Source organism: Methylocella sp., assembly GCF_044226135.1.
Classification (GTDB): domain Bacteria; phylum Pseudomonadota; class Alphaproteobacteria; order Rhizobiales; family Beijerinckiaceae; genus Methylocapsa.
Genome location: NZ_JBGAHM010000001.1, coordinates 54292 through 165086 on the forward strand (window position 1 = coordinate 54292; position 110795 = coordinate 165086).

Annotated in this window: 103 protein-coding genes and 2 tRNA genes (2 of these 105 only partly in view); 58 read left to right on the forward strand and 47 right to left on the reverse strand. The window is 68.4% G+C overall.

The window, feature by feature from the left end; translation table 11 throughout:
* Together efp and ACILRB_RS00305 are read right to left on the reverse strand one after the other, a co-directional pair.
* On the reverse strand, positions 1-137 hold the beginning of the coding sequence (efp, locus tag ACILRB_RS00300; protein ID WP_395664305.1) for an elongation factor P. 433 nt of this gene lie to the left of the window's left edge; only the first 137 of its 570 coding nucleotides appear in the window; its start codon is at positions 135-137; the stop codon falls past the left edge of the window.
* An 89-nt stretch (positions 138-226) separates the two neighbouring features.
* Positions 227-982 (reverse strand): invasion associated locus B family protein, encoded by a 756-nt coding sequence (locus ACILRB_RS00305; RefSeq protein ID WP_395664306.1) that lies wholly within the window; start codon positions 980-982, stop codon positions 227-229.
* 279 nt (positions 983-1261) lie between these two features.
* Between ACILRB_RS00305 and ACILRB_RS00310 the strand changes: the two genes are divergently transcribed.
* From ACILRB_RS00310 to ACILRB_RS00370, 13 genes are all read left to right on the forward strand, one after another.
* The gene (locus tag ACILRB_RS00310; protein ID WP_395664307.1) at positions 1262-3229 is read left to right on the forward strand and encodes an extracellular solute-binding protein; all 1968 of its coding nucleotides are present in this window, start codon (positions 1262-1264) and stop codon (positions 3227-3229) included.
* Positions 3230-3507: 278 nt separating this feature from the next.
* Positions 3508-4161, forward strand: coding sequence for a DsbA family protein (locus tag ACILRB_RS00315; protein ID WP_395664308.1), 654 nt, complete (start codon positions 3508-3510; stop codon positions 4159-4161).
* Positions 4162-4408: 247 nt separating this feature from the next.
* Positions 4409-7864 (forward strand): chromosome segregation protein SMC, encoded by a 3456-nt coding sequence (gene smc / locus ACILRB_RS00320; protein ID WP_395664309.1) that lies wholly within the window; start codon positions 4409-4411, stop codon positions 7862-7864.
* 344 nt (positions 7865-8208) lie between these two features.
* A complete protein-coding gene (locus ACILRB_RS00325) occupies positions 8209-8604 on the forward strand; it encodes an AtpZ/AtpI family protein (protein ID WP_395664310.1) in 396 nt (131 codons plus the stop codon).
* 79 nt (positions 8605-8683) lie between these two features.
* Positions 8684-9436, forward strand: a complete 753-nt coding sequence (locus ACILRB_RS00330) for a F0F1 ATP synthase subunit A (RefSeq protein ID WP_395664311.1) — start codon at positions 8684-8686, stop codon at positions 9434-9436.
* 52 nt (positions 9437-9488) lie between these two features.
* A complete protein-coding gene (locus ACILRB_RS00335) occupies positions 9489-9716 on the forward strand; it encodes a F0F1 ATP synthase subunit C (protein ID WP_395664312.1) in 228 nt (75 codons plus the stop codon).
* 110 nt (positions 9717-9826) lie between these two features.
* On the forward strand, positions 9827-10333 hold the full coding sequence (locus tag ACILRB_RS00340) for a F0F1 ATP synthase subunit B' (protein ID WP_395664313.1): 507 nt from the start codon (positions 9827-9829) through the stop codon (positions 10331-10333).
* A gap of 15 nt (positions 10334-10348) precedes the next feature.
* The gene (locus ACILRB_RS00345; RefSeq protein WP_395664314.1) at positions 10349-10828 is read left to right on the forward strand and encodes an ATP F0F1 synthase subunit B; all 480 of its coding nucleotides are present in this window, start codon (positions 10349-10351) and stop codon (positions 10826-10828) included.
* A gap of 132 nt (positions 10829-10960) precedes the next feature.
* Entirely contained in the window at positions 10961-11272 is a 312-nt protein-coding gene (locus ACILRB_RS00350) for a hypothetical protein (protein ID WP_395664315.1), read from the forward strand.
* Between the two features lie 12 nt (positions 11273-11284).
* On the forward strand, positions 11285-12553 hold the full coding sequence (gene lysA / locus ACILRB_RS00355; protein ID WP_395664316.1) for a diaminopimelate decarboxylase: 1269 nt from the start codon (positions 11285-11287) through the stop codon (positions 12551-12553).
* Positions 12554-12658: 105 nt separating this feature from the next.
* Positions 12659-15316, forward strand: a complete 2658-nt coding sequence (locus ACILRB_RS00360; RefSeq protein WP_395664317.1) for a TIGR02302 family protein — start codon at positions 12659-12661, stop codon at positions 15314-15316.
* Between the two features lie 36 nt (positions 15317-15352).
* Positions 15353-15541, forward strand: a complete 189-nt coding sequence (locus ACILRB_RS00365) for a twin transmembrane helix small protein (protein WP_395664318.1) — start codon at positions 15353-15355, stop codon at positions 15539-15541.
* 98 nt (positions 15542-15639) lie between these two features.
* A complete protein-coding gene (locus ACILRB_RS00370; RefSeq protein WP_395664319.1) occupies positions 15640-16239 on the forward strand; it encodes a cob(I)yrinic acid a,c-diamide adenosyltransferase in 600 nt (199 codons plus the stop codon).
* Positions 16240-16333: 94 nt separating this feature from the next.
* Here ACILRB_RS00370 and ACILRB_RS00375 read toward each other — a convergent pair whose 3' ends face one another.
* The 4 genes from ACILRB_RS00375 to ACILRB_RS00390 form a co-directional block, all read right to left on the reverse strand.
* Positions 16334-17923, reverse strand: coding sequence for a peptide ABC transporter substrate-binding protein (locus ACILRB_RS00375; protein WP_395664320.1), 1590 nt, complete (start codon positions 17921-17923; stop codon positions 16334-16336).
* 6 nt (positions 17924-17929) lie between these two features.
* On the reverse strand, positions 17930-18757 hold the full coding sequence (locus tag ACILRB_RS00380; protein WP_395664321.1) for a carbon-nitrogen hydrolase family protein: 828 nt from the start codon (positions 18755-18757) through the stop codon (positions 17930-17932).
* A 107-nt stretch (positions 18758-18864) separates the two neighbouring features.
* The gene (locus ACILRB_RS00385) at positions 18865-19515 is read right to left on the reverse strand and encodes an alpha-ketoglutarate-dependent dioxygenase AlkB (RefSeq protein ID WP_395664322.1); all 651 of its coding nucleotides are present in this window, start codon (positions 19513-19515) and stop codon (positions 18865-18867) included.
* A 39-nt stretch (positions 19516-19554) separates the two neighbouring features.
* Positions 19555-20175 (reverse strand): 2,3-bisphosphoglycerate-dependent phosphoglycerate mutase, encoded by a 621-nt coding sequence (locus ACILRB_RS00390; RefSeq protein WP_395664323.1) that lies wholly within the window; start codon positions 20173-20175, stop codon positions 19555-19557.
* A gap of 225 nt (positions 20176-20400) precedes the next feature.
* Here ACILRB_RS00390 and ACILRB_RS00395 point away from each other — a divergent pair, with 225 nt between their 5' ends.
* Positions 20401-20805, forward strand: a complete 405-nt coding sequence (locus ACILRB_RS00395; RefSeq protein WP_395664324.1) for a DUF6460 domain-containing protein — start codon at positions 20401-20403, stop codon at positions 20803-20805.
* A gap of 2 nt (positions 20806-20807) precedes the next feature.
* On the opposite strand, the gene ACILRB_RS00400 is transcribed toward ACILRB_RS00395, so the two are convergent.
* Entirely contained in the window at positions 20808-21914 is a 1107-nt protein-coding gene (locus ACILRB_RS00400) for a quinone-dependent dihydroorotate dehydrogenase (protein ID WP_395664325.1), read from the reverse strand.
* 254 nt (positions 21915-22168) lie between these two features.
* On the opposite strand from ACILRB_RS00400, the gene ACILRB_RS00405 reads away from it, so the two are divergent.
* Positions 22169-22918: a 4'-phosphopantetheinyl transferase family protein gene (locus ACILRB_RS00405; RefSeq protein ID WP_395664326.1), complete on the forward strand. Its 750-nt coding sequence runs from the start codon at positions 22169-22171 to the stop codon at positions 22916-22918.
* A gap of 45 nt (positions 22919-22963) precedes the next feature.
* On the opposite strand, the gene ACILRB_RS00410 is transcribed toward ACILRB_RS00405, so the two are convergent.
* The 4 genes from ACILRB_RS00410 to ACILRB_RS00425 all read right to left on the reverse strand — a co-directional run bounded on the left by ACILRB_RS00410 (position 22964) and on the right by ACILRB_RS00425 (position 26101).
* Entirely contained in the window at positions 22964-23257 is a 294-nt protein-coding gene (locus ACILRB_RS00410; protein WP_395664327.1) for a YodC family protein, read from the reverse strand.
* Positions 23258-23660: 403 nt separating this feature from the next.
* The gene (gene hemF / locus ACILRB_RS00415; protein ID WP_395664480.1) at positions 23661-24557 is read right to left on the reverse strand and encodes an oxygen-dependent coproporphyrinogen oxidase; all 897 of its coding nucleotides are present in this window, start codon (positions 24555-24557) and stop codon (positions 23661-23663) included.
* A gap of 294 nt (positions 24558-24851) precedes the next feature.
* Positions 24852-25571: a hypothetical protein gene (locus tag ACILRB_RS00420; RefSeq protein ID WP_395664328.1), complete on the reverse strand. Its 720-nt coding sequence runs from the start codon at positions 25569-25571 to the stop codon at positions 24852-24854.
* Between the two features lie 44 nt (positions 25572-25615).
* Complete coding sequence (locus tag ACILRB_RS00425) at positions 25616-26101, reverse strand: tRNA (cytidine(34)-2'-O)-methyltransferase (RefSeq protein ID WP_395664481.1); 486 nt, start codon at positions 26099-26101, stop codon at positions 25616-25618.
* Between the two features lie 235 nt (positions 26102-26336).
* On the opposite strand from ACILRB_RS00425, the gene petA reads away from it, so the two are divergent.
* The 5 genes from petA (at position 26337) to ACILRB_RS00450 (ending at position 31430) form a co-directional block, all read left to right on the forward strand.
* Positions 26337-26858, forward strand: a complete 522-nt coding sequence (gene petA / locus ACILRB_RS00430; protein ID WP_395664329.1) for a ubiquinol-cytochrome c reductase iron-sulfur subunit — start codon at positions 26337-26339, stop codon at positions 26856-26858.
* A gap of 89 nt (positions 26859-26947) precedes the next feature.
* Positions 26948-28192 (forward strand): cytochrome bc complex cytochrome b subunit, encoded by a 1245-nt coding sequence (locus tag ACILRB_RS00435; RefSeq protein ID WP_395664330.1) that lies wholly within the window; start codon positions 26948-26950, stop codon positions 28190-28192.
* A 67-nt stretch (positions 28193-28259) separates the two neighbouring features.
* Positions 28260-29129 carry a cytochrome c1 gene (locus ACILRB_RS00440; RefSeq protein WP_395664331.1) on the forward strand — a complete coding sequence of 290 codons (870 nt, stop codon included), beginning with the start codon at positions 28260-28262 and terminating at the stop codon, positions 29127-29129.
* 170 nt (positions 29130-29299) lie between these two features.
* Complete coding sequence (locus ACILRB_RS00445; RefSeq protein WP_395664332.1) at positions 29300-31033, forward strand: lysine--tRNA ligase; 1734 nt, start codon at positions 29300-29302, stop codon at positions 31031-31033.
* Positions 31034-31073: 40 nt separating this feature from the next.
* Entirely contained in the window at positions 31074-31430 is a 357-nt protein-coding gene (locus tag ACILRB_RS00450) for a DUF952 domain-containing protein (RefSeq protein WP_395664333.1), read from the forward strand.
* A 16-nt stretch (positions 31431-31446) separates the two neighbouring features.
* On the opposite strand, the gene ACILRB_RS00455 is transcribed toward ACILRB_RS00450, so the two are convergent.
* Both ACILRB_RS00455 and ACILRB_RS00460 read right to left on the reverse strand, forming a co-directional pair.
* A complete protein-coding gene (locus ACILRB_RS00455) occupies positions 31447-32151 on the reverse strand; it encodes an LrgB family protein (protein ID WP_395664334.1) in 705 nt (234 codons plus the stop codon).
* 7 nt (positions 32152-32158) lie between these two features.
* Entirely contained in the window at positions 32159-32584 is a 426-nt protein-coding gene (locus ACILRB_RS00460; protein WP_395664335.1) for a CidA/LrgA family protein, read from the reverse strand.
* Positions 32585-32676: 92 nt separating this feature from the next.
* Here ACILRB_RS00460 and ACILRB_RS00465 point away from each other — a divergent pair, with 92 nt between their 5' ends.
* Positions 32677-33561 (forward strand): LysR family transcriptional regulator, encoded by an 885-nt coding sequence (locus ACILRB_RS00465; RefSeq protein WP_395664336.1) that lies wholly within the window; start codon positions 32677-32679, stop codon positions 33559-33561.
* A 12-nt stretch (positions 33562-33573) separates the two neighbouring features.
* Here the strand turns inward: ACILRB_RS00465 and glgX are convergent, their stop codons facing one another.
* Positions 33574-35724: a glycogen debranching protein GlgX gene (glgX, locus tag ACILRB_RS00470; RefSeq protein WP_395664337.1), complete on the reverse strand. Its 2151-nt coding sequence runs from the start codon at positions 35722-35724 to the stop codon at positions 33574-33576.
* Between the two features lie 77 nt (positions 35725-35801).
* Positions 35802-36374, reverse strand: a complete 573-nt coding sequence (locus tag ACILRB_RS00475) for an NnrU family protein (RefSeq protein WP_395664338.1) — start codon at positions 36372-36374, stop codon at positions 35802-35804.
* A 210-nt stretch (positions 36375-36584) separates the two neighbouring features.
* Between ACILRB_RS00475 and ACILRB_RS00480 the strand changes: the two genes are divergently transcribed.
* Genes ACILRB_RS00480 through ACILRB_RS00490 form a run of 3 tightly spaced genes read left to right on the forward strand, consistent with a single transcriptional unit; the run spans position 36585 to position 41541 of the window.
* The gene (locus ACILRB_RS00480) at positions 36585-37622 is read left to right on the forward strand and encodes an HlyD family secretion protein (protein ID WP_395664339.1); all 1038 of its coding nucleotides are present in this window, start codon (positions 36585-36587) and stop codon (positions 37620-37622) included.
* The gene (rbbA, locus tag ACILRB_RS00485) at positions 37619-40348 is read left to right on the forward strand and encodes a ribosome-associated ATPase/putative transporter RbbA (RefSeq protein ID WP_395664340.1); all 2730 of its coding nucleotides are present in this window, start codon (positions 37619-37621) and stop codon (positions 40346-40348) included. The genes ACILRB_RS00480 and rbbA overlap by 4 nt, the downstream gene beginning before the upstream one ends.
* A gap of 2 nt (positions 40349-40350) precedes the next feature.
* On the forward strand, positions 40351-41541 hold the full coding sequence (locus tag ACILRB_RS00490; RefSeq protein WP_395664341.1) for an ABC transporter permease: 1191 nt from the start codon (positions 40351-40353) through the stop codon (positions 41539-41541).
* A 7-nt stretch (positions 41542-41548) separates the two neighbouring features.
* Here ACILRB_RS00490 and ACILRB_RS00495 read toward each other — a convergent pair whose 3' ends face one another.
* The gene (locus tag ACILRB_RS00495; RefSeq protein ID WP_395664342.1) at positions 41549-42982 is read right to left on the reverse strand and encodes a short-chain fatty acyl-CoA regulator family protein; all 1434 of its coding nucleotides are present in this window, start codon (positions 42980-42982) and stop codon (positions 41549-41551) included.
* Positions 42983-43193: 211 nt separating this feature from the next.
* Here ACILRB_RS00495 and ACILRB_RS00500 point away from each other — a divergent pair, with 211 nt between their 5' ends.
* From ACILRB_RS00500 to scpA, 4 genes are read left to right on the forward strand one after another with little or no spacing between them, the layout of a single operon-like run.
* Positions 43194-44729, forward strand: a complete 1536-nt coding sequence (locus ACILRB_RS00500) for an acyl-CoA carboxylase subunit beta (RefSeq protein ID WP_395664343.1) — start codon at positions 43194-43196, stop codon at positions 44727-44729.
* Positions 44730-44739: 10 nt separating this feature from the next.
* Positions 44740-46746: an acetyl-CoA carboxylase biotin carboxylase subunit gene (locus ACILRB_RS00505; protein ID WP_395664344.1), complete on the forward strand. Its 2007-nt coding sequence runs from the start codon at positions 44740-44742 to the stop codon at positions 46744-46746.
* Positions 46743-48611 (forward strand): methylmalonyl-CoA mutase family protein, encoded by a 1869-nt coding sequence (locus ACILRB_RS00510; protein WP_395664345.1) that lies wholly within the window; start codon positions 46743-46745, stop codon positions 48609-48611. Before ACILRB_RS00505 ends, ACILRB_RS00510 begins: the two co-directional genes overlap by 4 nt.
* Complete coding sequence (gene scpA / locus ACILRB_RS00515; protein WP_395664346.1) at positions 48608-50809, forward strand: methylmalonyl-CoA mutase; 2202 nt, start codon at positions 48608-48610, stop codon at positions 50807-50809. The genes ACILRB_RS00510 and scpA overlap by 4 nt, the downstream gene beginning before the upstream one ends.
* A gap of 55 nt (positions 50810-50864) precedes the next feature.
* Here the strand turns inward: scpA and ACILRB_RS00520 are convergent, their stop codons facing one another.
* Together ACILRB_RS00520 and ACILRB_RS00525 are read right to left on the reverse strand one after the other, a co-directional pair.
* On the reverse strand, positions 50865-51854 hold the full coding sequence (locus ACILRB_RS00520) for a 2-hydroxyacid dehydrogenase (RefSeq protein ID WP_395664347.1): 990 nt from the start codon (positions 51852-51854) through the stop codon (positions 50865-50867).
* Between the two features lie 28 nt (positions 51855-51882).
* A complete protein-coding gene (locus tag ACILRB_RS00525) occupies positions 51883-52278 on the reverse strand; it encodes a VOC family protein (RefSeq protein WP_395664348.1) in 396 nt (131 codons plus the stop codon).
* Between the two features lie 218 nt (positions 52279-52496).
* On the opposite strand from ACILRB_RS00525, the gene ACILRB_RS00530 reads away from it, so the two are divergent.
* Positions 52497-53174, forward strand: coding sequence for a TetR/AcrR family transcriptional regulator (locus ACILRB_RS00530; protein WP_395664349.1), 678 nt, complete (start codon positions 52497-52499; stop codon positions 53172-53174).
* Positions 53175-53186: 12 nt separating this feature from the next.
* On the opposite strand, the gene ACILRB_RS00535 is transcribed toward ACILRB_RS00530, so the two are convergent.
* The gene (locus tag ACILRB_RS00535; RefSeq protein WP_395664482.1) at positions 53187-53663 is read right to left on the reverse strand and encodes a ferritin family protein; all 477 of its coding nucleotides are present in this window, start codon (positions 53661-53663) and stop codon (positions 53187-53189) included.
* A gap of 292 nt (positions 53664-53955) precedes the next feature.
* Entirely contained in the window at positions 53956-54318 is a 363-nt protein-coding gene (locus ACILRB_RS00540; protein ID WP_395664350.1) for a 2Fe-2S iron-sulfur cluster-binding protein, read from the reverse strand.
* Here ACILRB_RS00540 and ACILRB_RS00545 point away from each other — a divergent pair.
* Positions 54299-55144, forward strand: coding sequence for a hypothetical protein (locus tag ACILRB_RS00545; protein WP_395664351.1), 846 nt, complete (start codon positions 54299-54301; stop codon positions 55142-55144). The two genes, ACILRB_RS00540 and ACILRB_RS00545, sit on opposite strands and share 20 nt — an antisense overlap.
* On the opposite strand, the gene ACILRB_RS00550 is transcribed toward ACILRB_RS00545, so the two are convergent.
* From ACILRB_RS00550 to pstS (ACILRB_RS00575), 6 genes are all read right to left on the reverse strand, one after another.
* On the reverse strand, positions 55116-55679 hold the full coding sequence (locus tag ACILRB_RS00550) for an isochorismatase family protein (protein WP_395664352.1): 564 nt from the start codon (positions 55677-55679) through the stop codon (positions 55116-55118). The two genes, ACILRB_RS00545 and ACILRB_RS00550, sit on opposite strands and share 29 nt — an antisense overlap.
* A gap of 78 nt (positions 55680-55757) precedes the next feature.
* Positions 55758-56438, reverse strand: coding sequence for a hypothetical protein (locus tag ACILRB_RS00555; protein WP_395664353.1), 681 nt, complete (start codon positions 56436-56438; stop codon positions 55758-55760).
* A gap of 119 nt (positions 56439-56557) precedes the next feature.
* Positions 56558-57391 (reverse strand): phosphate ABC transporter ATP-binding protein PstB, encoded by an 834-nt coding sequence (gene pstB / locus ACILRB_RS00560; protein WP_395664354.1) that lies wholly within the window; start codon positions 57389-57391, stop codon positions 56558-56560.
* 16 nt (positions 57392-57407) lie between these two features.
* A complete protein-coding gene (gene pstA, locus ACILRB_RS00565; protein WP_395664355.1) occupies positions 57408-58304 on the reverse strand; it encodes a phosphate ABC transporter permease PstA in 897 nt (298 codons plus the stop codon).
* A 12-nt stretch (positions 58305-58316) separates the two neighbouring features.
* The gene (gene pstC / locus ACILRB_RS00570) at positions 58317-59285 is read right to left on the reverse strand and encodes a phosphate ABC transporter permease subunit PstC (RefSeq protein ID WP_395664356.1); all 969 of its coding nucleotides are present in this window, start codon (positions 59283-59285) and stop codon (positions 58317-58319) included.
* A 54-nt stretch (positions 59286-59339) separates the two neighbouring features.
* Positions 59340-60374: a phosphate ABC transporter substrate-binding protein PstS gene (gene pstS, locus ACILRB_RS00575; RefSeq protein ID WP_395664357.1), complete on the reverse strand. Its 1035-nt coding sequence runs from the start codon at positions 60372-60374 to the stop codon at positions 59340-59342.
* A gap of 435 nt (positions 60375-60809) precedes the next feature.
* On the opposite strand from pstS (ACILRB_RS00575), the gene ACILRB_RS00580 reads away from it, so the two are divergent.
* Positions 60810-60885: transfer RNA gene (locus ACILRB_RS00580), tRNA-Thr, on the forward strand.
* 504 nt (positions 60886-61389) lie between these two features.
* On the opposite strand, the gene ACILRB_RS00585 is transcribed toward ACILRB_RS00580, so the two are convergent.
* The 4 genes from ACILRB_RS00585 to ACILRB_RS00600 all read right to left on the reverse strand — a co-directional run bounded on the left by ACILRB_RS00585 (position 61390) and on the right by ACILRB_RS00600 (position 63972).
* Positions 61390-61465: transfer RNA gene (locus ACILRB_RS00585), tRNA-Lys, on the reverse strand.
* 353 nt (positions 61466-61818) lie between these two features.
* Complete coding sequence (locus ACILRB_RS00590; protein ID WP_395664358.1) at positions 61819-62109, reverse strand: GlsB/YeaQ/YmgE family stress response membrane protein; 291 nt, start codon at positions 62107-62109, stop codon at positions 61819-61821.
* Between the two features lie 63 nt (positions 62110-62172).
* Positions 62173-63039, reverse strand: a complete 867-nt coding sequence (locus ACILRB_RS00595) for an NAD(P)-dependent oxidoreductase (protein ID WP_395664359.1) — start codon at positions 63037-63039, stop codon at positions 62173-62175.
* A 111-nt stretch (positions 63040-63150) separates the two neighbouring features.
* Positions 63151-63972: a transporter substrate-binding domain-containing protein gene (locus tag ACILRB_RS00600; RefSeq protein WP_395664360.1), complete on the reverse strand. Its 822-nt coding sequence runs from the start codon at positions 63970-63972 to the stop codon at positions 63151-63153.
* A 218-nt stretch (positions 63973-64190) separates the two neighbouring features.
* Here ACILRB_RS00600 and apbC point away from each other — a divergent pair, with 218 nt between their 5' ends.
* The 3 genes from apbC to ACILRB_RS00615 all read left to right on the forward strand — a co-directional run bounded on the left by apbC (position 64191) and on the right by ACILRB_RS00615 (position 66500).
* A complete protein-coding gene (gene apbC, locus ACILRB_RS00605) occupies positions 64191-65279 on the forward strand; it encodes an iron-sulfur cluster carrier protein ApbC (RefSeq protein ID WP_395664361.1) in 1089 nt (362 codons plus the stop codon).
* 117 nt (positions 65280-65396) lie between these two features.
* Positions 65397-66047 carry an XRE family transcriptional regulator gene (locus ACILRB_RS00610; RefSeq protein WP_395664362.1) on the forward strand — a complete coding sequence of 217 codons (651 nt, stop codon included), beginning with the start codon at positions 65397-65399 and terminating at the stop codon, positions 66045-66047.
* 228 nt (positions 66048-66275) lie between these two features.
* Positions 66276-66500, forward strand: coding sequence for a hypothetical protein (locus ACILRB_RS00615; RefSeq protein WP_395664363.1), 225 nt, complete (start codon positions 66276-66278; stop codon positions 66498-66500).
* Positions 66501-66566: 66 nt separating this feature from the next.
* Here the strand turns inward: ACILRB_RS00615 and moaA are convergent, their stop codons facing one another.
* Complete coding sequence (moaA, locus tag ACILRB_RS00620) at positions 66567-67613, reverse strand: GTP 3',8-cyclase MoaA (protein WP_395664364.1); 1047 nt, start codon at positions 67611-67613, stop codon at positions 66567-66569.
* Between the two features lie 91 nt (positions 67614-67704).
* Between moaA and ACILRB_RS00625 the strand changes: the two genes are divergently transcribed.
* Complete coding sequence (locus tag ACILRB_RS00625) at positions 67705-68076, forward strand: gamma-butyrobetaine hydroxylase-like domain-containing protein (RefSeq protein WP_395664365.1); 372 nt, start codon at positions 67705-67707, stop codon at positions 68074-68076.
* Between the two features lie 161 nt (positions 68077-68237).
* A complete protein-coding gene (locus tag ACILRB_RS00630) occupies positions 68238-68477 on the forward strand; it encodes a DUF1467 family protein (RefSeq protein WP_395664366.1) in 240 nt (79 codons plus the stop codon).
* A gap of 87 nt (positions 68478-68564) precedes the next feature.
* On the opposite strand, the gene ACILRB_RS00635 is transcribed toward ACILRB_RS00630, so the two are convergent.
* Positions 68565-69122 carry a GNAT family N-acetyltransferase gene (locus ACILRB_RS00635; RefSeq protein WP_395664367.1) on the reverse strand — a complete coding sequence of 186 codons (558 nt, stop codon included), beginning with the start codon at positions 69120-69122 and terminating at the stop codon, positions 68565-68567.
* Between the two features lie 81 nt (positions 69123-69203).
* On the opposite strand from ACILRB_RS00635, the gene ACILRB_RS00640 reads away from it, so the two are divergent.
* Positions 69204-69674 (forward strand): hypothetical protein, encoded by a 471-nt coding sequence (locus tag ACILRB_RS00640; RefSeq protein WP_395664368.1) that lies wholly within the window; start codon positions 69204-69206, stop codon positions 69672-69674.
* Here the strand turns inward: ACILRB_RS00640 and ACILRB_RS00645 are convergent.
* The gene (locus tag ACILRB_RS00645; protein WP_395664369.1) at positions 69653-70714 is read right to left on the reverse strand and encodes a DUF2218 domain-containing protein; all 1062 of its coding nucleotides are present in this window, start codon (positions 70712-70714) and stop codon (positions 69653-69655) included. The two genes, ACILRB_RS00640 and ACILRB_RS00645, sit on opposite strands and share 22 nt — an antisense overlap.
* 237 nt (positions 70715-70951) lie before the next feature.
* Between ACILRB_RS00645 and ACILRB_RS00650 the strand changes: the two genes are divergently transcribed.
* The 5 genes from ACILRB_RS00650 to ACILRB_RS00670 all read left to right on the forward strand — a co-directional run bounded on the left by ACILRB_RS00650 (position 70952) and on the right by ACILRB_RS00670 (position 76092).
* Positions 70952-71167, forward strand: coding sequence for an MbtH family protein (locus tag ACILRB_RS00650; protein ID WP_395664370.1), 216 nt, complete (start codon positions 70952-70954; stop codon positions 71165-71167).
* Positions 71168-71278: 111 nt separating this feature from the next.
* Positions 71279-72226, forward strand: a complete 948-nt coding sequence (locus ACILRB_RS00655; protein WP_395664371.1) for a TauD/TfdA family dioxygenase — start codon at positions 71279-71281, stop codon at positions 72224-72226.
* A gap of 40 nt (positions 72227-72266) precedes the next feature.
* A complete protein-coding gene (locus ACILRB_RS00660) occupies positions 72267-73094 on the forward strand; it encodes an ABC transporter ATP-binding protein (protein WP_395664372.1) in 828 nt (275 codons plus the stop codon).
* Entirely contained in the window at positions 73091-75124 is a 2034-nt protein-coding gene (locus tag ACILRB_RS00665; RefSeq protein ID WP_395664373.1) for an iron ABC transporter permease, read from the forward strand. The genes ACILRB_RS00660 and ACILRB_RS00665 overlap by 4 nt, the downstream gene beginning before the upstream one ends.
* Entirely contained in the window at positions 75121-76092 is a 972-nt protein-coding gene (locus tag ACILRB_RS00670; protein WP_395664374.1) for an ABC transporter substrate-binding protein, read from the forward strand. Before ACILRB_RS00665 ends, ACILRB_RS00670 begins: the two co-directional genes overlap by 4 nt.
* Before the next feature lie 5 nt (positions 76093-76097).
* Here ACILRB_RS00670 and ACILRB_RS00675 read toward each other — a convergent pair whose 3' ends face one another.
* From ACILRB_RS00675 to ACILRB_RS00690, 4 genes are all read right to left on the reverse strand, one after another.
* Positions 76098-77177, reverse strand: a complete 1080-nt coding sequence (locus ACILRB_RS00675) for a GNAT family N-acetyltransferase (protein ID WP_395664375.1) — start codon at positions 77175-77177, stop codon at positions 76098-76100.
* A complete protein-coding gene (locus ACILRB_RS00680; protein WP_395664376.1) occupies positions 77174-79345 on the reverse strand; it encodes a TonB-dependent siderophore receptor in 2172 nt (723 codons plus the stop codon). Before ACILRB_RS00680 ends, ACILRB_RS00675 begins: the two co-directional genes overlap by 4 nt.
* A 93-nt stretch (positions 79346-79438) precedes the next feature.
* Entirely contained in the window at positions 79439-80728 is a 1290-nt protein-coding gene (locus ACILRB_RS00685) for a lysine N(6)-hydroxylase/L-ornithine N(5)-oxygenase family protein (protein WP_395664377.1), read from the reverse strand.
* Positions 80725-84195 (reverse strand): amino acid adenylation domain-containing protein, encoded by a 3471-nt coding sequence (locus ACILRB_RS00690; RefSeq protein ID WP_395664378.1) that lies wholly within the window; start codon positions 84193-84195, stop codon positions 80725-80727. The genes ACILRB_RS00685 and ACILRB_RS00690 overlap by 4 nt, the downstream gene beginning before the upstream one ends.
* On the opposite strand from ACILRB_RS00690, the gene ACILRB_RS00695 reads away from it, so the two are divergent.
* On the forward strand, positions 84149-85801 hold the full coding sequence (locus ACILRB_RS00695; protein ID WP_395664379.1) for a cyclic peptide export ABC transporter: 1653 nt from the start codon (positions 84149-84151) through the stop codon (positions 85799-85801). The two genes, ACILRB_RS00690 and ACILRB_RS00695, sit on opposite strands and share 47 nt — an antisense overlap.
* A gap of 17 nt (positions 85802-85818) precedes the next feature.
* Here the strand turns inward: ACILRB_RS00695 and ACILRB_RS00700 are convergent, their stop codons facing one another.
* From ACILRB_RS00700 to ACILRB_RS00710, 3 genes are read right to left on the reverse strand one after another with little or no spacing between them, the layout of a single operon-like run.
* Entirely contained in the window at positions 85819-86808 is a 990-nt protein-coding gene (locus ACILRB_RS00700) for an Hsp33 family molecular chaperone (RefSeq protein ID WP_395664380.1), read from the reverse strand.
* Positions 86805-87767 carry an ornithine carbamoyltransferase gene (argF, locus tag ACILRB_RS00705; RefSeq protein ID WP_395664381.1) on the reverse strand — a complete coding sequence of 321 codons (963 nt, stop codon included), beginning with the start codon at positions 87765-87767 and terminating at the stop codon, positions 86805-86807. Before argF ends, ACILRB_RS00700 begins: the two co-directional genes overlap by 4 nt.
* Entirely contained in the window at positions 87764-88960 is a 1197-nt protein-coding gene (locus tag ACILRB_RS00710; RefSeq protein ID WP_395664382.1) for an aspartate aminotransferase family protein, read from the reverse strand. The genes argF and ACILRB_RS00710 overlap by 4 nt, the downstream gene beginning before the upstream one ends.
* A 615-nt stretch (positions 88961-89575) precedes the next feature.
* Between ACILRB_RS00710 and ACILRB_RS00715 the strand changes: the two genes are divergently transcribed.
* Positions 89576-90193, forward strand: a complete 618-nt coding sequence (locus ACILRB_RS00715) for a GcrA family cell cycle regulator (protein ID WP_395664383.1) — start codon at positions 89576-89578, stop codon at positions 90191-90193.
* Positions 90194-90214: 21 nt separating this feature from the next.
* On the opposite strand, the gene ACILRB_RS00720 is transcribed toward ACILRB_RS00715, so the two are convergent.
* Positions 90215-92422, reverse strand: coding sequence for a transglycosylase SLT domain-containing protein (locus tag ACILRB_RS00720; protein WP_395664384.1), 2208 nt, complete (start codon positions 92420-92422; stop codon positions 90215-90217).
* Positions 92423-92743: 321 nt separating this feature from the next.
* Between ACILRB_RS00720 and dapA the strand changes: the two genes are divergently transcribed.
* From dapA to ribB, 4 genes are all read left to right on the forward strand, one after another.
* Positions 92744-93640, forward strand: coding sequence for a 4-hydroxy-tetrahydrodipicolinate synthase (gene dapA, locus ACILRB_RS00725; RefSeq protein ID WP_395664385.1), 897 nt, complete (start codon positions 92744-92746; stop codon positions 93638-93640).
* Between the two features lie 10 nt (positions 93641-93650).
* Positions 93651-94127, forward strand: coding sequence for an SsrA-binding protein SmpB (gene smpB, locus ACILRB_RS00730; RefSeq protein ID WP_395664386.1), 477 nt, complete (start codon positions 93651-93653; stop codon positions 94125-94127).
* Between the two features lie 18 nt (positions 94128-94145).
* Positions 94146-95261 carry a chorismate synthase gene (aroC, locus tag ACILRB_RS00735; protein WP_395664387.1) on the forward strand — a complete coding sequence of 372 codons (1116 nt, stop codon included), beginning with the start codon at positions 94146-94148 and terminating at the stop codon, positions 95259-95261.
* Between the two features lie 66 nt (positions 95262-95327).
* On the forward strand, positions 95328-96611 hold the full coding sequence (ribB, locus tag ACILRB_RS00740; protein ID WP_395664388.1) for a 3,4-dihydroxy-2-butanone-4-phosphate synthase: 1284 nt from the start codon (positions 95328-95330) through the stop codon (positions 96609-96611).
* Positions 96612-96614: 3 nt separating this feature from the next.
* Here ribB and ACILRB_RS00745 read toward each other — a convergent pair whose 3' ends face one another.
* The 3 genes from ACILRB_RS00745 to ACILRB_RS00755 all read right to left on the reverse strand — a co-directional run bounded on the left by ACILRB_RS00745 (position 96615) and on the right by ACILRB_RS00755 (position 98836).
* A complete protein-coding gene (locus ACILRB_RS00745) occupies positions 96615-97544 on the reverse strand; it encodes a histone deacetylase family protein (RefSeq protein WP_395664389.1) in 930 nt (309 codons plus the stop codon).
* A gap of 121 nt (positions 97545-97665) precedes the next feature.
* Complete coding sequence (locus ACILRB_RS00750; protein WP_395664390.1) at positions 97666-98505, reverse strand: metallophosphoesterase; 840 nt, start codon at positions 98503-98505, stop codon at positions 97666-97668.
* 127 nt (positions 98506-98632) lie between these two features.
* Positions 98633-98836 carry a hypothetical protein gene (locus ACILRB_RS00755; RefSeq protein WP_395664391.1) on the reverse strand — a complete coding sequence of 68 codons (204 nt, stop codon included), beginning with the start codon at positions 98834-98836 and terminating at the stop codon, positions 98633-98635.
* A 555-nt stretch (positions 98837-99391) separates the two neighbouring features.
* On the opposite strand from ACILRB_RS00755, the gene ACILRB_RS00760 reads away from it, so the two are divergent.
* The 8 genes from ACILRB_RS00760 to phoB all read left to right on the forward strand — a co-directional run bounded on the left by ACILRB_RS00760 (position 99392) and on the right by phoB (position 107247).
* Positions 99392-100597: a lysylphosphatidylglycerol synthase domain-containing protein gene (locus tag ACILRB_RS00760; RefSeq protein WP_395664392.1), complete on the forward strand. Its 1206-nt coding sequence runs from the start codon at positions 99392-99394 to the stop codon at positions 100595-100597.
* Between the two features lie 69 nt (positions 100598-100666).
* The gene (locus ACILRB_RS00765) at positions 100667-101731 is read left to right on the forward strand and encodes a sensor histidine kinase (RefSeq protein WP_395664393.1); all 1065 of its coding nucleotides are present in this window, start codon (positions 100667-100669) and stop codon (positions 101729-101731) included.
* 180 nt (positions 101732-101911) lie between these two features.
* Positions 101912-102955, forward strand: coding sequence for a phosphate ABC transporter substrate-binding protein PstS (gene pstS / locus ACILRB_RS00770; protein WP_395664394.1), 1044 nt, complete (start codon positions 101912-101914; stop codon positions 102953-102955).
* A 79-nt stretch (positions 102956-103034) separates the two neighbouring features.
* Positions 103035-104024, forward strand: coding sequence for a phosphate ABC transporter permease subunit PstC (pstC, locus tag ACILRB_RS00775; protein ID WP_395664395.1), 990 nt, complete (start codon positions 103035-103037; stop codon positions 104022-104024).
* 3 nt (positions 104025-104027) lie between these two features.
* Positions 104028-104867, forward strand: coding sequence for a phosphate ABC transporter permease PstA (gene pstA / locus ACILRB_RS00780; protein ID WP_395664396.1), 840 nt, complete (start codon positions 104028-104030; stop codon positions 104865-104867).
* The gene (gene pstB, locus ACILRB_RS00785) at positions 104864-105679 is read left to right on the forward strand and encodes a phosphate ABC transporter ATP-binding protein PstB (RefSeq protein ID WP_395664397.1); all 816 of its coding nucleotides are present in this window, start codon (positions 104864-104866) and stop codon (positions 105677-105679) included. The genes pstA (ACILRB_RS00780) and pstB (ACILRB_RS00785) overlap by 4 nt, the downstream gene beginning before the upstream one ends.
* Positions 105680-105778: 99 nt before the next feature.
* Positions 105779-106489, forward strand: coding sequence for a phosphate signaling complex protein PhoU (gene phoU, locus ACILRB_RS00790; RefSeq protein ID WP_395664398.1), 711 nt, complete (start codon positions 105779-105781; stop codon positions 106487-106489).
* On the forward strand, positions 106486-107247 hold the full coding sequence (phoB, locus tag ACILRB_RS00795) for a phosphate regulon transcriptional regulator PhoB (protein ID WP_395664399.1): 762 nt from the start codon (positions 106486-106488) through the stop codon (positions 107245-107247). Before phoU ends, phoB begins: the two co-directional genes overlap by 4 nt.
* 30 nt (positions 107248-107277) lie before the next feature.
* Here the strand turns inward: phoB and ACILRB_RS00800 are convergent, their stop codons facing one another.
* From ACILRB_RS00800 to ACILRB_RS00810, 3 genes are all read right to left on the reverse strand, one after another.
* The gene (locus tag ACILRB_RS00800; RefSeq protein ID WP_395664400.1) at positions 107278-107703 is read right to left on the reverse strand and encodes a DUF2023 family protein; all 426 of its coding nucleotides are present in this window, start codon (positions 107701-107703) and stop codon (positions 107278-107280) included.
* Positions 107682-108164 (reverse strand): flavodoxin FldA, encoded by a 483-nt coding sequence (gene fldA, locus ACILRB_RS00805; RefSeq protein ID WP_395664401.1) that lies wholly within the window; start codon positions 108162-108164, stop codon positions 107682-107684. The genes ACILRB_RS00800 and fldA overlap by 22 nt, the downstream gene beginning before the upstream one ends.
* 248 nt (positions 108165-108412) lie before the next feature.
* Positions 108413-108823 (reverse strand): response regulator, encoded by a 411-nt coding sequence (locus ACILRB_RS00810; protein WP_395664402.1) that lies wholly within the window; start codon positions 108821-108823, stop codon positions 108413-108415.
* Between the two features lie 129 nt (positions 108824-108952).
* On the opposite strand from ACILRB_RS00810, the gene ACILRB_RS00815 reads away from it, so the two are divergent.
* Both ACILRB_RS00815 and ACILRB_RS00820 read left to right on the forward strand, forming a co-directional pair.
* A complete protein-coding gene (locus ACILRB_RS00815) occupies positions 108953-109885 on the forward strand; it encodes an alpha/beta fold hydrolase (protein WP_395664403.1) in 933 nt (310 codons plus the stop codon).
* Positions 109886-109921: 36 nt separating this feature from the next.
* A protein-coding gene (locus tag ACILRB_RS00820; protein ID WP_395664404.1) for an alpha/beta hydrolase crosses the window boundary here: on the forward strand, positions 109922-110795 show its 5' portion. Its footprint extends 17 nt past the window's final position; 874 of the gene's 891 nt are visible here — the first part of the coding sequence; its start codon is at positions 109922-109924; its stop codon lies off the right edge, out of view.

Below are 110795 nucleotides of genomic sequence, written 5' to 3' on the forward strand. Positions count from 1 at the left end.
AGATTCTTGAGCTCGACCTGATTGAAGGCGCCGCCCTTGCCGGGCTTCACCGTGGTCGACTTCACCGCCACCCAGAGGCCGCCGTCATGCGAGACGACGGAGCCCGGCGCGATCTGGTTGCCGCTGATCTTGGGCATGACGCAAGCTCCGGAGAAAGGTCGGCGCGAAAGGGCGCAGGGGCGAGCGGCTCGCCCCGGTCCCGTCGCGGTCGAAGAGGCGCCAGCTTTTACGGCTTGGGCGCGGGGGCGGCCGGGGCCGCGGGCGTCGCGCCCGCCGGAGCGGCCTTCTGCTGCTCCTCGAGCTTCTTGCGCTCGTCCTCGGCGCGCTTCTGCAGCTCGGCCTGCAGCTTCTTCTGCTGCTCCTCGAGCACCTTGGGGTCGACCGCCGGTCCGTCGAAGGCCTTGCCGAAGCCGGCGAGCGGCACGCCGAAGGTCACGAGATTGTTGGCCTGGTTCTTGACGTCGACGTTGAGGACCGCGCCCTTCTTCATCTCGGCGATGGTCGCGCCCTTGATCTTGGCCTCGGCGAAGCAGCCGTTGGGGAAGCAGATTTCAAAGGTGCCTTCCTGCGTCGGGCCCTTGTCGACGGCGATGCGGAAGCCCGGCCGCAGCATCAGGCCGACCGGCATCAGCAGGCGGACGATGCGGAGATCCTCGCCCTTCACGTCATAGACGGCGAGCGCGAGGACCGGGGGCTGGTCCTTGGCCGAGCTGAAGTCGCGCGTCGTGTAGCAGATTTCCTTGTTGGCGGCCGGATCCTTGCCGCAGACCTTGGTCCAGTCGTTCTGGGTCGGCTGCAGCTCGACGCGGAAGGGCCCCTGCTGCGGCGCCGGCTGCGGCGCGGGCGAGCCGGGCTGGGCCTCGGCGGGCGCGGCCGGGGCCGGCGCGGCCGGCTTCTTTGGCTGCGCGAACGCCGCGGGCGCGACGAACAGGAGGGCTCCGGCGAGGCCCGCCGCGCCGAAGCGCTTCAACGAAAAAGACATCAAAATCCCCTTCAATTCATCGTGCCCGACAGGCGTCCGCGCGAATCCGCCTTACCTTCGCGACGCGACGCGCTCGGCCGGCGCCTCCTGCGGAGCGGCTCGCGCAGCGTTCCGGCCTTGCGGACGGAAGCGGCGTGCCGCCCACGCCGCGGCGGCCGCGGACGGATGTTTTTCTTCCGCCGCGACGGCGAAGGGGTTAACCAACATGTGCGCAACTGGCAAGCCCGCCCGCGCAAATGCCGACCGCCGCGCCGATGAAAGGGAGCGCCGACGCACGCGATGACGAACGCCAGGTTCCTGACCGCGCCCAAGACCGAGCCAGGGGCTGCGAGTCTGACCGCGCCGCGCGCGGCGCTCGCCGCCTGCCTCGCGCTGTCCTGCCTTTTTTCCGCCGGCCTCGCCGCGCCGCGCCAGGCGCAGGCGCAGGAGACGCCGCCGGAGGCGCGCCAGGAGACGCCGGCGGCGCCGGCTCCCGCCGCGTCCGGCCCGCGCGGGGCCATCGCGATGCATGGCGCGCCGCAGCTTCCCGAAGGCTTCGACCATCTGCCCTACGCCGACCCCGCGGCGGCGAAGGGCGGACGCCTTTCGATCGGCTTCCTCGGCGCGTTCGACAGTCTCAACCCGTTCAATCTCAAGGCTGGCTCGACCGCGCAGGGGCTCAACGGCAACATCTTCGAGACGCTGATGACGCGCTCGCTCGACGAGCCCTTCACGCTCTACGGCCTGATCGCCGAGAGCGTCGAGACCGACCCCGGCCGCACCCATGTCGTGTTCCGCCTCAACCCGAAGGCGCGCTTTTCGGACGGGACGCCGATCACCTCGCAGGACGTGCGCTGGACCTTCGAGCTTTTGCGCGCGCGCGGGCGCCCGCAGCACCGCGCCGCCTATTCGGCGGTGAAGTCGGTCGAGACGCCCGACGCCCACACCATCCGCTACGAGCTCGGCGACGGCGCCGACCGCGAGCTGCCGCTCACTCTCGCCCTGATGCCGGTGCTCGCCCGCCACACGATCGACCTCGAGAAATTCGACGACGCGAGCCTCGCCGTCCCGACCGGCTCCGGCCCCTATCGCATCGCCGAGGTCAAGCCCGGCGAGCGCCTCGTCCTGAAGCGCGACCCCGACTACTGGGCGAAGGACCTGCCGGTCCGGCGCGGCCTTTATAATTTCGACGAGATCGACATCCAGTATTTCCGCGACGCGAACAGCCTGTTCGAGGCCTTCGCCGCGGGCCTCGTTGATTTCCGCGAGGAGACGAGCCCGACGCGCTGGACGCGCGCCTATGACTTCCCCGCCGTCCGCGACGGGCGCGTGCTGCGCGCCGCCCTGCCGATTGGCGGGCCGAAAGGCATGGAGGGCTACGCCTTCAACATGCGCCGCCCGCTGTTCCAGGACGTCAGGGTGCGCGAGGCGCTGGCCATGATGTTCGATTTCGAATGGATCAACGCCAATCTCTACAGTGGGCTGTTCCAGCGCACGAAAAGCTTCTTCGACGACTCCGAGCTCGCCTCGACGGGGCGGCCGGCGAGCGCGGCGGAGCGCGCCCTGCTCGCGCCCTTCCCCGGCGCCGTGCGCGCCGACGTCATGGAAGGGGCGTGGGCGCCGCCCGTCACCGACGGCACGGGCCACGACCGCCGCCAGCCGCGGCGCGCGCTCGCCCTGCTCGGAGAGGCCGGCTGGACGCTGCAGGACGGCCGCCTGATGAAGGACGGCCGCCAGTTCGCCTTCGAGATCATGGCGCGCGACCGCAATCAGGAGAAGCTCGCCCTCAATTACGCCGATTCCCTCGCCCGCATTGGCGTCGCCGCGCGCGTGCGCCTCGTCGACGAGGTGCAGTATCAGCGGCGGCGGCAGAAATTCGACTTCGACGTGATGACCGGAAGCTGGCTCGCCTCGCCCTCGCCCGGCAATGAACAGCGTTCGCGCTGGGGCTCGAAAAGCGCGTCGCAGGAGGCCTCCTTCAACCTCGCCGGCGTGCGCTCGCCCGCCGTCGACGCGCTGATCGACGCCCTGCTCAGAGCCCGCACGCGCGAAGACTTCGTCGCGGCCGTGCGCGCCTACGACCGCGTGCTTCTTTCGGGCTTCTATATCGTGCCGCTGTTCCACGCCTCCGAGCAATGGACGGCCTATTCCAGCGACCTCGCGCGGCCCGACGCCCTGCCCTCCTATGGCTCGCCGACGGGCGGGTCGACGCTCGACCTGTGGTCGCGCAAGGCGCTCGAGCGGCGCGCCGACCGCCCGCCCGGCTGAAGCTGGCGCGTGCTGAAATCCGCCGTCGCGCCCATTGGGGTTGATCGGTTGCGGGCGGACCATGTACCCTCCTGTCGGTTGCGCTGCGAAACGGGCCGGGCGCGTCAGCCGAAGCTTGAGCTTAAGCTGAGCCTTAGGGTACGATATTGGTTCGGAAGCGTTTCATTTGACGGGCGGTGCGTCGCCGCCCCCGCGTTCACCGGACGGAGAACGATCTTGACCGAACCCTTTTCCACGCGCGCCGGCCATGCGGCGCCCGTCTTTTGCGGCCGCCTCCGATGACCGGCTCCCCGCCTCCGCCCATCGCCATCGACTTCATCGGCGACGTGGCGAGCGCGCGCTGCTTCATCGGCCTGCGGCTGATCGACAGCGTGGTGACCTCGGTGCCGGGCCTTGCGGTCGACGTGCGCTGGCGCCCGTTCCAGATCGACCCCGACATCCCCCGCTCCGGCCTTGTCCGCGCCGACTATCTCATCGAGCGCTGGGGCTCGCAGAGACAGGCGCGCGAGGCGCTCGAGGACATGCAGGCCGAAGGCGAGGAATTCGGCCTCAAATTCGCCTTCGACAGAATCCTGCGCCAGCCCAACACCTTCGAGGCGCATCGCCTGATCCGCTACGCGCGCAATTTCGGCGTCGAGCTGAGCCTTGTCGAGCTGATGTTTCGCGCCTTTTTCATCGAGGGGCTCGACATCGGCGACCGCGGCGTCCTTCTGACGCTCGCCGCGCAATGCGGCGTCGACCCGGAGCTGGCCGAGGCCTATCTGAGGCTCGGCGACGACGTCGAAGCGCTGAAGCTCGAACTTTCCGGCTTCCGCACGCTCGGCGTCGACAGCGCGCCGCGCTTCATCATCGCCGGCAAGGAGACCCTGCCCGGCCTCGTGCCGGCGGAGGATTTCGCCGAGGCGCTGTTTCGCGCCGTCGACGTGGACTGAACCGCCGGGCCAAACCCCATAGATCCGGTTGTGGCCGGGCCGCCGCAAGGCCGCGAAACGGACGGCCCGCGCAACCGTCCGGCGCGCCCGCGCCCCGGCTTCGCCCGGCACGCGGGCGCCTGCGCCATGTTCGCGCTTGGGCCTGTTCGCGTGTGGGCCATGTTTGCGCTTGGGCCGGTTTCGGTTAACGAAATCTCAACATGGATGGTCAGATCATCTGCGCGCCCATGCGCTTTCCGGAGTTTCGATGAAATTCACCAAGCTGCGCATCGCCGGATTCAAGACTTTCGTCGAGCCGACCGAATTCCTGATCGAGCCCGGGCTCACGGGGATCATCGGGCCGAACGGCTGCGGCAAGTCGAATCTGGTCGAGGCGATGCGCTGGGTGATGGGCGAAACCTCGTCGAAGAACATGCGCGCCTCGGGCATGGACGACGTGATCTTTTCAGGCGGCGGCAACCGTCCCGCCCGCAACATGGCCGAGGTCGCGCTGTTCCTCGACAACAGCGAACATCTCGCGCCCGCCGCCTTCAACGACCATGACGCGCTCGAGGTCTCGCGCCGCATCGAGCGCGAGCAGGGCTCGACCTACCGCGTCAACGGGCGCGAGACGCGCGCGCGCGACGTGCAGCTCCTCTTCGCCGACGCCTCGTCCGGCTCGCGCTCGCCGGCGATGGTGCGGCAGGGGCAGATCGGCGAGATGATCTCGGCGAAGCCGCAGGAACGCCGCCGCATCCTTGAAGAGGCCGCGGGCGTCGCCGGCCTGCATTCGCGCCGGCACGAGGCCGAGCTTCGCCTCAAGGCCGCGTCCGAGAATTTGCAGCGCCTCGAAGACATTCTCCAGCAGATCGACAGCCAGACCAAGGGGCTCGAGCGGCAGGCGCGGCAGGCCGCGCGCTACCGCGACCTCGCGGGTTCGATCCGCCGCGCCGAAGCGCTGCTGGCGCTGATCCAGCGCCGCGAGGCCGAGGCGGCGCTGGCCGAAGCGCAGGCCGAGCTTGCGCAGGCGGGCCGCGACGTCGAGGAAAAGACCCGCACGCAGGCCGACGCCGCCCTGGCGCAGGGGCTCGCCGCGCACGCCCTGCCCGCCCTGCGCGACGCCGAGCTTGCCGCGGCGAACGAGCTGCAACGCCAGATTCTGGCGCGCGAGGCGCTCGACGGCGAGGAAAAGCGGGCGAAGGCGCGCAGCGCCGAGCTCAAGCGCCGCATCGAGGAAATGTCGCGCGACCTCACGCGCGAGCGCGTCCTCGTCGCCGACGCCGCCGGCGCGATCGAGCGGCTCGACGAGGAAGACGCCCTGCTCGCCGAAGCGGGCGCGACGCAGGCCGATGACGAGGTCGCCGCACGGGCCCGGCTGGTCGAGGCCGAGGCCGCGCTCGCCGGCGTCGAATCGGAGCTCGCCGAGGCGCAGGAGGCGCGCGCCCAGGTCGAGGCGCGGCGCGCGGCGCTGGAGACGAAGCTGCGCGACGAACGCCAGCGCCTCGCCCGCGTCGAGACGGATCTCGCCAGGGTCGCGCAGGAGCGCGAGCAGCTTGCGGCCGAAGCCGGCCCCGAGAGCGACGTGGCGACGCTCAGTGAAGCGCTCGAGGCCGCGCTGGAGCGCGCGCAGGCCTGCGAGGACGAGATCGCCGCGCTGGAGGCGGCGCAGGCCGACGCCAAAATGACGGAGGCCGCGACGCGCCAGCGCGCGCTCGAGGCCGAGCGCAAGGCGCAGAAGCTCGGCACCGAGGCGCAGACGCTGGCCAAGCTGCTGACCGCCCGGACAGGCGACTTCTGGCCGCCTGTGACCGAGGAGATCACGGTCGCGCGCGGCTTCGAGGCGGCGCTCGGCGCGGCGCTCGGCGACGACCTCGACGCCTCGACCAACCCATCCGCCCCCGCCCACTGGGTCGAGACCGACCGGCGTGGCGACCCGGAGCTGCCCGACGGCTGCCAGCCGCTGTCGGAACTCGTCACGGCGCCCGAGGCGCTGGCGCGGCGGCTCAACCAGATCGGCCTCGTCGCCCGCGTCGACGGCTCGCGGCTGCGCGACGCGCTGAAGGCCGGCCAGCGGCTCGTCTCGAAGGAAGGCGACCTGTGGCGCTGGGACGGATTCGCGCAGGCGGCCGAGGCGCCGACGCCGGCCGCGCGCCGCCTCGCCGAAAAGAACCGCCTCGGCGACCTGACGCTCGAGGCGGACGCGGCGCGCGAGATCGCCGAAGAGCTGCGCGCGGCGGCGCAGGAGGCCGAATCGGCGCTCGCCGCCGCGGCCGCCGCCGAGACGGAGGCGCGGCAGGCGCATAAATCGGCGCTGCGCGACGTCGAGGCCGCCCGCGCCGCCCACGCCGCGGCCGAGCGCGCGCAGGCGAGCGCCGCCGCGCGGGCCGGCGCGCTCGAAGAAAACGCGGCGCGTCTCACTGAGGCGCGCGAGGAAGGCCGCGAGCGCTACGCCGGGGCGCAGGCCGAGCTTGACGAACTCACTGACGCGGCCGAGCTCGTCGAACGGCTTGAACTCGGCAGGGCGCAGGCCGCGCGCGAGCGCGCCGTGGCCAATGAGGCCCGCGCCGCCCTCCAGACGCTCGCGCGCGACGCCGAGACGCGCGCCCGCCGGCGCGAGGCGATCACGCGCGAACGCCAGTCGTGGATCGCCCGCTCCGAAGGTTCGGGCGGGCAGATGGACGAGCTCGAAGAGCGCCTCGGCGCGGCGCAGGAGGAGTTCGAGCGCCTCGCCGACGCGCCCGACGCCTTCATTCTGACGCGGCGCAATCTTTTCAGCGCGATCGAAGCGGCCGAAGCGGCGCAGAAGGCCGCGGCCGACCGCCGCGCCGCGGCCGAAGCCGGGCTCGCCGGCGCCGACAAGGCGGCGCGGGCGGCGCTCGACGCCATGGGCGCCGCGCGCGAGCGCAAGGCGCGCGCCGAAGCCCGGATCGAGGCCGCCACGACGCGCCACGACGACGTGCTGCGCCATATCCAGTCGGAGCTCGACTGCGGGCCGGCCGAACTTCTGGCGCTCGCGCGGCTTGGCGAAGGCGAGGCGCCGCCCCCGGCGGCCGACGTCGCGCGGCGGCTCGAAGCGCTGAAACAGGACCGCGAGCGCCTCGGCGCGGTCAATCTGCGCGCCGAGGAAGAACTTACCGAGGCCGAGGCCGAGCGCGCCCGCCTCGCCGCCGAGCACGAGGACCTGACCGAGGCGATCCGCCGGCTGCGGCAGGCCATCGCCAGTCTGAACAAGGAAGGCCGCGAACGGCTGCTCGCAGCCTTCGAGAAGGTGCAGGCGCATTTCAAGGACCTGTTCTCGACCCTGTTCGGCGGCGGCTCGGCCGAGCTTCAGCTCGTCGAATCGGACGACCCTCTCGAAGCCGGGCTCGAAATCCTCGCCCGGCCGCCCGGCAAGAAGCCGCAGGTGATGACGCTGCTCTCCGGCGGCGAGCAGGCGCTGACCGCGATGTCGCTGATCTTCGCCATCTTTCTCACCAATCCGTCGCCGATCTGCGTGCTCGACGAGGTCGACGCCCCGCTCGACGACGCCAACGTCGAACGCTTCTGCGATCTCCTTGAAGACATGCGCGGCAAGACCGAGACGCGATTCATCGCGATCACCCACAATCCGATCACCATGGCGCGCATGAATCGCCTGTTCGGCGTCACCATGGCCGAGCGCGGCGTGAGCCAGCTCGTCTCGGTCGACCTCGAAGCCGCCGAACGCCTGCTCGACGTCGGGTGAGGCGGCCGCTGCAAAAGCTTTGGCAAGAGCCTGCGGCGATTTGGCCGTATCTTTATTTTCCTAGTCAAATCAGCTTATTGACGATAAGCGCCTAAGTCTTGACAGGGATTTGAGGCGCTCATATGTTGCGCCGGCTCGCAAGAGCCGCGCCTGCCGACGCTTTATTTTCTTCTCGCTCGACGCTCCCGCTTTCCGCTCAGGCGCTCAGCGCCTTCGCCCTTCCGGCCCCGCCGCGGGCCGACGCTCGATTTTCGGGCGAAGGCGACCTATAGATGCGCGAATCGAATAGATACGCGAATCGAACGCCTCGCGGCGAGTCGAAGCGGAAATTGGGAGGCGGATCCATGGGCGTTGGCGACAGGCCGGACGCGGCGGGCCGCAAGGGCGACGACGACGGCCGCAAGGCCGCAGACGCGCCGCTTGACCCCGAGGCCGCGGCGCTGCGGGCGCGGCTCGACCGGCTCGCGGTCGATCTTCGCGCCTCGGACGAGGCGCAGGCCCCGGACGACGCCGCGGCGGAGGCTTCGGCGCGCACCATGGGGAGCGCGATGAGCCTTGGCTTTCGCGTGCTGACGGAATTCGTGTCGGCGGTCGCCGTCGGCGCGTTCGTGGGGTGGCAGATCGACTCCTTCGCCGGGACGTCGCCCCTCTTTCTCCTCGTTCTCCTCATGCTGGGGACGGCGGCGGGGTTCTGGAACGTGTATCGGATCGCCGTCGGCCGGCAGGGTCTCAAGCCCTGAGACGGCGGGCGGAAGACCCGCAAGTTTGAAGACAGGCTCCTTCGGCGCGGCCGAGGGCGGATGAGACGGGGACACGCAAGTGGCAGAAAAGACAGATCCGATCCACCAGTTCGCCATCACGCCGATCCGCGAGATCCATCTGTTCGGCCTCGACCTCTCCTTCACCAACGCCTCGCTCTTCATGGTCATCGTCGCCCTGTGCGGCGCGGCGCTGATGATCGTCGGCACGGCGCGCAAGTCGGTCGTGCCGGGGCGGCTCCAGTCGGCCGCCGAAATGACCTACGAGCTCGTCGCCAACACGGTGCGCATGTCGGCCGGAACCGCAGGCATGAAGTTTTTCCCCTTCGTGTTCTCGCTGTTCATCTTCGTGCTGTTTTCGAACCTCGTCGGCCTCGTGCCCTACACCTTCACGGTGACGAGCCAGATCGCGGTGACCTTCGCGCTCGCCATGACGGTGATCTCGGTCGTGCTGATCTACGGCTTCATGAAGCACGGCAAGCACTTCCTCGACCTGTTCGTGCCCTCGGGCGTCAGCCCCGCGCTGCTCCCCTTCATCGTGATGATCGAGGTGATCTCGTTCATCTCGCGGCCGATCAGCCTCTCCGTCCGTCTTTTCGCAAACATGCTCGCCGGCCACATCACGCTCAAGGTGCTCGGCGGATTCGTCGCCTCGCTCCTCGGCGCGGGGGCCTTCGCGATCATCGCGCCGCTGCCTCTCGCGGGCGTCGTCGTGCTCACGGCCTTCGAACTGCTCGTCGCCGTGCTGCAGGCCTATGTGTTCGCGATCCTCACTTGCGTCTATCTGAACGACGCAATTCATCCGGGCCACTGAATAAACATCCAACAACAGATCAGCGCCCGCTTCCGCAAGCCAGGAGTAAATAATGGAATCCGTTGCAGCCAAATTCATCGGCGCCGGCCTCGCCGCCATCGGCATGGGCGCGGCCGCCATCGGCGTCGGCATGATCTTCGCCGCCTATCTCGGGGGCGCGCTGCGCAATCCCACCGCCTCCGACGCCCAGTTCGGACGCGCCTTCATCGGCGCGGCGCTTGCGGAAGGTCTCGGCATCTTCGCCTTCCTCGTGGCGATCCTTCTGCTGTTCGTGGTCTGACGCGAAACTTCGCCGCGCCCGCCGCAAGGCAGGGCGCGGCCCATCCCTTTCAAGACCCGCGCAGGATTTGACCGATGGCGGTTTCAGAAAATCTAGACTCCGGAGTGCATGTGCCCGTCGACATTGACCATGGCGCGCACGCCTTTCCTCCGTTCGACCCCAGCCATTATCCTTCGACGCTGTTCTGGCTCCTCGTCACCTTCGGCCTGCTCTATCTGGTGATGTCGAAGTTCGCCCTGCCGCGCGTCGAAACCATCCTGCGCGAACGCGACGAAAAGATCTCCGGCGACCTCAAGGAAGCTCATCTCGCGCGCGAGAAGGCCGCCGCCGCCGACGCCGAGCATGAGCGCAAGATCGCCGAGGCCCGCGGCAAGGCGCAGGCGCTGGCGCAGCAGACCCAGGCCAGGATCGCCGCCGAAAGCGACGGAAAGCGCCATGCGCTCGAAGCCGACCTCGCCGGCAAGCTCGACGCCGCCGAAAAGCGCATCCTCGAGACCAAGGCCGGCGCCATGCAGAACGTCGAATCCATCGCCGTCGACGCCGCCGCCGCCATCGTCGAGCATCTGACCGGCCGCCCGGCCGACACGGGCGCGATCGCCGCGGCCCTCAAGGCCTGACCCGGAGTCCGCCCCATGAACGCCGAATCTTTCGTCGCCGTCGGTTTCTTCCTTCTCGTCGGCCTGCTCGCCTATTTCGGCCTGCACAAAAAGATCGCCGACGCTCTCGACAAGCGCAGCGCGCGCATCTCGGTCGAGCTTGAGGAGGCGAAGCGCCTGCGCGCCGAGGCCGAGGCCGTGCTCGCCTCCTTCGCCAAGCGCCTTGAAGAGGCCGAGGCCGAGGCCGCCGGCGTCGTCTCCCAGGCGCAGGCCGAAGCCGAGCGTCTCGCCAAGGAGGCCGCGGCCCGTCTCGCCGAATTCGTTCAGCGCCGCACCAAGCAGGCCGAGGACAAGATCGTCGCCGCCGAGGCCCAGGCCATGGCCGAAGTCCGCGCCGCCGCCGCCGACGCCGCGACCAGGGCGGCTTCCGTCGTCCTCACCCATGAAGCCAAGGGCCCGCTCGGCGACCAGCTCGTCGAAAAAGGCATCGCCGACGTCAAGGCGCTGCTGCACTGAGGCCTGTCCGGCGCGCACCGCTCGCTTGCGGACATTCTGGGCGGAACGCGCGCGTTCCGCCCTTTCTTTTGCCTTGGCCTCAGGTTTCCAAGGCCCGTGTTTTGGTGTAGCGCTCACCCCGGAGCCGCCGCCGTGAATCGACCCTTTTCCTTCCGTCCGACCTCGCGCAAAGACGCAAGGCGCCGCCTCGGCGCCCTTGGCCTTTGCGTGGCCGCGGCGCTGGCCCTGCAGGGCTGCGGCCGGCGCGGCGCCCCCGAGGCGCCGAACGCCTCGGCCCCGGGCGCGCCGCCGCCGGGCGTGAGCGAGGCGCCGCTGACGACGCCGTCCGGCGTCGCGCCGCTCGATTCCGCCTCCGACCATGGTCCCCTGCGCACGCCGGGCGGCCCGCAGGCTGCGGGCGCGCAGAAGCCGCGCCGCCCGTTCCCCCTCGACCCCGTGCTCTGACGCGCCGCGGCCATGCATCATTTCACGTTGAAGAACGGCGTCCTCCACGCCGAAGACGTCGACCTCGAATCGCTCGCGGCCCGAGTCGGCACGCCGTTCTACTGCTATTCGGACGCGACGCTGAGGCGTCATTATCAGGTGTTCTCGGCCGCGCTCGAAGGGCTCGACGCGATGGTCTGCTTCGCCGTCAAGGCGAACTCCAACCAGGCGGTGCTCTCGACCCTCGCACGGCTCGGCGCCGGCATGGACGTGGTGTCCGAGGGCGAATTGCGGCGCGCGCTGGCGGCCGGGGCGCCGGCCGGGCGCATCACCTTTTCGGGCGTCGGCAAGACGCGGGCCGAGATGGCCTTCGCGCTCAGGGCCGGCATCTTCTGCTTCAACGTCGAATCGGAGCCGGAGCTTCTCGCGCTTTCCGAGGTCGCGGCCGGCATGGGCGCGACGGCGAGCGTCTCCCTGCGCGTCAATCCCGACGTCGACGCCCGCACCCACGCCAAGATCTCCACCGGCAAGGCCGAGAACAAGTTCGGCGTGCCGATCGCCCGCGCCCGCGACGTCTACGCTGGGGCGAAGACCCTGCCCGGACTCAGGGTCGCGGGGCTCGACCTGCACATCGGCTCGCAGATCACCGACCTCGAGCCCTTCGACTCGGCCTTCCGCCTCGCCGCCTCCTTCGTGCAGACCCTGCGCGGCGACGGCCATGAGATCGGCCATGTCGACGTCGGCGGCGGGCTCGGCATCCCCTATCGCGCGGGCGAGGACCCCGCGAGCTACCATCCCGACCGCTACGCCCGCGTGATCAGGGCGCGGCTCGGCGCCCTCGGCGTCAAAATCGTCTGCGAGCCGGGACGGCTCATCGTCGGCAACGCCGGCCTGCTCGTCACGCGCGTGCTCTATGTCAAGAAGGGCGAATCGAAGTCCTTCGTCATCGTCGACGCCGCGATGAACGACCTGATCCGCCCGACCCTCTATGACGCCTGGCACGAGATCACGCCCGTCCGCCCGCGCCCCCACGCGCCCGAAATCCTCGCCGACGTCGTGGGCCCCGTCTGCGAGACGGGCGACTATCTCGCGCAGGGGCGCGCCATGCCGGCGCCGCAGGCGGGCGACCTGCTCGCCGTGCTCTCGGCCGGCGCCTATGGCGCGACGCAGTCCTCGACCTACAACACGCGGCTGCTCGCGCCCGAGGTTCTCGCCCGGGGCGGCGAAGCCGCCGTCGTGCGGCCGCGCCCGAGCTATGACGATTTGATCGGACTCGACAAACTTCCGCCGTGGCTTGCGTAGACGTTGACGGCCCGGCCGACGCGCGGCGGCGCAGCTTGCCTCCGCGGTCCGCGCGCCGACATAATGGGCCGGCGCGCCGCGACGAACCGCGGCCGGCTGGAGGCGATGGCGAAGTTGAACAGTCCCGGACGGCCGGCTCAAACGGACGACGCTGACGGCGTCCCTCCGCGTTTCGAACGGCTCGTCCTGCGCGCCCGCGCGATCCTGCTGTTCGAACGGCTCTGGCGGCTCGCCGTCCCGGTGCTGATCGTCCTCGGCGCCTTTCTCATTTTCTCTTTTCTGGGGCTGTGGCTTGAGGCCCCGCGCGTCGTGCGGCCGCTTGGCCTCGCCCTTTTCGCGGCGGCGCTCGGCTGCGCGCTGTGGCCGGCGCGCCGGCTGCGCTGGCCCGCCCGCACTGAGGCTCTGGTGCGCATCGACCGCGTATCGGCGCTCAGGCAGCGTCCGGCCGCGACGCTCGACGACCGGCTCGCCAATCCGGGCGGCGATCCGGCGACCGCCGCGCTCTGGCGCCTGCACCGCCGCCGCGCGCTTCAGGCGGTCGGCCTCATGCGCGCGGGCGCGCCGTCCCCGCGCGTCGTCGATCTCGACCGTTACGCCCTTCGCGCCGCCGTGCTCGTGGCTCTCGTCGCCTCGGCCTTCGCCGCCGGCCCGCAGCGGTACGCCCGCGTCGCCGCCGCCTTCGACTGGCGCCTCGACGGAATCTCGGGCGCCGCGCGGCGCGTCGACGCCTGGGTCGATCCCCCGCCTTACACCGGCCGCGCGCCGATCGTGCTGGCGCGGGCCGCCGCGGGCGCGAAGCCGGAGCGGATCGAGGCGCCGGTCGGCTCCACGATCGTCATCCGCGCCTCGGCGGGCGCGCCGGGCTTTCGCGCCTCCGGCGCCCTCGAGGCGGCCCCGCGCGAAGACGGCAAGGACGGCGCGCCGGCGAAGCCGCGTCCGTCCCCGGCCGGCGAGGCGAAGCTCATTCTCAGGGGCGACGCCGGGCTGGCCATCGAAGGCGTCGGCGCGTTCGAATTTTCAGCCCTCCCCGACGCGCCTCCGACCATCGCCCTCGTCGACGTTCCCCGCGCCAACGCGCGCGGCACGCTGGTCCTGCGCTACAAAATCGCCGATGATTACGGCCCCGTGTCGGCCGAAGCGCAGTTCGACGACCCGACGCTGCCCGACGGGCGGCCCGCGGCGCGTTCGCTCGTCGAGCCGCCGCGCGCCCCGCTGCAGCTGCCGCCGGCGGGCGCTGGCGACGGCGAGGCCGAGACGACGGTCGACCTGTCCGAACATCCATGGGCCGGCGCGCGCGTGCGCATGACGCTCGTCGCGCGCGACGAAGGCGGCAATGAAGGCCGGTCCGAGGCCTTTACGCTGGTCCTGCCGCAGCGGCCTTTCACGAAGCCGCTCGCGCGCGCGCTCGTCGAGCAGCGCCGCGCGCTCGTGCTCGATCCGGGCGACAAGGGGCGCGTCTCGACCGCCCTCGACGCGCTGATGATCGAGCCTGACGCCTTCGGCGTCAGGGCCGGCGTCTATCTCGGGCTGAGGGTCGCCGCCGACCGGCTCGCGGCGGCGAGCGTGGACCAGGACCTGCTCGACGTCGCCGACTATCTGTGGAGCATGGCGCTCCAGCTCGAGGACGGCGACCTCAGCGACGCCGAGCGCGATCTGCGTGCGGCGCAGCAGGCGCTGCGCGACGCGCTGAAGAGCGGCGCCCCGCCCGAAGAGATCAAGAAGCTGACCGACGACCTGCGCGCGGCGATGGACAAGTTTCTGCAGGAGTTCGCCGAAAAGCAGCGACGCGAGGGCGGCGAGGGCGAAGACCAGCAGGACAGCCGCCAGGGGCCCGGGCGGACGATCAACGAAAAAGAGCTGAAGGCGATGCTCGACCGGATGCAGGATCTGGCCCGGAACGGCGACCCGGAGCAGGCCCAGCGCATGCTCGACGAGATGCAGAACATTCTTGAAAACCTCAAGACGGCGCAAAGGCGCAGGAGCGACCCCCGCGCGCGCGAGATGAGCCGCGCCCTGAACGATCTCGACCGGCTGAGCCGCGAGCAGCAGGACCTGCGCGACGACACCCATCGAAGCGGAAATCAGGCGCAGCGCGGACGCCGGCCGGAGCGCGACGCCGACGCCGACGCCGGGGATCAGGAGCCGCAGGCGGGCGACGAGGAGGCCGACGCCGGCGACGACGGAAACGGATCGGCGCAGGCGAGCCGCCCGTCCGAGGGCGACCTGCAGAATCGCCAGCAGGCGCTGCGCGACCGTCTCGACGAATTGCGCAAGCGGCTTGAAGGCGCCGGCCGCGCAGGCTCGGAGGCGACCGGCGGCCTTGGCGACGCCAAGGAGGCGATGCGCGACGCGCAGGAGGCGCTCGGCCGTGGCGGACGCGGACAGGAATCCGCCGTCGAGGCGCAGGGCCGCGCGCTCGAAGGCCTGCGCGACGGCGCGCAGAAGCTCGCGCAGGCCCTCCGCCAGCAGGGCGAAGGCCAGGGCGAGGGCGAGGGTCAGGGCGAAGGCCAGGGCGAGAACGAAGGCGACGCGCAGGCGGAAGGCCCCGGACAGGGCCAGTACGGACAGGAGGGCGCCGACCCGCTGGGGCGCCCGAGCGGACGCGAACGCGCCTTCAACCCCGCCGCCAGATATGATCCCATGGGCGTCCCGACGGCGGAGCGGGCGCGGCGCGTTCTTGAAGAACTGCGCCGCCGGCTCGGCGATCCGCTGCGCCCGCGTGAGGAGCTCGACTATCTCGAGCGCCTGCTGCGCCGCTACTGACGACGCGAACCCCCTTTCCGCCGGAGCGCGACCCTCATGCCTGCAGTCGCCAACATGCTCGTCGCCGTGTCGGTCGGCGCGGTCGCCGTCGTGCTCGTCGCCGGAATCGTCAACATGGCGCGTGGCGGCAGCCCCAATCTGTCGCAAAAGCTCATGCGCTGGCGCGTCGGATTGCAATTTCTGGCCATCCTCGTCATCGTCGCCATTCTGTGGCTGCGTGGATGACTCCCGCCGCGCGCGGGTCTTGACGCGCGCGCGAGAAGCCGCGAAGTCTGCGCGCAAAAGCGCCGACGACGGGCGAAATTCAAGGGAAGGTCCAGGGAATGGTCGTGCTCAACCGGATTTATACGCGCAGCGGCGACGCCGGCCTGACGTCGCTCGGCACCGGCGAGCGACGCGCCAAGGACGATCTGCGCATCGAGGCTTACGGCACGATCGACGAAACCAATTCGGCCATCGGCCTCGCCCGCGTCGCGACCTCGAAAGACCCCGCCTGCGCGCGCGTCGACGCCATGCTGCTCTGCGTCCAGAACGATCTCTTCGACCTTGGCGCGGACCTCTGCGTTCCGGCGAAGGAGTCCGGCGCGGACGTCATTCCGCAATATGAGCCGCTGCGCATCGTGCAGGCGCAGGTCGACCGGCTCGAGCGCAAGATCGACGACCTCAACGCCGAGCTGCCGGCGCTCCAGTCCTTCGTGCTGCCGGGCGGCTCGCCGGCCGGCGCGGCGCTGCATCTCGCGCGCACCGTGGCGCGCCGCGCCGAGCGCATCCTTGTCGCGCTCGCCCGCCAGCCCGGCGAGCGCGTCGGCGAGCCGGCGCTGAAATATGTCAACCGCCTGTCCGATTTCCTGTTCGTCGCCGCCCGCTACGTCAACCGCAAAGGCGAAGGCGACATTTTGTGGGTGCCGGGGCAGAATCGCTAGGGCGTCGGCGTTCATCGAGTCGCGAACGCGCTCCAACATCCTGTTTTTACGCACTTTCCTAACGCAAAAGTCTGCAACTTTTACTGAAAATGCTTTAGGGCTTCGGCGCGACGCTCACATAGCGGCCGGGGTGGACGTCGAGCGGGTTCGGCTCGAAGCCGCTGATCCGCTCCGAGACGAGATGGCTCGAACGATAGGCCATCAGAGGCACGAACGGCTGGTCCTTGAGCAGACGCGCTTCGGCGCCGCGCAGCGCGGCGGTCCGGGCGGCCGGATCGCGCGCGGCCGCGGCCTCGCGCATCAGCGCGTCGAAGGCCTCATTGCGGTAGCTTGCGGCGTTCAGCCCCTCGTTGCCGCTTTCGCCCAGAAACAGGAAATTCTGCGCGTCGGGATAATCGGCGTACCAGCTCATGCGCGCCGCTCCAAAAGGCGGTTTTTCGCGCAGGAAGGCGTAATGGGAGACGGCGTCCGTCCCCGTGACCGTCGCGGCGACGCCGATCGCGCGCCACATGTCGGCGACGGCGACGGCGGTGGCGCGGTGGCTTCCGGCGTTGTTGAAGCGGATGTCGACGGAGAGCGGCGCGCTGCCCTCGCCAAACCCCGCCTCGCGCAGCAGCCGGCGCGCCTCCTCCTGTCGCGCGGACAGGCTCAGGCGCGCCCAGTCCGGCGCCTGCGGCGCGCCATAGCCCGGCAGGCCCGGCGGAACGAAGGACTCGAGCGGCGCCATCGTCCCGCCCCAGATCCTTTCGGCGAGGAACGTCCGGTCGATCGCCATCGAGAGGGCGTTGCGCACGCGCGCGTCGTCGAAAGGCGGCCGGCGCGTGTCGAGCGCGTAATAATAGCCGCCAAAACTGTCCGAGAGCTTCAGCGCCTGCGGCGTCGTGCGGCGCACGAAGCCGATCTCCTCCACCGGCACCTCGTCATAGGAGTCGATTTCTCCGGCCATGAAACGGCGCAGCGCGGCGGATCGGTCCTCGAGCGGAATGAACGCCTGGCGGTCGAGCTTCACGCTCGCCGCGTCATGGAAAAGGGGGTTCTTCTCGAGCGTGACGGCGTCGGCCGGAACGAATTTTTTGAGCAGAAACGGCCCGTTGGTCACGAGGCGGTCCGGGTGGACGAAATCCCCGCCCGACGCCTCGACCGAGGCGCGATGCAGCGGCTTCGCCGTGAAATGGGCGAGCTGCTCCAGAAAATAGGGCGCGGGCGCTTCGAGCGTCAGTTCGAGCTCGCCGTCGTCGAGCGCCCGCGCGCCGAGCGCCTCGGGCGGCGCCGTGCCGGCGTTGACGGCCGCCGCGTTTTTGAGCGTGTGCAGGATGCTGGCGTAAGGCGCGCCCGTCTTCGGGTCCATGAGGCGGCGGAAGGCGTAGACGAAATCCTGCGCGCGCACACGGTCGCCGTTCGACCAGACGGCGTCGGGCCGGAGCCGGAAGCGATAGACGAGCCCGGTTTCGTCGACGCTCCATTGCGCGGCCGCGCCCGGGATGAGCCGCCCGGCGGCGTCGCGCGAGAGCAGCCCCTCGAAAAGCTCGGTCAGGATGTTGCTCTCGATCAGCGTCGTCGCCTTGTGCGGGTCGAGCGAGCCCGGATCGCCGAGCGCGCCGCGCCGCCAGACCATCTCGGCGCAGGCGGGCCACGCGAGACAGAGCGCGAGGGCGAGGACGGCCAGGGTCGGCGCGCGCCGCATCGCGCGTCAGCCCGGCGCGAACGCCGTCCTGTGGCTCGCGACGGGAATCTGCGCCCGGACCCTGCCGATGAGCGCGGGGTCGAGCCGGGCCGTCACGAGGCCGACGCCGTCCGAGGCTTTCGCGATCACATGGCCCCAGGGGTCGGCGACCAGCGAATGGCCATAGGTCAGGCGCCGTTCGCCGCCCGCCATATGCGCGCCGATCTGCGCCGGCGCGCAGAAAAAGCACTGGGTCTCGATCGCCCGCGCGCGGCAGAGCGTCTCCCAGTGATCCTTGCCGGTCTGGAGCGTGAAGGCCGCGGGCAAGGCGATCATGTCGGCGCCGCGCAGGGCGAGCTCCTGGAACAGCGCCGGAAAACGCAGGTCGTAGCAGATGGCGCAGCCGACGGTCATGTCGCCGCAGCGATAGGTGACGACCCGGTCGCCCGGCGCGAAGGCGCTGCTTTCATGATAGCGCGCCCCGTCCGGCGTGGTGACGTCGAACATATGGATCTTGCGATAGCGCGCGATCTCGCCGCCCGAACGGTCGAACACGACGGTGGTGTTGTGAATGCGCTCGCCGAATTCGGGCCGTTCGAGGATCGAGCCCGCATGGATGAACACTTTGCGCCGCGCCGCGAGCTCCTGCATCGCGCGATAGGCCGGCCCGTCGGGGAACGGCTCGGCGGCGGCGAATTTCTCGGCGCGCGCGCCGCCAAGGAAGTCGAAGCATTCGGGCAGGGCGATCCAGTCCGGCCCCTCCTCGTCGACGGCGCGCTCGATCAGCCGCACGGCCGAGGCGACGTTGACCGCCTTGTCGGCGACCGAATTCATCTGGATGAGGGAGACTTTCATGCGAGCGGTCCTGCGGGAGGGCGCGACGCGCCAGAGAGGCGACGCCGCGTGGCGGGCGCCGTTCGGGCGGGCGCGGGCGCCATCCTGAGCGGGCGCGGGCGCGGCCGTCAATCGCGCGGCGGCCTCACATGCCGCATTGTGAGGTTGAGCCGGCCGCCCTGCGGCAGGAGGCCGGACGTGCCGGGATAGATCCGGTCCACCCCATGGAAGACGAGACGCGCGGGTCCGCCCATGACGACGACGTCGCCCGAGCGCAGGCGCACGCTCCTCGTCGGATCGGCGCGCCTTGCGCCGCCGTAGCGAAACAGCGCGTCGCAGCCGAGCGAAATCGAGACCACGGGCGCCGAGAAATCGCCTTCGTCGGCGTCTTGATGCAGCCCCATGCGGGCGCCCGGCGCATAATAATTGACGAGGCAGGCCTGAGGCGCGCACAAAACCCCGGCGAGCCTCTCCCAGGCTTCGAGCGCGAGCGCCGGGATCGGCGGAAAGGCCGCGCCGGTTTCAGGGTGCGTCGGCTGGTAGCGGTAACCCGCGACGCTCGACACCCAGCCGAGCGCGCCGAAATTGGTCATGAGCACGGAGAACGGCCGGCCGCTGTTTGGCATGTGCGGCCGGTAGAAGGGCGCGGCCCGCGCCAGCGCCGCGACCTCGTCCGCGAGGCGGCGCTGCGCAGCTTCGTCAAAAAAGCCGCGCGCCAGACGCAGGCCGGGCGCAAGGTCCTGAACAGGCTCGCGCCCAAAGAAAAGATCGAAGGCCATGACCCCCATATAAGGCGCCGACGCGCCTTATGCGCGGCGTCAGGTCGCGAGCGTCTCCTTGCTGTCGACGGTCGAATCGGCCTTGAGGCGATAGACGATCGGCACGCCGGTGTGCAGCTCCATCGAGGGAACGGTCTTGGGCGTCAGCCTGTCGAGCACCATGATCAGCGCACGCAGCGAATTGCCATGGGCCGCGACGATGACGCGCTCGCCGTTCAGCACGGCGGGCAGGATTTCCTGGCAGTAGTACGGAACCACGCGCGCGACCGTGTCCTTGAGGCTTTCGCCGCCGGGCGGCGGCACGTCATAGGAGCGCCGCCAGATATGAATCTGCTCGTCGCCCCACTGTTTGGCCGCCTCGGCCTTGTTGAGGCCCGCGAGATCGCCATAGTCGCGCTCGTTGAGCGCGATGTCGGACCTGACCGGCAGGGATTCGGCGCCGAGTTCGCCGAGCGCCAGCTTCAGGGTGCGCTGCGCGCGCTGCAGCTCCGACGTGAAGCCGCGGTCGAATCCGAGCCCGGCCGCCTTGAGCGCGCGCCCCGCCCGTTTCGCCTCCTCGACGCCCCGCTCCGTCAGATCGGGGTTTTTCCAGCCCGTGAACAGATTCTTGAGATTCCATTCGCTCTGGCCGTGACGCACGAGCACGAGAAGGCGATCCATGGCTCATCCCTGTTTGGCGGCGCGGATGCGGCCGCGAGCGACGTGGAGCGGCGCGCGCCTGCGCCAAATCCGGCTTAGCCCGCGCCAAATTTTTCTTAACGCGATTTTTTCGCAGCGCAAAACGGGCCATTGCGCGCTCCCCCAAAAGGCGCAGGCGCGATTTTGCGCGCGGCGCAAAAAACGGGCAAAGTCGCCCGCCCGCAACCCGCGCCCCCTGAGGAAGGCATGTCCGACCGATTCAGCGAACCCGCCCCGCCGACCCCGCCGGGCTGGACCACGAGCCGGCCGGAGCCGGGCGCGGCGAGCGGGCCGGCCCCCGCCGCGGCGGCCCCGGCCACAATCGACCCCGCGCGCGCGCCGCAGGACGCCCTGACGCGCTTCCTCGGCGGCTCGCCGGCCTCGGTCGCGCTGCGGCTGTTCTTCATCTCCCTGATCGTCGGCGCGATCTTCATGTGGCTCGGCCTGCGCCCGAGCGACCTGCTGCGCGGCCTCGCCGATTTCGCCAACGCCTTCTCGCGCCTCGGCTTCGACGCCTTCCGGGAGCTCATGAATTACGCCCTCGCCGGGGCGGCGGTGGTGCTGCCGATCTGGCTGATCCTGCGCCTGCTCGACATGCGCGGCGGCAAATAGCGTCAGGGCGCGTCGGCGCGGCCTTCCGACCAGTCGCGGGCGCTTGCCCCCACGACGTCCCCGATGCGCGTCACGCCACGCCGCTCAAGCGACGCGCCGAGGCCGCGCAGGATCTTGGCCGGCAGGCCCGGCCCCTTGAAGACGAGCGCCGAATAGAGCTGCACGAGGCTCGCCCCCGCCTCGAACTTGGCGAACGCCCGCTCCGGCCCGTCGATTCCGCCGGCGCCGATCAGCGGAAAGGCGCCCTCCGCCCGCAAAAAGGCCGAGGCGAGCACGCGCGTCGACAGATCGAACAGCGGGCGTCCGGAAAGCCCGCCCTGCTCTTTCGCGAGGTCGGCTTCGCGCAAGCCTGACGGCCTAGACAGGGTGGTGTTGGAGACGATGAGCCCGTCGATGTTTCGCCGCCGCGCGCAGGCGACGATGGAATCGAGTTCGCCAAGCGTCAGATCCGGCGCGATCTTGAGTAGCACCGGCTTGCCGGGAGCAGCCGCGTCGCGCGCGTCGACAATGCGCGCCAGAAGATCGTCGAGCGCCTCGGCCTTCTGGAGGTCGCGCAGGCCCGGCGTGTTGGGAGACGAGATATTGACCGTGACGTAATCCGCCGTTTCGGCGAGCTCGCGCAGGCCCAGCGCATAATCGGCGGCGCGGTCGGCCGACTCCTTGTTGGCGCCGATGTTGATCCCGACGCGCCCCCCGCCTCCGGCGCGTTTGCGGGCGAGGAGCCTGGCGCGCACGGCGGCCGCGCCCTCGCTGTTGAAGCCGAAGCGGTTGACGACCGCCTCGTCGCGCGTGAGCCGAAACAGGCGCGGACGCGGATTGCCGGGCTGGGGCAGCGGCGTCACGGTGCCGGCCTCGACAAAGCCGAATCCGAGCGCCAGCAGCGCGTCGACGGCCTCGCCATTCTTGTCGAAGCCCGCGGCGAGGCCGACAGGATTGGGAAAGGACAGGCCGAACGCCTCGACCGCAAGGCGAGGGTCCGGTTTCGGCGCGGCCATGAGCGCCGGCGGCGCAAGGGACAGCGCCTTGACCGTGAGCCGGTGCGCGGTCTCCGCGTCGAGCCGCCGCAACAGCGGAAGACAGGCCGCGCCCGCGCGCATGAGAAGACTCATGACCGTTCTCCCTGCGCGCCCATCAGGCGGCGTGCGCCCGCGCGGGGGCTTGCCAGACGCCGCGCGACCGGGCTTTCTGCGCGCTCACGCCAGCCGCCGCGCCGGCCGTCGCGCCAGAAATCACGCCAGACGTGGCGCCGTGCGGCGCGGCGACGGGCGCGCCGCACGGCTGGCCCGTTTTTCACAACCGCGTGATCCGCAAGCGCCCGACCCATGATTTTCCGCTCCCTCGCCGCCCGACGCATGGTTTCCGTATGAACGGCGCTTCGCGCTCCGGCGACATTTTCCGCGACGGCTTGGCGCCCGACGGCGCGCCGCCCGACGACATCCCGCTGCGCGAGATCGCGATTCCCGGGCCCGGCGTCAAGCTCTGGCTGGTCGACGTCGCGCCCGATCCCACGGTCCTGCGCGCGGCCGCCGCCGTGACGAGCGAAGAAGAGCTGGCGCGGGCCGAGCGGTTCTTCCGGCTTGAGGACAAGGCGCGCTTCCTGATCGCGCGCGCGACGTTGCGGCGGCTGCTCGGGCGTCGTCTCGGGCGCCGGCCTTCCGACTTCGACTTCGCGGCCACGGCCCACGGCCGCCCCTATCTCGCGCATCGGCCAGAGCTGTCCTTCAACGTCTCCCATTCGGGCTCCCACGCCCTCGTCGCCCTGTCGGACGGCCGTCCGGTCGGCGTCGACATCGAGGCCGCGCGCGACCTGCCCGACGCGCTCGACCTTTCAGGGCTGTTTTTTCATGAGGCCGAGCATCGCGCGATCGCCAGCCGGCCGGACGCGACGGAGCGCCTCGCCGCATTCTATCGCGTCTGGACGGCGAAGGAGGCGGTGCTCAAGGCGCTCGGCCTCGGCATCGCCGGGCATCTGAAGAATTTCGAGATCGCGCTGGAGCCCTCTGGGCCGCGCCTCGCCCGGATCGAAAGCCCGCTCGCGGCCGCGCTCGCGCGAGCGAGCGTCCTGCCGGTCGAAGCGCCGCCGGGGTACGCCGCGGCGCTGGCGCTCGTCTGACGGCGAGACGGCTCACGACGCGCCGCCTCGCGCAGGCCCACAGCGTCAGCCCTCGCGGGCCTTCCGCTTGCGACCGCGGCTCTTGCGCGCCTCTTCCTCGCGCCATTCGTCCTCGTCGTCTTCCTCGTCCTCTTCGTCGTCAGGAGCGCCAAGTTCGATCCTGACGAGGGCGACGGCGGGGACGAAGCGCGTCTTCAGATCGCCGTCGACTTCATCGTACCAGATGGCGTTGACGCCCTCGTCGGTCACGGAGACGACGGTCATGGCGGGTCCGAAGGATTTGAGCTGAACGATGTCTCCCGGAGCGAAAGGAGCCAGATCTTTGTTCACATCGCTCACATGAGCCTCCGCGTCGCGCCTGCCCGGGCAGCCTGCCCCTGGCCTTAAGCCTCAACAAGCGAAGGCGGCGGAGCCCGTCCGCCGCCTCCAGCTTGACCGGTTTAGCAGACCGAAGCGGCGGAGCCTACCCGCGCCTGGCGCCAGACCGGCGAATCAGGCGGATGCGGCGGAGCCTACCCGCCGCATCCAGCCGCCCGGCGATCGGACGGACGAACGGAGCCTACCCATTCGTCCGCCCCCGCCTGCGTGACGCACGTCGCGGCGCAGAGCCTACCTGCGCCCGTGACACGCGCCAGAAACCTCAAGCGCGGACGCGGCCGAGCCGAACCCCCGCGGACGCCCGCCCGCGCGAAGGGCGAACGCCTCCGGACGGCCGTCTGTCGCCTGTTTCGCCGAGCGGCCGTCAGGGCCACTCGACGGTCGGCGGCAGCGAAGACAGGATCGCTTCGACATTGCCGCCGGTCCGCAGCCCGAACGTCGTGCCGCGGTCGTAGAGAAGGTTGAACTCGACGTAACGGCCGCGCCGGACGCGCTGCTCGCCCTGGTCGGCCGCCGTGAACGGCAGACCGTAATTCCTGCGCGCGATCGCCGGATAGACCGCGGCGAAGGCGAGGCCGACCTGCCTGACGAAATCGAAGGTCGCGGCGAAAGTCTCGGCGCTCTCGGGCGGACATTCGAGATAGTCGAAGAAAATCCCGCCGACGCCGCGCGGCTCGTTCCTGTGCTTCAGGAAGAAATAATCGTCGCACCACGCCTTGAAGCGCGCATGATCGGCGATCGGCGCGCCATCTTCGCAGGCTTTCGCGAAGGCCGCATGAAACGCCTGCGTGTCCGGATCGTCCTGGACGCGACGGCGGTCGAGCACGGGCGTCAGATCCGCGCCGCCGCCGAACCAGGCCTTCGTCGTTTCGACGAAGCGCGTATTCATATGGACGCAGGGAACGTTGGGATTCCAGGGATGGGCGATCAGCGAGACGCCCGAGGCCCAGTAGCGCGGGTCTTCGGCGGCGCCTGGCGCATGCGCCGCGAAATCCGGCGTGAACTCGCCATGCACGGTGGAGGTGTGGACCGCCATCTTTTCAAAGACGCGGCCGCGCAGCGTGGCCATGAGCCCGCCGCCGCCGGCTTCACGCGTCCAGGGCTTCAGCTCGAAGCGTCCGGGCGCCATGTCGGGCCGGGCGAAGGGTCCGGGCGCGTCGCGCTCGATCTCCTCGAAGATCGCGACGATCTCGCGCTGGAGCGATTCGAACCAGGCGCGCGCCTCGGCCCTCCTTCGCTCGCTGATCGTCGCCTCGATCATGCCGTCTGCCCGACCGTCCAACTGAAGCCTCGCCGAAACGGAGCGCGCGCCGCGGCTCCGCTTCGCGCAGCGCCGCCAAGGCGCCGCGCGGTTCCTAATATAGCCGATCAGGCCGGCGCAAGATTGCGGCGGATCAATTGAATGGCCGCGAAGGCCCGGGGCGCCCGGATTTCGTCGCCCAAACAGTCGGCCAGCCGCCCGGCGAGGGCGGCGGAGCGTTCACATCGGAGGACTGCGGCCACGTCGAATGACATGAGAAGAATCAAAGAACGCCGCCTGAGCCCGCGCGCCTTGTCAGTCGCCGAGCGCCGCCTCGCGCAGCCGTTCGCCGGGCGCGCCGCCGCTGTAGGGCGCCTTCACGACGCGTGCGCCCGCGCCCTCGTCCTTAGGCGCGCCGTCATTGTTCCTGAACGCCGCCTTGAAGCTTTGCGTCAGCGCCGTGCGCACGTCATGACCGAGCGGGGTCAGCCGCGCGTCGTAGCACTCCCGCGGGGCGCCGATGTCCCATTCGAGCCCCTGCGCGGCCGCGCGCGCCTGCGCTTCGCGCGCCGTCTCCAGCGCGCCCACGCTCCGCGCGATCTCGGTCAGGCCCATTTCGACGAGTCCGTAGTCGAGCGCCACGGCGGTCCGCATCTGCGCCGTCGGACGCTCATATTCGCAGGTCGCCTCGAGCACGCCGACCTGCATGAAACGCACGAAATGCGCCGGGTCGAGGCTCCCGATCGCCTTGAGCGCCGGCCCCGCGAGACGCGCGGCGTCGGCCGGCCGGAACCGCCCCAGCGCGGCGGCGACCTCGTCGCGGTCGAGCGCGATCTTGACGCCCGCGACCTCGACCTGCGTCACCGAGCCCGCGCGGGCCAAAAGCTCTCCGGCCGCGCCCTTCAGCGCGCCGAACTGGGTCAGGAACAGAGTCAGCGCCGCCGCTCCCGCGCCCACGAGAAGACCCGAGCGGACGAGTCCGCACGCGGCCTCGAAACATTCGCCGAAACCAGGACGCCCGTCTTCCTTCGCCATGCCCGCCTCCCGCGTCCGTCGCGCATTGGGGAACGGCGGGAAATTTACGTTTCGTTCACCCTGTCGTCAGTGCGTCGGGGCACGTGGCGCAGCTGCCGCGTCGCCTCGCCCACGGCCATCGCCGCCGCGACGGCGACATTGAGCGAGCGCAGGCCCTGAACCATGGGCACGCGCAGGCGCGCGTCGGCGTCGGCGTGGACCCGCTCCGGCGCGCCGGCCGATTCGCGCCCGAGCAACAACACGTCGCCGCGGCGAAAGGAGAAGTCGAAGCAGCTTTGCCCGGCCTTGGTCGTGAGCAGCACGAGCCGCCGCCCGGCCGCGCGCCGCCAGAGATCGAACGCGTCGTAGGAGGCATGGCGCCGCAGCGCGACATGATCGAGATAATCCATTCCCGCGCGCCGGAAATGGCGGTCGGAGGTCGGAAAGCCCGCGGGTTCGACGATCGCCGCGTCAAGCCCGAGGCAAGCGCACATGCGCAGGATGGTCCCGGCGTTCTGCGCGATGTCAGGCTGATAGAGCGCGAGCGTCAGGTCTGGAAGGGTCGGGTCAGGAAGGGTCAGGTCTTGATCGGGAGGTTCGGTCACGGAAATGGTCGCCGGCGCCGCGCTCCGGCGCAAAATGCGCCTTTATGATTAGACTAAAAAAAGCTGGCGGCGAAGCGTCACACCTTGACCAGCGGCGTTGATTCTTTCTACTCGGTTGATTAGTCCGATTACAAAATTTCAGGCGTTCGCGGGGCGGGCGCCGCGCCAGTTCGAGGATGACATGGCTGAAGCGATTACGGCGACTGAGCCGACCCGCCGCGATTTTCTGTATCTCGCGACCGCAGCCGTGGGCGCGGTCGGCGTCGGCGCCACCGTCTGGCCGCTGATTTCCCAGATGAGCCCGGACGCCTCGACGCTCGCCGCCGGAACGCTCGAAGTCGACATCGCCGGCGTCCCCGTCGGACAGATCATGACCGTGAAATGGCGCGGCAAGCCGATTTTCATCTCGCACCGCACGCCTGTCGAGATCAAGACGGCCGAGGACACTCCGCTCAACGAGCTCAAGGATCCGGCGACCGACCAGTCGCGCGTGCAAAAGCCGGAATGGCTCGTCGTGATCGGCATCTGCACCCATCTCGGCTGCGTGCCGCTCGGCCATGAAGGCCCCTACCATGGCTGGTTCTGCCCCTGCCACGGCTCCGTCTACGACACCTCGGGCCGCATCCGCCAGGGGCCCGCGCCGGCCAATCTGGTCGTCCCGCCCTATCGATTCGCCGCCGAGACCAAGCTCGTCATCGGCTGACCGGCCAGGCGAAACGAAGCCTCCCTTCTTCTTCAAGACACCCTGACGCGTCGCCCGCCGACGCGGCCCATTCCGACAGAGACGAGAGCATGAGCGGACAATCAACCTACGTCCCGAAGAATGCGGTCGCGAAATGGCTTGAGAGCCGACTTCCCATTCTCGGCCTCGCGCATTCCTCCTTCGTGGTCTTCCCCAATCCGCGCAATCTTAACTATTGGTGGACCTTCGGCGGCATTCTCGCGTTCCTGCTCGTGTCGCAGATCGTCACCGGCGTGGTGCTGGTGATGCACTACACGCCGCATGTGACGCTGGCGTTCGACTCGATCGAGCGCATCATGCGCGACGTGAACTACGGCTGGCTGATGCGCTACTGGCACGCCAACGGCGCGTCCATGTTCTTCATCGCCATGTACATCCACATCCTGCGCGGCATGTACTACGGCTCCTACAAGGCGCCGCGCGAAGTGCTGTGGCTGATCGGCTTCGTGATCTATCTGCTCTCCATGGCCACCGCCTTCATGGGCTATGTGCTGCCCTGGGGCCAGATGAGCTTCTGGGGCGCGACCGTCATCACCAGCCTGTTCTCGGCCATTCCGGTCGTCGGCGACGCCATCACCACCTGGCTGTGGGGCGGCTTCTCGGTCGACAATCCGACGCTGAACCGCTTCTTCGCCCTGCATTACCTGCTGCCCTTCATGATCGCCGGCGTCGTCGGCCTGCATATCTGGGCGCTGCACGTGCCGGGCTCGAACAACCCGACCGGCGTCGAGCCGAAATCCGAGAAGGACACCCTGCCCTTCCATCCCTATTTCACGGTCAAGGACGGCCTCGCGCTCACGGTCTTCCTGATCTTCTACGCCTACTTCACCTTCTATATTCCCAACTACCTCGGCCACGCGGACAATTACATCGAGGCCAACCCGCTGGTGACGCCCGCGCATATCGTGCCGGAGTGGTACTACCTGCCCTTCTACGCGATCCTGCGTTCGGTGCCCTCCAAGCTCGGCGGCTTCCTCGCCATGTTCGGCGCCATTCTCGTCGTCGCCGTCCTGCCCTGGCTCGACTCCTCCAAGGTGAAGTCGGCGGTCTACCGGCCCCTGTTCAAGCTGTTCTTCTGGATCTGGGTCGCCTGCGCCGTCCTTCTCGGCTACATCGGCTCACAGCCCCCGGAAGGCGGCTTCGTCGTCGCCGGCCAGATCCTGACCGCCTATTATTTCTTCCACTTCCTCGTCATTCTGCCGCTTCTCAGCCGTTTCGAACCGACGAAGCCCCTGCCGGCCACCATCGCGGACGCCGTGCTCGCGGACTCGAAGTCCGTGGCGGCGGCTCACTGATCGCGAGACGCTCATGAGCCGCCCCGCCCCTCTCGATCCGACGATCGTGTCCAAAAGGAATTCAGACATGTCGCTTCGCAGCAAAGCCGCAGCAGGCGCCGGAGCCGCCCTCGCCGGCGTCCTCGCCCTCGCGCTGACGGTCGCCGCGCCGGCCGTCTCCCGCGCCGACAACATTCCCGGCGGCGCTGCGGACGAGACGCCCTCCCATCCGCATATCGAACGCCAGAAATGGTCGTTCCGCGGCCCGTTCGGGCGCTTCGACCGGGCCCAGCTGCAGCGCGGCTATCAGGTCTACAAGGAAGTCTGCTCGACCTGCCATTCGATGCGCTTCGTCGCCTTCCGCGACCTCGCCTCCTCGCATGGCCCGGGCTTCTCCGAAGCCGAGGTCAAGGCGCTCGCCGCGACTGTCCAGATCAAGGACGGGCCGAACGACGCCGGCGAAATGTTCGAGCGTCCGGGCCGGGCCTCGGATTACTTCCCCTCGCCCTTCGCCAATCCGCAGGCCGCGCGCGCGGCGCTCGGCGCCATTCCGCCGGATCTGTCGGTGATGGCCAAGGCGCGCGACGTCCACTCGGGCTTCCCGGGCTTCATCATCGACGCCTTCACCCAGTATCAGGAAGGCGGCCCGGACTATATCCACGCGCTGCTGCTCGGCTACACCAAGGAAGACGATCCGAACTATAACGCCGTCTTCCCGGGCCATCGCATCGCCATGCCCCCGCCGCTCGCCGACGGCGTCGTGACCTATTCTGACGGCTCGCCCCAGACCAAGGAGCAATATGCGACCGACGTCGCGGCGTTCCTGATGTGGACGGCCGAGCCCAAGCTCGAGCCGCGCAAGGCGATGGGCTTCGCGGTGATCATCTATCTGATCGTCTTCGCGAGCCTGCTCTACGCCATCAAGAAGCGGCTCTGGGCCAGGGTCGGGCCGCACTAGCCGGCGCCGTCTCGCAAGAAACGTCAAAGCGGCGGCGCGATCCGCCGCTTTTTCTTTGCGCCGGCCTTCCTCCGCAATGTCGCGCTTGCGGCGCGGCGCGCGATCTGGCACGCAGCTTTTTCGCGCTTTCGCAGCGGCGCGCCTTTGCAAGCTGAGACTGGAACCGCAAAATGCCGACCGGCGCCGAAGCCGACATCGCCGCGCTGGGCGCGCAGGACCCCGCAGACCTGCGCGAGGCCGCGCTGAAATCCGCCGCCTGGCCGTTCGAGGAGGCGCGCAAGCTGCTTGGGCGGATCGAGGCTTCGGGCACGCGCGAGGTTTTGTTCGAGACCGGCTATGGTCCGTCCGGCCTGCCGCACATCGGCACCTTTGGCGAAGTGGCGCGCACCAGCATGGTGCGCCGCGCTTTCCGGCTCCTGACCGGCGACGCCGTCAGCACGCGCCTTCTCGCCTTCTCCGACGACATGGACGCGCTGCGCAAGGTCCCCGACAACGTGCCGAACCGGGCCGCGCTCGAAGCCCATCTCGGCGCGCCGCTGACCAGGGTGCCGGACCCGTTCGGGAGCCCGCACGGCTCGTTCGGAGCCGCCAACAACGCCCGCCTGCGCGCCTTTCTCGACCGCTTCGGCTTCGACTATGAGTTCGCGAGTTCGACCGACTATTATCTGTCGGGCCGCTTCGACGAGACGCTGCTGCGCATGCTCGCCGTCTACGACGAAGTGATGGAGATCATCCTGCCGACGCTCGGCCCCGACCGGCGCGCGACCTATTCCCCGTTTCTGCCTGTCAGCGAGCGGACCGGCAAGGTGCTTCAGGCGCCCGTCGTCGAGCGCGACATGCGGCGCGGGACGATCGTCTATGTCGACCCCGAGACCAGCGAGAAGGTCGAAACGCCTGTCACCGGCGGGCGCGTCAAATGCCAGTGGAAAGCCGACTGGGCGATGCGCTGGTTCGCGCTCGGCGTCGACTATGAGATGGCCGGCAAGGACCTCATCGACTCGGTCAAGCTGTCGAGCCGCATCTGCCGCGCGCTCGGCGGGACGCCGCCCGAAGGCTTCAACTACGAGCTGTTCCTGGACGACAAGGGTCAGAAGATCTCGAAGTCGAAAGGCAACGGCCTCACCATCGAGGAGTGGCTGACCTACGCCAGCCCGGAGAGCCTTTCGCTTTTCATGTACCAGAAGCCGACGGCGGCCAAGCGGCTTCATTTCGACGTCATCCCGCGCGCGGTCGACGATTATCTGGGCTTCCTCGACGCCTTCCCGCGCCAGGCGGCGCGGGAGCGGCTCGGCAATCCGGTCTGGCACATCCACGCCGGCCGCCCCCCCGCGCCCGAGACCATCGGCGCCGGCGAGAAGGGAACGGCGGTCACCTTCGCCATGCTGCTCAATCTCGCCGCCGTGGCGAACAGCGAGGATCCCCAGGTGCTCTGGGGTTTTCTGCGCCGCTATGCGCCCGACGCGTCGCCAGAGACCCATCCGCGGCTCGACGCGCTCGTCGGCTACGCCGTGCGTTATTTCCGTGATTTCGTGCGGCCGGCGAAGAGCTATCGCGCGCCCGACGAGGTCGAGCGCGGCGCGCTCGCCGCGCTCGACGCCATGCTGGCGGAGCTTCCGCCCGACGCCGGCGCCGAGGCGATCCAGAACGCGCTTTACGATCTGGCGCGCAAGATCCCGCGCTATCAGGATCTCAACGCCAAGGGCGCGACGCCGGAGCGGCCCGGCGTCTCGAACGATTTCTTCAATATGCTTTATGGGGTGCTGCTCGGCGAGAGCCGCGGGCCGCGTTTCGGCTCCTTCGCGGCGCTCTATGGGCCCGCCGAGACGCGCCGCCTTGTCGCCGACGCGCTGAGCGGCGCCCTTGTCACACGCCATGCGGACTTTCTGGCGAGCCGTCGCGCGTAATTTGACGCCGCCGAGGCGGCGCAGGGAGGCATGTCCCCGAATGGAGCTGATCTACAAGATTGCGCCCGCCGCGCTTTGGCGCAAGGCGCAGGACCGTGGCCGGTTCCAGGGCGCGGAGATCGACGCCAAGGACGGCTTCATTCATTTTTCGACCGCGGCGCAGGTGGAAGAAACCGCGCGGCGGCATTTTGCCGGCCAGCGCGGCCTGGTGCTGATCGCCGTCGACCCGCGCAAGCTCGGCGACGCGCTGCGCTACGAGCCTTCGCGCGGCGGCGCGGCCTTTCCGCACCTTTACAGCCCCCTGCCCTTCGACTCGATCGTCAGCGTCAAGCGGCTGCCGTCGAACGGCGTGGGCGGCCATGATTTTTCAGGGCTCGTCCCGAAGCCGAAAGGCTGACGCGCCCGGCGCCGCGTCAGGCCGCCGCGTGCAGGCTGAAGGCCAGAAGCGGCGCGACGAGAACGTTGCACAGCCCCGCCAGCACCATGGTCAGCCCGGCGATCGAGCCTTCCTCCGCGCCGATTTCACGCGCGCGCGCCGCGCCCGCCCCATGCGCGCCCATGCCGAACATGGCGCCGCGGGCCAGCGCCGTGCGCAGCGGCATGAACTTCAGCATCGCCTCGCCGAGCGCCGCGCCGCATACGCCGGTGATCATCACGAAGACGGCGGTCAGGTCCGGCGCGCCGCCGATGTCGGCCGACACCGACATGGCGAAAGGCGTGCTCATGGACCGCGGCAGCAGGCTGAGGCGCAGATCGCCCGAGACGCCGAGGAGGCTCGCCATGGCCCAGGCGCTGGCCATCGCCGCCACGCTGCCGGCGACGACGCCGACGAGCAGAACCGGCCAGCAGCGCCGGATGAGCGCGCGCTGCTCATAGATCGGCGCGGCGAAGGCGACCGTCGCCGGACCAAGCATCATCAGGATCCAGTGCGCGCCGCCGATATAGTCGCGGTAATGGACCCCCAGCGGGACGGCAGGCAGCAGCAAAAGCGCGGGCGCGACGGCGAGCGGCGACAGATACCAGCGCGGACGGCGCCGGTAGACGGCTTTCGCCGCGAGATAGGCGGCAAAGGTCGCGCCGGACCAGACGACGCCCGCAATGAGCGGGTTTGAGATCAAGGAGGGCTCAGCCGACACGGACGCAGGCCTCCGCCCCGCGCTGGCGGGCGCTCCAGCGCGCGCCGAGATCGACGACGAGCGCGGTGACGGCCATGACGCACAAGGTTCCCGTCAGGATGACGGCCATGACCTTGAGGCCGAGAAGCCCGACGAATTCGCGATGGTCGAGCACGGCCATGACCGCCGGCACGAAAAACAGCAGCATTTCGGCGAGCAGCAGGTTGGCGCCGCGCCGCACGCTGTCGAGGCGAAGCCGGCCGCTGGCCAAAAGGAGCAGCGCCGCGAACAGGCCCACGACCCCGCCGGGAAGCGGCAGATGAAGGATGTGCGCCGCCGTCTGTCCAAACAGCCAGAAGCCGGCGAGAAGGCCTGTCTGAAAGACGCGGCTGTTGCGGACGGCGGCTTTGAAGGAGGCGGCGGGACGGATCGACATGGCGGCTTCTCCTGACGCAACGAAAAATACACCGCGCCGCAGCATAACAAAAATGAATTGATTTTATAGATATAATTCAATAAGAGAATGATATGGATCTGAGAACGCTTCGCGCCTTTGTCGAGACCGTCCGCGCCGGCGGCTTTTCGGCCGCGGCCAAGACGCTCAACGCCAGCCAGCCGACCGTCAGCAAGGCGGTCAAGCAGCTTGAGGACGAGCTCGGCGTCGTGCTGATCGACCGGCTCGGCCATCGCGCGCGGCCGACCTCGGCCGGCGACATTCTGTACCGCCGCGCGCTGGCCATGCTGGCGCTGCGCGACGACGCCGTCGCCGAGCTCGACGAATTGCGCGGCCTGAAGCGCGGCGTGCTGCGGCTCGGCCTGCCGCCGATCGGCAGCGCGCTTCTGTTCGCGCCGCTGTTTGCGAGCTTTCGCGCCCGTTATCCGGGCGTCGACATCCGCCTCGCCGAAACGGGCAGCAAGCGCCTCGAAGAAATGCTCGCGGCCGGCGAGATCGACCTTGCCGCCGTGCTTCTGCCGGTCTCGGACGATTTTGAATGGCAGGAGGTCCGCGACGATCCGCTGGCGGCGATCCTGCCGCAGGGCCACGCGCTCGCCGGACGGGCCGGCGTCGGGTTGCCGCAGCTCAAGGACGCGCCCTTCATTCTGTTCGAGAGCGGTTTCGCCATCAACCACATGATCCTCGACGCCTGCGCGCGCCATGGCTTCACGCCGACGATCGCCGCCCGCAGCGCGCAGATCGATTTCGTGGTCGAGCTTGTGGCCGCGGGTCTCGGCGTCGCCTTCCTGCCGCGGCTGATGGCCGCCGAGCGCGACGGAACGCGCGCGGTCCTGCTCGACGAGCCGGGCACGCAATGGCGCATGGCGCTCGCCTGGCGTAGCGGCGGCTATCTGCCGGCCGCGGCGCGCGCCTGGCTCGACCTCGCCCGCGGGCACAAGGTCGCCGAGCACGCTTGAGTCAGGCTTGCGTCATGTCTTCGCGACGTCGTCGGGCACGAGCGCGAGCATCAGGAACGAGCGTCCGGTGACGGCGTAGGTCTGGCCGAAGCGGAAGGTCTTGTCCTCCTTTTCGAGATCGGCGGTCGGCAAATTGGTGTCGATCATCAGGGTCCAGTGCTGGTCCGCCCCGCCCTGGCTCGGCAGCACGAATTCGACGACGTCGCTCCAGGCGTTGAAGATCATCAGGATCGTGGCGTCCTCGCCGCGCTTCCTGATGCCGGTCGGCTGCGCGCGGCCGTCGAGCATCAGGCCGAAGCACTGCGCGCCGCCCCAGTCGCCTTCCTGCATCTCGCCGCCCGCGGCGTTGACCCAGGTCAGCTCCTTGATGTCGAGCTCCTCATTATAGGCGTCGGTGAGGAAGCGGCCGCGGCGCAGGATCGGAAAGCGCTGGCGCAGCGCCGTGACGCGGGCGAAGAAGCGGATGAGCGCAAGCCCACGCTCTCCGGAACTCCAGTCGACCCACGAGATTTCGTCATCCTGGCAATAGGCGTTGTTGTTTCCCTGCTGCGTGCGGCCGAATTCGTCGCCGGCGAGGGCCATGGGGCAGCCCTGACTGAGCAGCAGCGTGGCGAGCATGTTGCGGATCTGTCGGTCGCGGACCCTGTTGATCTCGGCGTCGTCCGTGGGGCCTTCGGAGCCATGGTTGAAGGAGCGGTTGTCGTCGGCGCCGTCCCTGTTCTCTTCTCCGTTTGCCTCATTATGCTTGTCATTATAAGAGACGACGTCGTTGAGGGTGAAGCCGTCATGCGCCGTGACGAAGTTCACCGACGCCCAGGGCTTGCGGCCCTGATGGTCGAATTCGGCCGGCGAGGCGAGCAGGCGCGGCGCGATCTCGCCGGCGCGGGCCTCGCCGCGCCAGAAGTCGCGCACGACGTTGCGGAACTTGTCGTTCCATTCCGACCAGCCGGGCGGAAAGGCGCCGACCTGATAGCCGCCCGGCCCGCAGTCCCATGGTTCGGCGATGAGCTTCACCGTCTCGAGCACCGGGTCCTGGCTGCACGCCTTGAGGAAGCCGGACTGGTTGTCGAAGCCGTTCGGCTCGCGCGCGAGAATGGTGCCGAGGTCGAAGCGGAAGCCGTCGACGTGAGTTTCGTTGACCCAGTAGCGCAGGCTGTCGGTGACCATCTGGATCACGCGGGGATGAGACAAATTGACGGTGTTGCCCGTGCCGGTGTCATTGACATAGAAACGCTTCTGGTCGGGCGGGAGCCTGTAGTATGACGCATTGTCCACGCCCTTGAAGGAGAGCGTCGGCCCGCGTTCGTTTCCTTCGGCCGTGTGGTTGTAGACGACGTCGAGGATGACCTCGAGCCCGGCGTCGTGGAAGCGCGACACCATCTCCTTGAATTCGCGCAGGCAGTTCGCCCGGTCGGCGGCGTAACGCTGCTGCGGCGCGAAGAATCCTATGGTGTTGTAGCCCCAGTAGTTGACAAGCTTCTTTTGCAAGAGATGATCGTCATTGACGAAGCTGTGGATCGGCAGGAGCTCGACGGAGGTGACGCCGATCGACTTGATGTAGTCGACGACCGCCTTGTGTCCGAGGCCGGCGTAGGTGCCGCGCAGCCGCTCCGGCACCTTGGGGTGGAGCATGGTGTAGCCGCGCACATGCGTCTCGTAGAGTATGGCGCGGTCCCAGGGGACGGGATTGCGCCGCGGCTGGCCGCGCCAGTCGAAGTCAGGATCGACGACGACGGATTTCGGCATGAAGGGCGCGCTGTCGCGCTCGTCGAAGGACAGGTCTTCGTCCTTGTGGCCGATGGCGTAGCCAAACAGCGCCGGGTCCCATGTCAACTCGCCGACATGCGCCCTGGCGTAGGGGTCGAGCAGCAGCTTCGTCGGGTTGAACCTGTGGCCGGCGTCGGGCTCATAAGGGCCGTGCACGCGATAGCCATAGACCTGCCCCGGCCCGATGTCCGGCAGCCAGCCATGGAAGATCTGGTCGGTGTATTCCGGCAAGACGACGCGCTCGAGTTCCGTCTCGCCCTGCGCGTCGAACAGGCACAGCTCGACCTTCGTGGCGTTGGCCGAGAACAGGGCGAAATTGACGCCCTTCCCGTCCCATGTCGCGCCGATCGGATACGGCAAGCCCTCCTTCAGGCGCGACTTGATCGTGGACGCCATGCCAGCCTCCGGTTGGACGGTTTGGTTTTCGGGCGAGAACCCCTTCGCGCCCGGCTAGCGAGTTTCGTGCCGGCGTCTCATCCGAGCGCGGGAACGCCGATCACATAAGGGTGCAGGAAGATCATGGCCACATAGGCGAGCGTTCCGCCGCTCACGATCATGGCGTCGGCGCGCGTGAAGGCGTCGATCCGCGGCGCGCCTGCGTCGCCGCGCCGCTTGACCGCGACGCGGTCATAGGACGCGAAGGCCAGAAAGGAGCCGAACAGGATCATGCCGCCGAGATCGCCGTTGACGAGAAGATGCGCCAGCGCCCAGATCTTGACCCCGACGAGCATCGGATGGCGCAGCCAGCCGCGGATGCGGCTCGGGCGCTTGCCCGAGGCCGCAAGCGCCACGAAGGCGAACCACATCAGGAGAATCGTCAGGTGGCGCGTCCAATGCGGCGGATCCCAGACCGGAATCATCCCGTCCTGCCGATAGCGGCCGAAGCCCCAGACGATGAGAACGAGGCCGAGCGCGGCAAGCGTCGTGTAGCCGAGCCTGTAACCCTGTTCGCCGAAGCGCGCGATCGCTTCGGCGCGCGGTCCGCGCAGGGTGCTGAAAACATGGACGCCAAAAAACAGGATCAGCCCAAGAATGAGTGTCGACATGGTCCGCCCTTGAAGCAAACGCGCCGCGCGAGGCCCGGCGAAAGTCTCGCTTCCTAGCATGAAGCGGACGCGACGGCGAAAAGCCTGAATGACGCGGCGGCCTTGACAAGGCTGACCGGCCTGACGACGCTGCGCCGCGCCGCAGAACGGCGCCGCGAGGCTTCCCCCTGCCTGGCGATGAACGCTGCGTCAGCGCGACGGAATCCGCCCATGAAACGTCATCGTCCCGTCGTCGTTCTGGCCCTGGCCCTTGTCGTCGCCACGCCGCTTTCGGGCGCCCGCGCGCAGGACGACGACCAGGGCTTGCGTCCCGGAAATTTCATGCGCTCGCTGATCGAGCGACTGCGTGGCCAGAGCATGCCCGCCGGACTGGTCAAATCCAACGGCCGCATCGAAGCGACCCAGGTCGACGTGGCGGCGAAATATGGCGGCCGCATCGAGACGCTGGCCGTCAACGAAGGCGACGAAGTGACCGCCGGCGAGGTGGTCGGCAAGATCGCCTCGCCCGAATATGAAGCGCAGCTCCGCCAGGCCCAGGCAAACGTTTTGAAGGCGAAGCAGGCGCTCGCCGAAGCGCTGGCGCTGATCGCCCAGCGCAAGAGCGACCTCGACTTCGCGCGCACCGACCTCGAACGCGGCCAGACCCTTGTCGCGCGCGGCAACATCACGCAACAGATCGTCGATCAGCGGCGCAACAAATATGAGGCGGCGCAGGCCGCGGACCGCGCCGCGCAGGCGCAGCGCGAGCAGGCGCAATTCGCCATCGAGGCGGCGGAAGCCGAGGTGCAGCGGCTCGAAGCCGTGATCGTCGACCTGACGCTCGTGTCGCCGCGCACGGGGCGCGTGCAATATCGGCTCGCCCGCGCGGGCGAGGTCGTGGCGCCGGGACAGCGCATCCTGACGATCCTCGACCTGCAGGACGTTTATATGACGATCTACCTGCCGGCGGCCGACGCCGGCAAGCTGACGCTCGAAGACGAGGCGCGCATCATCGCCGATCCCGTGCCCGAATATGTGATTCCGGCGAAGGTGAGCTTTGTCGCGACCGACGCGCAATTCACGCCGAAAAGCGTCGAGACGGCGGACGAGCGGGAAAAGCTCATGTTCCGCGTCAAGCTGCAGATCGACCCGAAGGTGCTCGAAAAATACCACAGGCAGGTCAAGACCGGCGTGCGCGGCGTCGGCTTCGTGCGCCTGTCCCCGAAGGTCGAATGGCCGGCCGATCTTCAGGTCAAGCTGCCGCAATGAGCGCCGCGGCCGTCGTCAGGCTTGCGGCCGTCTCGCACCGCTACGGCCGGTCGCGCGCGCTCGACGGCGTGACGCTCGAAATTCCCGCAAGCCGCATGGTCGGGCTGATCGGCCCCGACGGCGTCGGCAAGTCGACCCTGCTCGGCCTCGTCGCCGGCGTGCGGACCATTCAGGACGGAACGGTCGAGGTCTTCGGCGACGACATGAACGACGCGAAGCTGCGTTTCGAGAACTGCGCGCGCGTCGCCTACATGCCGCAGGGGCTTGGCCGCAACCTCTATCCGACCCTCACGGTCTTTGAGAACATCGACTTCTTCGGCCGCCTGTTCGGCCAGCCCGCGGTCGAACGACGGGCGCGCATGGACGAGTTGTTGCGGGCGACGGGGCTCGACCCCTTCGAGGACCGCCCGGCCGGCAAGCTCTCGGGCGGCATGAAGCAGAAACTCAGCCTCTGCTGCTCGCTGATGCATGATCCCGAGCTTCTGATCCTCGACGAGCCGACGACCGGCGTCGATCCGCTGTCGCGGCGCCAGTTCTGGGACCTGATCGCCGCGATCCGCGGTCGCCGGCCAGACATGAGCGTGATCGTCGCCACGGCCTATATGGACGAGGCCGCCCGCTTCGACTGGCTCGCGGCGATGGACGGCGGCAGGCTCATCGCCTCGGGAGCGCCGCGCGCGCTGATGGCGCAGGCGCAGGCCGCGACGCTCGAAGACGCCTTCATCGCGCTGCTGCCCGACGACAAGCGCGCGCAGCACCAGCCTGTGGTCCTGCGCCCGCGCGTCGCGGACCCCGACGCGTCGCCGGCGATCGTCGCCGAAGGGCTGACGCGGCGTTTCGGCGATTTCGTCGCCGTCGACCATGTGAGCTTCCGCATCGCGCGCGGCGAAATCTTCGGCTTTCTCGGCTCGAACGGCTGCGGCAAGTCGACCACCATGAAAATGTTGACCGGCCTGCTGCCCGCGAGCGAGGGAACGGCCGAACTGTTCGGGCGCCCCATCGGCTCCGACGACATCGAGCTTCGCCGCAACGTCGGCTACATGTCGCAATCCTTCTCGCTCTACGCCGAACTGACGGTGCGGCAGAATCTCGAGCTGCACGCGCATCTCTACCATCTGCCTTCGGACAGAATCGCGGGCCGCGTCGAGGAGCTGTTCCAGCGCTACGACCTCAAATCCGTCGCCGATGAGCGTCCCGACTCCCTGCCGCTCGGCGTCAAGCAGCGGCTGCAGCTCGCGGTCGCCGTGCTGCACAGCCCGGCGATGCTGATCCTCGACGAGCCGACGTCGGGCGTCGATCCGATCGCCCGCGACAATTTCTGGCGGACCCTGATCGACCTCTCGCGCGACGACGGCGTGACCATCTTCCTTTCGACCCATTTCATGAACGAGGCCGAGCGTTGCGACCGCATTTCGCTGATGCACGCCGGCAAGGTGCTTGTCGTCGGCGCGCCGCGCGAAATCGTCGCGGATCGCGGCGCGCATGACCTCGAAGACGCCTTCATCGGCTATCTCGAAGACGCCGAAGGGATGCGGGCGGATGCGCCGCAGGCGCCGGCCCTGAGGTCGACGCCGGCGGCCGGGGCGAAGACGAAACGCTTCGACGCGCGCCGCCTCTGGGCCTATGCGCGGCGCGAGACGACGGAGCTTCTGCGCGATCCGATCCGGCTGACCTTCGCGCTCGTCGGGCCGCTGATCCTGATGCTGGCTTTCGGCTACGGGATTTCGTTCGACGTCGAGAATCTGAAATACGCCGCCTTCGATCAGGACCGCACGCCCGAAAGCCGCGAGCTGCTCGAAGCCTTTTCGGGCTCGCGCTATTTTCAGGAGCAGCCGCCGATCCGCTCGGCGCGCGAAATGGACGCGCGTTTCGAGCGCGGCGAACTCGCGCTCGCGATCGAAATCCCGCCGGGCTTCGGCCGCGACCTCGAAAGCGCGCACGACCCCGAAATCATCGTGGTGATCGACGGGGCCATGCCTTTTCGCGGCGAGACCGCGCGCGGCTATGTGACCGCGCTCGCCCTGCAATATGCGAAGCGCCGCGCGCTCGAGCGTCTCGGCCCCAACGCGGCGGCCCTGACCAACGTCAACGTCGAGACGCGCTTTCGCTACAATCAGGCGTTCACGAGCGTCAACGCCATGGTTCCGAGCATCATCGTGCTCATGCTGACCATGATTCCGGCGATCATGTCGGCGGTCTCCGTGGTGCGCGAGAAGGAAACCGGCTCGATCGCCAATTTTCGCGCGACGCCGACGAGCAAGATCGAGTTTCTGATCGGCAAGCAGGCGCCCTATGTCGCCGTCGCCATGATCAGCTTCCTGCTGCTGACCCTGCTGGCGCGCTTCGTGTTCGGCGTGACCGTCAAGGGCTCGTTCGCGACGCTCGCGCCGGCGACGCTGCTTTACGTCGTGGCGACGACGGGCTTCGGCCAGCTCGTCTCGACCTTCACGCGCACGCAGGCGGCGGCGGTGTTCGCGACCGCGATCCTCACGGTCATTCCCACGGTGAATTTTTCGGGCCTCATGACGCCGGTCGCCTCGCTTTCGGGCGGGGCCCGGCTCATCGGCCTGTCCTTTCCGGCGGCCTGGTATCAGCCGGTCAGCGTCGGCGTTTTCACCAAGGCGCTCGGCTTTTCCGAATTGTGGACGAACATTCTCGTGGTCGGCGTCTTCGCGTTCGTCTTCCTCGCGGCGGCCCGGCTCTTCCTCAAGAAACAGGAGGCGTGAGCATGACGCAGGCGAACGACGCGCCGGCCGAAACGGACACGCCGCGCCGCCCGCAAGACCGCGGCCCCGTCGCCTATCTCTCCAACGTCTGGCGCCTCTCGGTCAAGGAGCTGCGCTCGATCCGCTCCGATCCGACGATGCTGATCCTCGTCATCTATGCGTTCAGCGTCGCCATCTACACTGTCGCCAAAGGCGCCTCGACCGAGGCGGTGAATCTCTCCGTCGGCGTCGTCGACGAAGACCGCTCGGATCTTTCGCGCAGCATCGCCGCCGCCCTCACCCCGCCGCTGTTCCAGCCGGCGGTCGAGCTGTCGGTCCGCGACATGGACGCGGCGATGAACGCGGGCCGTCTCGTGTTCGTGATCGAGATTCCGCCAAGGTTCGAGGCCGACATTCTGGCCGGGCGGCCGACCGAGGCGCAGGTCGATGTCGACGCCACCGCCATCACCCAGGCCGGCAACGGCGCGATCTACATTCAAAACGTCATCCTGAACGAAGTCGCGCGGCGGCTTTCGGGCCGCGAGGACGTGGGGGCGACGCCCGTCAATGTGGTGACCCGCGTCAAATACAACCCGAATCTGAAGTCGGCCTGGTTCACCTCGGTGATGCAGGTGATCAACAACATCACGCTGCTCACGGTGATCCTGACCGGCGCGGCGCTGATCCGCGAGCGCGAACAGGGCACGGTCGAGCATCTGCTGGTCATGCCGGTCACGCCGTCCGAGATCATGCTGGCGAAGATTCTGGCCAATGGCGCCGTCATCCTGACGGCGGCGGGGCTTTCGCTCTCGATCGTCGTTCGCGGCTTCCTGCAGGTTCCGGTCGAAGGCTCGATCCTCCTGTTTCTCGGCGGCTCCTGTTTTTACGTCTTCACGGTGGCGGCGCTCGGCATTCTGCTCGGCACCATCGCCTCGACCATGGGGCAGTTCGGCCTTCTCGCCATTCCCGCGCTGCTCATCATGCAGCTTCTTTCCGGGGCCACGACGCCGATCGAAAGCATGCCCGTCGCGCTCGCGCGGCTGATGCAGACGATCAGCCCGACGCCGCATTTCGTCGCCTTCGCGCAGGGCGTGCTTTATCGCGGCGCGGGGCTTTCGGTCGTGTGGCCGTCGATTCTCGCCATGGCCGTCATCGGCTCGGCCTATTTCCTGTTCGCGCTGCGCCGTTTCCGTCGCGTGATCTTCGGGGCGTGAGCGCGCCTCACGTCCCGGCGAGGATGCGATAGGGCACGACGCCGCGCTCGTCGGCGTCGACGCTGATCGCGACGTCGAGCGGCGGCATGGCGCGCTGGCGGCAGTCGGACCGCTCGCAGACGCGACAGCTCACCCCGATCCGCGCGACCGCGGCAGGGTTCTTGAAGTCGATCGCGTCCGAATAGACGAGGTCGGCGGCATGGTCGATCTCGCAGCCGAAGCCGATCGCGTAATCGCGGCGCGGCGAGCCGAAAAAGCCGCCCTTTTTCGTGATCGACCGCGCGACCGACAGGTAGCGCACCCCGTCCGGCATTTCGGCGACCTGGGTCAGGAACTGGCCCGGCCGCTCGAAGGCCTCGTGAATGTTCCACAGCGGACAGGCGCCGCCGTAGCGCGCGAACTGGAAGCGCGTCGCGCTGTGGCGCTTGGTGATGTTGCCGGCGCGGTCGACGCGCAGGAAATAGAACGGCGCGCCCTCGCGCCCCGGCCGCTGCAGCGTCGAGAAGCGGTGGCAGACCTGTTCGAGGCTGACCCCAAAACGGCGCGACAGGCGCTCGACGTCATGGCGTTCGGCGCGCGCCGCGGCGGCGAAGCGGCCATAGGGCATGACGAGCGCGCTTGCGAAATAATTGGCGAGGGCGAGCCGCGCGATGTCGGCCGCCGCCTGGCTCTTGAAATGGGCGCCCTCCACGAGCGCGTCGATCCTTTCGCCCTCCGTCCGCCGCGCGACATGGCAGCCGAGCAGAAATTTCTGCGTCGCCGGCTCCTGGTCGGCGTCGAGGAACAGGGCGCCGAGGTCCGGCGCGTAGCGGCTCACCGCGCCGCCGGCCTTTTCGGGCGCGACAAGCACCACGCGCAGGCCGAGCGCGCGGGCGGCATAGTCGGAGAGGCTTTCGAAGCTTGTCGCCCCGGCGTCGGACAGCCGGTCAGAGAGCTCTTCGGCGCGGCGATCGAGCGCGTCGACGTAATTGCCCGTGAAATGGAAGAAATCGCGCACCTCGTCGAAGGCGAAGGGCCGGCGCGGCGCGTCGATCGCCCCCTCGCCGAAGCGCAGCGCGTCGTCGAGCCCGCGATAGCGCTCCTCCATGCGGCGATAGGCGGCGTGCAGGTCGAGCATGGCGCGTACGAGATGGGGCGCGCCGGCGCAGATCGACTTGAGCTCGCGCGCGCCGACGGCGCTCGCCTCAAACAGCGGATCGGACAGCATCTCGCGCAGATTGGCGGCGAGCCGTTCTGGGCCGTCGTCGTAGAGATCGGCGACCTGAAGCTTGAGAACGCGGGTGACCTCGACCAGAATGGCCGCGGTGAGCGGCCGCTGGTCGCTTTCGATCTGGTTGAGATAGCTCGGCGAAATGCCGAGGCGCTTGGCGGTCTGGGCCTGCGGCAGGCCCAGCTCCTCGCGGCGGCGGCGCAGGATCTGGCCTGCGAAAAGTTTTTTCATTTGTAAATCCGAATGATTTGCATATTTGCAAATTCGCGCGATAGACGTTGATCCTTCAAGAAACTGCCGTAGAACGCAAAAGGCCGGCGTGCAACGAAAATCGCTTCTTTTGCCGCGCCGCGCCGCGGCCGATCCAGGCCCGGCCAAAAGCGAGTGAAAATTTGCGAACCATGGCCGCCCGCGGTCGGAGGCCATCCTGAAGGAATTGTCCATGAGGCATGTGGTCGAGGAACTCGAAAGGCGTCGCGCCGAAGCGCACGCCGGCGGCGGCGAGCGGCGCGTCGCCGCCCAGCACGCCAAGGGCAAGCTCACCGCGCGCGAGCGCATCGAACTGCTTCTCGACAGGGGGTCGTTCGAGGAATTCGACATGTATGTCGAGCACCGCTGCGTCGACTTCGGCATGGAGACGCAGAAGAAGATCCCCGGCGACGGCGTCGTCACCGGCTGGGGCACGGTGAACGGGCGCGCCGTCTTCATCTTCTCCAAGGATTTCACGGTGTTCGGCGGCTCGCTCAGCGAGGCCCACGCCGGCAAGATCACCAAGATCCAGGACATGGCGCTGAAGATGCGCGCGCCCATCGTCGGCCTGTTCGACGCCGGCGGCGCGCGCATCCAGGAAGGCGTCGCCGCGCTCGGCGGCTACGCCGAGATCTTCCGCCGCAACGTCGACGCCTCCGGCGTCATCCCGCAGATCTCGGTCATCATGGGCCCCTGCGCCGGCGGCGACGTCTATTCGCCGGCGATGACCGACTTCATCGTCATGGTGCGCGACACGAGCTACATGTTCGTGACCGGCCCCGACGTCGTGAAGACGGTCACCAACGAGACCGTCACCGCCGAGGAGCTTGGCGGCGCGAAGGTCCACACCTCGAAGTCGTCGGTCGCCGACATGGCCTTCGACAATGACCTCGAGGCGCTGTTGCAGGTGCGCCGGCTGATCGACTTCCTGCCCTCAAGCAACATTTCGGGCCCGCCGCGCTGGCCGAGCTTCGACGACGTCGACCGGATCGAGCCGAGCCTCGACACGCTCGTTCCCGAGAACGCCAACAAGCCCTATGACGTCAGGGAGCTGATCGAGAAGACCGTCGACGAGCGCGACTTCTTCGAGATCCAGGGCGCCTTCGCCCAGAACATCGTCACCGGCTTCGGCCGCATCGACGGGCGCACGGTCGGCTTCGTCGCCAACCAGCCGATGGCGCTCGCCGGCGTGCTCGACTCCGACGCCTCGCGCAAGGCGGCGCGCTTCGTGCGCTTCTGCGACTGTTTCGACATTCCGATCGTCACCTTCGTCGACGTGCCGGGCTTCCTGCCCGGCGTCGCGCAGGAATATGGCGGCCTCATCAAACATGGCGCGAAGCTGCTGTTCGCCTATTCGCAATGCACCACGCCGCTGATCACGGTCATCACGCGCAAGGCCTTCGGCGGCGCCTATGACGTCATGGCCTCAAAGCACATCGGCGCCGACCTCAACTACGCCTGGCCCTCGGCGCAGATCGCGGTCATGGGCGCGAAAGGGGCGGTCGAGATCATCTTCCGCGCCGACATCGGCGACAGGGACAAGATCGCCGCCTTGACGAAAAACTACGAAGACCGCTTCCTGTCTCCGTTCGTCGCGGCGGAACGCGGTTATGTCGACGAGGTGATCCGCCCCAGGGAGACGCGCATGCGCCTCGCCCGCGGCCTCGCCCTCCTGCGCGAGAAAAAGGCCGAACGGCCGTGGCGCAAGCACGACAACATTCCGCTTTGAGGGGCTGACGATGTTCGCAAAAATCCTGATCGCGAACCGCGGCGAGATCGCTTGCCGCATCATCGCGACGGCGCGACGGATGGGAATTTCGACGGTCGCCGTCTATTCCGAAGCCGATCGTGACGCGCGCCATGTCGAAATGGCCGACGAAGCCGTGGCCATCGGCCCCGCCGCCGCGGCGGAGTCCTATCTCGTCATCGACAGGATCGTCGACGCCTGCCGGCGCACGGGCGCCGAGGCCGTGCATCCGGGCTACGGCTTTCTGTCGGAGCGCGCGGCCTTCGCCGAGGCGCTGGCGGCGGCGGGAATCGTGTTCATCGGCCCCAACGTGCGCGCCATCGAGGCGATGGGCGACAAGATCGAGTCGAAGCGCTTCGCGCGCGAGGCCGGCGTCTCGACCGTCCCCGGCAATCTCGACGTGATCGAGGACGGCGCGCACGCCGCGCGCATCGCCGCCGAGATCGGCCTGCCGGTGATGATCAAGGCGTCGGCCGGCGGCGGCGGCAAGGGCATGCGCGTCGCCCATACGATCGATGAGGTCGCCGAAGGCTTCGAGCGCGCGAAATCCGAGGCGAAGTCCTCCTTCGGCGACGACCGCGTGTTCATCGAGAAATTCATCGTCAATCCGCGCCACGTCGAAATCCAGGTGCTCGGCGACAAGCACGGAAGCGTCATCCATCTCAATGAGCGCGAGTGCTCCGTGCAGCGCCGCAACCAGAAGGTGATCGAGGAGGCCCCGTCGCCGCTGCTCGACGCCGCGACGCGCGCAAAAATGGGCGCGCAGGCCGTCGCCCTGGCCAAGGCGGTGGGCTATGATTCGGCCGGAACGGTCGAATTCGTCGCGGGGCAGGACAAGAGCTTCTATTTTCTCGAAATGAACACGCGCCTTCAGGTCGAGCATCCGGTGACGGAGCTCGTCACCGGCCTCGACCTCGTCGAGCTGATGATCCGCGTCGCCGCCGGCGAAAAGCTGCCGTTGCGGCAGGAGGACGTGAAGCTTTCGGGCTGGGCGGTCGAGAGCCGCATCTACGCCGAGGACCCGACGCGCGGCTTCCTGCCCTCGACCGGCAGGCTTTCGACCTATCGCCCGCCGCAGGAGGGCGTCTTCGGCGACGTGGCCGTGCGCAACGACACGGGCGTTTATGAGGGCGGCGAAATCTCGATCTATTATGATCCGATGATCGCCAAGCTCGTCACCCACGCCCCGACGCGCCTCGCCGCGATCGAGGCGCAGAACGACGCGCTCGACGCCTTCGCCATCGACGGCATCCGCCACAACATTCCGTTCCTGTCGAGCCTGATGGCGCATCCGCGCTGGCGCGAAGGCCGGCTTTCGACCGGCTTCATCGCCGAGGAATATCCCGACGGCTTCGCCAATCCGGGCGCAAGCGGCGAAACCGCCCTCCGGCTCGCCGCGATCGCAGGCGCGATCGACCATCGGCTCAACGCCCGCAAACGCGAGATCTCGGGCCAGATGGACGTCGCCCGGCCGGTCGTGTTCGATCCCGAGCGCCGCGTCGTCATCGGCGGCGTGGAGTTCGCCTTCGTCGCCGCCGAAACCGAAAAAGGCCTCGTCCTGAGCTTCTCGGACGGGCGGGTCGTCGCGGTGATCTCGGACTGGCGGCCGGGTGAGCCCGTGTGGCGCGGCGCGATCGACGGCGTGCGCGTCGCGGCGCAGGCGCGGACGATCCTGAACGGCGTGCTGCTGTCCCATGGCGGCGCCTTCGCGGAGGCGCGCGTCTACGCGCGCCGCGAGGCCGAGCTTGCGAAGCTCATGCCGGAAAAGTCCGTCGCCGACAGCGGCAGGCAGGTGCTTTGCCCGATGCCGGGGCTCGTGCGCGAAATCCTCGTGCGCGAAGGCCAGACCGTGAAAGCCGGCGAGGCGCTCGCCGTGGTCGAGGCGATGAAGATGGAGAACGTGCTGCGCGCGGAGCGCGACGGCGCGATCGGCAAGGTCGTCGCGCAGCCCGGCGAAAGCCTCGCCGTCGACGCGGTCATTCTGGAGTTCGCCGCATGAGCGCCGCAGGCTCCGCCGCGGTCCCCGGAAACGAGGCCGTCTGGCGCTCCGCCGTCGCGCGCATCATGGCCAAGGACCCGGCCGGGCGCCTGCCGGAGTTCTCGACCTCCGACGGAATCCCCCTCGCCCCGCTCTACGCCAGGGGCGGGGACGCCCTCGGCCAGCCGCTGCGCGCGAGCGCGGCCTGCCGCATCGTGCAGCGCATGGACCATCCGGACCCGTTCGAGGCGAAGAGCTTCGCGCACGCCGATCTCGAAGGCGGCGCGGACGGTCTCTCGATCGCCTTCGCGGGCGCGCCCGCCGCGCGCGGCTTCGGCCTGCGCGCGCAGAACGTCGAAGACCTCAACCAGGCGCTCGGCGGCGTTCATCTCGACATGATCGCCGTCCGCCTCGAACCCGCGCCGGGCGGCGTCGCCGCCGCGCTGCAATTCTCCGCGCTCGTCGAGGGGCGCGGCTTCGACGCGAGCCTGATCGACGTCGACTTCGGCTTCGACCCCATCGGCGCCCTCGCCCTGCGCGGAGGCCCGCCGACCAACTGGAAGGACGACGAAGGCGCCGTCATGCGCGCCTGCGCCGCCCTGCGCGAGCGCGGCTTCCGCACGCCGCTGATGCGCGCCGACGGCCGGCCCTACAGCGAGGCCGGCGCGACCGAGGCCGAGGAGCTCGCCTCCGTTCTCGCCTCAGGCCTCGCCTATATGCGCGCGCTCGAAAGCGCCGGCCGGCCGCACGACGGCGCCGCCCCCGCCGTCAGCTTCACGCTCGTCGCCGGCGTCGAAATCCTGCCCACGATCGCCAAGCTGCGCGCCCTGCGACGGCTGTGGGCGCTGGTCGAGGACTGCTGCGGCGTCGAGCCCGCGCCGCTCGCGCTGCACGCCGAGACTTCGTGGCGCATGATGACGCGGCGCGACGTCTACGCCAACGTCCTGCGCGGAACGCTTGGCTGCGCGGCGGCCATGATCGGCGGCGCCGACAGCGTGACCGTGCTGCCGCTGACCGGCGCGCTCGGCCTTCCCGACGATTTCGCCCGCAGGATCGCCCGCAACACCGGAACGGTGCTTGCGCAGGAAAGCTTCCTCGACCGGGTGCTTGATCCGGCGGGCGGCTCGGGCGCGATCGAGGCGCTGACCGACGGCCTGTGCGAAAAAGCCTGGGAGCTGTTCCAGAAAATCGAGACCGCGGGCGGCTTCCCCAAGGCGATGGCCTCGGGCTTCTGGCAGGACACGCTCGCGGCCTCGCGCGCCCGCCGGCGCCACGAGGTCGTCTCGCGCGCGCGGCCGATCACCGGCGTCAGCATCTTTCCCAACCTCGGCGAAACCACGCCGGCGACGCTGCCGCTGCGGCGCGAGCCGGCGACCCTCCAGCGCGCGCATGGCGCCCTCGTCTGCGAGCGCGACTCCGAGCCGTTCGAGCTGCTGCGCGACCGTTCCGACGCCTGGCTCGCGGCCCATGGCGCGCGGCCCGGCGTGCTCATCGCCCTGCTCGCCGTCGCCGGCGGGCGCCCCGACGCCGCCCAGCGCCGCGCGGCCGATTTCGCCCGCGGCGTGTTCGAGGCCGGCGGCTTCGCGGCGCCGGGCGCCGAAAGCTTCTCCGATCCCGAACAGATTGCGGCCGCCGGGGTCGACCGGGGCGCCCTCGCCGTTTGCCTTTGTCTTGGCGACGCCGCCGGCCTCGCGCCCGAGCTCGAGGAGCTCGCCGAAGCCGCGGCGCGGCGGCTCTCGGTCGCGGGCGTCCGCGTCGTGATCTCGGGCTGGCCCGGCGCCGCGGAAGGCGGCCTGCGCCGCGCCGGCGTCGAGGATTTCATCTTCAAGGGAAGCGACTCCGTCTCCTTCCTCCAGCGCGTCTGGGACAGAAAGCCGAGGCCATGATGAAAAATCCGGACTTCGCGACGATCCCGTTCCGCCGCGTGGCGGTCCCCGCCCGTCCCGGCGCGACGCAGGAGGACTGGCCCACCGCCGAGGGAATTTCGGTCAGGCCGGCCTATGGGCCGGAAGACCGCGCCAGCTTTCCGGAAGCCGACGGATTTCCGGGCCTTTCGCCCTATCTGCGCGGCCCCTACCCCACCATGTACGTCAACCAGCCCTGGACAATCCGGCAATACGCCGGCTTCTCCACGGCCGAGGAGTCGAACGCCTTCTATCGCCGCAACCTCGCCGCCGGCCAGATGGGCCTATCGGTGGCCTTCGACCTCGCCACCCATCGCGGCTATGACTCGGACCATCCGCGCGTCGCGGGCGACGTCGGCATGGCGGGCGTCGCGATCGACTCCATCTATGACATGCGGACGCTGTTTTCGGGGATTCCGCTCGACCGCATGTCCGTCTCGATGACCATGAACGGCGCGGTGCTGCCGATTCTGGCGCTCTACGTCGTCGCCGCCGAGGAGCAGGGCGTGAGCGCGGCGCAGCTCGCCGGCACAATCCAGAACGACATCCTCAAAGAATTCATGGTGCGCAACACCTACATCTATCCGCCGGACGCTTCGATGCGGATCGTCTCGGACATCTTCGCCTACACGTCGCAGAAGATGCCGAAATTCAACTCCATCTCGATTTCCGGCTACCATATGCAGGAGGCGGGCGCGCCGGCCGACCTCGAGCTCGCCTACACCATCGCCGACGGCGTGGAGTATGTGCGCGCCGGCCTCGCGGCCGGCCTCGACGTCGACGCCTTCGCGCCGCGCCTGAGCTTTTTCTTCGCGATCGGCATGAACACCTTCATGGAGATCGCCAAGCTTCGCGCCGCGCGCCTTCTGTGGGCGCGGTCGATGGCGCAATTCTCGCCGAAGTCCGACAAATCGACCGCGCTGCGCACCCACTGCCAGACCTCGGGATGGTCGCTCACCGCGCAGGACGTCTACAACAACGCCGTGCGCACCACCATCGAGGCGCTCGCGGCGACGCTCGGCGGAACGCAGTCGCTGCACACCAATTCGCTCGACGAGGCGCTGGCGCTGCCGACCGACTTTTCGGCCCGCATCGCCCGCAACACCCAGATCCTGCTGCAGCAGGAAAGCGGCATGACGCGCGTCATCGATCCGATCGGCGGCGCCTATTATCTGGAAAGCCTCACGGCCGATCTCGTCGCCCGCGCGACGATCCACATGGAGGAGGTCGAGAAGCTCGGCGGCATGACCAGGGCGATCGAGGCCGGCGTGCCGAAGATGCGCATCGAGGAGGCGGCGGCGCGCACCCAGGCGCGCATCGACGCCGGGCTGCAGACGGTCGTGGGCGTCAACCGCTTCAAGCCCGAACGCGAAGCCCCGCTCGACGTGCTGAAGGTCGACAATTCCGCGGTGCGCGCGGCGCAGGTCGCCAAGCTCGAAAAGCTGCGCGCGGAACGCGACCCGGCCGCCGTCGAGGCCGCGCTCGCGCGCCTGACGCAGGCGGGAGAAAGCGGCGAAGGCAATCTGCTCGCCCTCGCGATCGACGCCGCCCGCGCCAAGGCCACCGTCGGCGAAATTTCGGCCGCGCTCGAAAAATGCTACGGACGGCACGCCGCCATGACGAAAGTCATCTCCGGCGTCTACCTGCGCGAGGCCGACCGCAACGAAGCCTTTGGCCGCGCCGCGGGCCTCGCGCGCGAATTCAGCGACAATGACGGGCGCAAGCCGCGAATCCTCGTCGTCAAGCTCGGCCAGGACGGGCACGACCGCGGCCAGAAGGTCATCGCCTCGGCGTTCGGCGACCTCGGCTTCGACGTGCGCATCGGGCCGCTGTTCGCGACCCCGGCCGAGGCCGCGCAGCAGGCGATCGACGCCAATGTCGACATCGTCGGCGTGTCCTCGCTCGCCGCCGGCCACCTGACCCTGCTGCCGGAGCTCAAGGCCGAGCTCGAGGCGCGCGGACATGGCGACATGATGCTCGTCATCGGCGGCGTCATTCCGCCCGACGACGTCGCCGCGCTGATCGAGGCCGGCGCCGCGGCCGTGTTTCTGCCGGGCACGCCGATCCCCGACGCCGCCGAGCAGTTGCTCAATGAGCTCAACATCCGCCGCGGCTACGCCCAGAAGCCGCCCTCGGCCTATATGTCCGCCGAACCGGAGACGACGCGGGCCGCGCGCTGACGCCGGCCTGCGCCCGACGCGGCTCCGGCCGCGACGCGCGAGGGCGCCCGCCCGCTCAGTCGCGCAGAATCTCGCGCGCGAGCGGGCGGCCCGCCTCGAAATCCGACAGGCTGCCGAGCGTCGCCTCGGCGATGTCGCGCAACGCCTCGCGCGTCAGGAAGCCCATGTGCGAGGTGACGAGCACGTTGCGGAACATCAACAGCCGCGCGAGGACGTCGTCGTCCAAAAGGTCGTTCGACAGATCGTGATAGAACACGCCCGCCTCCTCCTCATAGACGTCGAGGCCGACGCCGCCGAGCCGGCGCTCCTTCAGGGCGTCGATCAGGGCGGCCGTGTCGACGAGCGCGCCGCGGCTCGTGTTGATCAGCACCGCCCCAGGCTTCATCCGTGAAAGACGAGCGGCGTCAATGAGATGCCGGGTCTCCTTGGTCAGCGGCGCATGCAGCGAGACGACGTCGCTCTCGGCGAGAAGCCGGTCGAGCTCCACGAGCTCCGCCGGCAGGTCGGACCCGCGCGCATAGGGATCATGGGCGATGACGCGGCAGCCCACGCCGCGCGCGATCTGCGCCACGCAAAGGCCGATATGCCCCATGCCGACGAGGCCGAACGTCTTGCCGTAAAGATTGAATCCGGAGAGCCCCTCGATGCTGAAATTGCCGTCGCGCACGCGCTCGCGCGCGCGGGCGACGTTGCGCACGAGGCCGAGCAGCAGCGCGAACACATGCTCGGCGACGGCGTGGGGCGAATAGGCCGGCACGTTGACGGCGCGCAAGCCGAGCCGCCGCGCGGCGGCGCAATCGAGATTGTTGTGGCCGGCGCAGCGCATGGCGACGAGGCGCACACCTTCCTTGGCCAGAATCCGCAGCGTGGGCTCGTCGAGCGAGTCGTTGACGAAAGGAATGACGGCGTCGACGCCCCGCGCGAGCGCGGCCGTCGTATGGTCGAGATTGGAGCGCTGGAACCGCAGGTCATGGCCGAAGCGGGCGTTGACTTCATTCAGCGAGGCGCGGTCATATTCGCGCGCGTCGAAAACCATCGCCTTCATGTCTTTCCCCCGCCCGCGACGTCCGCCGCTAGCGATAGCGGCCGCGCCTCTGCAGCACCTCGATCTTGTAGCCGTCCGGGTCGGTCACGAAAAAGAAGCGGGCGAGCGGCGCGCCGTCGTGGAACATCTCCTTGACTGGATTGGGATTCAGGCCGAGCGTCTCGAGTTCGTCGCGCTTGCGCTCCAGATCGTCGACGACGAAGGCGAGATGTCCGTAGCCGTCGCCCAGGACATAAGGCTCCTTGCGGTCATGATTGACCGTGAGCTCGATCTCGAAATCGGCGTCCGGGCTGCGCAGATAGACGAGCGTGAAATCGTCGAAGCCGAGCCGGTCGGCGATCCTGAAGCCGAAGGCGTTTTCATAAAACTCGACGGAGCGCCGCTCGTCGGCGACGCGCACCATCATGTGAATCGCTTTTGTCATGCCTGTCTTCGGCCCCCGCGGCGGCGCCGGACGCGCCGGCTTCGCGCAGGATGGACGCGAACGCCGTCAAAGGCAACGCCGCGGCAGGTCGCCGCGCGCGCAGGCGCCCGCTCTCGCGACGTCGATCGGGCGCCTTGGCGCGAGCGGCGAGGAAGACAATTGCACGCGCTGAAGATGCGCGTTATCGCTTTAACATATCGGAGGATTTTTTGATACTAATGCCGAGCGCAGGACGGAAATATCGCGCGTCCGAAAAACGCGAGCAGACGCGCCAGCAAAACAGCGCCGAGATTCAGGCGGCCGCCTGGCGCGTGTTCTGCTCGGTCGGCCTCGACGGCGCGAACGTGCGCGACATCGTCAAGCAGAGCGGCCTTTCGCCCGGTACCTTCTACAATTACTTCAGGACGAAAGAGGCCATCTTCGAGGTTGTGGCGCAGAACCTGTTCGAGCGCCTTCGCGAGGCCACCCGCGCCGCCCGCGCCCGCGCCCGCGACGTCGATGAGCTGGTGGTGATCGCCTACAGCTCCTATCTCGAATTCCTGCAGGCGACCGAAGGGGCGCTGGAGTTCACCGACCGCAACCAGCACCATCTGCGCTCGCAGCTTTATCCGTCGACCGCGATCGCCGGCATCCTCCAGGACCTCGAACAGGATCTGCGCCGCTTCATCGGGCGCGACGCCATGTCCGACGAGGACGTGTTTCTGTTCGCCTCGATGATCATCGCCGCAGGCGCGGAAGCGGTGTTCTCCGCGACGCGCCTGCCAGGCGTGGGGCCCGGCGCGCTGCTCGCCTTCCTCACCAAATTCATGCTGCGGGGCCTCGGCGCCTGGGTCGGCGCGGCCAGGGAGCCGGCGGCGGAGGCCATCGCGCCGCGGCTCTACGCCAACGACGCCTGAGCGCCGCCGCGCTCACTCGGCCGGAAGCGGGGCGCCTTGCCTGTGAGCCGCGATCCATTTGCTGATCTCGGCGACGTGGCTGCTTTCCTCATCGACGAACTCCCGCGCGAGGATCCGGATCTCCGGATCGGAGGTCGTCTCGAGGATCTTCGAGTAGAAATCAAGGCTCGCCTGCTCGGCGTCACGCGCGATCTCAAGCGCCTGCTCGCGGCCGAGGAAGGGATCGGCCGCCCAGATCGCCGCCGCTTCGGGACTTTCGAGATCGGGCCAGACATAATCGGCGGGCTTCAGATCGGGAATGTCGCGATAGGCGGCGCGGGACTTGGCGTCGGCGAGATGAAGACGCGAATAATCCGACAGGCGCCGGAACAGCCGGCCGACCTCGGCATTGCCGCAGCCTGTCATGACGTCGGCGAGCTCGCCGAAACGCGACGCCGCCTCTTCCTCGAGCTTGACGGCGTAGGCGAGAAACTCTTCGACGGTCTGCATCGTCCGTGACCCTTTCGACATGGGGCGTCTTCAAGACATGAGCGTTTTCAATATGGGCGTTCAAATCGCATTCGGCATGCGTGCCCAAGGCGTGAATTCGCCATGCGCCTGCATCCTGCGCTTTCTTCATGCGCATGATTGCGAGCGTCGCCGGAGCCCGCTGACGACGCACGAACGCAAGAGATTCGCAGGTTTGCGCAAAAAGAACATGCGTTCAATCAAAGACGGCAAAAAGCGGCGGGCGGCGAACGGGAGGCCCCCGGCCGTCCGCCGCGCCCGCGGCGCTCTGGCGTCAGGCCGGCTCGCCCTCGAAATGGATGGTGATTTCTTCCTCGCGGACGATGAACTGGCAGGCGAGGCGGTAGGGCGGCGCGACGTCGTCGACCTCGGCGGCGCGAATTTGCTCTTTGGTGATCTTGCCCATCTCGTGAAGCTTGATCTTTTCCTTTTCGGTCAGCGAGATCGCCATCTTCGGCTTGCCCGCGGCGTATTCGACGCGAATGAGGCACGAACCGCATTCCCCGTCCTTGCAGTCATGCGGAATCTTGACGCCCTGCGCGAGCGCCACGGCGAGCACGGTATGCGTGTCGCCGGCGGTCGCGTAAGCGCGCACGTCGCGATGCATGAACGGAGAGGTGAAGGTCACAACTGGCATTGACGTTTCCTTGTATCCCGGCGCGCCGCAGTCGGCGGCGCGCTTCTGGCCGCTACGTCCGGCGAAACTGGATCGATTTCAATATACAGGGAATATGGGCCTGCTCCCAAAGAATAACGGCGTTCCTCAGCCTAGCTTTGCCTTGGGCGCTCGCTTTGATCTGGATCAAAGCGGGCGCCCAAAGCGCGTGCAGCGAACGCTCCCCGCGTCTCGAATCGCTGAATCGGCGGAGCGTCAAATTCATCGCCGGCCGCCGAAGGCTACGCTGGACTTGGAAGAAGCCCGGGAAAGGGGAAGGAGACAAATGACGAAGCGCGCGCCGACCTCTTGCAAGGTCGCCCATTTCGCAGTCGGCTGCGTCGCGCGCCCTTCACGCCGGGCGCGAGCTTCGCGCGACACGCGGGCGAGGATCGAGGCTGCGGCCGCCGCGCCCGGCCGCCAGCCGGGTCTCATTCCGCACGTCATGCTGGCGGGGCGCTTCAGCGTCGTCGCGGTGATCGTCGGCGCGTTTTACAATCCTCCTTACGCCATGGCGTTCGAAGAGTCGCTGCGGGCGGCCGGACGAAAAGCCATGCGGGCGCAAGTCGCAAACGCGCTCAATGACGCCGCCGATGCGCTCTCCGCCTATCGCATCCCCTTCGTCACCCTGAACCCGTCCGTCACGACGCCGTTCATTCGCGCCGTCTCGGCCGACGACAGGAACGCCGGAGCCCGCGGGCTCCGGCCCGAGAACGGCGCGCTCGCCCCTGCTGATCGCGCGCGCTCCGACGCGCGGCGGTTGGGCGCCCCCGTCGCGCTCATTTCGGGTCGGAGCCGAGCGCTTTGATCTTCGGGATAAGCGCCCGGAACGCCGGCGTCCCCGCCTCGCGCAGCCATTCGAACAGGATCATCTCCGTCGTCGCGACGAGGGCGCCGGCGCGCTCCATGCGGCGCAGCGCGGCCAGCCTGTCGAGGCGCCGGCGGCTGCCCGTCGCGTCCGCCGCCAGAACGACGCGAAAGCCAAGCTCCAGCGCCTCCAGCGCCGTCTGCAACACGCAGACATGGGTTTCGGCTCCGACGAGGACGAGTTCGCGCCGCTGCGGGAAATCCGCGAGCCTCGCCTCGAGCGCGCGGGCCGCCGAAAACGCGCGCTTTTCGACGCGCGGCGCGTCGCCGAGGCGAGCCGAAAGCGCGGCGTCGGTCGCGCCGAGCCCGTTCGGATATTGCTCGGTCACGGTCGTCGGAACGGCGAGCGTCGCCGCGGCCTCGACGAGCAGCGCGGCGTGGGCGAGCATGGCGTTCGCGCCAGGCAGGGCCGGCAGGAGCTTTTCCTGCAGGTCGACGACGACGAGATGGGAGGCGTCGCGGGAGATCAGGGCCATGGCGCGGCTCGCGGCTCGGGACGATTCCCCTTCTACCGCGCGAGGCGCCCGAGGGAAACGCCCGGGCCCCCGGAGCGGTTACAGGGAGCCGCCTCGCATCGGGCGGCAAGCGGCGTCGGCGTCGAGAAGAAAGCCCGGATCGGCCGTCTCGCGCAGGAAGCGCTCGAGACGGCCCGCGAGGCGGCTCCGGCCGATGGCGCCGCGCCAGTCGCCGCGCGCCGCGTCCGCACAGGCGTCGACGATCGGAAAATAGGCGGCGGCGGTCCCGGGCGTGAGGACCAGCGGCGGCCGGCCGCGCGCGGCGAGCGCGAAGCTTGCGATGAGCGTCGCCGTGCGGGTGTTGCCTTCGACGAAAAGCTGCGGCGCGCTGACGATCTGCAGGAACAGGCCGGCGGCCACAGTTTCGGGCGCGCCGCCGCCGTGGCGCTTCAACCACTCCATGCGTTCGCCGATTCCGCCAAGCGAATCGTCGTAGAAGCGCCGCTCGGTTTCGTCGATGTGGCGCGAGAAAATGCCGCCGCGCTCAGTGCGCGGGCCGCAGAGCGCGATATGGTTGAGCTCGAGCCAGTGGCGCGAGGCCCCGATCTGGAGAATGTCGATCTCCCGCCCCAGAAGATCGTCGACATAGGCGTAGCCCAGCAGCAGCCGCTCCACGACCGTCGGCGACAGCTCGTCGCGGTCGGGAAAGGCCGCGCACGCCGCGGGAAGCTCCGCGAGCGCGTCCTGTATGGCCGTGAGGTCGAGGCGGATGGGGCGCAATCGCGATCGGGGCCTGTTCGGCGCGCACGCCTCACGTCAGGCGCTCGGGACGCGGTCGGAAAAATCCCGGCCCCGGGCCTTGCGGACGCGTCAGGGTCGGGGCCTCGCTTTGGCCAGCGTCAGCTGAACTGGCCCGAGATATAGTCGCGCGTCAACTGCTCGCGCGGGCTGTCGAAGATCTGCTTCGTCTCGCCGAGTTCGACCAGATAGCCGGTGCGGCCGCCCTTCGAGATGTCGACCGAGAAGAAGGCCGTCGTGTCGGCGACGCGCATCGCCTGCTGCATGTTGTGCGTGACGATGGCGACGCTGTAATGGGTCTTGAGTTCGAGCATCAGCTCCTCGACGATGCGCGTGGCGATCGGGTCCAGCGCGGAGCAGGGCTCGTCCATGAGCAGCACGGTCGGCTCGGTCGCGATCGCGCGCGCGATGCAGAGGCGCTGCTGCTGGCCGCCCGAAAGCGCGAGGCCGTTCTGCTTCAGCTTGTCCTTGACCTCGTTCCAGAGGCCGGCGCGGCGCAGCGAGGTCTCGACGCGCTCGTCGAGGTCGCCCTTGTAGCGGTTGAGGCGCGGCCCGAACGCCACATTGTCATAGATGCTCATCGAGAACGGATTCGGCTGCTGGAACACCATGCCGATGTGCCGGCGCACCGCGACGGGGTCGATGTTCTTGGCGTAGATGTCCTGGCCGAGAAAATTCACATGGCCGACGAGCCGGAAGCCCGGAACGAGGTCGTTCATGCGGTTGAGGCTGCGCAGCACGGTCGACTTGCCGCAGCCGGAGGGACCGATGAAGCCCGTGATCTTGCCCCTCTCGACCGCGACGCGGGCGTCGCGCACGGCGAGGAAGTCGCCGTAATAGATCTTCTCGATGTCGGCCGAAATGGCGGCGGCAGGCGCGACGGCGGCGGGAGCGGGCTGCGTCGACTGGTTCGCGGCGACGGCGGGGGCGGTCATGGGAGGCTCCTTGGAATCACACCCTGCGCGCGCCGATGAGGCGGCTCAGAATGTTGAAGACGAGAACGATGAGCACGAGAACCAGGGAGGCGGACCAGGCGAGCTGGATCTGGTTCGGGAACGGCATGCCCGAGAAATTGAAGATCAGGATCGAGAGCGAGGCGGTCGGCTCGAGCAGCCCTTCGAGCCAGTAGTTGCTGAACAGGGCGGTGAACAGCAGCGGCGCCGATTCGCCCGCCGCGCCCGCGACCGCCAGCATCACGCCGGTCATGACGCCCGGAAGCGCCGTCGGCAGCACCACCTTCAGCACGCCCTGCGTCGTGGTGCAGCCCATGCCGACGGCGGCGTCCTTCATGCGCTGCGGCACCATGCGCATGGCCTGTTCGGCGGTCAGGATCACCGTCGGCAGCATGCCGATCGCGAGCGCGAACCCGCCGGCGATCGCGGAATAGGTGCCAAGGCCCTTGACCAGCACGCCGAACACGAACACGCCGGCGAGAATGGACGGAAAGCCCGTCAGCACCTGCGCGACGAAGCGCGCGCCGGCCGAAAGCTTCGATTTGGGCGCGACGACGCCAAGATAGGCGCCGCCGATCACGCCGATGGGGATGCACACCGCCGAGGCGATCCCCACCATGACGAGCGTGCCGAGGATCGCGTTGCCGAAGCCGCCGCCCTGCATGAAGCCCGCCGGCGGCAGCGCCGTCAGCGTCTCCCATGAGAGCCGCGCGCCGCCCTCGGAGACGAGCATGTAGAGCACCGAGATCAGCGGCGCGGAGGCGAGCAGCGCGAGCAGCCAGACGAGGCCGGTCAGGACGGCGCTCATGATGTTGCGCGCGTCGCCCATGGAGCGGCGCATGTCGGGCGTCTCCCGCATGGGAGCGGCCGCGGCGGAAACGTCTGCGACGGACATTGCGGGCGCTCCTCAGGTCGTCTGCTGCTTGGAGGCGAAAGACATGATGATCTCTCCCGCCACATTGACGATGAGCGTCACCGCCAGAAGGGCGAGCGCCGCGAGCATCAGGGATTCGCGTTCGATCTGGCCGGCCTCGGGGAAGTTCGAGGCGAGCAGCGAGGCGAGCGTGTTGGCCGGCGAGAACAGGGACAGGCTCAGCTGATTGGCGTTGCCGATGATCATGGCGAGCGCCATGGTCTCGCCGAGCGCGCGGCCGAAGCCGAGCACCAGCGAGGCGAAGACGCCGCCCGAAGCTGTCGGCAGGAGCACCTTGAGGATCGCCTCCCAGCGGGTCGTCCCCATGCCGTAGGCGGCTTCCTTCACTTTATAGGGGATGGATTTGAAGGCGTCCTGCGAGATCGCCGCCACTGTCGGCAGCACCATGATGGCGAGCACCAGCACGGCCGGCGCCATGCCCGGCCCGCCGAAGGGCGTCGAGAAGAGCGGGATGAAGCTGAAATTGTCGTGCAGCCAGCCAGCGACGGGACGAATGGCCGGGATGACGACGAAAATGCCCCAGAGGCCGTAGACCACGCTCGGAATGGCCGCAAGCATCTCGATCACGGTGCGGAACACGAAGGCGAGGCTCAGCGGCAGGAAATCCTGCGTCAGGAAAATGGCGATGGCGACGCCGAACACGCCCGCGAGGCCAAGCGCCAGGATCGAGCTGTAGAGCGTTCCCCAGATCTCGGCCAGAATGCCGAACTGGCCGCGCGACGGCGCCCAGACCGCCGAGGTCAGGAAGCTCAGCCCCTGGCGGTGCAGCGCCGGCGCGGCCTCGATGCCGATCTCGAACAGAATATAGGCAAGAAGCGCGATCGTCGCCGCCGCGCAGGCGAAGGCGAGGCCGCGAAAGGCGCGGTCGACGCCATAGGTGAAGGGCGTCGGGTCCTTGGCTGCGTCCCGCCCGTGGAGACCGACCGTGATGTCGCTGGCCATGAAACTCATTTTCCTTTGTGGTCGGGCGGGCGTTTCGGCCCGCCCGTTCGGGCGCTAGCGGATGTTTGGAACTTCGGAGAGCACGCGCGCCGCGACCTTCTCGGGCAGCGGGATATAGCCGAGCTCGTCAGCCATCGCCTGGCCGTCCTTGGCCGCCCAGGTCACGAAGTCACGCAGCGCGGCGGGGATTTTCGCGTCGCCGCCATGCTCGCGGAAGAACAGCATCCAGGTGAAGGTGACGATCGGATAGGAGTCGGCGCCCTTGGGATCGAGCACCCAGACGCGCAGGTCGGGGCCGGAGAAATCCGCGCTCGCGAGCGCGGCCTGTCCAGCCGCCGGGCCCGGCCCGACGAAGGCGCCCGAGGCGTTCTGGAGCTTCGCCATCGGCAGCTTGGCCATTTTGGCGAAGCCGTATTCGACATAGCCGATCGCGCCCGGCGTCTGCATCACGGTGGCGGCGACGCCGTCGTTGCGCGGCGCGCCGACGAAATTCGACTGGTTCGGCCACTGCACCGTGGCGCCCGACCCGACCTTCTCCTTGAAGGCGGGGCTGATCTCGCTCAGATGCTTGGTGAAGACGAAATTGGTGCCCGAGGCGTCGGAGCGGCGCGCGACGGTGATCTGCTGGCCGGGCAGCTTCACGCCGGGGTTCGCCGCCACGATGCGCGGATCGTCCCAGCGCGTGATTTCACCCGAAAAGATCAGCGGATAAACCTCGCGCGGCAGCTTGAGCTCGGCGACGCCCGGCAGATTGTAGGCGAGCACGATCTCGCCCGCCGTCATCGGCAAGAGCACGACGCCGCCCTTGACCTGGGCGATCTCCTCGTCGGTCATGGCCGCGTCGCTCGCGGCGAAGTCGACGATGCGGGCGATGAAATTGCGGACGCCCGCGCCCGACCCCTGCGACTGATAGTCGATGCGAACGCCGCGGTTCGCCTGGCCGAATTTGTTGAACCAGGCGGAGTAGATCGGGAACGGAAAGCTCGCGCCCGCGCCGACGATGCGGACGCTTTGGGCCGACGCCGCGCCGTTCAGCGCAAGCAACCCGGCGAACGCGACAGCGGCCGCGCGTAAAAACGATGATTTCATAACCGGCATATCCCTCGGTGGTTCTTGACATGCGCTCGGGAGCCGCGCCGCGGCCGGACACATGCTCCCCCGCTCACGGCGCCCCTCCTCGCCTGCTTGCGACCGGGGCGAGCTTGGCGTTAGCATTGGTAAATGACACACAGATGTCATCCGGCGGCGCGCGGCGCGGCTTCGCCGGTCGGACGCGCGAAAAACCGCAAGAGCGTCAGACCGCGACGGCGACGCGAAATTCTGGAAAGCGAGAGTCCGGAAGCAAGGCGCGGAGCGCCCGCCGCACGCTGGGCTGACGCATGACGACAGGTCTTGCCGCGCTCCGGCGTTCGCCGTGCGCAGGCGCGCCGATTGCCAAGCCTTCAGAGCGCTGTTAGAGCATCGCTCAAGGGGAGATTCGCCCTTGCGCAGGCTGGCGGAAGACGAAGCGCCCGGCGCTCATGAGCCGCGTTAGCTCAGCTGGTAGAGCAACCGCCTTGTAAGCGGTAGGTCGGGGGTTCAAATCCCTCACGCGGCGCCAAATCACCGCTTAAGACGTTCGATTTCGTCCTTCAGTGACTGAACTTCCTAACATTTCGTCGTTCTTGGCGTCCGAGGCTTGTCCTCGCTGGCCCGATTGTGTCCCGACGATTTGCTGCCGCATTCGTCGGCGCGACCCGACGCCGACATGTCTCTCGCCGACGTCGAAATCAGGAAGGCCGGGCCAAGCGGCCGGCCGGTGAAACTTTCCGACGGCGGAGGCGTCCGGCTCTGGGTTGACGCGGACGGCGCCAAACGCCGGCGGCCCGCCTTTCGCGTCGGCGGCAGGCGGACCCCGCCCTGTTCTTCAATGAAGATGGCAGGCTCGATTTTGAGCCAAGCCTCCGCCGCAAAATTGCGGCGCTTCGAATCAAGGGTTTAGCCCGCGATCCGCCGCCCGAACCGGCGACAAGAAAAGCCGCTACATTTTGTTGCTCCTACGTTACCCAGCACGCTTTCGCCGGGATTGAAGGAGCGCTTAAAGCAACCTAAATCATTGATTTGATGGTGAGCGCGCTGGGACTCGAACCCAGGACCCTCTGATTAAAAGTCAGATGCTCTACCGACTGAGCTACGCGCTCCTTGAGAAGCAGGCGTGAAGTAGCGTCATCTGTCGCGGGGGTCAATAGAAACGCCTCGCCTCAAATCGCGCTGCGGCCGTCTTCAGCGAAGCCCCACGGCTCACGCGCGCGTCGCTGCGTCGTCGTCCTGGCGCGCCGGCGCCGATGGCGCCGAGCCCATGGGCCGCGCCGTGAGGATGCGGCCAAGCCGCCGACTGTCGCGAGACGCGGCGCGCGTTCAAGCGTTCACCCGAGAAAATCAAAAATGAACGCGAGCGCGTCGCAGCCATGGTCGACGCGTCATGTTCAGGCGGCGCGTCGCGTAAAAGGGGAAAAGCCGAAGCCTCGGCCTTTCGTCAAGGCCTGTCTCGCAGCTAGAGCCAGCGCCGCCCGCCGGTTTCGCCTTCCGCCGACGTCGAGCCGCGCCGGACCATATGCCAGATCCAGAGCACGAGAACCGCGCCCACCGTCGCGCCGATGAAGCCCGCGCCCTGGTCCATCCGATACCATCCGATCGTTTGTCCGAGCCATGTGGCGACGAAGGCGCCGACGACGCCGAGCACGATCGTCATGATGAAGCCCGACGGGTTATAGGGGCCGGGAGAGAGAAAGCGAGCAATCATCCCGGCCAGAAAGCCGATGAACAGAATATAGAGAATCGACATGAAGCGCCTCGCAAGCTGATCCGTGCGGCGCTAACGCTTAGCGCCCTTTCGGGTTCGCGCGGTTCAGCGGTCGAGGCGCGCGATCAGGCTCGACGTGTCCCAGCGGCCGCCCCCCATCGCCTGCACTTCCGCGTAAAACTGGTCGACCAGCGCCGCCGTCGGCAGGCGCGCCCCGCTGCGGCGCGCCTCATCGAGGCAGATCGCGAGATCCTTGCGCATCCAGTCGACGGCGAAGCCGAAATCGAACCGGCCTTCGGCCATGGTCCTCCAGCGGTTCTCCATCTGCCATGATTGCGCGGCGCCCTTGGAGATCACGGCGATCACCGCCTCGGCGTCGAGGCCGGCGAGCCGTGCGAAATGAAGCCCTTCGGCGAGGCCCTGCACGACGCCCGCGATGCAGATCTGGTTGACCATTTTGGCGAGTTGCCCGGAGCCGACCGGCCCCATGAGCCGCGCCGCTTTGGCGTAGGCCGCGATGACGGGTTCGACGCGCGCGTAATCCCCCTCCGCGCCGCCGCACATGATCGACAGGGCGCCGCTTTCGGCGCCCGCCTGCCCGCCGGACACCGGCGCGTCGACGAAGCCCACGCCCCTCCCCGCAGCTTCGGCCTGCAGCTCACGCTCGACTTCGGCCGACGCGGTGGTGTGGTCGACAAAGACGCCGCCGCCGGCAAGGCCTTCGAGCGCCCCGTCCGGCCCCAAAGCCACGCTGCGGAGATCGTCGTCATTGCCGACGCAGGCGAAGACGAACTCCTGGCCGGCCGCCGCCTCGCGCGGGGTCGACGCGACGCCGCCGCCGTATTTTTCGGCCCAGGCCCGCGCCTTCGCGGCGGTGCGGTTGTAGACCGTGACCTTATGGCCGCGGGCCTGAAGATGGCCGGCCATGGGAAACCCCATCACGCCGAGGCCGAGAAAAGCGATGTTCGCCATTGCGCAGGATGTCCGATTTCGGCCGGCGCGCGCCGGCGTCCGAGAACCTGAACCCTAAACCGTTTGAAAGCCGCCGTTCAACCGGCAAGGCCGCTTCGCCGCCGCGAGCCCTCAGTTCACCCTGAAGCCGAAGTAATTCTGGGCGAGACGGGCAAGCGAGCCGTCGGCCATGACCTCGTCGATCGCCTTGTCGAACCGGGCTTTCAGAGCCGTGTCCCCGCGTCGCAGCCCAATCCCGACGCCTTCGCCGAAATAGGCCGGGACGTGAGGCGAATCGGCGACGATCCGGCAGCAGCGCCCTTCGTTGCGCGTCTTGAGAAAATCCGCCGCCGCGTCCTTGTCGGCGAGCACGAAATCAACCCTGCCCTCGCCGAGGTCAAGAATCGCCTCCTCGAGCGTCGCATAGGTTCTGATCGTCGAACCGGGGTAAAGATCGCGCACATAGGCTTCATGGGCGCCGCCAGCCTCGACGCCGATGCTGCGCCCCTTCAGCGCCGCGGGGCTCGTATCTTTGACGTCTGCGTCCGCCTGGGCCAGAAAAGCCGACGGCATGCGAACATAAGGCTTTGAAAAAGCGATCTGATCTTGCTGCGGCCCGACGCCGATCTCAAGCGCGGCCATGACAGCGTCATATTGGCCGCTGAGCAGCCCGGGAATGAGGCTCTCCCAATCCTGCGCGACGAAGCGGCACTGAAATCTGGCGCGCGCGCAAAGCAGGCGGCCGAGATCAATTTCGAAGCCGGCGAGTTCGCCCGATCCGTCGAGATAGTTGAAGGGCGGGCGCGCGCCTTCGCTTGCAATGACGATCTGCGTTTGCGTTCCGTCGTGGGCGGCGAGCGCCGGTCCGGCCGCGCAGGCGAAAATCAGACCAAGCCAATGCAGGCCAAAACAAAGAAACGCAGCCGGCGTCCCTGGGCGACGAAGGCGGTTCACGGGCTGGTCTCCCTGGCGGCGTCGTGTGCCGACGTCTGGCGCTTGGCGAAAGCGCGACGATCTATGATGCAGGTTCGAGCTGTCGTCCAGCGGCTTCTTGATTATAGAAAGTCTAATCTGTAGAGGGCGGATATTGAATGAATTTATGGCATCGCTTATACGAGAGCCTTCGCCTGACGCGCCTTTTCGCTGCGTCAGCGCTGGAGTCGAAACACAAGATGGCGAGCGAGCAGGAGGTTCTCAAAGCCCTTGAGGCGGTGGCGGGACCAGACGGCAAAACCCCCTTGCCGCAGTCCGGCGCCGTTTCGGGCCTGTCGATCCGCGACGGGAAGGTTTATCTGTCGATCTCCATCGACCCGAAGCGCTCGGCCGAACTCGAACCGATGCGCGCCGCCGCCGAAACGGCCGCACGCAACGTCGCGGGCGTGGCCGGCGCCATCGTGAGCCTCACCGCCGCCAGACCCGCCCAGCAGGCGCCAGCCGCGGCCGCTCCGCGGACGGCGCGCGCGCCCTCGATCCCGGGGGTGCGGCACATCGTGGCGGTGGCGTCCGGCAAGGGCGGCGTCGGCAAGTCGACCACCTCGATCAATCTCGCGCTCAGCCTCGCGGCGCTTGGATGGCGCGTCGGCATTCTCGACGCCGACATCTACGGCCCGTCGCTGCCGCGTCTCCTCAATCTCAAGGACGGTCCTCGTACGGAAGGCAAGACGCTGATTCCGCTTGAGGCGTTTGGCCTCAAGGCGATGTCGATCGGCTTCATGGTCGGCGAAGACGAGGCGATGATCTGGCGCGGGCCGATGGTCATGGGCGCGCTGCAGCAGATGTTGCGCGACGTCGCCTGGGGCGAACTCGACTGCCTCGTCGTCGACATGCCGCCTGGCACCGGCGACGCGCAGCTGACGCTGGCGCAAACCGTGACGATCGCCGGCGCGGTGATCGTCTCCACGCCGCAGGATCTCGCCCTGATCGACGCCCGACGCGGCGTCGCGATGTTCAACAAGGTCAATGTGCCCGTTCTCGGGATTATTGAAAACATGAGCTATTTCGTCTGTCCGCAGTGCGGCGGACGCTCCGACATCTTTGGCCATGGCGGCGCGCGTCTCGAAGCGGAGCGTTACGGCGTGCCATTCCTTGGCGAGGTTCCGTTGCATATGGAGATCCGCGAACGCTCCGATTCGGGCCTTCCGGTCGTCGTGGCCGCGCCCGACGGCGCCCACGCGAAAATCTATCGGGCCATCGCCGAACAGGTGAAAGCCGGGCTCGAACATTCGAGCGTTCGCAGCGCGCCGAAAATCGTCATCGAATAGAGGATCGCCCCGGAAGCTTGCGCCAGGCCTGCGCCTCAAAGGCGAAGAGCCGCTCCGCCGCAACGAAAAGGCGCGACGCGTCTGGAAATGTACAACACGTTTTGTTAAGCATGGGGCATGGACGCCCCTCATGAACGGCTCGCCCTCGCGCGCCGCAACGCCGGATTCGAAAACGCGACGGATGCGGCGCGCGCGTTCGGCTGGAATGAAAACACTTATCGCAGCCATGAAAACGGCGAGCGCGGGCTGAGGCTTCCGGTCGTCGAACGCTATGCGAAAGCGTTCAACGCCAGCGCCGCCTGGATTTTGACCGGAGAAGGCGAGGTCGAGCCCGCTCCAGAGCCGAAGAACACGGTTCGTCTGGTCGGCCGAATCGGCGCAGGCGCCGTGATCGACGCCGACTTCGAGCAGGAGCCGGCCGAAGGCTTCGCCGAAATCGAAATCCCCTACCCCGTGCCAGACGGCGCCGTCGCCTTTGAAATCGTCGGCGACAGCATGTGGCCGCGCTATGACCCCGGCGACATCGTGATCTGCTGGAGGGTGGCCCAAACCCGGAGCGAAGCTGACGGATGGGAGGCGGCCGTGCGCCTGACCGACGGCCGTCGCTACCTCAAGACCGTAAGGCGCGTATCGAAGGACCGCTTCGATCTCGTCAGCCATAACGCCGCGCCGATTCCCAACGTCCAGATTGAATGGGCCTGCAAGGTCTTCGGCAATATCCGCGCGGGCGAATGGACCCTTCTTGCGCAGGCGCCCCGCCGCAGATAGCTCCACGCAAGCGATCAGAGTTTTTCTTTCCACACGGAAATGGCGGCGCGGCCAGCGCCAAGCTGCGTCGAAGCGGCGGTTCATCCACGTCACGTCTCGACCGGCGCGGCGGAAAAAATTGCGCGCATTGTACATTTTGTGTTGCGGAACGCGGTACGTTATGTACAGTGAGACATCGGCGCTGGACGCCGTCAAGCAAGGTCGCCAGCCTCGCCAGGGGATCAGGTCATGAGCCAGAAAAACTCCGAAAAATCAGCTCCGGTGGTCGTCGCTTTGGGCCGGAGCCCCGCACGACGCGAGCAGATTGACGCGACCCGCACGGAGACGGCCGAATATCTCGCCCAGATGGCCGGAGAACTGGTCACGCTCGCGGCGACCGCGCGCCTGGCGCGTCTCTCCATGCTGCTTGATTACGTCAAACGAGAAGCGGAAGCTGAAGCTTCCACATTATGACGCGGGAACTCTCGCGACGGCTCCGCTCGCATGCCGGCGGCCTCGACATGCCCCGGCGAAGCGCGCTCAGCCGCCGGTGACGCTCATATGCCGTCCGAGTTGCGGCGGCACGACCTGCCGATCGATGATGAAATCATGCCCCTTGGGCTTGCGCGAAATCGCGGCGTCGATGGTTTGGAGCAGAAGCTCGTCCGAGTCCGAGGCGCGCAGCGGCGCGCGCAGATCGGCGGAGTCCTCCTGCCCAAGGCACATGTACAGCGTGCCGGTGCATGTGACGCGCACGCGGTTGCACGCCTCGCAGAAATTATGCGTATGCGGCGTGATGAGACCCAAGCGGCCGCCCGTCTCTTCGACGCGAAGATAGCGGGCCGGCCCGCCCGTGCGATGGTCGATCGGCCGCAACGCGAACCGTTCGGAAAGACGGCTTTCAGCTTCGGTCAGAGGGAGATACTGGCTGGCTCGCTCCTGGTCGATGTCGCCAAGCGGCATCACTTCGATCAGCGTCAGGTCGGCTCCGCGGCCATGCGCCCAGAGAAGCATGTCGGCGATCTCGTCGTCGTTCACGCCCCTGAGCGCCACCATGTTGATTTTGACCGCGATGCCGGCGTCCTGCGCGGCGTCGAGGCCTCGCATCACCTGGGAGAAATCTCCCCATCTGGTGATGATCCGGAATTTTGCGGGATCGAGCGTGTCGAGCGAGACATTGACGCGACGCACGCCCGCCGCCGCCAGATTCGCCGCGTGGCGGGCGAGTTGGGAGCCGTTCGTCGTCAACGTCAATTCATGCAGGGCGCCGGATTCAAGATGCCGTGACAGAGACTGAAAAAACCCCTCGATCCCGCGCCGCACCAGCGGCTCTCCTCCGGTAATTCGCAATTTTTTCACGCCGCGGGAGATGAAGGCCGAACAGAGGCGGTCGAGCTCTTCAAGCGAGAGAATGTCGCGCTTGGGCAGGAACTGCATGTCCTCGGCCATGCAATAGACGCATCGCATGTCGCAGCGATCCGTCACGGAGACGCGAAGATAGGAGACGCTCCGGCCGAACGGATCGATCAGGGAGGAAACGGGCGCGGCGTCCCCCGGCGCCTCGACGATGGGTGTAATGACTGACATTTCCCGCTTGCGCTTGAACCTTCTCAGGAGTTTAGAACCTATATAGGGCGTAAACGCAGAGCGTGTGATAAAAGTTTTGGAGATTTGAAACGTGACGGATCATTGGCCGGCCGAGCTTCGTCTCAAGGACAAAGGCCGCACGCTCTACGTCGCCTTCGAGGACAGGACCGAATATGTCCTGAGCGCCGAATATCTGCGGGTCATGAGCCCGAGCGCGGAAGTGCAGGGACACAATCCTCGCGATCGCGTCACCGTGGGCGGGAAGCGCGGCTGTTCGATCGTCGAAATCGAGCCGGTCGGCTCATATGGCGTGCGTCTCGGCTTCGACGACCGACACACGACCGGAATCTTCACCTGGAAATATCTGCACGAACTTGGAGCGACATATTCCGAAAAATGGTCGTTTTACGAGGCCGAACTGAAAGAGAAGGGACTTGATCGGGATCGTCCGGGTCAGGCGTGATTCCGTTCCGAACAGGTCGTGCGGACGTTTGAGCGCTCTCACGCCGCAACGACGCTGTATTCAGTTCGATTCAACGGATCCAATTACTTTCCCACTGATCGAACCCGGGCTCCGCCATAGACATCCGGCCAACCTGCGGACAGGCGCCCACTCGAGGATCCATGCCTTTTTCCCTGCCGCTCTCGATCGCCATCTTCGTCGTCATCTGGTTCGTCGTCCTGTTCGCGGTCCTTCCCTTCGGGATCACCTCGCAGAGAGAAAGCGGCGACGTTACGAAAGGCACCGACCCGGGAGCCCCCGTCACGCCGCGGCTTCTGTCCAAAGCCGTCTGGACGACTGCGATCTCGCTCGGGCTGTTTGTCGCGCTCTCGATTTTCGCGCGCTACGTCGACATGCGGTGATTCGTCCGCATGTCGACGCAGCGCGTGTCGGGCGCGGCGGGGCGGAAGGGCCGGCGCGGGCAAAAAGCGGCCGGCGGCCTCCAGGGCTCAAATCGGCACGTCACGGAAAAAGCGTTCTCTTCGGCACATCACAAGCATGGCGCGCTTGTGGGGAAAATCGAACTCCTTGACCTGATCATAGGCGACGTCGTCGCAATAGCTCAGCATTTTGACATGGGTGGCGCGCGGCTCGCCGACGATCCGCAGGGTGCGCGGTTCATCCAGAAACAGATAATGGGTCAGCGACCGGAACCACGCGAGCGTGCGCGCGCGGCCGAGAAATCGCGGATTGCCGATAAGTCCGTGCCAGCCCCGGTCATAGTCTTGCGCCTCGTAATGCGCGCCGAGCCGGTCTTCCTTCGCCCAGTAGAATTCAAAATAAGCCGCCGGCTCGTCATCCACTGCGCCGATCACGCCGACCGTATGCGGATCGGCTTCCTGCTCGGCGAGATAGGCGTCAAGCTCGTCCATGGTCTTCGCCATGTCCCAAAAGAAATCCACGCGCTTCTGATTCATCCAGCCGTGAAACAGGGCGAGGTCGCGGCGCCGGTCGATGGGCCGCAGCGAGAGCTCGACGCCAAGGTCAGGCATATGGCGGCGATACATCACGCCGTCCGGCTGCGGCGGGCGCAGCGGAGGCTCCCGTCCTGCGGCGCCAAGGCGCGAGCGAATGTCCGGATAGGCTCGATGCGCGCCCGCGACACGCCACAGCAGCGGCAATTGATGAAAGACCTCGCGCTCAACGACGCCGCAGCGCTTCCCGTCGATCTCGGCCATGTCGACAAGGAGCGCGGCCAGCGCAGGCGCCCCTTCCGCCTGATTCACAAGCAGCCGCTTCGCGTTGGGAGCCGCCTGAAACGCCGCGGCCGCCAGCGCGGCGACGACGCTGACGGAGCGTGGATCGGCGAGATCCACGCGCTGGAAATCAAGCGCCGCGCCGCGATCGTCCGAATGCAGCGTCGCTTCGCCGACGCACGCCTCGCCCTGCGTCGCGACGAACCGCGCGCGTCTCTCGCCGTTCGCGCTCGCGACGGAAATCGGCGCTTCGCCCGAAGCCGGAAAATGCAGCGACGGTCGCCCTGGGGCGTCGGCTTTCCCGGGCGGATCGCGTCGGGAAAGCGCCGTCGCGTCTGCGCTCACGACGCGTCTCCCTCGTGAGAATCACGACGCCAGTACGCCGTGACGAGCTGGCGCTCATGTCCGATCCCACGCTCGGCGCGCAGAAATCTGCGGATCTCCTTCGCCGCCGTCGCCTCGCATGCGGCCCAGATGAAGCTTTCATCCCGCGGCGGCCGCGCCGCCTTCGCCGCCGCGACGAGCGCCGCGCCCGGCGGGCCTGCGGGCGAAAGCCATCGCAGTTCAAAGCCCCCGGGCGGAACGATCAAGGACTGAAAGCCGGCGACGCCCGCTTCGATCACGATCTCGCCTCTCGTTCCCGGCGCCGCGGCCTCGAGCATCCGCGCGATCGCCGGGATCGCCGTTTCGTCGCCATAAAACTGCAGAAAATCCGCTTGCGGCGCGGCGCGGCCGAACGGCCCCGCAATCCCGACGAGCGCCCCCGGCCGCGCCTGCGCGGCGAAGGCTGCGCCCGGCCCCGGATCGTCGTGCATGACAAAATCGACGTCGAGCTCTCCGGCCTCGGCGTCGAACCCGCGCACCGTGTAGTAGCGCACGGCCGGCGACAGATCGTCAGGCGGCCAGACGGCGCGCCCGTCGGCGCTCTGACGCGGCCATTGCGGACGCTCGACGCCCAAGGGCGGAAAATACATCCGCACATGCAGGTCGGACGGCGAAAAGAAACGAGCCACGTCGCCGCGGAACGTCAGCCGCCGCATGCGAGGCGCGACGTCGCGCGCGCGCGCCAGCGTCGCCTCGCGAAAATTCGTGAACTCGCCGCTGACGTTGACGTGGCCGATCCATTCGATGACGGGCGCCTCGTCGTCGGCGAAGGCGACCACATGCTCGGCGACGACGGCGCGCAGGTTTTCGAGCGCGGCGAGATCCTCGGCTTCGACAAGAAGCGCAAGCGCGCCGTCCTCGACGTCGAACGAGCCGCGCCCCGCGCCCAGTTCGAACGCCGCGCCCCGCTCGTGCGCCTCGAAGGGAATGTCATGCTCGCCAAGATGCTCGATCAGGATCTCGGCGAGACGACCGGGATCCGAAAGGCGGACGCGCGCGCGCGAAATCAACAGCCCCAAACCACCCGCCTCGTTCTTTTGATGAACACAATCATATCATGACGCGCGACCGCCCAGCGGCCGCCCGCAACATACCTCCGACCGATGTGTCGCCGCAAGGCGTCGCGCTCACTTTAAAGACAGTCAAATCTTTGGAGAAACGGCGAAAATTATTTTTCGTCGGGCCCTAAATTCCCGCTCGCGCCGTTCGTCTTGTCGCCAACAGCGCCGCGTCGCGGCTGCATCGAGAGGACGTCCATGAGTTTCGATCGAGACGACATCGCCTTCAATGTCGTGATCAATGAAGAGGAGCAATATTCGATCTGGCCGGCGTACAAGCCGGTTCCGCTTGGCTGGCGCAAGACCGGATTCTCCGGCGACAAGGCGGCGTGCCTCGCCCATATCGACGTCGTGTGGACGGACATGCGTCCCAAAAGCCTGCGCGACGCCATGGCGGCCGACGCCGCCTCCTGATCCGGCGCGGCGCGCGTGATCTTCAGCCTGCGCCGCATGTAGCCGGACCCGCCCGCTCCGGCGGCGTTTCCGTTTCCGCCGAGGAGCCGCCAATTCGGCCGAGGAGCCCCAATGCTGGACCGTCCTTCGTCCCCCGTTTCGCTGCCCATTCTCTCCGCCTCCGGCGAACCGCTCGCGCACGCCTTCGCGCGGCGCCGCCATGACATCGACGCGGCCGTCAACGACTTCGGCGGCGTGCTGCTGCGCGGCTTTCGCGTCGACTCCGTCGACGCCTTTCGCGCCTTCGCCGCCGCCTTCGGCCATGAGCTGCTGAGCTATGAATTCGGCTCGACGCCGCGCAGCCGGGTCGAAGGCCAAGTCTACTCCTCGACGGAATACCCGGCCCATCGCGAGATCCCGCTGCACAACGAACAATCCTACACGCGCGAATGGCCGATGCGGATCTGGCTCCATTGCATGGTCGCCGCGCAGGAAGGCGGCGCGACGCCGCTCGCCGACAGCCGCGCCGTGTTCCGCGACCTCGACCCTTCGCTGCGCCGCAAATTCGCCGGGCGCGGCCTGCGCTATGTGCGCAATTTCGGCAACGGCCTCGACGTGCCATGGAAGCAGGTCTTCAACACCGAGGACCGCGGCGCCGTCGAAGCCTATTGCCGCGCCCATGCGGTCGACTTCGAATGGAAGGACGACGGCGAATTGCGCACGAGCCAGCTCTGCCAGGCGGTCGCCGTCCATCCCCGCACCGGCGAGGATCTGTGGTTCAACCAGGCGCATCTTTTCCATGTTTCGGCGCTTGCGTCCGAGGAGCGCGAGGCGCTGGTCGACGCGGTCGGCGAGGACGAGCTTCCGCGCAATGTCTATTTTGGCGACGGCGCCCCCATCCCCGACGAAGATCTGGCGCAGGTTCGCGCCGTTCTATCGGCCCGCAGCTTCTCCTTCCCCTGGGTTGAAGGGGATGTCATGATGCTTGACAATATGTTGCTGATGCATGGCCGCGAGCCCTTCCGCGGCCCCCGAAAAGTTGTCGTCGCCATGGCGGAGCCAATGAGCCTTTCGAGATGAGCGTCGTCGCCGTCAGCGCCGTTCGCGGGAGCCTTGCGGCGTGACGCGGACGCAACAGACGCCGGCTCTCGAAGGGCGCGGCCTTGTCGTCTCCTATCACGGACGGCGCGTCCTGCAGGGGCTCGACGTCGCGATCGGGGCCGGCGGCGTCACCGCCCTGTGCGGGCCGAACGGCTGTGGCAAGTCGACGCTTCTGCGCGCGCTCGCCGGCGTGCGCGCGGTCGACGGCGGCGAAGTCTTCGTCGAGGGGCGCGCCCTCGCCTCGATGGGCCGGCGCGAGCGCGCCCGCGCCCTCGCCATGCTCGCGCAGGCGCATGAGCAGCCGGCCGGGCTCGCCGTCGCCGAGCTCGTCGCCTATGGGCGCTACGCGCATCGCCCGCTCGTCGGCGGCCTTTCGCAGAAAGACCATGCGGCGGTCGCGCAGGCGATCGCCGCCATGGGCCTTGAGGGCCTCGCCGACCGGCCGGTTTCGGATCTTTCGGGCGGCGAACGCCAGCGCGCCTGGATCGCCATGGCGCTCGCGCAGGAATGCCGCATCCTGCTGCTCGACGAGCCGACGACCTGGCTCGACATCCGCCATCAGGTCGAGCTCATCGACGCGCTGCGCCGGCTCAACCGCGAGCGCGGCATCACCATCGTCGCGGTTCTCCACGATCTCAACCAGGCGGCGGCGGTGGCCGACCATGTGCTGCTCATGCGCGACGGCCGCGTGACGCATGAGGGCCGGCCCGAAGAGGTCTTGGCCGAAGGCCCGCTGCGCGAGACGTTCGGCGTCGACATGTGGAGCGTCGAGCATCCGGCGGGCGGAACGGCCTGCCTGCCGTCTTACGGCGGAAAGCCATCGCTGCGCGTCGTGCGGGCCGGATGAGCGTCGCCGGATTCTTTCTCGGCGCCGCCTCGCCGCGGCTGACGCGGCCGCGGCCGCGCCTGCTGGCTCAAGGCGCCGCCGCGACCATCGCCATTCTCGTGATTTTGGAGCTCGCCGGCCCGCTGGCGGCGTTGCTGCGCGCGCCCGACGCTCTTGCGCGGGAGGCTGCGGTTTTCGCGCTGTGGGAGCTCAGGCTTCCGCGGCTGCTCGCCACGCTGCTCGCCGGCTCGGCCTTCGGCCTCGCAGGCGCCCTTTTCCAGGCCGCGACGCGCAATCCGCTGGCCTCGCCCGATCTTCTCGGCGTCGCCGCCGGCGCGCAGTTCGGCGTTCTGCTCGGCGCCGCCGTTCCCGCGCTCGCCCCCGTCGCCGGCCCGCCGCTGCTCTTCCTGTGCGGCCTCGCCACGGCTTCGGTCGCCATCGCCGCCGCAGGCGGCTGGCGCGCCTCCGCGCTTCGGCTCATTCTCGCCGGCGGCGCCTGCTCGCTCCTGTTCGGCTCGATCGTCACCTTCATCCTCGCCATGTTCGAACAGAACGTCGCCGGCGTCGCGCTGTGGAGCGGCGGGTCGCTCTACCAGCCGGGCGCCGCCGGGCTGAAGAGCGCGGCGCTCTGGGCGCTGGCGTCGCTCGCCCCGCTGCCGTTCCTGTTGCGGCCCCTGTCGGCCCTCAGCCTCGGCGACGACGTCGCGACGGCGCTCGGCGCGCCCGTGCGGCCGGCGCGTTTCGTCGCCGCCGGCGCGGCGACGGGGCTCACCGCGGTCGGCGTCGCCGTCGCCGGGCCCATCGGCTTCATCGGCCTCATCGCTCCCAATCTGGCGCGCGCCGCAGGCGCCTACAGACTCGGCGAGATCGCCGCCCTTTCGGCGCTGACGGGAGCCGCGCTGCTCCTCGCCGCCGACGCGCTGGTCCTCGCCGTCGGCTTCGAGGCCGGCGTGTCGACCGCCGTCGCCATCGGCCTGATCGGCACGCCGCTCCTGCTCGCGCTCATTTTGCGCAACCGGACGATCACCCCGGCCGATCATGGCGAGGCCGTCGCCGCCGCAAAGACGCGCCCTGCGAAGCGCTTCGCGTTCAGGCTCGCCGCGCTGCTTGCGGCGCTCATGGCGTTTGGCGTCATGTGGGGCGAGGACTGGCTTTCGCCCGCGCGCCTGTTCGAGGCGGCGCTCGGCCATGACCCTGTCTCCGCGCTGATCTTCGACATCCGGGCTCCCCGCCTCGTCGTCGCCGCGGCGGCGGGCGCCATGCTCGCCGCAAGCGGCGTCATTTTGCAGAGCGTGATGCGCAACGCGCTCGCGGGGCCCGAACTCATCGGCGTGACGCAGGGCGCGGCGCTGCTCGCCCTCTCGGCGCTCATCGCCTTTCCCTTTCTGGGGCGCGTCGGCGCCTTCGCCTTCGCGCTCGCCGGCGGGCTTGGCTCGCTCGGCCTCATCGTCGCGCTGAACTTTCGTCGTCGGCTCGCGCCGCTGCCGGTCGCGCTCACGGGGCTCGCCCTTGGCGGGCTGTTCGCCGCGCTGACCACGGCGCTCATCGTCCAGACCAGCGCGCAGCCGGCGCGCGCCCTCGTCTGGCTCGTCGGGGGAACTTACGGCCGCAGCTGGGCCGACGCGGCGGCGCTGCTGCCCTGGCTCGCCGTCGCCGTCCCGGTACTCTTTTTGCTCGCGCGCCCGCTCGACATGCTCGGGGTCGGCGAGGACGCGGCGACAAGCCTCGGCGTTCCCGTCGCGCCGCTGCGGGCGCTCTCCCTGTTCGCCGCGGCGACGCTCGCGAGCGCCGCCGTCGCCATCGTCGGGCCGATCGGCTTCGTCGGACTGGTCGCGCCGCATCTCGCCCGGCTTCTCGGATTCCACCGGCATGGCGCGCGCTTCCTCGTCGCGATGCTGATCGGCGCGCTCGTCGCCGCAACGGCGGACATTCTCGGCCGCGCCCTGCTCGCGCCGACGGAAATCCCCGCCGGCGCCATCACCGCCCTCGTCGGCGGCCCCTATTTTCTGTGGCTGCTGATGCGGCGCGGCCAGAAGGAGAGCGCCGCATGACGACGTCCGCCGCGCCAGTTTCGCGCCGCGCCCTTCTCGCCGCCGGCGCCTGCTGGGCGCTTCAGCGCGCGGCCCCGGCGGCCGTGGCGGAGCCGCGCGCCGGATCGATGATCGCGCGCAAATCCGCAGTCCTGCCGGAGCGGCCGCAACGCGTCGTCGCGCTCGAATTCCTCATGGCCGAAACGCTCGCCCTGCTCGACCGCCCGCCCGTCGGCATGTCCGACGCGCGCCTGTATCCGGGGTGGATCGGCGTCGAAACGGACAGGCTCAAGAACGCTGTCGACGTCGGCACGCGCCAGCAGCCGAGCCTCGAAGCGATCGCCCGCCTGCAGCCCGACCTCATCCTCGGGGTCGCCTACAGGCATGCGGCGCTGTTCGACGTCCTCGCGCAGATCGCGCCCGTCGTGCTGTTCGAATTCGCCCCGGGCGCGAACGGCGGGACGCAGCTCGACTCCGCTTTTGAAACGCTCGACATTCTCGCCGGGATAACGGGCGAACAGACGCGGGCGGCGGGCGTGCGCGCCGACGCCGAGGCCGCGTTCGCGCGCGACCATGCGCGCCTCGTCGACGCGGGAAAGACCGGCGCCGGCTTCGTCCTGCTTCAGGAGCTTTCGTCTCCGGACACCTATTGGGCGTTCACCGGGGGCAGCCTCGCCGCCGGCCTCGCGGAGCGGCTCGACCTGCGATTCTGGCCGCAGCGGCGCACGCGCGACGGCGTGCGGCCGCTCCAGTCGGAGGAGCTTCTGGCGCTTGAAAATGTCGACGTCGGCCTGATCAGCTTCAGCGGGCCGCAGGCGACGCTCGAGTCGAAAACGTCGAGCCCCGTCTGGCGCCGCACGTCGGCCCGGCGCGAAGGGCGCGTCGTCCTGATCGAGCGCAACATCTGGAATTTCGGCGGCGTCGGCTCAGCCATGCGCCTGTCGAACGCGATGACGGGCGCCGTGCTGGCGTCGCCCACCCGCTTCTGAACCGGCTATTTCAGCGGCCCGCCCCAGGGCTCGGCGAAAAACGTGTCGCGCTCGATGATGACGAGCTCCGAGCGCTTGTGCGGAAGATCGAATTCGCGCGCCCGCAGGAATCCCTGCTTCTGCATGTATTCGATCCAGCGCACGTGATCGACGCGCGGATCGCCGACGATGCGGCGCGTGCGCAGATCGTCGAGAAACATGAAATGCAGCAGCGCCCGGAACCAGGCCTCGACCTTGCCCGGCCCCTGGTGCTTCGAATCGCCGACAAGCAGATGCACGCCGCGGTCATGATCGCCGACGTCATAGAAGGGCGCGATGCGGTCCTCTTTCGCCCAATAGATTTCGAAATAGGCGAAAGGCTCGTCGTCGAAACATCCGAGCATGCTGATCATATGCGGGTCGGCCGCGACGCCTTCGATATAGGCCCTGTGCTCCTCGACGCTTCCCTTCTGTCCCCAGAAATGAGCCACGCTGTCGAGGTTCATCCAGGCGTTGAAGACGTCGAGGTCGCGCCGCGCGTCGAAGGCGCGGATGCTGAAATCGGCGCCAAAGCGCGGCATGTGGCGACGATAGACCTCGCCCTTAGGCTTTGGCGGGCGCGGCGGATGCGCCAGCCTCTCGCCTCCGGCTTCGGCTCCCGCCGGTCTGCCTGAGCCCTTGAGCCACATCCGCGGATCCTGCCAGAAGAACCCGCGCCGGACCCAGAAGCGCGTGAGCCCGCCCGATTGCTCCTCGCAGCTTTCAAAAACGCCGCGCGCGACGGCGCCTGCGGCGAACGCATCCGACGCCGGCGCGAGAAGCGAAAGCGCCGGCGGGCGGCGCGCGTGAGAGAACACGGCCGCGAGCGCGGGCAGGAGCGCCTCGGGCGGAAAGGCGTCGCCGGAGAGCCGCCGGTCCGTCGAAAACGCGTCCGCGCCGGTCCGGCGCAGGCGCGCCGCCTCCCGCCCGTCGAGGCGCAGGACGACGCCCTCGTCCGTCAGGTCGGCTTCGGCGCGACGGCCGTCGCCGAGGCGAAGCCCGAACGAAGCCGGCTTCGCGTCCGCCCGGGAGGCCGGCGCCGCGATTTTGGCAGCTGCGTTCGTCACCATGTGTAGCGGACAGACCCCAGGACCTTGCGTCCCGTTCCATAAAAACAGGCCGTCTCGCCGGAGCAGGCCGCGACGTAATGCGTGTCGAGGATGTTGTTGGCGTTGATCGCCAGGCGCCAGTTCTGGATGTCATACGAAACGCCGGCGTCGACGAGCGTGAAGTTTGGAACCTTGAAGGTGTTCTCGACGTCGCCCATCGTGGAGCCGTAATAGCGGATGCCCGCGCCAACGCGCAGTCCGGAAAGCGGCGTCGACGAGAATTTGTAGTCGGCCCAGAGCTGCAGGATCGTGTCCGGAACGGCGACCGGCCTCTTGCCGACGTTCGTCGGGTCGGCGTCTCCCGTCACGCGCACGTCCTGGAAGGTGAAGGAGCCGATGGCGCGGAAGCCTTCCTCGAACTGGAGCAGCGCCTCGGCCTCGAAGCCGCGCGAATTGAGGTCCTGCGCGAAGGCGTCGAGCAGATTGGGCCCGACCTGCGAGATCACGTTGGTCTGGTCGATGCTGAAGGCCGCGACCGAAAGCTGGCTGTTCGTCCCCGGCGGGACATAGCGCACGCCCACTTCGCCCTGACGGCCGAAGCTCGGCCCAAAAGGCTGGCCCTCCACGTTCGAGCCGACGTTCGGCAGGAAGGATTGCGTATAGCTGCCATAGGGCGCGAAGCCGCCGTCCATGAGAATGACGGCGCCGACGCGGGGCGACCAGACGTAATTGTTGTTGTAGACGACTGCGTCGCTCACGACCGTGTCGCGGAAGCTCTGCCGCGCGATGTCATAGCGCAGGCCGGCGGTGATCACCACACGGTCAGTGACCTTCATCTGGTCCTGGGCGTAGAGGCCGACCTGATCGAGATACTGGCGCGTGTTCTGGGCCGGGAAGAGCTGGAGATCCCAGAGGCTGGCGTAGGACGGCTGGAACAGGTTGAGAAGATAGGGCGAAAAATTATAGAATTGCGGGTCCCAGGTCTTCTGATGCGCATAGTCCACGCCGAACAGCATGGTGTGCGACGTCTCGCCGAGGTCGAACTTCGCCTGCGCCTGCGTGTCGACGGCGAAGCGGTCGGCGCCCGGATTGGCCCGCGCCGCGAGCTCGGCGATGTATTGGTAGTTGTCGGGCGGGCTCGGGTAGAGCCCCGCGCCATAGACCGTCTTGATGTCGGATTCGATGTGGTTGAAGCGCAGGTTCTGGCGCACCGTCCAGACCTTGTTGATCTCATGCTCGAATTCGTAGCCGATCGACCATTGCGTCTTGTCGTAGCCGTCGAAGCTCGAGTTGCCCGTCCAGGTGCTGCGCGGAATCTGGCCGAACGGGTTGAACAGAACCGTGCCCTGAGCCGGCAGGAAGTTGGTGTCGATGCTGGTGTGGTCGCGCAAATAATTGGCGAAGACCGTCATCGAGGTCGAGGCGTCGGGCGACCAGCGCAGCGACGGCGAGAGGGAGAGCCGCCGGCCTTCGTTGGGATTGCCGAAGTCGAGGTTGGTGCGATAGAGGGTGGCCGCGACGCGATAGGACCACGCCCCCTGCGGGTCGATCGGGCCGCCCTGATCGAGATTGAGCTGGGCGAGGCCCTGCGATCCGAACAGGGTCTGGCCGATGAAGATCGGCGTCGAGGTGGGACGCTTCGAAACGTAATTGACCGTGCCGCCGGGGTTGCCCTGACCGTAAAGGATCGACGCCGGCCCGCGCAAAACTTCGACGCGCTCGAGCGACCACGGGTCGACGCGCCAGCTGCCGTAGGGCGGCAGCAGCGGAAGCTGCAGATTGTCCTGGAAGAAATTGGCGGGCAGGCCGCGGATGGTGATGTAATTGTCCGAACGCTGGTCGACGCCGTAGACGTCGGGCGAGACGCCCGGCGTATAGCGCAGGGCCTCGTTGACGTTGACGGACTGGAAAGTGTCGAGCCTGTCGCGGCCGATGACCGTGAGCGACTGCGGCGTCTCGATGATCGGCGTGTCGGTCTTGGTGCCGGCCGTGCTCGCGGGGGCGACAAGGCCGGGGAACGGGCCGACGCCCGAGCCGACGCCGATTCCGCCCTGGCCGCCGGTGACGTTCACCTGATCGAGCTGCACCGCCGCATCCTGCGCCATGACGCCGGACGCCGCGACGACAAGCGCGGCCACAGACGCCGTGGCCGTCGGCCCGATGCGCCAGAAAGATGTTCCCTTCACGTCCTGATCCCCCCAGCAGAGCCGACGCCGCCGTTGCGCCCCATCGCTCCCCAATTGCCTCAAGCTGACCGCGGCGAACACGTCTGGCGTCGATCACATCGCCGTAGCCATCGGATAATGCTCTCTCGACAACAGATCGTCTACAATTTCACTGGCCCTCAACGGTAGAATCGAGAGCAGTGTGTCGCTGAGGCCATGGCTGTCCTCATTGCACCCCTGCAGATAGATGCGGGAGGCGTAGGACGGCGGCGTCTTGACGCGGTAGAATCGGTCGACTTCGAAGCCGCCGAGATCCGACGCGAGGTTGGCGAGAATGCGCTCATGCGCGTCATAGCGATATCCGGTGGCGAGAATGACGAGGTCGAAACGCTCCCCGCCCCGTTCGTCGGTGGCGACGTCGCGCGTTTCGATTTCCACCGCGCCGTCGACCTCGCGCACCGCTTCCACGTTGCGCCGTGTGAGAAGCCGGCACGCGCTTGCGCCCGCGAAACGGCGCTCGTAGAGCAACCCGTAAATCTGTTCAATGAGATCGAGGTCGACCACCGAGTAGTTCGTGTTTCTCAGCGAGTTGAGCAGCGCCTTGCGTCTTTCGCCCGAAAGGCCCTGAAGCAGATCGACGAAGGACGGATCGAAGGCCTCGTTGACGAAGGGGCTGTCGTCGGCCGGACGAAGCGCGTGGTCACGCAGGACGAGGGAGACGTCGACGTGGGGCCAGCGCTCCGCAATGTCGCGGAAGATTTCCGCGCCGCTCTGGCCGCCGCCGACGACGGCGACGCGCATCGGCTTCGTCGTCGCGTCCATCATCGGCCGCGCCCGAGTCATATATTGCGAGGCGTGCGCGATCCGGGACCGGCCGACCGCCTCGAACGCCGGAGGAACATAGGGACGCCCGCCGACGCCGACGACGAGGTCCGAAGCCATGCGCCGGCGCCGTTCGCCGTCGCTTCCGACCGAAGTCACGAGCAGACGCGCGACCCTTCCGTTGCGCGACACCGGCTCGACGCTTTCAACCGTCTCGCCATAGCAGCAGCGATCCTCGAACGCCGCGGCGGCCCAGCGGAAATAGTTCGTAAACTCGGCGCGGGACGGATTGGCCTGCTTGAGGTTGATGAAGCTCTGTAGACGCCCGGTCGCATGCAGGTAATTGACGAAGGTGAACCGGCTCGTCGGGTCGCGCAGCGTCGCAAGGTCCTTCAGAAAGGAAATCTGCACTTTGCTGCGCTCGATCAACATGCCCGAGTGCCAGGAGAAGGACGGACTGCGCTCGATGAAGCATGAGTTGAGACGTCCCCCGGCCTGATTTTCGGCAAGGGCGATGGCGAACGCCAGGTTTGAGGGACCAAAGCCAACGCCGATCAGGTCTTTTTCGATCATCGCCATCATGATTGCGTCTCGCCAAGATTGAAAACCGGCGCGTCCGCGTCGGCCGCGATGGCCGAAAGCGCCGTCAAGAAGGTTTGGGCGAGGCGAGCCACGCTCGTCTCGTCGAAGAACGCCGCCAGAAAGCCGATCGAGCACGTAAGGCGGTCGCCCGGGCGCTCGTGAAAATCGAATTCGATCGGGCTGGTTTCGGTCGTCTCGAAGCCTGCTGTCGGTTCGACCGACAGGCCCGCGATCCGCCTGACGGGCGCGGCCTCGTGGCGCAGATAATTGAACAGGATCTGGCACGGCGGGTCGCGCAGGCTGCGGCCGGCGCGCGCGAGCGCCTCGACGAGCACGGCGAGCGGAACCGGCGGCTCAGCCTCGGCGGCGAGCCGATCCTCGCGGACGCCGGCGAGCGTCTCGCCGAAGCGCGCGCCGTCCGGCGCGCGCACGACCGCGACGTCGGTCTCGATCAACACGCCGACGATTCCCTCCGCGTCAGGGTGGCCTCGATCGGCGACGATCACGCCCAGCGCCGCCGCCGCGCAGCCGCCAAGCCGACAGACGACCGCGCCCAGCGCTGCGAGAATGAGGTTCGGCAGGGTCGCGCGGCCGGCCGCGGCGCGCGCGCGCAGCGCCGGGACGAGCCGCGGCTCGATTTCAAACCGCAGGCGCCCGCCTTCGTCCGGCCAGCCGTCGACGAAGGGCCGGTCCATCGGCAGAGGATAGGCGCTCCAGTCGCCCGAAAGGCGCGAGAGCGCGGCCGCGAGGCGCCGCCCGAACGCCTCCCCCTGATCGCGCGCGGCGCGCCAGACGGCGTAATCGACGACTTGCGGCGTGGCGGGCGCCGGCGCGGGGCCCGCCACGAGAGCGGCGAAATCTTCAAGCAGAAGCGCCATCGCCCGGCCGTCGACGACCGCGTGATGCGCGGTCAGGCCAAAAAGATGACATCCGTCATCAAGACGGGCCAGAACGGCGCGCAGGAGCGGGCCGGCGGCGAGGTCGAAGGGCCGCAGCGCGGCGGCTTCAAGCGCCGCGAGCGCCTCCGTCTCGGCCGGCCCGGGGCCGCGCGACGACAGGTCCATGTAGGAGAAATCCGGCGCGCGCGGCGGGCTTGCGACCAGCCTGAGGCGGCCGTCGATCTCGGCGAAATTGATCCGGAGCGCCTCATGCCGCTCGATCAGACGACGCACGGCCGCGGCGAAAGCTTCGGGATCGAGCGCCCCACGCAGCCGCAGGGCGACCTCGACATTGTAGGCGGAGCTCGCCGGCCGCGCCCTGGCCCAGCGCCAGATCTCCTCCTGCATCGGGGTCGCGGGCGCATGGCTTCGCCGCGAGACGCGCGGGATCGGATCGCGCGCGCGCGCCGCCGCGGGCGCGGCCTCGACCACGGCGGCGAGCGTTTTGAGGGAGCTTGCGTCGAAGACGGCGCGGATGGGGAGGTCGACGTTGAACCCGGCCCTGATCCTTGCGGCGAGCCTGGCGGCGAGGATGGAGTGGCCGCCGCGCGCGAAAAAGCCGTCCTCGCGCGAGATCCTGTCGGTCTTCAAAAGCTCCGCAAACAGCGCCGCGAGGCGGCGCTCGGTCTCGCCCCGCGGCGCCTCATAGGGGCGCGCTTCGAGCTGCGGCGCAGGCAGCGCCCGCCAGTCGATCTTGCCGTTCGACAGGCGCGGCAGCGCCTCGAGCGTCACGATCGGGTCGGGCCGCATGTAGTCCGGCAGAAGCCGCGCCGCCCGCGCCGCGAGCCGCGCCCGCAGCGCCGCCCCCAAAGGCCACGCCGCGCCCGAAGCGTCCGTCCCGCCGCGGCCCGACACATAGGCCACAAGCCGCGCCTCCCCGCCAAGCGTCGTCGCCGCCACCGCCGCCTCGCGGCACGCCGGATCGCTCAAAAGCGCCGCCTCGACCTCGCCGGGCTCGATCCGGAACCCCCGGATCTTCGCCTGCGCGTCGATCCGCCCGACATAGTCGAGCGCCCCGTCGGCGCGACGCCGCACCCGGTCGCCGGTGCGGTACATCCGTCCCCCCGAGGCCGAAAACGGGTCCGGCACGAAGCGCGACGCGGTGAGCCCAAAGGCCCCCACATAGCCCCGCGCCAGACCGTAGCCGCCGATGTAAAGCTCGCCCGCGACGCCGATCCCGACCTCGCGCAGATCCTCGTCAAGCACATAGGCCCGCCGCGCTCCGACCGGCGTTCCGATCGGCACGACCGACGCCCCCGCCCACGCCGCCGGCGAGGCCTCCGCCTCCGCCTTGAACAGAAGCGGCGTGATCACCGCCTCGGTCGGCCCGTAGCCGTTGATGATCCGCGCCGGCGAGACGGCGCGCCGCGCCCGCAAAAACGCCTCGACCGAAAAGGCCTCGCCCCCGGCCGTCCACGAGCGCGCCGGCAGCGGCGCGGCCCCCGCCGCAAGCTCCGCCTCATACGCCTCGACAAGGCTCGCCAGAAGCGCCGGGGACATGCCGACGATGGTCACTCCATGCGCCCGGATCGTCGCCAGCGCGTCCTGCGCCGTCCACGCCCGCGCGTCGCCGATCACGAGACGCCCGCCATGCGCCAGCGCCGCCAGCCAGCATTCGCTCGCCCCGTCAAAGGTCAGCGCGATGACATGCAGCACCGCGTCCTGCGGCGTGAACGCATAGAGCGCGCCGACCGCCTCGGCGTGCATCGCCAGCGGGCCATGCGCCACCCCGACCCCCTTCGGCCGCCCCGTCGAGCCCGAGGTGAAGATCACATAGGCGAGCTGGCCCGGATCAATCGCCGCGTCGGCCTCAAACGCCCCGGCCCCGCACGCTTCAGCCTCCCCGCCCAAAATCCGCCCGCGCGCGTCAAGCGACACCGTCGGCAGGTTGCCGGGCGCGAGGCCCTCAAGCCCCTGCCCGCACAAAAACACGCCGGCGCCCGCGTCCTGCGCCATCGCCGCGAGCCGCTCCAAAGGCGCCGCAGGGTCAAGCGGCACATAGGCCCCGCCCGCCCGCAGCACCCCCAAAAGCCCGACAAAGGCCGAAGCCTCGCGCCCGAAACAGCACGCCACCCGAGCCTCACGCCCCACACCAAGAGACCGAAGCCGGCGCGAAACAAGACCGCTCAGACGCCAAAGCTCCCCATAGCTCACACAAACATCCCCGCACTCAAGCGCAACGCCCGACGCATGACGGGCCGCGATCGCGCCGACGCGGTGCGGCACGAGCGCCGCGCCGCAGGGGATCTCGTCCGGGCCTTGAAAGTGAGGGGTCGTCTCAGCGCCCACGCGGCGAGGAGTGCTCATGCGAAATGCCGTCCCTGTCCGTCGCCCAATCGAGCGGGCGTTCTTCAAGACGCGGTGACGGGTCCGGAATTTAGTCGCCGAAGACTTTTTCTTGAGCGGGACAGAAACTCTTTCTAAATCGCCGGCCTCGCCGAACGTCTTGACTAAGGTTCTTAGAAGGGGCTCGGGAGCGGAAATGGGGTATGTGGCGCGCCTGGCGGCGAAAGGTCCGCTCCTGCGCATATTGTTGCAATGTCCGCGCGGGCGGCTGATCGGGGCGCTCGTCGCCTGCGCGGTCGGCGCGGTCGCAGGCGTCGTCATGGTCGCGCTGGTCAACGCCGCGCTCGTCCCGAACGCCGACTTGCGGCTTCTCGCCTCAGGCTTTTTCGCCTGCGTCGTCGTCAACATCGTCGCGCGCGTCGCGAGCGGCGTCTCCTTCGCCGCGCTTGGCGAAGGCGCCCTGCTCTCGATCCGCTCCGAGATGGCGCAGCGGATCGCCTCGGCGCCCTATCGCCGCATCGAGGCGCTCGGCGCCTCGCGCGTGCAGTCGGTGATCACCGACGACGCGGCCAAGGTCGCGGATTTTCTCGTCTCGGCCCCGCATATCCTCATGAACGCGACGATGGTCGCGGGCTGCCTGACCTATCTCGCCTGGCTCTCGTTCTCGGCCTTTGTCTTCGCCGCGCTCGTCATCGTCGCGGGGTCGCTGATTTTTCATCTCGGCAACATCCGCGCGCTCAAGGTTCTGGACGAGGCCGGCCTGGCGCAGGATGAGCTTTTCAAGCATTTCGAGGGGTTGTTCCTCGGGGCCAAGGAGCTGAAGCTGAACGAGGCGCGGGCGCAGGCCTTTCTCGACCAGTCGCTGCGCAGGAGCGTCGAGGACGTGCGCCGCCTGCGCCTGCGCGGCCTGCGCACCTATGTCATGGCGATGAGCGCGGCGCTTTTTCTGGTCTATGCGCTGGTCGGCGCCCTGACCTTTGGCACGGGCGCGGCCGCGGCCGGCTCGACCATCGTCTTCCTTTATCTGATGATCCCCCTCGACTCGCTGCTCGCCGCGCTGCCGAACGCGCAGCATGCGCGGGTCGCCATGGAGCGCATCGAGCGCGTGCTGCATGAGGCTGACGCGCCGGAGCCCTCCGTCGCCGCCGCGCCGGACACGGGCTTTCACGAGCTTCGGCTCGAAGGCGTCAGCCATCGCTATTACCGCGACGCCGAAGACGGCGTGTTCACGCTCGGTCCCATCGACCTGACGCTGAAGCCCGCCGAAATCGTCATGCTGATCGGCGGCAACGGCAGCGGCAAGACCACGCTCGCCAAGGTGCTGACCGGCCTTTATGCGCCGGACGACGGCGCGATCCTGCTCGATGGCGAAAGAATCGTCGACGCGGACCGCGGGCGCCTGCGCGCCCTGTTCTCGACGGTGTTCAGCGATTTTCACCTGTTTCCCACGCTCGACGGCGTCGCCGCGGGGGGCGAAGGCGATCTCGACGCCAGGGCCAACGAGCTGATCGCCAGGCTGCGCCTGTCGCACAAGGTGTCGGTTGCAGGCGGGCGCCTCTCGACGCGGGCGCTGTCGCAGGGCCAGCGCAAGCGCCTTGCGCTCGTCGCCGCCTATCTCGAGGACAGGCCGTTCTATCTGTTCGACGAATGGGCGGCCGACCAGGACCCGGAGTTCCGCGAAGTGTTCTACCGCACGCTGCTGCCGGAGCTGCGCCAGCGGGGCAAGGCGGTGCTCGCCATCTCGCACGACGACCGCTATTTTCCGGTCGCCGACCGCTGCGTGAAGCTTGAGAACGGCGCCGTGGCCGACATTTTCGTCGCGCGCGCGTCAAGGGAGTCGGCGGCCTGAGCCGCCGCGCCCGCGCGCTATTCGCCGCCGTTGAATTCGGCCGGGTCATAGGCCCGGAAGGTCGAGCAGAATTCGCAGGTGACGCCGATCATGCCGTCGTCGCCGACCATCTGCGCGCGGTCTTCCGGCGGAAAGCCCGACAGCATGGCGCGCACGCTCTCGTCCGAGCAGCGGCAGGCGTCGCGCACCGGCTGCGGCGCGAAGACCTCGACGCCCGGCTCGTGGAACAGGCGGAACAGCAGCCTTTCGCTCGACAGCGCCGGATCGACGAGCTCATGGTCCTCGACGGTCGAGATCAGCGCCTTGGCCTCGGTCCAGGCGTCGTCCTCGGCGGGGGGCGTGAAGGCCGCCGCCCCCGGCGGCGGATCGCCCGGGTGCAGGTCCGCGTGGCGCCGGCCGGCGCCCGGGGCCGGCAGATATTGCGCGAGCAGCCCGCCCGCCCGCCATGCGAGGCCTTGCGGCGTCGCGCTTTCCGCGACCGCGAGCCGCGCCAGCGTCGGGATCTGCTCGGACTGGCGGAAATATTGATGCGCCGCCTCTTCGAGCCCCTGGCCGGCCAGCGCGACCACGCCCTGGTAGCGGGCGAGCTCCGGCCCCTGGTCGATGGTGAAGGCGAGATGCCCCGACCCCAGAAGCTGCGCGCCGCCGCCGCCGACCGCGGAAATCACGCGGACCCGCTCGGCGTCATAGCGCGCGAAGGCCCGCAGCCGGTCCGGCGCGTCGAAATCGACGACAATCATGTCGACCGCGCCGTCGGTGCGGGTCTGGAGCTGGAAGCGGCCGGCGATCTTGAGCGACGAGCCGAGCAGCACGGTCAGCGCCAGCGCTTCGCCGACGAGGCGCGAGACCGGCGCCGGATAGGCGTGGCGGCGCAGGATGCGGTCGAGGCTCGGGCCGAGCCGCACGACCCGGCCGCGCAGATCGAGCCGGCCGACGGCGAAAGGCAGGACGGAATCGTCGAGCCCCTCGTCGGAGACGAGCCGCGTCGGGCGTTCGGGCCCGCTCATGGCGCCTCGTCCGCAGGGTCTGCGCCTTCGAGGCACCAGGCGAGCACGCCCTTTTGCGCATGCAGCCGGTTTTCGGCCTCATCGAACACCACGGACTGCGGCCCGTCGATGATTTCGTCGGTCACCTCCTCGCCGCGATGGGCGGGCAGGCAATGCATGAAGACGGCGCCGGGCGCGGCGGCGCCCATGAGCTTCGCGTTGACCTGATAGGGCGCGAGCAGATTCTGGCGATAGCGCCCTTCGTCCTTGTCGCCCATCGACACCCAGCAGTCCGACACCACGGCGTCGGCGCCGGCGACGGCCTCGAACGGGTCGCGCGTCAGCGCGAGCCGCGCGCCGTTGCGCCGCGCCCAGTCGATGAGCTGGTGCGGCGGCTCAAGCTCATCGGGCGTCGCGACCGCGATCTCGAAATCAAACCGCTGGGCGGCGTGGACCCAGCTCGCGAGCACATTGTTGGCGTCGCCGGTCCAGGCGATCTTGCGCCCGGCGATCGGCCCGCGATGCTCCTCGAAGGTCATGACGTCGGCCATGACCTGGCAGGGGTGGGAGCGCTTGGTGAGTCCGTTGATGACCGGCACGTCGGCGTAGCGGGCGAGCTCGACCATGTCGTGATGGTCGAGGATGCGGATCATGATCGCGTCGACGAAGCGCGACAGGACGCGCGCCGTGTCGGCGATGGTCTCGCCGCGGCCGAGCTGCATCTCCTTGCCGGTCAGCATGACCGTCTCGCCTCCGAGCTCGCGCATGGCGAGGTCGAAGGAGACGCGCGTGCGGGTCGAGGGCTTGTCGAAGATCATCGCCAGCACCCTGCCCTCGAAGGGCCGGTCGGCGCCGCGCCGCCCGCGACGCCGCGCGGCCTTCATGGCCGCGGCGGAGTCGAGAATGCGGCGCAGCTCCCCGGCTGGAATCTCGGACAGGTCGACGAAATGCCGCGGGACGCGTCTGGCGCCGTTCGTCATCCTGCCGCCTCGCTCAGCGCGGGCGCGTCGAAGACCGCGCAGGCGGCCGAAAGGCGCCTCAGGCCCTCGTCGATCTCGGCGTCGTCGATGACGAGCGGCGGCAGGATGCGCGCGACATTGTCGCCGGCCGGAATGACGATGAGCTTCTGCGCCCGCGCCGCCGCGACGAATTCGCCGACCGGCGGCCTGAGCTCGACGCCCAGCATCAGACCCTCGCCGCGCACGCCGGCGACCACGCCCGGATGCTCGTCCTTCAGGGCCAGCAGCCCCTGCTTCAGCCGCGCCCCGGCCTTCGCGACATGGTCGAGGAAGCCTGGCGCCAGCACCACGTCAAGCACCGCCCCGCCGACGGCGGTCCCCAGAGGATTGCCGCCATAGGTCGTGCCATGCGAGCCGACGACCATGCCCTTGCCGGCCTCGCGCGTCGTGAGAAAGGCGCCGAGCGGGAACCCGCCGCCGATTCCCTTCGCCACGGCCATGATGTCGGGCGTCGCGCCGCTGAACTCATGGGCGAACAGCCTGCCCGTGCGGCCGACGCCGGTCTGCACCTCGTCGAGCACGAGCAGAAGCCCATGCCTGTCGCAGAGCGCGCGCAGCCCGCGCAGGAACTCCGGCGCGCCGACGCGGACGCCGGCCTCGCCCTGAATGGGCTCGACGAGAATCGCGCCGGTCTGCGGGCCGATCAGCGCCTCGACCGAGGCGAGATCGCCGAACTCGGCATGGTCGAAGCCTTCGAGCGGCGGTCCGAAGCCTTCGAGATATTTGGGATTGCCGCCCGCCGAGAGCGTCGCCATGGTGCGACCGTGAAAGGCGCCCTTGAAGGCGACGATGCGGAATTTCTCGGGGCGTCCGCACGCCGACTGATATTTGCGGGCGGTCTTGATCGCGCCCTCGAGCGCCTCGGCGCCCGAATTGGTGAAGAAGACGAAGTCGGCGAAGCTCGCCGCGGCCAAGCGCTCGGCAAGCGCTTCGGCCTGCGGAATCTTGAACAGATTCGAGGTGTGCCAGAGCTTTTCGCCCTGCTCCCTGAGCGCCGCCAGCAGATGGGGATGGCCATAGCCGAGCGAGGCGACGGCGATGCCGCCGCCAAAATCGAGATAGCGGACGCCGTCCGTCGCCGTCAGCCAGACGCCTTCGCCATGCTCGAAGGCGAGGTCGGCGCGCGCATAGGTCGGAAGAAGCGACGAAGTCACGAGGCCAGCTCCGGGTCTGACGGCCTCCCGGACGGACGAAGGCCGTAAAATCAAATGCCGCCCGGAGGGGCGGCAGCAAGCTCGCCGCAATTTACGCATTCGCGCGCGCCGGGTCAATTCTCGTGGTCGGGACGGGGACGGGCCCGGCGCGCGGCGGCCGTCGGCCAGGCCCATATGTCGACGTCCATATGACGGACGGCCGTCCATGGCGGCGCGGCGCAAGCCCTGCGCAAGCAGTTGTTGAAAACATTCTGGACGCTTCGTCGAGGCTTGCGCGATTTTCTAGCCCTAGTGTAGCGTCGGCGTCAGAAACCACGACATCTCGCCCCATGAGCGGCGGGAAGTTATGCACAGGCTTGGTCGCGACCCGCCCGTCGGCGCGGACAGGACGGGCGTCATTCTGGCCTCGCGCCGCCGCGCGCCCCTGCGTTGGCGAACGTCAGGCGCGCAAACGTCAGGCGCGCGGCCCTTTCGGGCGGAGACGCAGGTTTTCGCCCCGCCTTTCCGCTTCCCTGGCGGAAGGCCGGCCCATGATCGATCAGACGGACGCGTCAGGCGTCCGTTTCGCTATCGGGCGCCCGCCCTGACCCGGCGGGCGAAGCTGAGGAGTTGTCTATGTCCTGGACCGACGAACGCATCGATCTGCTGCAGAAAATGTGGCTACAGGGCATGAGCGCCAGCAAGATCGCCAGCGAGCTCGCCAATGGGCTGACCCGAAACGCGGTGATCGGCAAGGTTTACCGGCTCGGCCTGTCCGGGCGCGGAAAAAGCGAGGCCGCGCCTTCCGGCGAAGACAAGGCCCCGCACGACGCGGCCTGCGAGCCGGACGTGTTCCCGGGCGCGTCGCCCGGCGGCGAGCCTGACGCCTCAGTGGTCAGGATGCGGCCGCAGCCGGCCGCCTGCGACGACCCCGCCCCGCGGGCGGCCGAGGCCCCCGCGGCCGAGCGCGAGCCCTTCGACGGCGCGGCGGCGTTCGCCCTCAAGCCGGCGCCCTTCATCCCGCCGGCCCCGGCGCAGCATCATAATGTGGTCGCCATGGCCGAGCCGGTGACGATCATGGATTTGCGCGAATTCATGTGCCGCTGGCCGATCGGCGATCCGACGCAGGCCGATTTCCGCTTCTGCGGCGCGCGCCGCACGCCGGGCGGCGGCCCTTATTGCCCCTGCCATTCGACGCTCGCCTACCAGCCGCAGCACGACCGCCGGCGCCAGCGCGCGCAAAAGCCCGCCTGACGCGGCCCGCCGGCTCTCCCCTCAAGGCGTCGCGTCGGCCTTCTGCATCGGCGCGGCGGCGGCGAATTGGGCGCGGTAGACGGCGACGTTCTCGAGCACTCTCTGAACGTAGTTGCGCGTCTCGGTGAACGGAATGCGCTCGACCCAGTCCACCGGATCGACCCCCGGCTTGCGCGGATCGCCATAGGCTTCGAGCCATTGCTTCACGCGGCCGCCGCCCGCGTTGTAGGCGGCGAAGGTGAGAATATGCGAACCGCGATGCGCGGCGAGCAGGTCGCCGAGATGCGCCGCGCCGAGCTGGGCGTTGAAGGCCGCGTCCGTCGTCAGCCGCGCCTCGTCGAAGGACACGCCCGCCTTCTGCGCGGTCGCGCGCGCGGTCGAGGCGAGCATCTGCATGAGGCCGCGCGCGCCGGCCCCCGACACCGCGCCGGCGTTGAACGCGCTCTCCTGCCGCGCGATCGCGAGGACGACCGGACGCTCGGCCGAATTGGCGAGCGGCTGATAGCCCGGGACGCCATAGGTCGGGAACGCGAGCTCGTCGACCGGCACGCCGCGCTGGCTCGCGAGCTTGCCGACGGTCAGGGACAGATTGGCGTCCTTCTGCCGCTCGATCACCCGGGCGAGCGCCGCCGTCTGCGCCGCGTCGGGCAGGTTGCGCGCGGCCTCGACCGCGAGCGGCGTCGCCAAAGCCTTTTCGCCGGCGGCGTAATAGACTTCGAGAACCTCGACCGCCTCGTTGCGCGCCTCGCCAAGCGCCTCCTCGGCCGGCATGCGGATCAGGCCCGGCTTCATCCCGAGCTTTTCGCGCGCGAGCTGGCCGTAATAATTGGCGGGATAGGTCGCGGCCTTCCGGTACAGGGCGTCCGCGTCGGGGGCGCCCTGCGCCTCCGCCGCCCGCGCCCGCCAATAGGCGGCGCGCGACTGCGACATGGGCGTCTGGGCGAGCGGTTCGAGCCGGTCGAAATGCGCCGCGGCGCGTTTCGGGTCGTTCAGGAAGCGCAGGGCGATCCAGCCGGCGTGGAATTCGGCTTCGAGCGTCATCTCGCGCGAGGCCGCGGCATGGTCGGCGACGATCGCATAGGCGGCGGCGGCGTCGCCGCGGTCGAGCAGCTTGCGGGCGAGGATGCGGCGCTGCTCCCACCAGGCGTCGCCGTCGACCAAAGCGCCCGCGTCGCGCGGCGCGGAGGCCAGCGCCGCCGCCGCCTCGTCGAATTTCTCGGCGCGCCGAAGTTTTTGCGCCAGCGCGAATTTGTAGCCCGGATCGTCGCGCAGCGCGGCCGGCACGGCGGCCATGAGCTTGTCGCTCGGGGCCTCGGCGGCGACGGCCGCGCGCGCCTTGATCAGCGCGACGACGTCGGGGCCGGCGAGCGCCGCGGCGCGCAGCGCGTCGGCCGTCTTCTCCTTGTAGGCGAGGCGATCGGCGCGGAACTTGTGGTCGGCGCGGTCGAGAAAGGCGCCGAACTCCGTCCGCACCCGCGTCTCGAAGGCCGCGGTGAGGTCGAAATTGCGCCAGACGTCCTTGACGAGCGCCGCGGCCTTGCCGTTTTCGCCGTCCTCGCGCAGGGCGCGGGCGAGCGCAAGGCGGCCTGCCGGCGTGCGCGGCGGCTCGCCGGCGAAGAAGCCCTTGATGAGCTCCGCGCTCCGGCGGTCGCCATAGAGCGCCTCTTCGGCGCGCCGGCGCAGCCAGTCCTGCGCCGGCCAGTCGGGATGGGCGGCGGCGAAGCCCGTCACGCGCTCGAATCCGCTCTCGCGCGGATAAAGGCGCAGCGCCGCCCATTCGAGCGCGGCGCGGACGACCGGGTCCTTCACCGCCGCGGCGGCCGCGTCGCCGGCGGCGAGGGCGCCGGATTTATAAAGGTCGAGCGCCGCCCTGAAGCCCGCGAGGTCGCGCGGGGCCGTAACGGGCGCGGAGGCGGCGTCCGCCGGCCGCGACGGCGTCGGCGCGAGGCCGGCGCGGCGCGCCGCGTCTTCGTCGGGATCGTCGCGCTCGGCGAGGAAGGGCGCGGAGCCCTGCCGCGCCTGTTCCGTGGAGAACAGGCGGCCGAGTTCGAGCGGCAGGCGCGCGAGATCGACCGGCGCGCCTTTTTCATGAAGATAGGCGGCCGAAAAGCCGAGCACGGCCGCGGTCGCGAACAGCGCGGCCCGGGCGGGCGCCGCGCGCAGGGAGACGAAAGAGCCGAAAGCGGCCTCGCCGCCGGGCTCGGGAAGAGCGAACCGCTTCTTCGTCATGCGATCAAACCTCGGCTTCGACGCTCCAGCGCGTCAGCTTGAGGCGCTCCCTGTTAAGAAATGGCTAAACATGTCGGTCGTCCGGCGAGACTTCGTTAAGCCTGACGCGAAATGGCGCCGGGCGCGGCGCAAGGCCGCGGCGGGGGCGAAGATGGGGCCTGAATGGGCGCGGGAGAGACGGCGCGTCGCGCGAAAACCTTTGCGAAAGCCGCGCGGGCGTTTATGTGTCTCTTCCTTGCGCTCAGGCTCGCGCCCTCGCCGGCGACGAGTGAGCCCGTAAATTATGGCGGCCGTCGGGCCGTCGGCGACAATGGGGTCCAAATGACGGTCAAGGCGCCTTTCCGGGGCTCGATCACCGCGCTCGTCACGCCGTTTCGCGACGGCGCCTTCGACGAGGACGCCTATCGCGCGCTGATCGAATGGCAGATCGACAGCGGGACGCACGGGCTCTCGCCCACAGGCACGACCGGCGAATCCCCCACACTCTCCCACGCCGAGCACCGCCGCGTGATCGACACCTGCGTCAGGCAGGCGGCCGGCCGCGTCCCGGTGATCGCCGGCACGGGCTCGAACAACACCGCCGAGGCGGTCGAGCTGTCGCGCTATGCCGAGAGCGTCGGCGCGGACGGGCTGCTCGTCGTCGCGCCCTATTACAACAAGCCCTCGCAGGAAGGGCTCTACCTGCATTACCGGGCGATCAACGACGCCGTCGGAATTCCGATCATCCTGTACAATATTCCGCCGCGCTCGGTGGTCGACATTTCGGTCGACACCATGAAGCGGCTCTACGAGCTCAAGAACGTCGCCGGCGTCAAGGACGCGACCGGCAATCTCGCCCGCACCGCCCAGCAGCGCGAGGCGCTCGGGCCCGACTTCATCCAGCTTTCGGGCGAGGATCTGACGGCCGTGGCGGTGATGGCGCTCGGCGGCCACGGCTGCATCTCGGTCACCTCGAACATCGCGCCGAAGCTCTGCGCCGACATGCAGGACGCCTGCCTCTCCAATGATTTCGCGCGCGCGCTCAAGATCAACGACCGGCTGAGCCCGCTGCATCAGGCGCTGTTCATGGAGCCCAACCCGGCCGGGCCGAAATACGCCCTTGGCGTCCTCGGCAAGATCAAGGAGGAGCTGCGCTCGCCCATGCTCAAGGCGAGCGCGCGGCTGCATGATCCGATCCGCGCCGCGCTGTCGCACGCGGGGCTGCTCGTCGATGCGTGAGGCGGGCTAAGTGGCGCCGAAAAAGGAAAGCCTCTACAAGGTCGCCGCGGACAATCGCAGAGCGCGCTACAATTACGAGATCGGCGAGAGCTTCGAGGCCGGGCTGATGCTGACCGGCACGGAGGTCAAGTCGCTGCGCACGGGCAAGGCGACCATCGCCGAGAGCTATGTGTCGGTGAACCGCGACGGCGAGGTCTTTCTCGTCAACGCCACGATCCCTGAATATCTGCAGGCGAACCGCTTCAACCATGAGCCGAAGCGCCCGCGCAAGCTCCTGCTCCACATGCGCGAGATCGCCAGGCTCGAACAGGGCTCGGAGCGCGAGGGCATGACCATCGTGCCGCTGAAGATCTATTTCAACGACCGGGGCCGGGCCAAGGTCGAGATCGCGCTGGCCAAAGGCAAGCAGCTGCATGACAAGCGCGAAACCGAGAAAAAACGCGACTGGAGCCGGGAAAAAGGCCGGCTGATGCGCGAAAAGGGCTGAACGCCCGAAAGACGGCTCATGTCCCACAACAACTTCGGCCATCTGTTTCGCGTGACCACCTTCGGCGAAAGCCACGGGCCGGCGATCGGCTGCGTGGTCGACGGCTGTCCGGCGGGAATTCCCCTCGCCGAAGCCGACATCCAGCCCTTTCTCGACCGCCGCCGCCCGGGGCAGAGCCGCTACACGACGCAGCGGCAGGAAGCCGACGAGGTGAAGATCCTTTCGGGCGTCTTTGGCGATTCCGACACGCCCGGGCAGGTCACGACAGGAACGCCGATCGCGCTCCAAATTCTCAACACCGACCAGCGCTCGAAAGATTACGAGGCGATCCGCTACGCCTATCGGCCGGGCCACGCCGATTACGTCTATGACGCCAAATATGGGGTCCGGGACTATCGCGGCGGCGGACGCTCCTCGGCGCGCGAGACGGCGACGCGGGTGGCGGCCGGCGCGATCGCCCGAAAGATCGTCGCCGGCGTCACGATCCGCGGCGCGCTCGTGCAGATGGGGCCGCACAGGATCGACCGCGCCGCGTGGGACTGGGACGAGGTCGAAAGAAACCCCTTCTTCTGCCCCGACGCCAACGCCGCCGAAACCTTCGCCGCCTATCTCGACGGCGTGCGCAAGGCCGGCTCCTCGATCGGGGCCGTGGTCGAGATCGTGGCCGAGGGCGCGCCTGTCGGCTGGGGCGCGCCGCTCTACGGCAAGCTCGACGCCGACCTTGCCGCGGCGCTGATGTCGATCAACGCCGTCAAGGGCGTGGAGATCGGCGACGGCTTCGGCGCGGCGGAGCTGTCGGGCGAGGCCAACGCCGACGAGATGCGCATGGGAAACGACGGGCGGCCGCTGTTTCTCTCGAATCACGCCGGCGGCGTTCTGGGCGGGATCTCGACCGGCCAGCCGATCGTCGCGCGCTTCGCGGTCAAGCCGACCTCCTCGATCCTGAAGCCGCGCGCGAGCGTCGACCGTTTCGGGGCGGAGGCTGAAATCGTCACCAAGGGCCGCCACGACCCCTGCGTCGGCATTCGCGCCGTGCCGGTCGGCGAGGCCATGGTCGCCTGCGTGCTCGCCGACCATTTTCTGCGCCATCGCGCGCAGCAGGGCGACGGCCCGGCCTGGCCGTTCGCGCGCTGAGGCCGCTTGCGCAAGCGTGGGGTTTAGTATAGCTGAACGCCGGCGCCGGAGTGGAGGCCGTCCGCGATGAAGCTCGACGACTGGCTGAAGCGGAACAATGTGTCGCGCGCCGAATTCGCGCGCCGCATCGGCCTGTCCAAGGGCGCCGTGACGCAGTTCTGCAATACGGCCGACGCCTGGGTCTCACGCGAGACGGCGCGGCAGATCTTTCGCGAGACCGGCGGCGCGGTGACGCCGAACGACTTCCTCGCCATGACGCAAAAGGAGAGCGCGGCCATGAGCCAGAACGTCTCGGCCGCCATCGAGGCCATCGCGCGGGGCGAGCTCGTCGTCGTCACCGACGACGACGACCGCGAGAACGAAGGCGACCTCGTCTGCGCCGCCGCGCTCTGCACGCCGGAGAAGATGGCCTTCATCATCCGCAACTGCTGCGGCATCGTCTGCGCCCCGATTACCGCCGACGACGCGCGCCGGCTCAATCTCCAGCCGATGGTCGCGGTCAACGACGCCCCGCTCGCCACCGCCTTCACCGTGTCGGTCGACGCGCGTCACGGCCTCACCACCGGCATTTCGGCCGAGCAGCGCGCCAACACGGTGCGCGCGCTCGCCAACGGCAATATGGGCGCGGCCGATTTCGTGCGCCCCGGCCATGTGTTCCCGCTGATTGCGCGCGAAGGCGGCGTGCTGATGCGTTCGGGCCATACCGAGGCGGCGGTCGACCTCGTGCGGCTCGCCGGCCTGCCGCCCGTCGGCGTCATCTGCGAGCTCGCCAATGACGACGGCACCGTGATGGCCGGCGCCCAGATCGAAGCCTTCGCGACCGCGCATGGGCTGAAGCGCATTTCGGTCGCCGAGCTCATCGCCTATCGGCAGGCCCGCGAAAAGCTCGTCGAGCGCGTGAGCGTGTTCGCGGTCGAGGGCCCGAGCGGGCCGCTGACCGGCTACGCCTATCGCACCCCCTTCGACCAGGTGCAGCATTTCGCCTTCGTGCAGGGCGACATCGGCGACGGCCGCGCCGTTCCGGCGCGCCTCCACCGCGTCGACATCGTCGCCGACATGATCGCCGGGGGGGAGACCATCAAGAAGACCTTCGCCTCGTTCAAAGCCGCGGGCCGAGGGGTCTTCATCTATCTGCGCGACGGCACGGCGGGCGTGCCCGCGACGGTCGCCGGGGCGAAGGACGATTCTGAGACCCAGCGCGTCCGCGCCTGGCGCGAAGTCGGACTTGGCGCGCAGATCCTGCGCGACCTCGGCGTTTCGTCGATCAGGCTCCTGAGTTCGCGGCCGATGACCTATGTGGGCCTGTCGGGCTTTGGCATAGAGATCGTTTCGACCGAAAGCTGGACGTAGCGCTCAGGCGCCCATCAGCGTCTGCACATGCGCCGAGGCGCAGCGCGACAGGGCGATGAGGTCGTAGCCGCCTTCGAGCACCGAGACCACCGCGCCTTTCGCGGTCCGTTCGGCGATCTCCATCAGTTCGTTGGTGATCCAGGTGAAGTCGGCCACCTCGAGATGCAGGCCGCCGATCGGATCGAAGCGGTGCGCGTCGAATCCGGCCGAAATCACGATGAGGTCGGGCGAGAAGGCGCGCACGCGCGGCAGGATCTTTTCCGTCATCGCCTCGCGGAAGACGCGGCTGCCGGCGTTTTCGGCGAGCGGCGCGTTGACGATGTTGTCATGCGCGCCGCGCTCGTCGGCGGCGCCGGTCCCCGGATAGAGCGGAAACTGATGCGTCGAGGCGTAGAGCACGCTCTTGTCCGACCAGAAGATCTCCTGCGTGCCATTGCCGTGATGCACGTCGAAATCGACGATCGCCACCCGCTCCGCCCCATGCGCGCTCTGGGCCCTTCGGGCGGCGATGGCGGCGAGGTTGAAGAAGCAGAAGCCCATGGCGCGGGCGGTTTCGGCGTGATGGCCGGGCGGACGCATGGCGATGAAGGCGTTCTTGCAGCGCCGCCGCATCACGTCGTCGACGGCCACGACCGTTCCGCCGACCGAATGGGAGAGCGCCTCCCAGGTGCCGGGGCTCATGACGACGTCGTCGGCGAGCTCGAAATAGCCTTCGGCGGGCACGGCCTTGTGAATCTGCTCGACATATTGCTCGGGATGGACGCGCGTCAGCGCGTCATAATCGAGCTCGGGCGCGTATTCGCGCTGGAGCAGCTGGAAAATTTCGCTCTCGAAGGTGCGCTCGACGACGCGGACCCGGTCGGGCCGCTCGGGGAAAGCCGGCCCCGTGTCATGTTCGAGGCAGCAGGGATGGGTCACGAGCAACGTCGACACCGGCGCCCTCCCTTCTTGTTATTCGCTTGAATCGCGGGCCGCTGTCCTTACCCCTTAAAATTTGGCGGAGCGCGTGTCTATGGAAAGTTGAGAAGCACGCGCGAGATCGCGCCGGCCCCGTTCACACGCGCGCGTCGGCCGCGCCGCCAAGCGTAAGCTCGACGATTTCCGGCGGGCGCAGGAAGCGGATCGGCGCATGCGACGTGCCAAGGCCCGCCGAGATCAGAATATGCCGCTCGTCCTGGACGATGTGGCCATAGACGAGATCGTCGAACTCGCGGCGGAACCGCCTCTGGGCGTAGGGAATGTTGATCTGCCCGCCATGTGTGTGGCCGCTCAGCGTCAGCGACACGCGCGGCGGCGTGCGGCGAAAAATCTGCGGCTCATGCGCCAGCAGGAGAATCGGCGCGTCGTCCGTCACCTGCGCCAGCGAGCCGGGAAGATCGTCGACGCCGCCCATGCCGGTCGGGCCGGCGATCTGGTCGCCGAGGCCGACGATCCAGAACGGCCTGCCGTCCTTTTCAAGCCGCACGGCCTGATTCTCGAGAAGACGCGCGCCGGCGAGCCGCAGCCCCCGCCTCACGCCTTCGGCGCCGTCGGCGGGCATGCCCGGCAAAGGCCCGTGCAGCCAGTCGTGATTGCCGAGAACGGCGAACACGCCGAGCGGCGCGGAAAGAATCGACAGCGCCTCGCCCCAGGCCTCGGGCTGGACCGGGCGGGTCAGCACCGCATGGCCGCCGCTGAAATCGCCGAGAAGAAAGATGACGTCCGGCCGCAGCGCCACGGCGACCTCCGCGATCGCGCGGATGCGGGCCGCGGACATCCACGGCTCGCAGGCGTGAATGTCGGTGATGATCGCCGCCTTCAGGCGCAGTTCGTGCGGCCAGCCCGTCGGCGTCATCCGATAGGGCGTAAGCTCGAGCCGGAAGCCCGGCTCGATGGCGAAGGCGTAGGACGTCATGGCGGCCGACGCCCACGCCGCGCCGCCGAGAGTTTGCAGAAAAAGACGGCGGCTGACGGGTCTCATGCGGCCAATATAGCCGCTGTTGCGGCGCAGCGCCAACGTCCGCGCCGCACAAAGAACCGTGTCAGGCCGCTTTCTCCTCGCGCATGACGGCCGGGTTCCGGGACGGATCCTCGACCTTGCGCGTGGGCTCCCTGTTCGACTGGAGCGCCGCGGCGACCGCCGAGATGCCGATTTCGCGATAAAGCCGCGCGATCAGGTCGCGCGCGCCAAAGCCGGTCCGGGATTCCTGAGCCGAAGTCTGCTGGGCCGTGTCGTGCTGGGCCATGTTCTGGTCTCGCTTTGCGTTATTATGTTCACGTCTTTTTGAGGCGGGACGCCTCTGCGCCGTGGAGGCGCGGCAGGATCCGCTTCCGCCGACCTCATGATCAAAGCGCCGGCCCGGCCGGCGCGCTGTGCGAAAAGTCGCAACCATCGATCCCTGTCGCCTCCCGCAGGCGAACTCATGTTTGCGCGCCCCGCCGCTTTACAAGGATCGAACGCGTCACAAATTCTCGCGAGCAGGCTCCGTACGGCCATGCGATGCGCGTCGGGCGTCATGAACGGCTTCCCGGACCTGCCTCGAATATGTTTCGATTGCCTCGAATATGTTTCGATTGAGCAAGGCTAGGCACGAAGGCTTGCGCGAAGGTTAATTCTGCGGTCGGCCGCAGCCTTTTCTGTGGACGACTCCGCCTCCCGCAAATGGGGGGCGGGGTTCCCGCAACTGTTCGGGAAAGCGACGCCGCACTACTTTGCGTTCATCACGCATTGATGAAGTTTGTCGCAAGATTTGTTCTGCGGCGACGCGCAATCGCCCTGTTTTTCCGGCAAGGGCGCGTACATGAAGAAGCATATGTCGGGGCGGCCAAGCCGCGACGACGTCCCGGCCAAGAGGAAGGACGGATTTTTGGATCAGGGGGTTCTGGAGAAGCCTGAGGCGCGGGCCAGCCGGATCGTGCGGTCCGGGCCGGAGCGGCGGCCGTCCGCCGCGCCCGAGCCGAAATCGGCCATCGGCGAAAAGCGGGAGCGCATCCAGCGCCGTCGCGCTTTCGGACGCGCGATCGGCCGCAAGCTCGCCATCGGCTTCAGCGTCCTCATCGCCGCCGTCTCCATCTATGTCCTCGCGCGCACGCTCGCCGCCCTCGACCTCGACGCGCTGCGCAGGGCGATCGCCGCGACGGGCGGCGACCAGATCGCGGCGGCGGCGGCCCTGACCGCCCTCTCCTTCCTGGCCCTGACCGGCTATGACGCGCTCGCCCTGCGGCAGTTGCGCGCCCGGGTCGCCTATCTGACGACGGCGCTCGCCTCGTTCACAAGCTATTCCGTCTCTTTCGTGCTGGGCTTTCCGCTCATCACCGCCGGCACGGTGCGCTACTGGATCTATTCGCAGGTCGGCGTCTCGGCGAGCAAGGTGGCGAGCGTCACGCTCATCGCCGGCGTCACCTTCTGGTTCGGCATGATTTTCGTGCTGGCCGCCGGGCTGACCTTCCGCGCGGAGTCGATCAGCGCCGTCAACCAGTTCTCGCCGACGATCAACCTGCTGATCGGGCTCAGTCTTTTTGCCGGTCTTCTCGCCTATCTGGCGTGGGCGTCGATGCGCCGCCGCAAGGTCCGCCTGCACGGCTTCAGGCTGCAGCTGCCGGGCTTCGGCGTGACGCTCGGGCAGATCGCGCTCGGCGTCGTCGACCAGTGCGCCGCCGCGGGCGTTCTGTTCGTGCTGCTGCCGGCGCATAGCGCGCTCGATTTCCCGACCTTCGCGACGACCTACGTCTTCGCCTGCATTCTCGGCGTCGCCTCCAACGCGCCGGGCGGCATCGGCGTCTTCGAGGCGACGATGCTGAAGGCCGTGCCGGGCGTGGCGCAGGAGCAGATGCTCGCCTCCCTCCTGATGTTCCGCGCCGTCTATTACATCGCCCCCTTCATCCTCGCGCTCGCGCTGCTCGGCGCGCATGAGGCGACGCGACGCTGGAAAGGCCTGCGCGAGGCGATGGAGCGCGCCGACGCCCAGGGAGACGAAGCGGATGACGGGGCCGAAGCGTCAACATAATGAAGCATTTTCCTGCTTGATTGCGCGGCCGCGCCGAGCCGGCGGCGAGACAGGGAGAGCGTTCAAGCGATGAAGACGGCCGCGCCGTCGCGCGTCATGAAGCCCGACGACTTTTTGCTCGTCTCCGGTCTTATCGACGCGCTGCCCGAAGGCGTCGTCGTCGTCGACGACGACGATCGCGTGGTCGCGGTCAATCCCCCGGCCCAGGCGCTTTTCCCCCGGCTGCGGCCCGACGCGCTCCTCGCCCGCGGCCTGCGGGCGCCGGACGCGCTCGACTGCGTCGCGCGCGCGCGGACGGGACAGCGCCCCGAGCGCGCGACCTGGCTCGAGCGCGTGCCGGTCGAGCGCTATCTCGAACTCTTCGCCGCGCCGTGGAACGGCCCGGGCGGCCTCAGGGCCGTCGTCCTCAGCCTGCGCGACCAGACCGAAACGCGCCGCGTCGAACGCATGCGGGTCGATTTCGTGGCCAACGCCAGCCACGAGCTGCGCACGCCGCTCGCCTCCCTGCTCGGCTTCGTCGAAACGCTGCAGGGGCCCGCGCGCGACGACGCCGCGGCGCGCGAGCGGTTTTTGCACATCATGGGCGATCAGGCGCGGCGCATGACCCGCCTCGTCGACGATCTGCTCTCGCTGTCGCGCATCGAACAGCATCTCCATCTCGCGCCGCAGACCCCCGTCGACATGCAGGCGATCGTGCGCCACATCGCCGACACGCTGACGCCGCTCGCGCAGGACAATGGCGTCGTCCTCGAGATCGAGACCGAATCGGTCACCGTCGCGGGGGATCGCGACGAACTTCTGCGCGTCGCCGAAAATCTCGTCGAGAACGCCATCAAATACGGGACGACCGACGCCCCGGAGCAGACGGTCGAGATCGCGCTCAGCGCGCAGGAGCGCCAGTGCCTGCTGCGCGTGCGTGACCATGGCGTCGGCGTCGCGCCCGAGCATCTGCCGCGGCTCACCGAACGATTCTATCGCGCCGACGTCGGACAGAGCCGCGCCAAGGGGGGCACCGGGCTCGGCCTCGCCATCGTCAAGCATATCGTCGCGCGTCATCGGGGGCGGCTCTCGATCGAATCGACGCCCGGACAGGGCGCGACCTTCACGGTCGCGCTGCCGCTTTATCCGGGCTGACGCGGGGCCGCCGGCGTCATCAAACTGTCATTCAGACTTCATATGGATTTGTCCGCGATCGCTTAGGACGCGGCGTCGCCATCGACGCCGGACCTCTTGCGGCGGCGTCGCGTTTCGGCGCGCCGCGGCGCACGCAGCCTGCACGCCCGGCGCGTCACCTCACTCACAGAGGCGTATTCCATGAGTTTTTCCTTCCTGCGGTCGGCGATCGTCGCGGCCGTCGTCGGCGTCGCGGCCGCCCCGGCGGGCGCGGCCGACATCACGGGAGCGGGCGCCACCTTCCCCTATCCCATCTACGCCAAATGGGCCGAAGCCTATAAGGCCGAGACCGGAGTCGGGCTCAACTATCAGTCCATCGGCTCGGGCGGCGGCATCAAGCAGATCAAGGCCAAAACCGTCGCCTTCGGCGCGACCGACGCCCCGCTCAAGGCCGAAGAGCTCAACGCCGCCGGCCTCGTGCAATGGCCGATGGTGATCGGCGGCATCGTCCCCGTCGTCAACATCGACGGCGTCGCCGACCGCGAACTGGTCCTCGACGGGCCGACGATGGCCAAGATCTTCCTCGGCGAGGTCAAGGCCTGGAACGACCCGGCGATCGCCAAGCTCAACCCCTCCGTCAAGCTGCCGGCGACGGCGATCGCCATCGTGCATCGCTCCGACGGGTCGGGCACGACCTTCAACTTCACCAATTACCTGTCCAAGGTCTCGCCCGACTGGAAGTCGAAGGTCGGCGACGCGACCGCCGTCGAATGGCCGGCCGGCATCGGCGCCAAGGGCAATGAAGGCGTCGCCAACAACGTCATCCAGACGAAAGGCGCGATCGGCTACGTCGAATACGCCTACGCCAAGCAGAACAAGATGACGACCGCCAAGCTCGTCAACCATGCCGGCGCGACCGTCGCGCCGACGGTGCCGACCTTCCAGGCCGCCGCCGCCAACGCCGACTGGGCCAACGCGCCGGGCTATTACCAGATCCTGACCGATCAGCCCGGCAAGGACTCCTGGCCGATCACGGCCGCGACCTTCATCCTGATGCACAAGCAGCCGGCCGATCCGGTCGCCGCCAAGGAGGCGCTCAAGTTCTTCGCCTGGGCCTTCGCCAAGGGCGGCCCGATGGCCGAGAGCCTCGACTACATTCCGCTGCCCGAGTCGCTCGTCAAGATGGTCGAGAAGACCTGGTCGGCGGACATCAAGGACGCGGACGGCAAGGCCCTCGCCAACTGACGACGGAAGGGCGGCGCGCGCGCCGCCCTTTTCGCCTTCGCCGCCGACGGCGAGGCGCCCCAGCATGCGGAGAAATACAGTGGCGGACATCGCCCTCGACGTCGCGGCTTCGGACAAGCAGCAGGACCGCCGCAAGGTCCTCGACTGGCTGAAGCTGCAGGACTCGACCTTCCGATACGTCACCCTCGGCGCGGCCCTGACCGTGCTGCTGATCCTTGGCGGCGTGATCGTCTCGCTGATCGTCGGATCGATCCCCGCGCTGCAGGCCTTCGGCTTCGGCTTCGTCACGACCGAAAAATGGAACCCGGTGACGGAGCAGTTCGGCGCGCTCGCGCCGATCTACGGCACGCTCGTCACCTCGGCCATCGCCATGCTGTTCGCCGTGCCCGTCGGCGTCGGCGTCGCGATCTTCCTGACCGAGCTCTGCCCCTATCCGCTGCGCCGCCCGATCGGCGTCGCGATCGAGCTGCTCGCCGGCATTCCCTCGATCATCTACGGCATCTGGGGCCTGTTCGTTTTTGCGCCCTTCCTCCAGAAGCACGTCCAGCCGCTGCTGATCGACGCCTTCGCCAGCGTCCCCGTGCTGTCGTCGCTGTTCGCCGGCCCGCCCTATGGCATCGGCGTGCTCACCGCCGGCCTCATCCTTGCGATCATGGTGCTGCCCTTCGTCGCCTCGATCTCGCGCGACGTGTTCGAGACCGTGCCCGCGGTGCTGAAGGAGGCGGCCTATGGTTGCGGCTGCACCACCTGGGAGGTGATCCGCGCGATCGTCATTCCTTACGCCCGCGTCGGCGTCATCGGCGGAATCATGCTGGGTCTTGGACGCGCGCTCGGCGAGACGATGGCCGTCACCTTCGTCATCGGCAACGCGCATCGCATCTCGGAATCGCTGCTCGCCCCGGGAACGACGATCTCGGCCAGCATCGCCAATGAATTCACCGAAGCCGTCGGCGACCTCTACACCTCGTCGCTGATCGCGCTCGGCCTCATCCTGTTCGTCATCACCTTCATCATCCTGGCGATCGCGCGCTACATGCTGCTGCGGATCGACCGCCGCGCGGGAGCCTGATCCATGTCGCTCTACGGCCAGCGCCGTCGCGCCAACGCCATCTCGCTCAGCCTGTGCGTCGCCGCGACCGTCGTCGGCCTCGCCTTCCTCGTCGTCATCCTGCTGCAGCTTCTGATCGAAGGGTTCGGCGGACTGTCGCTCTCCGTCTTCACGCAGACGACGCCGCCGCCGGGCTCCCAGGGCGGTCTTCTCAACGCCATCGTCGGCAGCCTCATCATCACGGCGCTCGGCCTCGCGGTCGGCGCGCCGCTCGGCATGCTCGCCGGCACCTACATGGCGGAATACGGCCGCTATTCGAAGCTGACGACGGTCGTGCGCTTCATCAACGACATCCTGCTCAGCGCGCCTTCGATCATCGTCGGCCTGTTCATCTATGAAGTGGTGGTGGCGCGCGTCGGCCATTTCTCGGCCTACGCCGGCGCGGTGGCGCTCGCCGTCATCGTCGTGCCGGTCGTCCTGCGCACGACCGAGGACATGCTGCTGCTGGTGCCCAACCCGCTGCGCGAAGCCGCGGCGGCGCTCGGCATGCCGCGCTCCGTGATCGTCGCCAAGGTGTCCTATCGCGCGGCGCGCGCCGGCCTCGTCACCGGCGTGCTGCTCGCCGTCGCGCGCATCAGCGGCGAGACCGCGCCGCTGCTCTTCACCGCGCTGAACAACCAGTTCTTCAGCTCCGACCTCAACGCGCCCATGTCGACCCTTCCGGTGGTCATCTTCCAGTTCGCGCTCAGCCCCTACAAGGAGTGGCAGCAGCTCGCCTGGGCAGGCGCGCTCATCATCACTTTCGCCGTGCTCGCGCTGTCGATCGGCGCGCGCGCGCTCGGCGCGCAGAGGAACGAAAAATGACCGCCGCCACGCCCTCCTCCGTCTCAGCCCAGCCCGCCGCCAAGGCGGCGGCGGCGCAGCAGCAGAAGATCGCGGTCCGCAACCTCAATTTCTATTACGGCGATCATCTCGCGCTGAAGAGCGTGAGCCTGCCGCTTTACGCCAATCGCGTGACCGCCTTCATCGGCCCGTCGGGATGCGGCAAGTCCACGCTCCTGCGCATTCTCAACCGGATGTACGACCTCTATCCGAAGCAGCGCGCCGACGGCGAAGTGCTGCTCGACGGCGACAACATCCTGAAGCCGGACGTCGACCTCAACCTGCTGCGCGCGCGCGTCGGCATGGTGTTCCAGAAGCCGACGCCCTTTCCGATGTCGATCTATGACAACATCGCCTTCGGCATCAAGCTCTACGAGAAGGTCGGAAAATCCGAGCTCGACGACCGCGTCGAAGCCGCGCTGACCAGCGCCGCCCTGTGGGGCGAGGTGAAGGACAAGCTGAAAGCCTCCGGGCTTTCCCTGTCCGGCGGCCAGCAGCAGCGCCTGTGCATCGCGCGCACCGTGGCGATCCGGCCCGAGGTCATCCTGCTCGACGAGCCCTGCTCGGCGCTCGACCCGATCTCGACCGCCAAGATCGAGGAGCTCATCGACGAGCTCAAGGTCAAGTACACCATCGCCATCGTCACACACAACATGCAGCAGGCGGCGCGCTGTTCCGACTACACGGCGTTCATGTATCTCGGCGAGCTGATCGAATTCGGCGTGACGACGCAAATCTTCACCCAGCCGGAAAAGAAGCAGACGCAGAACTACATCACCGGCCGCTTCGGCTAGGCGCCGCCCGGCGCCGGGCGGCGGCGCGCGAACTTCACGCGACGGCGCGCTCCGCCGCACACCCGGCCGTCGCGCCGCCCAAGGCTTCAAGGACACGCAATGCCCGACCATATCGTCAAAGCCTATGACGCCGAGCTCGAAAGCCTCGGCCAGAAGATCGCCGAAATGGGCGGCATTTCCGAAAAGATGCTCACCGACGCGATGGACGCGCTCGCCAATTTCGACATGGATCTCGCCCGCCGCACGATCGAGGCCGACGGCCGGCTCGACACGCTCCAGCGCGAGATCGAGGAGCAGGCGATCCTGACCATCGCCCGCCGCCAGCCGCTCGCCGTCGACCTGCGCGAGATCATCGCCACCATCCGCATCTCGAACGACCTCGAGCGCGTCGGCGACCTCGCCAAGAACATCGCGCGGCGCGCCATCAAGATCGCGGGCGACGTGCGCATTCCGCGCGCCATCGTCGGCCTCAAGTCGATGCATGAAAACGCCGCCATGCTGCTCAAGGACGTGCTCGACGCCTACGCCGACCGCGACATCGTGCGGGCGCGCGAGGTGTGGACCTATGACGCCGATCTCGACTCGCTCGAGGATTCCGTCTTCCGCGACCTGTTGACCTTCATGATGGAGGACCCGCGCAACATCTCCTTCTGCGCCCATCTGCTGTTCTGCTCCAAGAACATCGAGCGCATCGGAGACCATGCGACCAACATCGCCGAGACGGTGGTGTATCTCGTCACGGGCGAAATCCTTCCGACCGACCGTCCCAAGGGCCGCAGCGTGCTGGCCGAACCTTCGACGAAGCCATGAACGACCTTCAGACCAACGCCGAAAGAAGCGCCGGCGGCGCAAAAGCCCTCGCCCCCACCCCCGCCCCGCGCATCCTCATCGTGGAGGACGAATCCGCGCTGAGCATGCTGCTCGCCTATAATCTCGAGGCCGAAGGCTTCGTCGTCGACCGCGTCGAGCGCGGCGACGAGGCCGAGATGCGCCTCGCCGAGACGCCGCCCGATCTTGTCATCCTCGACTGGATGCTGCCGGGCGTCTCGGGGCTCGAGATCTGCCGGCGGCTGCGCGCGCGCGAAGCCACGCGGACCCTGCCCGTCATCATGCTCACCGCGCGCGGCGAGGAAAGCGAGCGCGTGCGCGGCCTTTCGATCGGCGCCGACGATTATGTCGTGAAGCCGTTTTCCGTGCCCGAACTCATGGCCCGGGTGCGCGCCCTGTTGCGCCGCGCGCGGCCGGACCGCGTCGCCACCGTGCTGACGGCGGGCGACCTCGAGCTCGACCGGCAGAACTGGCGCGTCAGGCGCAAGGGCCGCGACGTGCATCTGGGGCCGACCGAATTCCGGCTCCTCGAGCATCTGCTCGAGCGTCCCGGCCGGGTGTTCTCGCGCGCGCAGCTTCTCGACAGCGTCTGGGGCCTTTCGGCCGAAATCGACGAGCGCACGGTCGACGTCCATGTCGGGCGGCTGCGCAAGGCGCTGTCGGAGCCGGGCGAAAGGGATCCGATCCGCACCGTGCGCGGCGCCGGCTATTCCTTCGACGAGACGTTCGGCAAGAGCTGAGCGTTTCCGCCGCGAGGCGGCGCGCGCGTCTCACTCCGCGGCCAGCGGAAGCTCCGCGTCCGCGCCCCGCCCGGCGCGGGCGAGGAAACGGCGGCATTGCTGCTCGCCGTCGTAGCCGAGCAGCGTGCCGAGCATGAAATCCTCTTCCGCCGTCAGCGTGTTGAGCGGGCGCGTCACGAGCGCCTGCGCCACGGCCACGAAGGCGGGCCGCCCGAAGAAAAGATTGGCCTTCGCCGCGCCGAGCTCCTGGACGAAATGGGAGATGTCGCGGGCCTTGAGCTTGGCGAGCGCAAGCGCCAGCTCCTGTGGGCTGACGGTCATCAGGAACAGGGCCCGGACGCCCCGCCCATATTCATAGAGCTGATGGTGAAACAGCCGCAGCATCGGCGCGGCTTCGGCCGACCAGCAGGGCGGAGCGGGCCACGCGGCGTCGCTCAAAGCAGCTGGCTCAGCCATGCGGTCACCCTTTTTTCGGTCATGCCGGACTGGGTGTCCTGATCGAGCGCGAGGCCGACGAACCTGCCGTCGCGTTCGGCGGTCGATTCGACATAGTCGAAGCCCGCCGTGTCGGTGAAGCCGACCACCTGCGCGCCAAGATCCGACACTTCGTCGTAAAGAATGCCCATCGCGTTCAAGAACGACGTCGGATAGGCCTGCTGGTCGCCGGTGCCGAACAGCGCGACTTTCTTGCCCTTGAGATTGGCGGCGCGCAATTTGTCGATGTTGTCCTCCCAATCCGTCTGCAGCGTGCCGTCGCCGTAAGTCGGCGAGCCCAGGATCAGAAGATTGCAGTTCTCGAAGTCCGCCGTCGTGGCGTCCTTGATGTTGACCGGCCGCCCCTGGCATTTCTTGGAAATCTTGGCGGCGACGCCCTTCGTCGCGCCGCCGTCGGAGCCGAAGATGATCGTGACGCTCATGTCGTGCCTCTTCCTGAAATTTGCATGGCAAGGCGACGCGTCCGCCGGGACGCGTATGCCTCTATACTGTATAGAGCGATGTCAGACGTTTATTCTCGGACGCCGTTTTCGTAAGTCGCCTGCGGCCAATTGTAAATTGGGTCCCACGGGAAATGAATGCGGCGGCGAAAGATATGAATTATATTTAGTATGCGTCTAATCTATATGTTCGAAGCTTTCTAAGATCTCTTCGTTTGCATACATCGCGTTCAGCGTTTCGACGGGCGTCGCGCTGCGTCGCCGCCTGCGGAGCGGCGGACCGCGTTCCTGATCTCGCGCAGCAGCGTGTCCGCTTCATAAGGCTTCGGCACGAAGGCCGCGCCAGCGCCCCTGAGGCCGCCGCCGCCGCGGCCGGAGGTCAGCACGACCGCGATCTCCGGCCATTTCTCCCTGATGAGCCCGGCGAGCTCCGCTCCGTCGAGCCGGCCCGGCATGTCGACGTCGGAGAACACGGCGCTCACGTCGTCGCGTCGCCGCAGCACGGTCAGCGCCTCGTCGGCGTCGGCGGCCTCGATCACGGCGAATCCCGCCGCTTCGAGCAGATCGGCGCCGAACATGCGCACGATCGCCTCGTCTTCGACGACGAGAATCAGCGGCGGTCTGGCGGGTTCCTGCGGCATGCCGTGTTAACAATGGGTGTTTCGACCGGTTCCAAAACTCGAATCTTAAGGTAAAACCTTTGCAAACAGCCCCGCTGGGGGCGGGCCGGGGCCGTTTTCGACTCCGCGGGAGCGCGACGCGAGGACGTCATGGAAAAGACGAACGGGCTTTCGCGCGACGCGACCCTTGACGGCGACGCCTACGCCGGGCGTTTCATCCAGAGCCGCGACGGACTTTCGCTGTTCATGCGCGAATATGGCTCGCGGGACGATCCGGGCCTGCCGGTCATCTGCCTCCCCGGCCTCACCCGCAATTCGGCGGACTTCGATCCGCTGGCGCGGGCGCTCGCCGGCGGCGCGGCGGGCGGGCGCAGGCGCCGCGTGCTCGCCGTCGACTACCGCGGGCGCGGCCGGTCGGACCACGATCCCGACTGGCGCAAATACAGCCTGCCGGTCGAGAGCGAGGACATCTCCTGCGCGCTCGAGTCGGCTGACATCCATCACGCGGTCTTCATCGGCACCTCGCGCGGCGGCCTGCACGCCATGCTGTTCGCCGCGACGCGTCCGAATTTCGTCAGCGCCGTCGTGCTGAACGACATCGGTCCGGTGATCGAGCGCAGCGGGCTCGACCGGATCAAGGGCTACGCCGGAAAATATCCTCCGCCCCGCACGATTTCCGAGGCGACGGGCTTCCTCAAGCGAATCATGGGCGAACAGTTCGAGGTCCCCGAAGAGGTCTGGCGCGCCTACGCCCTCATGACCTTCGCCGACGAGCATGGCGAGATCGGCCCGCGCTATGACCCGAACGTCAGCCAGTCCTTCGCCGTCTTCGACGCCAATTCGCCGCCAGACCTCTGGCCGCTGTTTGAAAAGCTGAGCATCGCGCCGCTGCTCGTCCTGCGCGGCGAAAATTCGGACATCCTTTCGGCCGAGACGGCCGAAGACATGACGCGCCGCCACCCGGACGCGCGGCTTTTCATCGTGCCGCGCCAGGGCCATGCGCCCCTGCTGATGGACGAGCCGACGATTCGCGAGATCGCCGATTTCGTGTCGGGCGTCGAAAACGGCGCGCGCGCCTCATAGCCGCCGCCGATGGCGGCGCAGGGACAGGAGCGCGTCATGGACGAAAACGCCGGCGCCGACGAGATCGCGGCGATTCGCGCCCTGCTCGCGGCAAGGCCGCGGCCCGTCGGCTGGCCGGAGCGGCGCCGGCGGCTCGACGAGGTCGGATCGGTCTGGCCGGCCGCGGCCGACGTCACGCTTGCGCCGGTCGACGCCGGCGCGCCGGCTGAGGAGTCGCTCGCGCCGGGGTCCGACCCCTCGCGCGTGCTGCTGTATCTTCATGGCGGCGGCTATTGCGCCGGTTCGATCCTGAGCCATCGCCGGCTGGTCACGGAGGCGGGCCGCGCGGCGGGCGTCCGCACGCGCGCCGTCGACTATCGCCTTGCGCCCGAACATCCCTTTCCTGCGGCGCTCGACGACGCGCTCGCCGCCTGGCGCCATCTGCGCGACGAAGGCGTCGAGGCGCGCCATATCGCCGTCGGCGGCGACAGCGCCGGCGGCGGCCTGTCCGTCGCGCTGGTCAATCGGCTGCGCGCCATGGGCGAGGCGCAGCCCGGCTGCGTCTGGCTGATCTCGCCCTGGACCGACCTCACCCTGTCGGGCGAGTCGCTCGCCACGAAAGACGTGGTCGACCCCTTGATTCACAAGGCCTATCTCGCTGAACTCGTCGGCGCCTATGTTGGCGGGGCCGACGCGCGGGACCCCGGCGTCTCGCCGCTGTTTTCAGATCTCGACGGCTTTCCGCCGACGCTGATTCAGGTCGGGTCGGCCGAGACGCTGCTTTCGGACGCGACCCGCTTCGCCGCGGCGGCGGGCGCGGCCGACGTCGACGTGACGCTGCAGATCTGGCCGCACATGATCCACGCCTTTCCTTTGTGGAACGCGCGGCTCGCGGCCGGGCGCGAAGCGCTCGCCGACGCCGGCGCCTTCA

Excerpts from the sequence above, each read along its gene's own strand:
- rbbA (WP_395664340.1), top strand. The coding sequence starts at position 37,619 with ATGAGCGCCGCGGCCGTCGTCAGGCTTGCGGCCGTCTCGCACCGCTAC.
- ACILRB_RS00305 (WP_395664306.1), bottom strand. The coding sequence starts at position 982 with ATGTCTTTTTCGTTGAAGCGCTTCGGCGCGGCGGGCCTCGCCGGAGCC.
- ACILRB_RS00800 (WP_395664400.1), bottom strand. The coding sequence starts at position 107,703 with ATGGCTGAGCCAGCTGCTTTGAGCGACGCCGCGTGGCCCGCTCCGCCC.
- ACILRB_RS00465 (WP_395664336.1), top strand. The coding sequence starts at position 32,677 with ATGGATCTGAGAACGCTTCGCGCCTTTGTCGAGACCGTCCGCGCCGGC.
- ACILRB_RS00590 (WP_395664358.1), bottom strand. The coding sequence starts at position 62,109 with ATGTCGATTCTCTATATTCTGTTCATCGGCTTTCTGGCCGGGATGATT.
- ACILRB_RS00750 (WP_395664390.1), bottom strand. The coding sequence starts at position 98,505 with ATGACGTCCTACGCCTTCGCCATCGAGCCGGGCTTCCGGCTCGAGCTT.
- ACILRB_RS00345 (WP_395664314.1), top strand. The coding sequence starts at position 10,349 with ATGAACGCCGAATCTTTCGTCGCCGTCGGTTTCTTCCTTCTCGTCGGC.
- ACILRB_RS00630 (WP_395664366.1), top strand. The coding sequence starts at position 68,238 with ATGCCTTTTTCCCTGCCGCTCTCGATCGCCATCTTCGTCGTCATCTGG.
- pstA (WP_395664396.1), top strand. The coding sequence starts at position 104,028 with ATGTCGCTCTACGGCCAGCGCCGTCGCGCCAACGCCATCTCGCTCAGC.
- glgX (WP_395664337.1), bottom strand. The coding sequence starts at position 35,724 with ATGGCGTCCACGATCAAGTCGCGCCTGAAGGAGGGCTTGCCGTATCCG.
- ACILRB_RS00650 (WP_395664370.1), top strand. The coding sequence starts at position 70,952 with ATGAGTTTCGATCGAGACGACATCGCCTTCAATGTCGTGATCAATGAA.
- ACILRB_RS00510 (WP_395664345.1), top strand. The coding sequence starts at position 46,743 with ATGAGCGCCGCAGGCTCCGCCGCGGTCCCCGGAAACGAGGCCGTCTGG.
- moaA (WP_395664364.1), bottom strand. The coding sequence starts at position 67,613 with ATGTCAGTCATTACACCCATCGTCGAGGCGCCGGGGGACGCCGCGCCC.
- dapA (WP_395664385.1), top strand. The coding sequence starts at position 92,744 with ATGACGGTCAAGGCGCCTTTCCGGGGCTCGATCACCGCGCTCGTCACG.
- phoU (WP_395664398.1), top strand. The coding sequence starts at position 105,779 with ATGCCCGACCATATCGTCAAAGCCTATGACGCCGAGCTCGAAAGCCTC.
- smc (WP_395664309.1), top strand. The coding sequence starts at position 4,409 with ATGAAATTCACCAAGCTGCGCATCGCCGGATTCAAGACTTTCGTCGAG.
- ACILRB_RS00390 (WP_395664323.1), bottom strand. The coding sequence starts at position 20,175 with ATGGATCGCCTTCTCGTGCTCGTGCGTCACGGCCAGAGCGAATGGAAT.
- ACILRB_RS00525 (WP_395664348.1), bottom strand. The coding sequence starts at position 52,278 with ATGACAAAAGCGATTCACATGATGGTGCGCGTCGCCGACGAGCGGCGC.
- ACILRB_RS00325 (WP_395664310.1), top strand. The coding sequence starts at position 8,209 with ATGGGCGTTGGCGACAGGCCGGACGCGGCGGGCCGCAAGGGCGACGAC.
- ACILRB_RS00475 (WP_395664338.1), bottom strand. The coding sequence starts at position 36,374 with ATGTCGACACTCATTCTTGGGCTGATCCTGTTTTTTGGCGTCCATGTT.
- ACILRB_RS00445 (WP_395664332.1), top strand. The coding sequence starts at position 29,300 with ATGCCGACCGGCGCCGAAGCCGACATCGCCGCGCTGGGCGCGCAGGAC.
- ACILRB_RS00685 (WP_395664377.1), bottom strand. The coding sequence starts at position 80,728 with ATGATGGCGATGATCGAAAAAGACCTGATCGGCGTTGGCTTTGGTCCC.
- ACILRB_RS00500 (WP_395664343.1), top strand. The coding sequence starts at position 43,194 with ATGAGGCATGTGGTCGAGGAACTCGAAAGGCGTCGCGCCGAAGCGCAC.
- argF (WP_395664381.1), bottom strand. The coding sequence starts at position 87,767 with ATGACGAACGGCGCCAGACGCGTCCCGCGGCATTTCGTCGACCTGTCC.
- ACILRB_RS00670 (WP_395664374.1), top strand. The coding sequence starts at position 75,121 with ATGACGACGTCCGCCGCGCCAGTTTCGCGCCGCGCCCTTCTCGCCGCC.
- ACILRB_RS00490 (WP_395664341.1), top strand. The coding sequence starts at position 40,351 with ATGACGCAGGCGAACGACGCGCCGGCCGAAACGGACACGCCGCGCCGC.
- lysA (WP_395664316.1), top strand. The coding sequence starts at position 11,285 with ATGCATCATTTCACGTTGAAGAACGGCGTCCTCCACGCCGAAGACGTC.
- ACILRB_RS00610 (WP_395664362.1), top strand. The coding sequence starts at position 65,397 with ATGGACGCCCCTCATGAACGGCTCGCCCTCGCGCGCCGCAACGCCGGA.
- ACILRB_RS00760 (WP_395664392.1), top strand. The coding sequence starts at position 99,392 with ATGAAGAAGCATATGTCGGGGCGGCCAAGCCGCGACGACGTCCCGGCC.
- ACILRB_RS00450 (WP_395664333.1), top strand. The coding sequence starts at position 31,074 with ATGGAGCTGATCTACAAGATTGCGCCCGCCGCGCTTTGGCGCAAGGCG.
- ACILRB_RS00335 (WP_395664312.1), top strand. The coding sequence starts at position 9,489 with ATGGAATCCGTTGCAGCCAAATTCATCGGCGCCGGCCTCGCCGCCATC.
- ACILRB_RS00615 (WP_395664363.1), top strand. The coding sequence starts at position 66,276 with ATGAGCCAGAAAAACTCCGAAAAATCAGCTCCGGTGGTCGTCGCTTTG.
- ACILRB_RS00400 (WP_395664325.1), bottom strand. The coding sequence starts at position 21,914 with ATGAGTCTTCTCATGCGCGCGGGCGCGGCCTGTCTTCCGCTGTTGCGG.
- ACILRB_RS00595 (WP_395664359.1), bottom strand. The coding sequence starts at position 63,039 with ATGGCGAACATCGCTTTTCTCGGCCTCGGCGTGATGGGGTTTCCCATG.
- ACILRB_RS00375 (WP_395664320.1), bottom strand. The coding sequence starts at position 17,923 with ATGCGGCGCGCGCCGACCCTGGCCGTCCTCGCCCTCGCGCTCTGTCTC.
- ACILRB_RS00810 (WP_395664402.1), bottom strand. The coding sequence starts at position 108,823 with ATGCCGCAGGAACCCGCCAGACCGCCGCTGATTCTCGTCGTCGAAGAC.
- ACILRB_RS00550 (WP_395664352.1), bottom strand. The coding sequence starts at position 55,679 with ATGGCCCTGATCTCCCGCGACGCCTCCCATCTCGTCGTCGTCGACCTG.
- ACILRB_RS00665 (WP_395664373.1), top strand. The coding sequence starts at position 73,091 with ATGAGCGTCGCCGGATTCTTTCTCGGCGCCGCCTCGCCGCGGCTGACG.
- ACILRB_RS00360 (WP_395664317.1), top strand. The coding sequence starts at position 12,659 with ATGGCGAAGTTGAACAGTCCCGGACGGCCGGCTCAAACGGACGACGCT.
- ACILRB_RS00640 (WP_395664368.1), top strand. The coding sequence starts at position 69,204 with ATGCGCGCCCGCGACACGCCACAGCAGCGGCAATTGATGAAAGACCTC.
- ACILRB_RS00505 (WP_395664344.1), top strand. The coding sequence starts at position 44,740 with ATGTTCGCAAAAATCCTGATCGCGAACCGCGGCGAGATCGCTTGCCGC.
- hemF (WP_395664480.1), bottom strand. The coding sequence starts at position 24,557 with ATGATCGAGGCGACGATCAGCGAGCGAAGGAGGGCCGAGGCGCGCGCC.
- ACILRB_RS00535 (WP_395664482.1), bottom strand. The coding sequence starts at position 53,663 with ATGCAGACCGTCGAAGAGTTTCTCGCCTACGCCGTCAAGCTCGAGGAA.
- pstS (WP_395664357.1), bottom strand. The coding sequence starts at position 60,374 with ATGAAATCATCGTTTTTACGCGCGGCCGCTGTCGCGTTCGCCGGGTTG.
- ACILRB_RS00815 (WP_395664403.1), top strand. The coding sequence starts at position 108,953 with ATGGAAAAGACGAACGGGCTTTCGCGCGACGCGACCCTTGACGGCGAC.
- ACILRB_RS00655 (WP_395664371.1), top strand. The coding sequence starts at position 71,279 with ATGCTGGACCGTCCTTCGTCCCCCGTTTCGCTGCCCATTCTCTCCGCC.
- pstA (WP_395664355.1), bottom strand. The coding sequence starts at position 58,304 with ATGTCCGTCGCAGACGTTTCCGCCGCGGCCGCTCCCATGCGGGAGACG.
- ACILRB_RS00385 (WP_395664322.1), bottom strand. The coding sequence starts at position 19,515 with ATGGCCTTCGATCTTTTCTTTGGGCGCGAGCCTGTTCAGGACCTTGCG.
- ACILRB_RS00310 (WP_395664307.1), top strand. The coding sequence starts at position 1,262 with ATGACGAACGCCAGGTTCCTGACCGCGCCCAAGACCGAGCCAGGGGCT.
- ACILRB_RS00460 (WP_395664335.1), bottom strand. The coding sequence starts at position 32,584 with ATGTCGATCCGTCCCGCCGCCTCCTTCAAAGCCGCCGTCCGCAACAGC.
- scpA (WP_395664346.1), top strand. The coding sequence starts at position 48,608 with ATGATGAAAAATCCGGACTTCGCGACGATCCCGTTCCGCCGCGTGGCG.
- ACILRB_RS00380 (WP_395664321.1), bottom strand. The coding sequence starts at position 18,757 with ATGAAAGTCTCCCTCATCCAGATGAATTCGGTCGCCGACAAGGCGGTC.
- ACILRB_RS00635 (WP_395664367.1), bottom strand. The coding sequence starts at position 69,122 with ATGTATCGCCGCCATATGCCTGACCTTGGCGTCGAGCTCTCGCTGCGG.
- apbC (WP_395664361.1), top strand. The coding sequence starts at position 64,191 with ATGGCGAGCGAGCAGGAGGTTCTCAAAGCCCTTGAGGCGGTGGCGGGA.
- ACILRB_RS00715 (WP_395664383.1), top strand. The coding sequence starts at position 89,576 with ATGTCCTGGACCGACGAACGCATCGATCTGCTGCAGAAAATGTGGCTA.
- ribB (WP_395664388.1), top strand. The coding sequence starts at position 95,328 with ATGAAGCTCGACGACTGGCTGAAGCGGAACAATGTGTCGCGCGCCGAA.
- ACILRB_RS00395 (WP_395664324.1), top strand. The coding sequence starts at position 20,401 with ATGTCCGACCGATTCAGCGAACCCGCCCCGCCGACCCCGCCGGGCTGG.
- pstB (WP_395664397.1), top strand. The coding sequence starts at position 104,864 with ATGACCGCCGCCACGCCCTCCTCCGTCTCAGCCCAGCCCGCCGCCAAG.
- fldA (WP_395664401.1), bottom strand. The coding sequence starts at position 108,164 with ATGAGCGTCACGATCATCTTCGGCTCCGACGGCGGCGCGACGAAGGGC.
- ACILRB_RS00370 (WP_395664319.1), top strand. The coding sequence starts at position 15,640 with ATGGTCGTGCTCAACCGGATTTATACGCGCAGCGGCGACGCCGGCCTG.
- ACILRB_RS00495 (WP_395664342.1), bottom strand. The coding sequence starts at position 42,982 with ATGAAAAAACTTTTCGCAGGCCAGATCCTGCGCCGCCGCCGCGAGGAG.
- pstB (WP_395664354.1), bottom strand. The coding sequence starts at position 57,391 with ATGACCGCCCCCGCCGTCGCCGCGAACCAGTCGACGCAGCCCGCTCCC.
- ACILRB_RS00480 (WP_395664339.1), top strand. The coding sequence starts at position 36,585 with ATGAAACGTCATCGTCCCGTCGTCGTTCTGGCCCTGGCCCTTGTCGTC.
- ACILRB_RS00690 (WP_395664378.1), bottom strand. The coding sequence starts at position 84,195 with ATGCGCAGGAGCGGACCTTTCGCCGCCAGGCGCGCCACATACCCCATT.
- ACILRB_RS00405 (WP_395664326.1), top strand. The coding sequence starts at position 22,169 with ATGAACGGCGCTTCGCGCTCCGGCGACATTTTCCGCGACGGCTTGGCG.
- ACILRB_RS00435 (WP_395664330.1), top strand. The coding sequence starts at position 26,948 with ATGAGCGGACAATCAACCTACGTCCCGAAGAATGCGGTCGCGAAATGG.
- ACILRB_RS00720 (WP_395664384.1), bottom strand. The coding sequence starts at position 92,422 with ATGACGAAGAAGCGGTTCGCTCTTCCCGAGCCCGGCGGCGAGGCCGCT.
- phoB (WP_395664399.1), top strand. The coding sequence starts at position 106,486 with ATGAACGACCTTCAGACCAACGCCGAAAGAAGCGCCGGCGGCGCAAAA.
- ACILRB_RS00365 (WP_395664318.1), top strand. The coding sequence starts at position 15,353 with ATGCCTGCAGTCGCCAACATGCTCGTCGCCGTGTCGGTCGGCGCGGTC.
- petA (WP_395664329.1), top strand. The coding sequence starts at position 26,337 with ATGGCTGAAGCGATTACGGCGACTGAGCCGACCCGCCGCGATTTTCTG.
- ACILRB_RS00755 (WP_395664391.1), bottom strand. The coding sequence starts at position 98,836 with ATGGCCCAGCACGACACGGCCCAGCAGACTTCGGCTCAGGAATCCCGG.
- ACILRB_RS00315 (WP_395664308.1), top strand. The coding sequence starts at position 3,508 with ATGACCGGCTCCCCGCCTCCGCCCATCGCCATCGACTTCATCGGCGAC.
- ACILRB_RS00695 (WP_395664379.1), top strand. The coding sequence starts at position 84,149 with ATGGGGTATGTGGCGCGCCTGGCGGCGAAAGGTCCGCTCCTGCGCATA.
- ACILRB_RS00700 (WP_395664380.1), bottom strand. The coding sequence starts at position 86,808 with ATGAGCGGGCCCGAACGCCCGACGCGGCTCGTCTCCGACGAGGGGCTC.
- ACILRB_RS00540 (WP_395664350.1), bottom strand. The coding sequence starts at position 54,318 with ATGCCAGTTGTGACCTTCACCTCTCCGTTCATGCATCGCGACGTGCGC.
- ACILRB_RS00440 (WP_395664331.1), top strand. The coding sequence starts at position 28,260 with ATGTCGCTTCGCAGCAAAGCCGCAGCAGGCGCCGGAGCCGCCCTCGCC.
- pstS (WP_395664394.1), top strand. The coding sequence starts at position 101,912 with ATGAGTTTTTCCTTCCTGCGGTCGGCGATCGTCGCGGCCGTCGTCGGC.
- ACILRB_RS00520 (WP_395664347.1), bottom strand. The coding sequence starts at position 51,854 with ATGAAGGCGATGGTTTTCGACGCGCGCGAATATGACCGCGCCTCGCTG.
- pstC (WP_395664356.1), bottom strand. The coding sequence starts at position 59,285 with ATGGCCAGCGACATCACGGTCGGTCTCCACGGGCGGGACGCAGCCAAG.
- aroC (WP_395664387.1), top strand. The coding sequence starts at position 94,146 with ATGTCCCACAACAACTTCGGCCATCTGTTTCGCGTGACCACCTTCGGC.
- ACILRB_RS00420 (WP_395664328.1), bottom strand. The coding sequence starts at position 25,571 with ATGGCGAAGGAAGACGGGCGTCCTGGTTTCGGCGAATGTTTCGAGGCC.
- ACILRB_RS00530 (WP_395664349.1), top strand. The coding sequence starts at position 52,497 with ATGCCGAGCGCAGGACGGAAATATCGCGCGTCCGAAAAACGCGAGCAG.
- ACILRB_RS00765 (WP_395664393.1), top strand. The coding sequence starts at position 100,667 with ATGAAGACGGCCGCGCCGTCGCGCGTCATGAAGCCCGACGACTTTTTG.